The sequence below is a fragment of the Paenibacillus sp. 2TAB23 genome (genome assembly GCF_052115165.1).
Classification (GTDB): Bacteria; Bacillota; Bacilli; order Paenibacillales; family Paenibacillaceae; genus Pristimantibacillus.
In genome coordinates, this window is record NZ_JBFRGD010000001.1 from 287,986 (window position 1) to 403,328 (window position 115,343).

Here is a 115,343-nt window from a genome sequence, read left to right on the forward strand (position 1 = left end):
CCGCCTACATGGCGGAGCATCTGAAAGCTTTTGGCTGGGATTATGTCGTAGTCGATATCCAGTGGTATGAGCCGGGAGCGAACTCCTCCCAATACCGAGCCTTTGTTCCGCTTGAAATGGACGAGTATTCACGCTTGCTGCCTGCCGTTAATCGCTTTCCGTCTGCTGCTGAAGGCCGCGGCTTCAAGCCTCTTGCCGACTACGTCCATTCATTAGGCCTGAAATTCGGCATCCACATCATGAGGGGCATACCCCGCCAAGCTGTCCACGCGGACACGAAGCTGCTTGGCACAGCTATTACAGCACGCCAAATTGCGCACCAGAATTCAATCTGTCCGTGGAATACGGACATGTACGGCGTTGATGCATCCAAGGATGGCGCGCAGCAATATTACAATTCCCTGTTCGACTTATATGCTTCATGGGGTGTTGATTTCGTCAAAGTCGACGACATTGCCGCTTCTAGGTTATATGGCATTCATTTGGAAGAAATCAAACTCATCCATCGAGCCATTGAGCAATCCGGAAGACCGATGGTCCTTAGCCTCTCGCCTGGACCCGCTCCATTGGAGCATGCCGAAGCGCTTGCGGGGCATGCGAATATGTGGCGCATGACGGATGATTATTGGGATCTCTGGCATCTGCTGCACGAGATGTTCGAGCGCTGCGAGAAATGGGCGCCGCATGTTGGCAACGGGGCTTGGCCGGATTGTGACATGCTTCCGCTCGGTCATCTTGGAATCCGTTCGGTCGACGGCGGCGGCAGTGACCGTTGGACTCGGTTCACACGGGATGAGCAGGTAACAATGATGTCGCTCTGGGCGATCTTCCGCTCCCCGCTCATGTTCGGCGGTGAAATGCGCGACAACGATGAATGGACCTTGTCGCTTCTAACGAATGAAGAGGTGCTCGCGCTGCATCGTGACGGGAGAGGAGCAAGGCAGCTATACCGTGAGAATGAACGTATTGCTTGGACAGCCGAGGGTGCAGAAGGCTCGAAATACGTCGCTTTGTTTAATGTCGGCGAGCAGCCTGCCACTGTTGCCGTTACGCTCGGGCAGCTTGGGCTTACTGCTGCTCCGAAAGTGCGCAGCCTATGGTCACGAGAGGATTTGGGCATTCGGGAAGAACTCACCTTCCAACTCCCCCCACACGGCTCGCTGCTGCTCAAATTAACCTAGCAAATCGTACAAGAAGAAACGGCTTCGCCGTTCTCTGCAAGAGGAAGTTATCCGTTTCTAATAGAAATAGAACGGTACTTTATCGCATGAACAAATAAAGCCTTATATTTTAGAAAAGCACGAGCAAAAACCAGCTAACCGCTTCATTACGCGGTTTGCTGGTTTTTAGCGTCCGCAGGCCGCAGCTGTTTTGGCTTAATCGTTCCATTATGTTACAGTTAGAGTTCTGATGCGGCTATGCTCGCATGGACAGCATCTCATTCCTGAACATAAAGGAGGTCGTTTTGTTATGGCAAGCCAGACAGGAGCCATCGTACAGCAATCCTTAAACGCACTATTGGGAGATCCCGCTTTTTTACCGAATTTGCAGGAGCAAGACCGGGAACAAGCCTTTTTATCGCTCGCAGCTATTTTGTCGACACCCAATAAAGTACATAAAGCCTTTTTGCGCATTACCGTTGATAACGGAAATGTCGTTCGCATTCCAGCTTACCGTATTCAGCACAATGATACTCTAGGTCCCTACAAAGGCGGCATCCGGTTCCATGAATCCGTCAGCGAAGATGAAGTTACCAATCTTGCTGCGCTTATGACGCTCAAAAACGCGCTGCATGAGGTTCCTTTCGGAGGCGGGAAAGGCGGGGTTGTTATCAATCCGCGTACCTACTCCGCCAAGGAGCTCTATCTCATCTGCAAAAAGTATGTCCAATATTTCAGCGATGTCCTCGGTCCCGACAAGGATATTCCCGCCCCTGATATGGGTACGGGCGAGCGCGAGATGGACTGGATGATGGCCGAATACAAGAGCATCCATCCCGGTCAACCCTATCTTGGCAGCTTTACAGGAAAAAGCGTCATCAACGGCGGCTCGCTCGGACGCAGAGAAGCTACAGGGAAAGGCGTTTATTTCACGTTTCGCTATATGCTGTACGACTTCCTGAAAGCCCAGAGCAGCTGGCTTGCAGGCAGTACGAATCCATTCGTCCAGACCGCGCTGTCCCTTGCCGACAAACCGTTGTCCATTGCCGTGCAGGGCTTTGGCAACGTAGGCTCGGTTGCGGCGATGGAAGCCTACAAATGCGCAAATCTGCAGAACAAGGTTGTCGCAGTCAGTGACCGGAACGTAACGCTATACAATCCGGACGGCTTATCCATACCGGCCTTGCTTGATTACGCCGTACAGCACCAAGGCGATCTTCCAGCTACGGAAGCCGCCCTGAACGAGCTTGATCTAAAAGCGCAAATTCTCGGCCGCGAGGATGTTCTTTATTTGAATGTGGATGTACTCATTCTTGCTGCGCTTGAAGAACAGGTGCATAAAGATAATGTGAACCAGGTAAAAGCCCGCATCATCGTCGAAGGGGCGAATGCACCTGTTACGGGCGAAGCCGATGAGGCTTTGACCGCGAGAGGCACGATCATTATCCCTGATATTTTGGCAAATGCCGGCGGTGTCATCGTCTCCTATTTCGAATGGCTGCAGGGACGGGAAACGCAGTTTTTCAGCGAGGAGCAGGTATATCAGATGCTCTATGAGAAAATGAAAAAAACATTGAACGGCATTTTGCCGGCATTCTTCGGCGACCCGTTCCCGCTCCGCCAAAACTGCTACAATCACGCCGTTATGAAGCTGTCCACCGTGCTCTATCGCCAAGGCAAACTATATTAACCGATAGAGAAGGGCCATCCGCCTGCAGCCGCAGCTGCTTGCGAATGGCCCTTTTTTTATTGCTGCACGTACCGATTAATAACCTCAACGAGCAAATCGTTCAAGAGCTTAACCTCATATTCCCCTACAGCAGGCTCAAGATGGTCGCCCCCGATGCCGCTGTCGTCGGTGAGGAACAAATATGTCCCGCCCGTCGCCGCCGCCATAAAGCGCATCAAATACTCCGTATCGATGCTTACGCCGCTTGATGCTACAGGTATAATCCGTATGCCTTGCGCCGCGGCATCCTTCGTCAGCTTCTTTATTTCGTCAATGACCTGCTCCTCGTCATGCGGCGGGGCATCAAGCACCAAGAATAGCAGCCTTGTCCTCGCTTCCTCGCTCCACTTGTGCTCATGTACCGCATCGCGCAGCGCCTGATCAACCGCCTCGGGGAAATCGCCGCCCCCCTCTGCTTTCTGCTTGCCGAACTGGCTCGTCACTTCGTTGATATCCGTTGTGAACGGATACGGCTTAACGATGTAATCATCATAACGATCCCGATAAAAGTTAGCGCTGATTCTTATATCTAGCTGATTGGCATGCTCACGCGATACGCGGTTCACGACATCCTTTAGCTCCGCTTCCAAATAATTCAGTTCATCCTCCATCGAGCCCGTCGTATCCACGACAAACATCACATCAACCTGCTTGGATAACGCAGTCCCTTTTCCTATATCGACTTTAATGCTTCCCTGCTGCGGGATATCCAGCTTCTGCGTCGTTTTGGATTCCTGGGCAGACTGTACCTTCACCGTAAACGAGCCGCTATTCGCCGTATCCCTGTCGAACAATGAGGCATAGACGAACGCTCTGCCTTCCGTATTCGTACGTGCCTGCCACACCGATTGGCCGCCGGCGAGAAGGTCCACCCTTGCATCTGCCACTGCCTTTCCGCTTGCCGTAACGATAACTTCAAGCCGGTGGAAATTCCAAAATTGCCAAAGCCTCATGCTGGAGTCGCCCTCCTGGCTGTTAAGCAGGTTGCCGAAGCTCTCCCATGCCGCCAAATCATCCCATTCTCCAGCCGTTAATTGTCCTGCTTGCACCGATTTATCCGGATCGTTATAGCTTCGCTTGCCGCCTTCTTTCTCTCTTGCAGGCTCCTCGCTTAACGAACGGTCCTCATTCTTGGAACTCATGTCCTTCGTCGGTGCTTCTGCGCTGCTGCTCGTGTCTCCTGCGTAATCGTAGTTGCCGGTTGAATCATTGTTGCCGGCGGATGAGCATGCGCTGAGCAAGAGAAGCATCGCAAGCATGAGTATCGCATGCCAGAGATAGCCTCTTTTATTGCGGGTTGATGCCCTGTTGAACGAATGACCCTCTTTCATTCTTTCAGCCCCTTATCTTTGTATTTCCTAATCTGACGAATAATGGATAAGGAAGGTTGCATAATGAGGCTCATAACCTTACAATCGTTAACAGACATGCGCAAGCCCGAGAGGCTGCGGCATCAAGCTTGCATAGCAGGAGGAACAGGATTGTGGAAACCTTTGAATTATTGGCTTTAGAAATAACTTATCAGCAGCAAACCATTCAGCTCTCCTTCACCTCGGCCGAGCTCGTTCGCGTAACGGAATACGGAGACCGCTTGTGGTATGTAGATATTAACGGCGTCGGTGATCGCGAGCTGCTCGCAAGGTTCGGGCGAAGCGAAGATATCGGCATCGCGCTTACCGCTGTCGCAAGCACCGGACAAACCTTCCGCGGACATGGCTATTTCCACCCCAATGAGCCGCATCTAGCGGCCGCCATCCGCGGAGACGGGGAGCTGCTTGAGGACTAATCGTACGACAAAAAAAGCTCCGGGAATCTCATTTGAGAATTTCCCGGAGCTTTTCAATATTTATTTGCCGTGAGCGATCTCAGGCGTAGTAAGGCGGTCGTAGAACTCCACGCCTTTGTCTTTGTCAGCAGAACCACGCAGCGCCATAGCGGAGCGAGGGTGCTCATCCAGAATACCTGTGATCATGTAAGGAATGATGTAGCCCCACTCTTCTTTCTCGCGAAGCGGCACCATGTACTTCTCGATCATATCCAGAACTGGACGGATATTGTATTTCGTATTTTGAAGCTCGGCTACCAGCAGCTCCGTGTTGCAGTTGCCTGCAGCGCGGCCCATGCCGTAGACGGAAGCGTCCAGTAGCTCAACGCCCTTCTCCGCAGCAAGCAGCGTATTCGCGAATGCAAGCTGGAGATTGTTATGCGCATGAACGCCCAAGCGTTTGTTCGGCAGGTGCTGACGGAACTTCTCAACCAGATAGCTCATATCGTTCGGCTTCAGGCTGCCGTAAGAATCTACAACGTAAACCACATCAACCACGCTATCGTTAATAAGCTCGAAAGCTTCGATCAGTTGATTCTCCATGACGTTAGAGAGTGCCATAATGTTAAGCGTCGTTTCATAACCGCGGTCATGGAACACTTTAACAAGCTCAAGCGCTTTGTCTACATCTTGGATGTAGCAGGCTACGCGGATCAAGTCGAGCAGGCTCTCGCTGCGCGGCAAAATGTCATTCTCATCGACACGACCGATATCAACAAGCGCGGAAAGCTTTGTATTCCCTTTGTTCGGGATCACTTTTTTCAGAAAATCATCGTTCAGGAACCGCCAAGGGCCTGCGCTTTCAGCGCCTTTCAATAGCTTCGGCGAGTTTTTATAGCCGATTTCCATATAATCGACGCCGGCTTCGTTCAAGCTTTGGTACAAATGCTGAACGAACTCGACACTGAAATCCCAGTTATTCACGAGACCGCCATCGCGGATCGTGCAGTCAACAATTTTACAATGGCTTGTTTTTGATTGCATGCGTTGTTACTCCTTTAATTTGAACATGAGTTCATTTTTTCTCATCATACTTGAAAAGGAACCGGAACGCAAAATAATTTTGTCGTTTTCTGGCTATTTTAGAAGCATTTCCGCATGTTGCGGCAAGTCTTTGCGGAAGTTTTTCACATCCGCTATTTCGGCTGCTTCCCCGTTTTTTTCCTCCATGACTAGATCGCCATGCTTCGCTAGAATTTCTACAAATGATTTCGTCAATCGGGCTGTAACCGACTCTGGCGCTGATGCTATTGTCGCTTGGTAGCTGTTCTTTACTTCCTCCAGCAGCCGATACGACTGTGCATCATGAACAGCTGAATTAGGCAAACCGTTCACATACATCATCATGTACCCGTTCACATATTTGTTCTGTACCTCTTCGCGTTCGGGCGAATCCTTATGTTCCAGGATAAATGCTTCGGCAAGCAGAGCTCGTGACGCAAGCTCATCCCACGTAATATGGAGCCCGCCATCCTTGGCTGTCGCTTCATCCGATTCCAAGGCCATTAGCTCGACGTAGTCACGAAGCTGATCCGACAGCAGCTGTCCAATTCCACTCCAATGCCTGTAATCAACGACTGGATAAATGGAGCCTTCTACCGATTCCAGCTTATATCCGCCGGCATATGCTTGCTGGACCAGCACCTTAACCTCTTCGTCTGGTATAGCTTCGACGCTCGCATTGGTTATCGGCCATGTCACCGCTGTCAGCACCTCTTGCACATCCGGCTCAAAAAAAGCATCCTGTGCTTCAGTTAGATGTGCATCATAATAATCAAAAAGGCCGCGAAGCATCGCATCCGCTGTTGTCTGTTCCGCTTTCTTCATATTATCGCCCATATAGGCAACAAGCTCGGAGGCATCCGCAGCCTCCTTGAGCTGAAGCTTAAACGCTGTCAGCAGCGCTTGCTGATCAACCTGTTTTTGCTGTTCTTGCTGCTCTTGCTGCTCTTGGTGTTCTTGCTGCTCTTGCTGCTCTTGCTGTTCTTGCTGTTCTTGCTGTTCGTTGCGGGTTTCATCCGTTACCTGTATATCCGGCTTGACGTTACTCGATGAAGGGGACAAGCTGCATCCAGTCAAAGACAACAGAGCAACAACGACCGCCCCAGCAAACCAAGCATTGCTTTTCCTGTATCTATTATGACCATACCTTTGCAACATTCATCCATCCTCTCCTTGCTTACGATTTATCGATCAATATGTAATAGACGTTTCAGCGCCTCCAAATGTTCTCACAAAAAAAAAACCGCACAATGGAGCCAGCGGCTGCCACAGTACGGTTATTTTATCATTATTTCACCAAAGTCTGAGGCTCTTGGCCGAAGTGGCCTGATCTGCTCATTTTGGTATGCAGGTATTTCTCATTATAGACGGAAGAGTTGCCCCATAACGGAACCCTTCCCGCAACGTTCAAGCCTGATTTGCGCAGTGCTTCCACTTTTCGAGGATTGTTCGTAATGATCGATACCGGCAAAGCGCGAAGCAGCTTCAGCACGGCAATGGCATCGCTGTAATCGCGGGCATCATCTGCGAAGCCAAGCTCCGTATTCGCGTCAACCGTATCGAGCCCGTCCTCCTGCAGCAGGTAGGCAATCGCTTTGCTGAACAAGCCGATTCCGCGGCCCTCATGGTTAGCCAGGTAAAACAACGCCCCAGTGCCATGCTCGGTAATAATCCGCATGGATTGCTTCAATTGAAAGCCGCAGTCGCATCTTGCGCTTCCGAATATATCACCGGTGTGGCAAATGCTGTGCATCCGAATCAATGCATCCTCGCTATGATCAAAATCTCCGTATACGAGAACGCTTGATTGCTGCAGATCCGCATAGGAGAAGCGATTCAAATCCTCTACCAGCTGCTCGGGAGACATTTCCTCGCCTGCTTCCTTGCGAAGCCAGCTGTACCAATGGAACATCTTGGTTTCACCATCAAGCTCAACGGGAAGCTTGACCGGTCCAATAACGTAGATATCTTCGTTGCCGGACTGCGTTCGTTTTAGTTTATCTTTAATGATTGCTGCAATATTGGGTTTTATCATATTCGTTCACCTTTTCTTGATAGATATGGAATTAAAATTGCATAGATAAGTAGCTCAATGTTCCGAATTCATAGCTTCTATAAATGACTTTCGGCGTTTCGCAGGGGCTGCCGCTTCCAAGTGCAATATATAAAGGAACAAAATGCTCAGCGCGAGGTACAGCCATTTTAGCATGAGGAGCCTTCTCTTCATACTGAAATAGAGAATTTGTATCATGATTATTCATATTTTCTATTAACCAATCGTCGAATTCGACGGCCCAGCTCTCCGGCTCCTGTTGGCCCCACTTCACTGCCCGTAAATTATGAACGGTTACGCCGCTGCCAATCAGCAATATATTTTGCGTGCTCAGGCTCCTCAGCGCTTCTCCGATTCGGTACTGTTCAGCCGCCGTACGATCAGGGTTGACCGATACTTGCACGACCGGAACATCCGCCTTCGGAAACATATGCTTCAGCATCGTCCAAGATCCGTGGTCAAGTCCTCTTGACGTATCATATGCAACTGGAATATGTTGTTCGCTCAGCAAACGACCAACAAGTTCTGCCACTTTCGTAGAGCCCTTGGCTGGGTATTTGACCTGATACGGTTCATCGGGAAAACCATAGAAATCATAAATCGTTTCATACTCATCATCCTTGGAAGAAATGGTTACAGCCTCGGTCTCCCAATGAGCCGTAAAAATAACAATCGCGTCCGGTTTCAGGCTGGCTCCAATCTGCTGGAGAAACTGGCTATATGCATTCTGCTCGACTGCGAGCATCGGTGATCCATGGGCTAAAAACAATGGCTTCACGGTATGGCCTCCTTGCATTCCACTTACTATTTGTAACTAATTATAATTTCATAACTAAGGATAGTCAAGTAATTAACATTATTCAGGTGTGCTTGTATAAATAAGATATCGAGGTTATACTAAAGAGAAGATAAAAGAGGTGATACTCATGGAACAATCTACCCTTTGCCCTCGATTTCAGAGGGGAATGGACATTGTCAGCAAACGTTGGACCGGCCTAATTATATTCCAGCTGCTGTCCGGCCCTCAGCGATTCTGCGCCGTTCAATCTGCGCTTCCGATCAGCGGCAGGCTGTTGTCAGAGCGGTTCAAGGATCTCGAAAACGAAGGTATTGTCGATAGGCATGTTTATCCCGATATACCCGTTCGCATAGAATATTCACTTACGGAGAAGGGCCGTGCCCTTGAGCCGATCATCCGTGAAATTCAAATATGGTCCCAGGATTGGATCGAAATAACTGAAGCTTGATAAGAAGCAAAAGGAATATCACGAAAGCGGGTCTTATTACTCCGCTTCGCGATATTCCTTTTTTAATGGTGACTGACTGCCATGCGTCTAGCTACGATGAGAAGATCCAAATGACGGGCGCCCTGAAGCAGCTTAGGAACAATATAGCCGGAGCATCTTGCCTGCCATCCCAACCCTCTGGGCTGCCCGACAATAAGCTGCGTAGCGTGTGCCCGTTTCGCTGCTGTAAGCAGCGTTCCTGCAATATGCCTGCGGCTCTCGGCATGTGAAAGCTCGAATATACCGCCAAGCCGTTCCGTCAAATGCTTGAGCTTGTTTATCGAATCGGCATCTCCAGACTGGCCGATCTGTGCATGATGCACATGCCACTGCGCCTTAAGGCGATTCGCGATACGGAATCCGCGACGGATCAACCGTTCCGCATCCTCTTGCAGTTCTATGCCAACGAAAATAACTTCTTTCCTGCGCAGCGGCCCCCTTAGGCTTTGATTCCGGTCCCATGATTCCAGCCGTTCGTCCACATCATCGGCAAGCTCGCGCAGGGCGAGTTCCCGCAATGCAATTAAATTGCCGGTCGTAAAAAAAGCAGCGAGCGCTTGCTCTACTTTATTCCGGTCATATATTTTCCCGTCCCTCATGCGCTGCTGCAGCATTTGCGGTGTCACATCAATCAGCTCCACCTGATTAGCGGAGCGAATGATCGCATCAGGCACAGTTTCTCTAACGCGAATTCCCGTAATTTGTTCAATCGCGTCATTTAGGCTTTCAATATGCTGCACATTCATGGTTGAGATAACGGATATGCCGCTATCCATCAAATGCATGACATCCTCATACCGCTTTTTCCTTACGCTCCCAGGCATATTCGTATGCGCCAGCTCATCCACAAGCACAACATCCGGGTTTCGGCGAATGATCGCCTCTACATCCATCTCTTCAAGCTTCGTTCCGAGATACGAAATCACTTGGCGAGGGATAACGGGAAGCCCGCCAATCTGCCTCCACGTCTCCTCGCGGCCATGCGTTTCGACTAAACCGATCACAACGTCAACGCCTTTCTGCAGCAGCAGATTTGCCTCGGCCAGCATTCGGTATGTTTTTCCGACACCGGGTGCAGCACCGATAAACAAATGGAAATGTCCCCTGCGAATGGACTTTGCTTGCTGCTCCCTCTGATCCGGACTGACTCTGCGAAACAACCCTTTGGCAGCATCGCGCCTGTGCTTGACCGGCAATATGCGTTCCCCTTCATGCTCCGCACGGTCGGCCATAAGAAACAAATCGACCTGCTTGAGCCTACACAGCAAGCCAAGCGCAACGGAGCCTTGCTTCAGCTGCTGCCATTTGCTCTGCTTTGAATGACCCATGACGATGCGGGTTGCATGCTGCTCCTCCGCATACGATGCTAACTCTGCAGACAACCGGCGCCGATTATGAAGCGGAAGCTCCTCGAATGAGCCGCCTACTTTAATCGCCAGCTTTTTAATAGAAGCTTTAAACGCCTGTTCGTCCTTGGTCAGCTTTCGGTGCGGATGCATGAACGACACAACAACGACATCGCCGCCCAGCCTTCTAGCAATCTGCTCTCCTCTTCTTACATATAAAGAACCGTTCCAATGGTATTGCGCGGTCACCAATATTCGCTCCGATGCTCCGGAAGGACCGGAGAGCCCAAGCTCCTCGCGATGCTTCTCCAGCGATCCGTTCACGCCTTCCGCAACGAGGCGAAGCGCCAGCTCGCGCAGCACCGCCAAATTCCCGCGCTGCGCGATTGCAGGCTTCGGCCTGCCTTTCAGCCTGTCTTCCTCAAAACGCTGCAGCATCGTTTCCGGCGATACATCGATTAAACGAACCTCATCCGCCAGCTCAAGGGTATTCGCTGGAACGGTAGCCAGCGGACGGACGCCAGTCCATCTGAACGCTTCCTCATCGATGCCTTCCAGCTCATAGACATTAATCGTCGTCACCACGCTTATGCCGCGTCCGATCAGARACAGGACTTCCTCCAGCCTCGTTCGGAATTCAGAACCCTCCTCGTTCAGATGAGCCAATCCATCAATTAGTACCGCTTCCGGATTGCGCGCAGCGAGTGTCTCCACATTCAGAGCTGCCTGCTCAAAGGGAGCTGCAAGCGCAATCGTATCTTCGCTCTGAGGCATTGGCAGCGCGCACAGCACGACGTCAATTCCCTCCTGCTTCAGCTGCAATCCTTCTCGAAGCATATGGTAGGTTTTCCCCGAGCCGCTTACGGAGCCGACGAGTATTTTGAGCCGTCCCTGATGCAGCTTGGCAATGGACAGCAGCAGCTCCTCCGGTGTTTTCTTCCTAAAGGAAGCCATCTTGCTATACTCCCAAAAGTACGGCTAAAGCGAGATTCAGCTTCAGCACATTGACCCGCTCATCGCCAAACACGCCTAGGTCCCTGCCCTCCGTATGCTTCTCAACAAGCTGCTTCAGCACGTCGGCCGGCTCGCCTGTCAGCTTGCTGATTCTGGCGATTTGCACCCGTGCTGACTGCGGCGTAATATGCGGATCGAGCCCAGAGCCCGAGTTCGTAATGAGTGCAATCGGAAGCTCTGAAACCGGGACGTCCGGGTTCTGCTGCTTCCATGCTTCAATGGACGCGGCAGTACGCTCGATTAAAGCTGGATTCGAAGGCCCGAAGTTGTTCGAGCCCGAACCCGCAGCGTTATATTCGATGCTCGATACGCGGCCTTGAAACCATTTCGGGTCCTTAAAGCTTTGTCCGATCAGCTCTGAACCAACCACCTGTCCCGTTTGGTCTTTTATTAAGCTTCCCGCTGCTTGGCCCGGAAAGAGCAGCTGCGCTGCTCCCGTGCTTACTAGCGGATAAATAATCCCGCATATTACCATAAACAACACGCTGATGCGTAAAGGAACCGTGATGGCCGATAGCCTAGAGGGCCGTGGATCTTCATTTTTATAATCGTTCATTTCGTCATGCCTTCTCTCTCATAAGATAGAATTAAATCCACAAATGGACGGCAAAATCAATGAGCTTAATGCCGACAAACGGAACGACCACGCCGCCAAGGCCATATATGAATACATTTCGGCTTAGCAGCTTCGAGCCGCTCATCGGTTTGTACGCTACGCCTTTTATGGCAAGCGGTATGAGAAGCGGAATAATAATCGCGTTAAATATTAGCGCCGACAAAATCGCGGAGAGCGGTGAGCCCAGATTCATAATATTAAGCACGCCCATCTCGGGAATGGCGAGCATGAACATCGCCGGTATGATGGCAAAATATTTGGCGATGTCGTTCGCGATACTGAAAGTAGTGAGCGCACCCCTTGTCATCAGCAGCTGCTTGCCAATGGCGACCACTTCGATAATTTTGGAAGGGTCGGAATCGAGATCGACCATATTGGCCGCCTCCTTCGCAGCGATCGTTCCGCTATTCATGGCAAGGCCCACATCGGCTTGGGCGAGTGCAGGCGCATCGTTCGTACCGTCCCCCGTCATCGCTACCATTTTCCCTTCTGCTTGCTCGCGGCGGATGACCGCGATTTTATCCTCGGGCTTCGCTTCTGCGATGAAATCATCTACCCCTGCTTCGCGGGCGATTGTAGCAGCCGTCAACGGGTTATCTCCCGTGCACATGATCGTTTTGATCCCCATCTCGCGGAGCTGGTCGAATCGCTCCTTCATGCCTGGCTTTACCGTATCCTTCAAATAGATAACGCCGAACAACTGGTTATCGACAGCTACGGCAAGCGGAGTACCGCCTAAAGTAGCGATCGTATTCGAGATTTGCTCCAAATCGGCAGGGATGTCGCCGCCTTGCGCGGCAACCCATTTCTTTACCGCATCTACTGCGCCTTTCCTAACGCGTCTGCCATCAGCTAGATCCATGCCGCTCATTCGAGTCTCCGCCTTGAACTCGACGAATTCTCCGCCTGCCGCAAGCGCTGAATCATAGCTCATTCCCTGCTTCTTTGCCCATTCCAGCACGGAGCGCCCTTCAGGCGTTTCGTCCATAAGCGAGCTGATGGCTGCCCACTCCGACAAGGTCTCGATGCTGCACCCGATTACCGGCACAAGATTGCTGGCCATCCGGTTGCCGAAGGTAATCGTTCCTGTTTTATCAAGAATCATCGTATTAATGTCGCCTGCCGCTTCAACCGCCTTGCCTGACATCGCCAGTACGTTGAACTGTGTGACTCTATCCATGCCGGCGATGCCAATCGCGGACAATAATCCGCCGATCGTCGTCGGAATCAAACAAACAAGCAGCGCAATCAGAATCGGAATTTCCAGCTCGATGCCGAGGTAGCTCGCGATAGGCGCAAGCGTGACGACAACAATCAGGAAGATGATCGTCAAGCTGATCAATAATGTGCTCAGCGCGATTTCGTTCGGTGTTTTCTGGCGTTTGGCGCCTTCAACCAATGCAATCATTCGGTCAATGAAAGATTGTCCCGGCTCGCTTGTCATGCGTACTTTAATTTGGTCGCTGACTACACGTGTCCCGCCGGTTACCGAGCTGAAATCACCGCCTGCCTCTTTAATGACAGGAGCAGATTCGCCAGTGATCGCGGACTCGTCTACGGAAGCAAGCCCGGCAATGACCTCTCCGTCACCCGGTATCATTTCGCCTTGCGACACAATGACGATGTCTCCCTTGCGGAGCTCCGTTGACGATACGACTGTAACGGCTTCGCCAACCAGCTTATTCGCACTCATGTCCTGCTTCGATTTTTTGAGCGAGCTTGCTTGCGCCTTGCCTCTGCCCTCCGCGATTGCCTCCGCAAAGTTAGCGAACAGCAGCGTAAATAACAGAATGAAAAACACGGCGATATTGAAGCCCATTGTATCCTGCGATTGAAATAACCGAGGAAATACGATCATTAGCAGTACGATAAGCGTCCCTGCTTCAACGACAAACATAACCGGATTTTTGATCATGACAGCTGGATTCAGCTTAATAAAGCTCTCGCGGATTGCCTGCTTGAGCGCTCCGGCAGACAACGCGGAATTCGTCTTGTTTCGATTCATTATCGTTCACCTCATCCGTTAGCGGAGTGTTAGAAATTCTGCGATTGGACCAAGCACAATGACCGGCAGGAAGGTCAGAGCACCGATTAAAAGCACGGTTCCGATTAACAAGGCCGCGAACAGTTTATTGTCCGTTCGGAAGGTTCCGATCGTCTCGGGAACGGTCTGTTTGCGCATGAGCGAGCCTGCTACAGCGAGCATCGCAATCATCGAAATATAGCGGCCAAACAGCATCACGAGGCCGGTGCTTATGTTCCAGAACGGCGTATTGTCGCCTAATCCCTCGAATCCGGAGCCATTGTTAGCCGCGGAGGAGGTGAATTCATACAGCACCTGGCTTATCCCGTGAAAGCCTGGATTCGTAATCGCGCCATGCCCGAGATCCGTCATGAACGCAATTGCGGTTGGCACTAATATAATGAACGGATGCGCGAGAATGGCTACAGCGATGAGCTTCATTTCCCGCGGCTCTATTTTGCGGCCCAAAAACTCAGGCGTTCGTCCTACCATCAAGCCGCATATGAATACGGCAAGAATGGCATACATAAGCATGTTGATCAACCCGACGCCTTTGCCGCCGAATACGACGTTCAGCATCATTTCACCAAGCGGCACCAATCCTCCGAGCGGAGTCAGCGTGTCATGCATATTATTGACCGTGCCCGTCGTGGCTGCGGTCGTAACGGCCGTGAACAAGGCTGACTGGGCAATGCCGAATCTGACTTCCTTGCCTTCCATGCTTCCTTGAGATGCATCGATGCCAAGCGCGCTCATCGCCGGATTTCCTGTTTTCTCAGACGTATAAGCAACGCTCAGGAAGACGAGGAACAGACACATCATTGCGCTGAATACGACCCAGCCCTGCTTTTTGTTTTTGGCAAAAAGACCGAACGTATAAGGCAATGCTGCAGGCAGCGCCCACATCGACAAGATTTGAATCACATTCGTAAGCGGGTTTGGATTCTCGAATGGATGGGCGGAATTGACACCGAAAAAACCGCCGCCGTTCGTCCCAAGATGCTTTATTGATTCGAGCGACGCAACGGGGCCAATCGCAATTTGCTGCATGGCGCCTTCCAGCGTTTTGACGGTCAACGTCGGATCAAGCGTCTGCGGCACCTGCAGCGCAACGAGAACGAGCGTAACGATGAAAGAAAGAGGGAGAAAAATTCTCGTGTGCGCTTTGACGAAATCCTCGAAGAAGTTTCCGAGCGTCTTCCCTTTGCTCGTTATCCCGCGGACGAATGCAATCGCAACCGAGAAGCCCGTTGCAGCTGACGTGAACATCATCATCATGATGACCGCCATTTGAGAGAAGTAGGACAAGGCACTCTCGCCGCTGTAATGCTGCAGATTCGTATTCGTAATAAAGCTGATTACCGTATTGAACGTAAGCGTCGGCTCCATGCTTCCCATACCGTTCGGGTTAAAGGGCAGCGCATTTTGCAGCCGCAATATTACATAACTGAACGCGACCAATATCAGATTAGTAGCCATAAAGCTAAGCGCATATTTTTTCCAGCCCATGCCCTCACGCTTATGAACACCGATTAATGTAAAGATAAGCCGCTCGGTGCCGCCGAATACCCGGTCCAGTCGGTTCTGCTCATTGGAGAACACATGATAGACATAAGTGCCAAGCGGCTTAACCAGAAGCACGAGCACCGCAAGCACGACAAGCATTTGTACAATATCCATCGGATTAAATCCTCCTCTATTAAAACTTCTCCGGATGTATTAAGGCATAGACCAGGTACACGAAAATAAATAAAGCCATTATCGCCACGACTATCATTCGCGCTCGCCTCCCGATTGCCGAGTAACGCCATCGCACCAAGCAGCAAAGCCGTAAAATAAACCAAAAGCAACGAGTAATGTAACAACCATAAATACGTCCTGCATGGAAACGCCTCCTGCGCTATTTATTGTTTAATAAGAAGCTTACTTCTCCCGTTTGAGAGAAAACGATATGGCTGGCTCCAAGTCCCTTGTAGATAGCTCTAGGATTCCATTGCTGCGTGATGACATAAATAGGCTCCGAGGTCCAGCTGCGGCAGCATTGCACAAAGCGACAGCTGAGTGCGAAACTGCTCTCAAAGATGAATACTTCCCTGACCCGAAATGCAGGATGAACCCAGCTATTACGATCATTGGAATTGATGAATATCACGTCCGCAATGCCCTGCTTGCGGATCCTATTTGCCTCCTGCTTGCTGTTCGTCAGCACGACGAACTTCAGCCGGCGGAACTGCAACGCTCTTATAAAGGATTGGCTGGCTTCATTAAAGCCTGCCACAATAATTTGCTCTTCCTCCACACGCTCTATCCTCCATTTGGTAAAAAAGGCAACAAAAAAGAAGCCTTGGGATAAGAGGTACACATCCCGCGGCTTCTTGATACCCACAGCTGAATAAGCTGCGGGCAGCGCGCTTCTGTTGCCTCTCTCGAGTTCGCTTACGAGGTTAGCTGTCGGATTCGGGCCTTGAGAGTTGCCCTACGCTTGTATAGCCAAGCGATTCACCCCATGAACGGCAGTACTTGCAAGCAAGCCGTTCGTTGGTTCCCCCGTTCCTGCTTCCGCAGGACTCAGCGTTGTTCATACTTGTAATGCTTTAGACTTCAATCATTCCTCTCTCGAGCGACGCTTACGAGGTTAGCTGCCGGATTCGGGCGGTGAGAGTCGCCCTACCTTAACCGGTATCCATGGCACCGGTTAAAGATTCACCCCAGCTGTGCGCTCATCCGACTCTCACATCGGACACGCACACAGCGTCATCATTGGTTCCCCCGTTTTCCGTCTACACGGAAACTCAGCGATCAGTCAATCAAAGCTAAATAGTAAATCCTGTATCGAATCTTACTCCTCGCCCTAATAGCTGTAAAGCATGCCTGCTGGCTAATTTAGTCAATATCCGACTTCTACAAGCGTTCGCAACGCTTACATTCTTCACAAACTCTGAATACCTCACTAAATCAACGTTTTACTCGCATTTTCGAAAATAATTCTTGATGCTAGCATTCAGCTTATCCGACTGAATAAACAGACTTTTCTAACCTTGAGATCGATCAAGCATCATCGAGCATTTCTAAGAAAAAGATCGATTACCAAGCTTTTTTAATGACTTTTATGGAAAATCGGCTTCTGGCTGTCCGATGCTTGGCAACTCGCATTTTACAATCACTTGATTCGAGATTAGTATAGACGGCAAGCCTAACAAGGCTTACGACTATCGCTGAATTTTCAAATGAAAAGCGGGGGAACCACAGCGGACAGCATCTTGGGATGCGGTACGAACGGGGTGAATCTGAAGCCATCAAGCTCCAGTAGGGCAGCTCTCTAGCCCGAATCCGACAGCTAACCTCGTAAGCGAATTTGAGGAGAGATCCATCGTGACCATGCAAACCGCAACCCCTTTAGGAAAAACAGAAAAAAAAACGACCGTGCCTATAACCATTAAAAGAATCGAACTATTTGTCTTTCCCGTAATTGCACCCGAGCCTGGCTTTCGTGTGTGCCTGCGCCTTACAACAGGAGTAGGACATGATTGGGGCGAGTTATTCATTAAGAAATGTGAAAAGCCCAAGGATTGGGTTCGCTTCGGCAGCGTGCTGCTTCGGTTCATCGGTCCTTTTCAAATTGAAGATATGCTCTCAGAAAACCCGGATATATCCGTAAAAGACGAGCGCATTTATGCGTTGTTTTTATCCGCAGCTCAGCATAGCAAATGCCCTTCATATTTGGAAATGGACCATCATGATCACGTTGAGGAAGGATTGTTTTTCAATCAAGCCATATCCTATATTTCTTTGTTCTGATTGCATAAGATTTACAGAGCTGCAATTAAGGGGTATAATGAAGGGTACATTATTCACGCTGAATTTTTCGAATGAAAAAGCGGGGGAACCATCGCAAACGATTGCCAATCGTTTCGCAAGGGGTGAATCCAGGGATTTGTAACCCTGGTAGGGCATTCTCTCTAGCCCGAATCCGACAGCTAACCTCGTAAGCGAACAAAGGAGAGATTTATTTATGTTGACGAATTGTGAAAGTTATCTGCAACACTTTACGAAACAGACTCCTCATCTTTCCATTTCCCGCATCGAGATTTTTGTCATTCCTGCCATTGCCGTCGATTCTGCAGGCCATCGTATCTGTCTTCGTTTAACGAGCAATCAAGGCTTCGGCTGGAGCGAACTATTCGCCAGCGATACGGAAGCTGACATTGATTTGGAACGATGGAGCGACCTGCTTCAGAGCTTTATCGGCAGCATCCCGCTTCCACCTCTTAATCAGTACCACTATGACAAAACGGACCAAGATGGGCGTGCTTTCGACTTGTTCGTCAGTGCAGTCAACCATACACTTGCCCAGTCCGCCGAATCGGCCTCGAACAGCAGCAACCATGAAGAATCTGTTTTGCGTCAACGTTCTGTCTCCTACGTCTCTTTGGATTAACGAAAGGGTCAATTAGCAATAGAAAGTCCAGAACATTCAATCATGTTCTGGACTTTCTTGCGTTGCTATGTGATTTGGAGACCAGCTATTTCAAAATGACGCTAATCGGTTAATTGTCCAGCTTATATTGTTTGACTGAATCATTCAAATCAACGGACAGCGTAGATAGCTGTATAATGACAGCTGCAATTTCTTGCATGGAAGCGCTCTGCTGCTGCGCGGATGCAGCGACCTCTTCTGTTCCTGCAGCTTGTTCCTGCGTAATGCCGGAAATTTGCTGCATCGAGTCGGTTATTTTGACAAAAGAGTCATCTACCTTGCCTAATGCGCTAAACATATGATTCGTATGCTCTGTGAACGAGGATACACCGCCATAGATGCCTTTGAAATTCTCATATGTGCCTTGTATCCATGAATGCCCCTGTTCAACGGCCTTGCTTCCTTCCTCAATGCTCTTCATAACGAGCAAGCTGTTGGATTGGGTACTCGAAACAAGGTCGGTAACCGACAATGCGGCTTGAGCCGATTGTGAGGCCAGCTTCTTAACCTCGCCAGCAACCACGGCAAAGCCTCTTCCAACATCCCCTGCACGTGCCGCTTCAATCGAAGCATTCAAGGCGAGAAGGTTCGTTTGATTGGATATTTCAGATATAATATTGATGATCTCGCTTATCTCGTTGGAGCGTTTGCCTAATGTTGTGGCTGCTTCCTGAGACTCCTGCATCGCTTGCTTGATGACCATCATTTGCTGCAGCGTTCTTTCTACTAGATCCTGCCCTTGCTCGGATTGTACGTGTACCTCTGTTGCGATGTTCTGAATATCCTTCATACCGTTCGATACATCTTTAATTTCATTATCGATATGATTAATATTCGTATGGCTATCTGTAACGCTTTGAACAATATCATTAATGCCCTCAGACATCCGATTTGTTGAATCCGCAACCTGCTGTGCGTTATTTGTTGATTCATTGACCGATTGCTTCAGGTGTTGGCTTGTTTCCGAAATCAAATTCGAAGAAGCAATGACCTGCTGTATAAGTGTTTTAAGGCTCGCGATCATTAATCCAAACGATACCGACAATTTCCCGATCTCATCCTTGCTATGGATCGAAATCGCAGTTTTCATATCGCCTGCCGCAATCTTATCGGCTGCAAGCATTAGCTTTCTTAGCGGATTCGTTATGACTTTACCGATCACGGCCGCAATGATACTGCCGACAACAAGCACGATCAGTGAAATAATAATCGTAGTCAGGTTAGAGCTGGCTGTTGTTTTCGGTACAACTGAAGCATCCAGATCTATCCCAAGAATGCCATAGGTTACGCCAGAATTATCAGATACCGGAACGAATATGGATTTATGAGTACCGTACTCGTCCACATAAATAGGGCTTATCATTGATTTCTTTTCTGAAATCGCTTCTTTCATTTCATCCGTGAACGGGTACGGCGTTCCAAAATCATCCGGCACGCCTGATAGAATTAAAATCCGTTCATTGTCCCCAGTATTCGATAGAATGTAAATATTCTCAAGACTATGAATCTCTTGCAGCTTCTCAAGCTCTGTTTTGATTAACGCATAATTCGGATCTTCCGTTCCAGCCAGCTGCTTTCCTGAGCCAGGAATTGAAGCTAAGGCATTGCTCGCAATTTGAATATCGGTAATCAAGCGCTTATCGAATTGTTCCAGCAATTTCTCCGAAAGATTCTGCTGGGACATGTAACTGGAAACAGCAAAGGCTACACAAGTGATAACCTGCAAGAGCAGTATGCTTAATGCGATTTTTACAGCTAGATGCTCCTTATACCAATTGAAATTAAGTATAGACTTCTTCATGAGTGAACTCCCTTTTATTCATTCGATTATATTCTGAATAGGTTTCTTCGATTTTTCCTTTTAAATATTGGACGATGGAATGAACATCAGATACCTGCGTATACGGTGAAATAACGAACAGCTTGCTGGCATACAGCGCAATTCGCTTAGCATCTGTCGTTTGTACGTAAAGATGCTTTTTGGTATCGCCGAAGAACATTTCGCTCCGGTCTCTTCCCAGAATCTCAAATAAAATTTCATTTAATTTGTTTTCCCTGTCTACTTCCTCATAGCTGCAAGCACCGGCATATTCTTTTGGATAACCGTTCTGCCCATCCGAATATAACCGGAATAAGGTGATGATGCCCGGATTAAGCGGATTTACAATAATGGCTTCCGGTATTTCCAGCTTCAGCGCTTTTCGGAAAGCGACATTTACTTCAACGAATTGAGCCAGCAGCTTTTGATAGCCTTCAATGCCAAACGCGAGCAAAGCGCTGTATATGCTAATGGAGCTTCCCATTCTTGAGCATTCCAACGTGTAACTCGTATGATATTGCCCATATCCTCGGTGTCCAACATAAGGTGTCTCGTCTGGATCCAAATCCAGAAGCTTTAAATCAGAAGCATTTTTCACTAAAAACAAGCTCGTTGAATAAGGGGTTTGTCCGAGCTTTTGAAAGTCGAAGCAAAGCGAATCCGCTTTGTTCAAATGGATCATTTTGGCTTGAATGGTTTTGAGAGCCGCGAGCGCTTCTCCTTCAATGCCCAAAGGATTATTAGCAAAATCATAGCTGTTGAAGAAAGCGAAGAATCCGCCTAGAGCCGAGTCGGCATGAATGTGAGGCCGATTTATTCGGTGCTCCTGTGCTAAACGTTCTGTCATTCTATACACTTCATCAAGGCTATCGATCCCCATTGCATCTGTCGTGCCCGTAGTTGCAACGACATATATCGGAATGCCGCCTTTCGCAATAACCTGTTCCATTTTCGCTTTCAAATCATCAATATCCATAGAGCTGTCTTCATGCGTACGGATTTTGACTAAGTGATCGCTTCCGAGGCCCGTTGCTTCCATCGACTTATAAAGGCTGTAATGTGCGGCCTCCGAGCAGAAGGCATATAAGTTCTGAGGCACTCCGGACTTCGCGGCTGATGAGCTTGCTTTATTAATCGCCAGCCTGAGGCCTGTAAATATGGCGCCTTGGCCGCCCCAAGTTGTATATCCACCGCTTTCTGCCGTTTGATATCCGACAAGATCCGACATCATCGCAACAACCTTAACTTCGGCTTCTGCGCCTGCCGGCCCATACACATCCCATAAATTATTGCCATTCACCATAAATGCGGCAAGCATGCCGAGTATGCCCGGGGTACTGGCCATAGGCAAAATATTGGTTAGAAAATATTTGGTATGATAAGGATGTGCGTGCAGCAAGGAAAGAAGCTCTTTGTTAACCTCTTCCAGCGGGCTTCCGTTATGGGGAATTCGGCTAACATCCGCCAGCTCCTTGTAAAATAGCGGACCTCTATCTTTTTCCCCCTTCAGGAACACGGAATTCGGATCTTTAAGCTCATCGACGCCATTCACGATCTGCCCCATTAATTCCAACATTTGATTCCGTTGAGCTGCGTTGCCATCATCACTTGGAAATAAACGACGAATATCTGATTGATTATGCATAACGTTATGACCTCTCTCCACCATTTGAATTTATCTCTCTGAATAAAAAAAGGCATACCTATATTTTCTCATAGGTATGCCTTTGCTTAATACTTCGCAACTGGCTGACATTTCTTTTTAAGAAGTAGTCCCTATAGCTTTGCGCCACCATCTTTCGATGGATTTGCCCGTATGAAATTTGGAGGAATTTGTACTTTAATTAGAAATCATTTACAGCTACTAGGAACATTCTACTATTTCATATTTCTAAGATCAATATGTTTTTAAATATATAAGTCTAAAGTAATAGCCATTTTGCCAAGAATTTATCTTTTCGTCACAATTGATAGGATAATATACGGCTTTTTGACGTATTTTCAGTCGGATCCGTCTATTTATTTTCAAAAAAAACATATGTATACCGATAAAAAAGCGCATAAAAAAGAAGAGTATTATCCAATGTCATTAAGTTAAGCTCAAAGATAAGATCGGGAATAAAAATGGAATCCGAAACGGCATGGGAAAAAGTGGCAGAGAAATTTCCTGAAGAGATTGAGGAAATGAACGTGCATGGCTTGCTGAATAGGGCGCTTCGAAGGCTATCGGATTGCATGTCATGGGATACGGTGCAAGAGGATGTATCATTTTTAAATGGAGAATGGAGACGCTTTTGTCCCGCCACAAAACATCATCCAAATCTATATGGCCGGATCGTATAGCACACTTAACGAAATTTGATTCTATAGTATCTTTCGCACTAATCGCCAATCCTTCACAATATTGTATGGGAGTTGATTTTATATGATTTTGAGGAGACCTTGGAAAGTCGCGGTATTCGGAATTATTGGAATCGTTGTACTTATCGTTATATTCGCTGCTGCCTATATCAATAATATTGGATTCCATAAAATTAAGCTCATGTACACTTTAGGCACAACAGATAAGCAAATAGTCTTGATGGACGAGAAAGGGAATTATTTAACGGAGGATCGTTCCGTTGGGCTTCTTCTTAAAGAACGAATGAGTAGCAAGGGCTGGACCTATGTCAGGCAAGAAGGCGCTAATTATTTTTTTGAAAAGGGAAATGAATCAACCATCGTTACCATGCGGCAATGGAATCATAACTATGTCATTTATCACGTTAAAGACAACCTCGTCAATATAGCGGACTAGTACGTAATTATGTTGTAATTGTTTGATAAACAAGGGGCTGTCCAATACGTCCCCAAAATAAAAAGTTGGACGGAAAAACGCAATGTTTTCCGTCCAACTTTTTTTGTGCGAATGCTTTTGCAGAAAGGTAGCTAGGCGGATGCCTGCCACCTTCAAAAGATTGTGGGCCTATAGTTGCCGTAGGGAGAGCCTTATTATTAACGCTTAGCTTATCTAACCAGCCATCCGCCATCCACCGCTAGAACATGGCCGTTCATATAATCGGATGCCGCTGACGCTAGAAATACTGCTGGACCGATTAAATCCTCTGAAGTACCCCAGCGTCCAGCCGGAATACGCTGCAGGATTTGAGCGCTGCGAACCGGGTCTTCGCGAAGCGCCTCGGTGTTATCCGTGCTCATGTAGCCTGGGGCGATTGCGTTAACCTGCAAGCCCTTGCTCGCCCACTCGCTCGCCAGCGCCTTCGTTAGCCCTGCTACCGCATGCTTGCTTGATGTATAGCCAGGCACATTAATGCCGCCTTGATAGGACAGCATCGAAGCGATATTAATGATTTTGCCGGAGCCTTGCTCGATCATTTTTTTTCCAGCAAGCTGCGATAAAACAAATACCGAATTTAAATTGACGTCGAGTACCGCCTGCCAATCCTCATAGCTGTGCTCCGCAGCAGGCGTCCGGCGAATAATGCCAGCGTTATTCACTAGGATATCGATTCTGCCCAGCTCGTCCACTGTCCGCTCAATAATGCCAGCAAGCTTGGTACGGTCAGAAATATCCGCCTGAATCGTAATCGCTTTCCGCCCCAAAGCTCTAATTGCTTCCGCCGCTTTGTCGGCAGGCGTGCTGTTAGTCACAAGCGCTACGTCAGCGCCTGCCTCCGCCAATCCAAGTGCAATAGCTGCTCCGAGGCCGCGTCCCGCTCCCGTAACGACTGCCGTTTTTCCGCTCAAATCAAACAAACCCATCGGTTCATGTCCTCCCTTTTGCACGCTTTCCGCTCTCTGGAAGCGGCGCCTTCATCATTTGTATCTGAAGGGCCTCATATTTGGCTGCAACCTCGGGCGAGATCCCCTCATCTGTGATGATGCAATCAATCTCGCCTAGGCCAGCAAATGTTATCAAGGCGCCTTTATCGAATTTGCTATGGTCAGCCAGGCAATAAACGGTCTTCGCATTGTCCATGTACAGCTTCTTCAGCTTTGACAATTCCTCTGTAAATATCGTCAAGCCATATTCCAGATGAATGCCTGTCGTCGAAAGAAACAGCTTATGAACATTGAGCCTTTTAATCCATTCCTGGGACTCCGCTCCGATCAGCAGATTGTTGTGACGGTAGCCGCCGGGAATGACCAATCTCACCTGATCCTTTAAGGTCAGCTCGCGGATAATAAGCAGGTCATTCGTCAGCACGGTAACGGGCACATTCGGGAGCTTCTTGGCCATCTCAAGCGTCGTGCTTCCCGCATCAAGGGCAATGATATCATTCTCCTCGATACAAGAGAGGGCAAGCGCCGCAATGGCGGACTTCTCCTGCTGGTGCTTACTGTTAGGAAATTGGAGCGGATAGAGGCTGTCCTCGCCCTCTTGCTCCACCACGGCCCCGCCATGCGTACGTTTGAGCAGCCCCTTCTCCTCCAGCTTCTCCAGATCTTCCCGAACCGTTTTTTCCGTCACGCCAAATTGCTCGCTCAGCTCAGATACTTTCACTGCGCCAAGCTGCTCTAGTTTCTCTATAATTTTCCGATGCCGTTCAGCAGCAAGCATGGTGCACCTCCTGTAGCGAATGCTTCTATTTTAGCTCGCTTGCAGGCACGGCGTCCATGTCTGTAAATGTATAATTCTCGCCTGCCATCGACCAGCAGAACGTGTAATTGCTTGTTCCTACGCCTGAATGGATAGACCATGGAGGAGAAATGATCGCTTGCTCATTCGCTACGACCAGATGTCTCGTCTGCGAAGGCTCGCCCATCATATGGAATACGCGTGCATCGTCGTTCATATCGAAGTATAAGTAAGCTTCCATGCGGCGATCATGCACATGTGAAGGCATCGTGTTCCACACGCTTCCCGTTTTGAGGCTTGTTACGCCAAGCATCAACTGACAGCTTTGGATGCCGTCTGCGTGGATGTATTTGTACAGCACGCGCTCATTCGACGTTTCTTGTGAGCCAAGATGAGTCGGATTCGCTTCCTCCATCGTCATTTTGCGTGTTGCAATCTCAGCGTGTGCGAGCGCCGAACAGAAGTACAGCTTGGCTGGGTTTGCTTTGTCCACGCTTGAAAGCAGCACTTGGCGCTTGCCTTTCCCGACGTAAAGAACTTCCAGCTTGCTCAGCTCGTAAACCTCACCGTCCACGGAAATCGAAGCCGGGCCGCCAATGTTCAGAAATCCAATCTCACGGCGCTCCAAAAAATATTCCGTTTTCAGCGTTGCCGCATCCTCAAGCTCCAGCGTCTCATTCACAGGTGTTGCTCCGCCAACGATCATGCGATCATAATGCGTATATGTCATCTTGATTTGATCCTGTACAAACAGGCTCTCGATCAAAAATTCGCTGCGCAGTCGTTCCGTATCATATTGCTTCACATCGGTAGGGTTTGTTGTGTGGCGTACTTCCATTGGATAAAAGCCTCCTATAGTTTTATTGTGCAGCCGCTTACATCCAGCCGCACTGACGTTTGTTTATGTTCGTTTTTATAATATCACACAATTACAAACATAAACAGTACTGAATTGAAACTTGCATGATTTCGATTGGAAGCGATTTGAAACTCTATATAAAAGGCGGCCCATGCTGCGGGCCGCCTTTTATCCGATTTTTGTATTTTTGCTAAGTTACATCAATAGGAGAAGTGAGTCCCTCTATTGCTTTAAGCCAGGAATATGGGTTACCAGGTAAGCCATCCGCCCGTATGCTTATATCCATTCAGAAGCTCATACTTTTCATTGCGCATTAAATGCTTCATTTGCGTCCTATATAGGCGAGAATAAGCTCTCCTTGCCCCGGTGCATTCTTTGCCAAAATGAACACTTTTAATGCCCTTACGATAATCCTTGGTTTTGCTGGCCCTTGGATTCTTGTGCTTCTTCTCACCAATCTGCTGCGTGCTTTGCTCGGCTTCCCATACCAATATGTCTTCTCTTGCGAACATCTTCATCCCCGTCGTACCGGGTTAGATTATGGCATTCAGCCATTATACCGATACAACTAATAGAAGAAGAACTTAGGATTGAACATGCTTATCACCTCTATGTCTTATTTATTGTACCAGCTAACTCCATATCCTTTTTACCTCTATCAGCTTTTCACCCTCGAAGGAAAGCTTGTATATATCCGGCATTGCAAGCTGTTTCCAAAATTCAAAACCATAACTACCTTCGAAAGCATTCATAATTAAAACAAGCAAATTTCCGTGCGTTCCAATGACGACATTTTTTCCGGGATAGCTGCTCAGCACCCGAAGCGTCGCTTCCACACCGCGTTTCTGTGCTACTACATTCGATTCCCCGCCATCCCATGCAAAGCTCGTATCCTCCCATACCCTCTCGATTGCTGCTTGAAAATGGTCTACCGGCATGCCCGATAACAACCTTTCCCTAAAGCCCTCTATAATTAATATCTGTCCCCCTGTATATGCAGCAATCCCTTCAACGGTCTGAACTGCCCGTTTATACGGACTGGATATGACATATTCGATTGAGAGATCCATTAGAAGCTCCGTTACCTTTTTTGCATCATTCAAACCTTTAGTGGACAAAGGCCTGTTTAGTTCATCCGGCGTATAGAGCGAATGCGCATGCCTTACAAAATAAAGATTCGTCATAGGTTTCGCGGGCTCCTCCTCATGTTACTTCACCGTAATCGTTGCATGTACAGAACCGCGATAATAGCTGTCTACAACCTTTTCGTCTAAGGAGAAATCGGCATTCGCAGCAATGAGATAGGTTCCGCTTGGCAGCAGCAGGTCCTTCTCCTCGTAAAAGGATCTCCAAAAGCTCGCGTTGGGATCATCATTCGAATAACCGCCGCTTTTTTGGAAAGGAAAAAGATGCTTTTCGCCCTTTTTCAGCACAGTTGGACTAAGCTCAGTCGTATTAGCGCCTTCCATTTCAATCCTTTGGCCATCCGTTAAATAAAATACGATGTAGCTGCTTGGTCCCCAAATCGTAATCGAATCTTGAGCGCCGACATATGTCATGCTAACCGAGCACTCGATAGGTTCGCCCTTTGCGAAGGCAGTCTTCTCGATGTTCAAAGTCATTTCGAATAGCTCGTCTTTGTGCTGGAGCTTCGGTTCAGCCAGCTTGTGGGCTAGATCAGCGTCAATCTCATTCACGTTCCCGCCTTCTCCCTTATGTGCTCCGCAGGAAGTTAAAATGATCATGATAGCGATTAATAAAAGACGTTTCATCGTATTCCTCCTTTTTTTGCGCGAGCGGCTCGAATGGTTACTTTATGAACGATAGCACATGCTCCTTTACTTCAATCTTCTGTTCTTCTGTTAGCTTTATGGAATGATGTTCGTCAGAAACAAGCTCCGGAACGAGTATGGTTGAAGGGTTATCGAGCTTCGTTACGCGCTCGTCGCCATCAGTCGACATGAAGATATCCGACCTGCTCCCGTCAGCTAGCGTGATTTCAGATTTAACAAAGTTTCCATCTATGTCGTAATGATCCTCAATCATTTTGATTTCGGACTTCACGTGTTTCTCTCCTTCGACAACAATAGTAATGGCATTTACCTTTTTATAGCCCGTTCTCTCGAAAAAGCCCTCAGCATTCTGCTCGCTCATTTCTGTGGCAAAAGCCTCAATATGCTCGATTTTCTCCGATTTACCGCAGCCATTTAACACAACGACAATCATGCATAGAAGAATCCATTTTATGAAAATTGAATAGCTGATTGTTTTCCTTTTACTGATCAAACGACCAATCCTCTCATTTGAGTTACTTTCACACAATCAGGGTATGCGCATGCTGAAAGTCGGTTGCTCCGCTTCCTTCCCGCTGAATCCGGATAATGTATATTTCTTTCCTTCATCTGTTTTATTTGTCGCGATTCCGCTGCAGAAAGAAAGCTGCTTCATTTGGTTTTCATACGCATCATGCGTGCTATCAAAGGTATAAGCTATATTTTGACCATCAAAAATAAGATCTTGAAAGATCGCTCCGCCTTCTATCGTATAGGAAGTGACATGAATTTCATCTGCTGTTTTGCTTTTCACATTTCCCAGAAATTCCTCCCAAACGTCTACGTTATGCCATTTGGCCAACGCATTCACGACATCCCCGTTTTTCACCGCAAGCTCTACTCCATAAGTAATACCGAAAATGATCTCTTTCAGCTTTTCCGTATCGGCAGAAGATATCGTATAGCCGGTCCCGGTATCACTCACCTCGGTGTACATGCTTGTTTTCATCACCGGGTCCAGCCACAGATGAACCGCGCGCTGCGAACCTTCATGCTCAATGATGATGTCATAATCCGGTGTTCTAACATCGAGCATTCCTTCTATTTTGTTCGCGCCTTGAAGGGCTTCTATGACTAACATTATTTCGTCCGATTGCTTGAGAATACCATATACATCAGAATTCACTGTGCCAAATTGCAACGATCTACTAACCGTCACCTGTTCAGCAAGTGTATCTCCTGGTTGATATTGCTGCTTAAGCTCGTGAGGAACGACGTTATTGGAGGCGGGCTGCTTCAAAGAAAACGTACAGCCTGCCATTACAAATGCAAACGCAACTACTGCGACAGCGATGGTTGCCTTATCCCTTTTCATATCTACACCTCACAATTACAAACGTTTACAAATTTGTAAAGGTTGCATTTGAGAGTGTAGCAATCTGCCGCTTCAATGAAGCCATTCAAAATGATATGATAGGTATGATTTTCTATATATTTATCCCCATAATCGTTATTGGAGGTTACATGCATGCCCATGCCAACGCATATTGTAGCAGCAGGCGGATTCGTAGAAAACGAACACGGACAGATTCTACTGGTGAAAACAGAACATGACGGATGGGTTTTCCCGGGCGGACAGGTAGAAGCAGGCGAGAATGTAATCGACGCATTAATCCGGGAAATAAAAGAGGAAAGCGGAATCGATGCTGCTATTTCATGTTTAATTGGCATTTATTCGAATACAGGAACCTATAAGTGGCATGACGGTGTGACTGACGTTCCAACGAAGGTCATGATGGACTTTTCATGCAAGGCAGAAGGCGGGCAGCTAGCTGTATCGGAGGAAACGTCAGAAAGCGGGTGGTTCGACAAGGCAGATGTGCTGGCATTCATCACTTCTCCGGCGATCCGTACCCGTTACCAGGCCTATCTGGATTTTAATGGAAGCATCTGCTATATGGACTATATCACCAAGCCTGATTTTGAGATTAAGCTTAATCGGACCTTATGAAAATACCCAACTTACGCAAACGAAATTAGTGCAAATAAAGATATGCAAAAAAAACCGCTATCTGTGAAGTGGCCCCCTAAAGTTAGATACCATCTACCTTTTGGAGGTGCAGTTCACAGCATAGCGGTTTTATTATATAGATTGTTCACCATGTTGTGTTCAACGAATCTAACAGCTAATAGATCACTCGCCCGCCCGCGTCCGGAATACCCGATTTGCGGTAGAAATACGTATTGATCACGTCGCGCCAATGCTTGGCATGCTCCGCTTGTTGATCCAACCGCTCCGCAACGTGGACAAAGCTTGTTGCATCGATTTTGCCTTCCAATTCAGCCCACTGCTGCCGCAAGCATTCCGCTTCTTCCGCACCGCCGAAATGCGTATCATAAATATGCTGAATGACCGTTTTTCCGGATTGCAGCACATGCGTATACGGTACATGATGGAAAAAAAGCAATAGCTCATCCGGGCAGGTAGCCGCATTCTCATAGAGAGATGCATTCGGCTCGCTATACTGCGAAGCATACCCTGTTCCACTTGCTTGCGTTCGATCTACGCCGATGCCCTCCCGATCCGCGAAATGATAGGTTCCCCATCTCGAATACTCATAACCGTCTACGTCTGGTCCGTAATGATGATTAGGCGCAACCATCCAGCCGACGCCAAGCGGCGCCGTATAGGCTTCATATATAGGCCATGACTTCATCAGCATGCTGATGACCGCGGTTGTTACCGCAGGATCGTTCCCGAACGTGGCCGCAGCCCATTCCAATGCAATCTGCTCAGCGGTCAGCTCCGGATTCCATACAAGCCTGCCATACCCGTACAAATTCGCCTGCGCGAGAATATGACCGGTCCAGCTTGCATCATCCCCTATATTCGATACGGCAGCTATTCCGCTATGTACCGTGCCGTACAATGAACCGTCCACAATCCGTTTGACCTGCGAGCCTTCCCCTTGCGCATACGAATCGAAATCCAGTACCTGCTTCCACTGCGGCACGAGGTAGCATAGATGGCGCTGCTGGCCGGTATATTCCTGCGTAATTTGAAACTCAACCATCTGGTTGGTTTCCTTGAGCGCGCCTATCAAAGGAGACACGGGCTCCCGTACTTGGAAATCCATGGGGCCGTTTTTGATCTGCAGCAGCACATTGCTTCTCAACCTGCCATCCAGCGGCTTGAAGTGATCAAACGCCGCGCGTGCGCGATCCGTCTTCCTGTCCCGCCAATCCTGCATGCAGTCATAAACGAAGCATCTCCATATGACGAGTCCGCTATAATCGGCAAGCGCATCCGCAAGCATGTTCGCTCCGTCCGCATGATCACGCCCGTATGTGAAGGGGCCGGGACGGTGCTCGGAGTCCGCCTTCACTACGAATCCTCCAAAATCGGGAATATGGGAATAAATGCGTGCAGCCGTATCCTTCCACCAGCTTTGCACGCCTTCATCAAGCGGGTCTGCTGTATTCCGTTCGCCTAATTGCAGAGGAGCAGCGAAATTAACGCTTAGGAACAACGAAATTCCGAATGCCCGGAAAAGATCAGCAAGGCGCGCTACTTCCGGGAGTTGCTCCTCCGTGATGAACCGGGTCTCCAGCTCGTGTACATTCACATTATTGACGGAAATGGCATTCAGCCCGATGGAAGCGAGCAGCCGCGCGTAATCCCGAATTCGCCCCAAGTCGCTTGCAATGCGGCCGTTTCCATAAAAAATAGATTTGCCAGCATATCCTCTCTCAACGGTGCCGTCGGCATTATCCCATTGATTCATCATGCGCAGCTCATTGACAGGTGACTCTTTGGCATTCAGCTCGGCTGCCTGCTTACCGGAAGCGATCATTCGCAGCAGATGGAATACCCCATACAAGATGCCTCTGTCGGAACCTCCAGTCAGATGTATAGCCGCCTGTCCATTCGCACCTTGCAGATACTGAATCTCGAATCCTTCCTCACGCTGCCTCCGCTCTCCCTGAGTTTTAGCTTCAGAAGATAGGCGGATATGGAGCCCGCCTACGTTCTCTTCTTCCGATCGGTTCGGTGAGCCTTCCTTCAGGCTCACCGAAATGCCGAGCAATGCCTGAATACCCTGCTGCAGCTCTTTTAAAGCTGTTTGCAAGACCAAGGTCGGCTCGCATTCAACCGATACCTGCCCGAGGAGAGAGGCATATGCTTCTCTCCTTTCTTCATCTTCAATCAGCTGAACATTCAGCCATGCTTTATACATGGAAAGATTCACGTTTGTTTATGCCTCCTCAGGCGTTATCCTTTCACGCCGCCAACCGTCATCCCTTTTACGAAATATTTCTGCAGGAACGGATACACCATAATGATCGGTAGCGACGCTACAATAGTCATTGTTGCCCGAATAGCGAACGGCGTTACCGTATTGGCCCCAGAATTGCCCGCATTGGCGAATGCATCGCCAGCAGATTTGGTCGTTAAGGACGCATTGGAATTTTGAAGGATTTTCTGAAGCTCATACTGCAATGTGCTCAAATCAATGTTCGACGAGTTGTAGAGGAATACGTCAAACCATTGATTCCATTGATAGACGGCCGAGAACAAAGCTACGGTGGCAAGCACAGGAACGCACAGCGGCAGCACGATGCTGTAGAACATTTTGAAATCGCCTGCCCCGTCAATTCTTGCCGACTCCAATATGCTCTCCGGCAGCCCTTCGATAAAGGAGCGGATGATAATTAAATTGAACACGCCGATCAGGCCTGGAAAGATGTAGACCCAGAAATTGTCGAGCAAACCTAAATCACGGATTAATAAAAAGTTCGGAATAAGGCCGCCGTTGAAATACATGGTCAGTATAAAGGCTATCGTCACGAACTTACGAAGCACGAATTCTTGCCGGGTAATCGTATACGCGACCATTGCCGAGCAAAATACAGTAGCAATCGTCCCAATGACTGTGCGCAGAATGGAAATAAGCGTCGCATGGAAAATCGTTGATTCCTTCATGACGTAGGCATAGTTGTCGAGTGTCCACATCCGAGGAAGCAAATAGATGCCCCCTTTGATCGAATCGGTCGCGTTATTCAGCGATACGGCAGCCGTATTCAAGAATGGGTACAGGGTTACAACCATCAGCAAGGTGAGAAAAATATAATTGCAAATATCGAAGATACGATCGCCGCGCGACGAACGAATCTGGCTTGGCTTTGTGGGCACCGCTTCAGAATGATTCATGACGCACCCCTTCCTCTAGAATAGTCTGGACTCGCCCATTCGCTTCGCAAGATTGTTGGCCGCGAATAAGAGAATGAAGCTGATGATTGTTTTGAACATGCCAGCCGCAATGGATAACGAATAATTGCCTTGTGCAATTCCGTATTTCAGTACAAATATGTCAAGGTTCTCTGAAAAGTCGACATTCATGCCATTACCCAGCAAATACTGCGGCTCGAAGCCCGACTCCAGCAAATACCCGATATTCATAATTAGCAATACGATAATAACCGGTTTAATACCTGGCAGCGTTACATACCACATCCGTTTGATCCGACCTGCCCCGTCCATCTCCGCCGCTTCGTATTGCGCAGGGTCGATCATCGTCATGGCTGCCAAATAGACAATCGTATTCCAACCTACGTCTTTCCACACGGAGCTTGCGCCGAATATATTCCAGAATTGCTCCGGAATGCCGAGGAACAGGATTTCCTCACCCTTCTCTACGAAGCCCATCCACAACAGCAATTGATTGATAATGCCATCTGGCGATAACGTGGTCTGAATAATGCTGGCCGCAACAACCCATGAAATGAAATGCGGCAAATAGCTGACCGTTTGTACAATTCGCTTGAAAGCTACCTTACGTACCTCGTTAAGCAGCAAGGCAAGTGTTATGGCTGTCACGAAGCCAAGAACGAGATTGATTCCGCTCATTGCAAGCGTATTGCGAAGAACGCGAATGAAACGCTCATCCTGGAATAGAAACTTAAAATGCTCGAATCCCGCCCACGTCTGTTCGCCGAAGCTTCTCGCTGGCTTATAATCCTGGAAGGCGATGGTCCACCCCCAAAGAGGCATGTATTTAAAAATGAACAGCCAAACCAAAAACGGTACAGACATAAGTACGAGCACACGCTGCTCGACAAGCTTTATCGCAAAACGCTTCAGTCCTGACGGCTTCTTGGGCAACATCAGAGGTGACGCTGGCATCGTAGGTTTATGTTCCATCTATTCTCTCTCCTTCCGGACTGAATGAGGCTAGAGCAGCAGAAAGGCCAGCTCCTTAAGCTGAAAACCGGCCTTTCGCTCTCTTCTAGTTTGCTATTTATTGTTTGGAAGCCTCGATGAGCTTCTTCACTTCGTCTGTCGTCCATTTCTCGTAGGCTGCGGTATCGAGCTTGCCGAACGCCTCCAAATATTCCGCCCAGATTTTATCAAAGTCGGCTGTCTTCGCAAGTACAAGCTTAGGGAAGTATTTTTTCGTAATTTCGTCTTTTTTCGTTTCCCATATTTGCTGCGCAGAGCCCTGCTCCTTCGGAATACCCCATGATGGATACCAAGGACGGTCATCCGGTGCAGCGAACATTTCGGAATAGGTTTTTACGCCATACTTGTCAAGAATCATTTTATCTGCGTCCGTGAGGCTCATTTGGAATACTTCCGGCTGCAAGCCAGGTGCTGCGGAGTTGCCGTCAGGCAGCGATGAACCGCCTCCATACAGCGGCCAGTTCCATGAATAGTATTTGAAGCCGAAGGATTCATTGAACGGCTCGTCAATTTTAGCAATTTGCTCAGCGGTACGGAACATGCGGCCTTTGTCGTCAACCTCGTAGGTCTCGCCTTTGATGCCCCATTTTTGCAAAATTTGGTTCTCGTCCGTTAGCAGATTATCGAGATATTGAATGATGCGAACCGGATCCTTCGCACTAACCGTAATGCCCATGCCGCGGTTTTTCACGAAGCCTGGAGGGTCCAAGTATTGGTCCTTCTGTCCGTCGAACGTTACCGGCAATGGGAAGTAAACGAAATCGTCCTGCGTCGGATCGGCTTTCGCTGCATCCTTAAGCGCATTCTGAGCATTGGCGAATTGCCAGCCGTAATCGAAGAAGCCCACAACCTTATGCGAAGTCAATTTCGCCAAATATTGATCAAAATTGTCTACGAAGGAAGCCTTATCGAACAGCCCTTGCGCGTTCAGCTCATTCAGCTTGGACAGCCAACGCTTCGTATTGTCATCCGCTGCGTAAGTTTTGGCATCGAATGTCGTCATGTCTACAATGACATTGCCATCATTCGGATAACCAGCTAGATGGTTCGGAGGATTGGAGGTAGCGAAAAAGCGCCAGTCATGCGTTAAGGAAACCATCCCTGTCAGTTCCTCGTCTTTATGCTTCTCTACGAAATTTTTAATTAAATCCACATAGGCATCCAGCGTCGTAATTTTCGGATACCCCGCTTCCTTCAGTACGCGGCGCTGTACCCAGAAGGCGCCTTGGTTGATATTCGGATCTGGAATGTACTCTCCGACTGTGTTGGAGAACGGCAGGAAGTAGATTTTACCGTCAGCAGCTCTCATTTGGTTGAAATACGGGCCATATACGCGTTTGATGTTCGGACCATATTTCTCGATTAGCTCATCGAGTGCAATGAAAGCACCTGCATCGAGAATCTTATCAATTGCCGCATCAGGGATCATCACATCGGGATAAGCATTCGACGCGATCATCGTTCCGATCTTTGTGTTCAAATCTCCGACCAAATGCTCAATTTTGAAGTTAACGCCTGTTTGATCCTCAAGCAGCTTTCCGATCTTTGTCTCGTTCGTGTTCGTATCCTTTGCCGCCGCAACTCCGTTGAAATAAGTAAAGGTCACTTTCTCAACAGGCTTCTCTGTCTCGCTGTTCACGGCCGTATTTGTGTCATTCGTGCTGTTTGATGGCTTTGCTTCCCCGCCATTCCCGTTATTCGAGCATGCTACAGTAAAAATCATGAAGGCAGCCAAACAAACAAATAATAATTTCTTTGTCACTTTTTCTAGCCCCTTTCCAATCTTTTGTTTTTTGTAAGCACTTTCATTATAAAAAAATTAAAAATCTTTGTTCACCCGCCAAACTATAGTTCATACTTTCAAAATCATATATCCTTTTGCGCCATCGAGTGCAGCATGTTTATTCAACGGGAACTTTAACCTGTATGAACGTCCCCTGTCCCGGGCTACTTTGAATGAGAATCTGAAACCGGTCACCGTAAATAAGCTTTAAGCGATAAATGACATTTTGAACGCCTATGCGCTCCCCAAGCTCCTCCTCGCTGTCCAAGTACCTATATAGCTTTTGCACTTTCCCTTCATCCATGCCTATCCCGTTATCCGTGATCGAGAAGATCAGTTCCTCATCCGCTCGTGCAACTTTCACTTGGATCAGCCCGCCATGCTTTAGCGGCTCAATGCCGTGGATACTAGCATTTTCTACAAACGGTAGAAACATCATTTTGGGTACCATGCAGCCTTTCGCGGAAGGGTCGATTTCGATTTCGTACACCATTCTATCCTCGAAACGGTATTTTTGAATTTCGAGGAAACAGATGATGAATTCGACTTCCTCGCTTACCATAACGCGGTCCTTTCCCCAGGTAAGGGAGGTTCGGAATATTTTGGCCATGTTATGAATGATCTTGGCGGTTTCCGCTTCGTCCTTTATTAGGCTCCGCATACGAATCGTCTCTAGCGCATTGAATAAGAAATGCGGATTAATTTGGCTTTGAAGCGCATTTAGCTGTGCCTTCCTTCGCTCGAGCTCTAGCGTCTTGGTCTGGATATCAGCTATATATACGTCATCAATCAAGCTCTTCACTTGTATCGTCATCCGGTTGAATTCGCTCGTTAATTGGCCAATTTCATCCCGGTATTCCCCTGCTTTAATCGTATCGAAATGCTGGTTTTTCACTTTTTTCATATGGCGCAATATTTGAATCAGCCGCATATTCAAGGATCGCGTGATCCATAAAATGATGGCCGTAGGGATGAAAATGTTCAAAAATGCCAGCACAATAACAAACTCTCTAGATTGCCGTACACTCTTCAGTACCTCCTCCTCGGAAATCGTACCGATGATGCGCCAATTTTCTAAGTAGCTGACATAGGAATAGTTCGCTTGGAAGGCGATCGCATCTGTCGGGAATTCCATAGCATCATAATTGACCGATTCCATGCGCCAGTCCACGGCAGGATCTGTCGTAAATTCAATTTGCCCTTTGTCATTCACGAGATAAATATTGCCCTGCAGGTTTTGGTTTTGAAAAATCTGCTCGATTGTGCTCGTTTTCAAATCGATTTTCAAATACTTTTTCCAGTTGTTTTTGGATTCAAAATAATTCATTTCACGAATGATGCTGAACGTATTGCGTACGGCATTGCCGTCGCTTTTCAAAAAATCCTCCTGCTGCGTGCGTATAAAGATCGGGTATGCGCTGTTTTTTTTCTGCAGCAGCTTGTACCAATCCGTTTGCTTCATTTCATCGGAAAGAAACCCAATTCCGCCAGAGTGCAGCATAGTCGGGTTTTCCACAAATATTTTAATGTTCTGAATGGACGTGTAGACGGGGGTATAGCTGTTCAGAATTCTGCGGAAATACGTATCGTAAGCCTCCACATAAGCCGCCGGCTCCTTATAATCCGTTTCCAAAATCTCGTTCAGATTGTAGTCGGTATAGAACACGGATGAGATCGTTACCGCATCCTCCACCTCTGAACGGAACTCGTTGTTGATTTGGTCAACTGCCCGAGAGATATCTTTCATTCGCTGGTTTTTCACGTTATTTGTCGTCACATTGTAGAAAATGACGTTCGTCAGCACGATCGGAAGAAAGACGGAAAATACGTAAACGATCAGCATCTTATTGCGCAACCGGACATGATTGAGATTGAAGTGCAGCTTCACATGGATACTCCCCTTTTTTCTGGACAAGCTTATGCATAGCGGACAGGCTCACTTTAGCTGATTGCGGTACTCCGTAGGCGTCATTTGCTCAATTTTCTCAAATTGGGTCACAAAATAATCCGCATTGCTGAATCCAACTTTTTCGGCAATTTCGTAAATTCGCATGGAGCATGATTGGCGCAGCAGCTTCTTCGCTTCGTTGACGCGCAATTGAAGCAGAAATTCATTGAAATAAACGCTGTATGTCTTCTTGAACAGCTGACCCAAATATACGGGATTGATATAAAACTTCGCAGCGATGCTCTTCAAGCTTATATTTTCCGAATAATGAAGCTCAATATAGCTTTTGATTTTCTGAATGCCGCCCTTCTGCTGCTCCCCGCGAAGCTCCGCGACATAGTGCTGGCTCTCTTCAATAAACGCTGCAAACAGCCGCCGGAGCTCGCCGAGCGAAAGATTGAGGTCATGCCAATTCAGTACCGGCTGCAGCGTAGACAAGGTAAGCTCGTCACCTTCCATGCTGCGGATTGTTTTCAGAATGCCTAATACGCATTGTTGAAGGTTCATCTTAATCGCCTCGGGCGCATAACGCTTTTCGCGAAAATCACGGAACCATTGCTCGACTGTCGCTTGTACGGAATCCTGCTTCTGCTCCTCGAATTGCTCCATGAACAAATGAAGCAGCGACGGCTCAAATCCGATGTATTGGAGCTGCTCCGAGCGGATTTGATCATAAACAACGATGCGCTTATCCTCGTTGATATATTTATAAAGCAGCGCCTCTTTGGCTGACTTATACGAATCTCGAAGATCAGATAACCGCGGAACAAACGTACCCGCATACAGAAATACCGTTTTCCCGTATTGAACGTCCAACATGGTTCTAAGCTTAGTCAAGAACCGCTCCAGGTCTCCTTGAAATGAATCCAGCAGTTGACTCGTCAGCAAGAAGCCAATTCGGTTGCGGTGCTCATGCATGCAGATAGGTTGAACGATGCCAGTTAGCCGGATTAGCTCTTCTCGCAGAATTTCATGGAAACGGGCACTGGAAACCATCTGACCCGCTTGCTTCCAGCTATGGTTGTCATTAAGCTCTGCGAATACATAAGTAAGGCGATCCTTCTTGCCGAGATTCAGACGGACCTCCCACTCATCCGTGGAGGCCGCATCCGCTTCTTCTAGAATAAGTGCTTTTATGAGCTCGCTCCCCTGCAGCCTTTCCTTTTTCAGCTGCTCTTCTTTTTCTTGCTTCAGCTTCCCGTTTAACGTTTGCAAAATAGCGGAAAACTCGATATCGTCTATCGGTTTGACTACAAAATCATGTACGCCGTAGCGCATCGCTTGCTGGGCATATTTAAAATCATTATAGCCGCTAATAATTATGAAAGAAGGCTTCAGCATCGTTTCTATCGAGACAAGTCTTATCAGCTCCAAGCCGTCAATGACCGGCATCCGAATATCGGTTATGACAAGCTCAGGCTGAATGCGCTTAATAAGCTCCAGCGCATCCTCTCCGTTGTCTGCCTCTCCAACGATTTGAAATCCGCATGCTTCCCAGTCGATAAGCTTCATTAAACCTTTTCGGGTAAAGGATTCATCATCAACCAAAATTGCACGATGCAAATGCATGTTATCCTTCCTCCTTGTTCTTCTGATCATCTGCCGCCGTATCGGCGTATGGCTTCAACCTATTGATTATATCCTGAATACAGACGATCCTGCTCGTCTCTCAGCTATTCAATTTTTGGAAAGCTCGATACTTAAATAGTAAATTTCTTAAATCAACCACACAATGTAAAAACTATAGTGTCAACCCTATAAACTAAAGAACTTATTCACGGGAAGCTTGTTCGTTTTCTATACCGGGACACAAAAAGAAACGGCTTCGCCGTCCTCTGCAAGAGGAGGTTATCCGTTTCCCGTAGAAATAGAAGAATACGTTATCGCGTGAAACCTATAAAGTCTTATATTTTGAAAAGGCGGTCGCTCCCCGCTATCCCGGGAACGACCGCCTATTTAAACCTTCAATTGTTTAAACTGCCATACAAAATAACATGTGCAGCAGATATTAGAAACGTTCCTTAACCCACACGGCCATTTCGCCCTTGCCGCGATTTGCCCACGCATAATAAGGAATAAAAGCAAGATTGGCAGGCTCTATGGCTGCTTCCGCATTCGTGCGGTATAGCTGCGTGCCCCATTGCTCGAATTGAAGCCTTGATCCTTCCGCTTTAATGACATGAATACCGCCGATTAAACTATCTTCATATGTGTCTTCAAGCTTCGCATCCTGCGGCAGCAGCAGCTGCTGCAATTGCGCTCCGTTGTCAGCCTCTTCTAAGCAATAGACGAGTGGCCCGCGCTGCAGCGCAACCTTGCCGGCGTTTTGCTTGACGAGCGGATGGCTTCTTACGCGAAGTATAGGCATATCGAGTACAAGCTCAAGCTGGTCGCCGGAAGTCCATACACGCTCAATCCTTGCGTAGCCGTCAACCACTTTGTCTGTAAGCGCATAGGCTTCGCCATTAACGACAACCGCTGCTTCCGAAGCCCAATCCGGAATGCGCAGCGCCAGCTCGAAGGCAGCAGGCTTCGCAAGCGAAATCTCGAACCGCGCTGTTCCTTCCCATGGAAGCGAAGAATGCTGGTTCAGCTTAATCTTTGTCCCGTCCAGCGAAAGCTCTACCTCGCCACCGATATAAAGATGGGAATAAATCGTATTGCCGCTCGTTGAATACATATATTCACCTAGCGATGCCAGCAGGCGAGCGATATTCGGCGGGCAGCATGCACAGCCGAACCACTCCTGGCGGACAGGCTTCACATGGTTGAAATTTTTGTTTTTACCCTCGCATACGTCCGGCGTAACCTCCAACGGATTTACATAGAAGAAATGCCTGCCGTCGCGGGACATGCCTGCAAGCACGGTATTAAACAGCGCTCGTTCCATGACATCGGCATAACGGCTGTTGGGTTCCAGCTGCAGCATCCTGTGAGCGAAGAAAATAAGACCTATTGAAGCGCAGGTTTCAGAATATACCGTATCATTGGGCAAATCATAATCGAACGAGAACGCCTCTCCGTGTGCCATCGAACCGATGCCGCCTGTAATATACATCTGCTTGGAAGCAATGTTATCCCATAGTCTGCGGCATGCGTCAATTAGCGACTCATCTCCAGTTTCTCTCGCAACATCCGCCATTCCAGCCAGCATATACACAACGCGTACGGCATGTCCGACCGCCGCCTCTTGCTCACGTACCGGAAGATGGGTTTGGAAATATTCCGGATCGATATGAATCTTATTGTTGTTCCAATGCGTCGATCTGCCCCGCGCGTCAGCCTCTGCCTCGAAAAAGCTCGGCTGCTGCCCGCGCTTATCGATGAAGTAGCTGCTTATATCCAAATATTTGCGATTGCCCGTCGTTTCATACAGCTTCACTAGTGCAAGCTCTACCTCTTGGTGACCGTCATAGCCTGCAATTTGCCCTGGACCGTCGCCGAATACTACAGCAATGTCGTCCGCGATTCGACATACGATATCAAGCAGATTCCGCTTCCCAGTGGCATTGTAATAAGCGACGCCCGCCTCGATCATATGGCCAGCCGAATACAGCTCATGGCATTCCGTTAGATTCTTCCACTTTTTGCCTGGCTCTTTTATCGTAAAGTAGGTATTGAGGTATCCGCTTGGCTGCTGGGCTTTGCCGATTATATCGATCATCTCGTCCGCGAGCTGCTCAAGTGCGTCATCCCGCTTCGTTACGAGCAAATAGGCAACGGCCTCAAGCCACTTGGCTACGTCCGTATCTTGGAATACAAAGCCGTAAAAGTCCCCTTTTTCCAAACCGGCAGCAATTTTGAAATTGCTTACCGCACCGCTTCGTTCTGCTCCTTCAATCCGGTCATTTATCGCATCCCATTGATAAGGCACGACGACATCTCTCACCAAATCAATATAATAATTCCAGAAGTGATCTGTAATTTGAACTTGTTTCAGTGAAACCGGCTTCGCTTGAACCTTGCCTAACGCTTGTCCCATCCGTATCGCACCTCTCCATGACTTCATATATTTCATACTGCTGATTTCTATTTTATGCGTTAGAATAGAACATAAATACAAACACAACTAACCTATTTCTTATAAAATATCACACAAGCAAGGAGGCTTGGCTTCGAATGCTTGACGTCAACGATCATATTTATTTCGCTGCGCCGCCGCTTCCCTACTATTTAGAGAGCGGCGTTACCGTCCATAAACGCGGTGATCAGCATCCCAATCGCAGACAGCTTGGCGTATTTGATTTGCTCGTTGTGGAGAGCGGCTGTTTGTTCATAGGCGAGGAAGACAGGCATTGGCAATTAACAGCTGGCCAGACGCTGCTGCTATTGCCGAATCGGCACCATTATTCCGTAAAGCCCTCCGAGGAAGAGACGGTCTTTTATTGGGTTCACTTTCTGCCTGTTGGCGAATGGCAGCAAACGGAGCTGGACCATGCCAGCATTAGCCATGACAACCATTACAACCGATTTCTAACCTCACCTTACTCGCTTCATATTCAGAAGGCTTGGACGCTTCCGTATCCCGAGCAAACCTACCGAATTATGCGCGCGCTGAACAATGCCAGTGAAGAGCGTCAATCACGGGCTTTCTGGACGCAGCAGCAATCGTTCGAGGAGCTCCTGCGGATGATGGATTTGCGTCAAAATGACAGCTATACAAGCCCGTCCGTTACCCTTGCCGAGAAAACAGAGGTTTATATCAAAAACAACTATCGTACGGAGATAACGAGTAAAATGTTGAGTGACGCCCTGAATTTCCATTACAACTACATCATGCGCTGCATGAAGCAGGTATACGGCATGACGCCGATCGACTACTTGTCCAAATACAGATTGGAGCAAGCTAAGCTTCTTCTATTGAAGACGGAATGGCCTGTGGCTGAAATCGCATCGTACGTCGGATTCGAGAACGCCCCCTACTTCTCGAACTGCTTCACCCGCCAAATTGGCATGCCCCCGACGAAGTTTCGCAAGCAATATACGAGTTGAGGCGCTTGGCGTGAAATCGGCAGCAGCGGAAGCGTCATAATTGGCATAATTAGGCTAAAACAAGGACTCAAATGTGTAAAGTTTTCTAATTTTTAAAAATAGTATTTACCTCGTGAAGGTTATCTGATAATATAATCGCAATATTCAAATGCGATGAAGAGATGAGTAAATAAACGAATTCTTCCACAGAGAGCTCCGTTAGCTGAAAAGGAGCATGGATTCCTTATTGAATAAAGACTCAGAGCAGCGCATCGGAACCCTGCCTATTGGGGGATGGTGCGACAGGAGCTCCTGTTACAGAGCTAAAGTATAAGCATTCCTAGCAATGTCGTACTTGAAGAGGCTAATATGGCGACCTATTAGCGAATTAAGGGTGGTACCACGAGTATACAAATCTCGTCCCTGAGACTGCATATAGTCTTGGGGGTGGGATTTTTTTTATTGGGACAAAGAAAATATCGCTTAAAGCCGGCAACGGGTACACCAAACTAAACTTTTTGAATAGTTATTTAGGGAAGATTATATAAAGCTGAAAGGAATGGAATATCATGACGCAAAAATTAAAGGTTGGTATTGTAGGAGGCACTGGCATGGTTGGCCAGCGTTTCATTGATTTGCTGGATCAGCATCCTTGGTTTCAAGTAACGGTGATTGCTGCAAGCGCCGGATCAGCAGGTAAAACGTATGAAGAATCCGTTCAAAGCAGATGGAAGCTGTCTACGCCTATGCCTGAAGCGGTAAAAAATATGGTCATTTTGGACGCTGCAAAAGTAGATGAGGTTGCCTCCCAGGTCGATTTTATCTTTTGCGCGGTCGATATGAAGAAGAATGAAATTCAAGCGCTGGAAGAAGCTTATGCCAAAACAGGTACGCCGGTCGTTTCCAACAATTCGGCTCATCGCTGGACACCTGATGTCCCGATGGTCATTCCTGAGATTAATGACGGTCACCTTGAAGTCATTGCCGCACAGAGAAAACGCCTTGGAACGTCAACTGGGTTTATTGCCGTTAAGCCTAACTGCTCCATTCAGAGCTATGTGCCTGCGCTTCATGCCTTGCTGGACTTCAAGCCAACAAACGTAGTCGCATCCACCTATCAGGCGATATCCGGAGCTGGCAAAAACTTTACCGATTGGCCTGAAATGCTGGATAACGTTATTCCTTATATTGGCGGCGAGGAAGAAAAAAGCGAGCAGGAGCCTTTGCGTATTTGGGGCAGCATAGTCAATAACGAAATCGTAAAAGCAAGCGCGCCATTAATTACGACGCAATGCATTCGCGTTCCTGTATTGGATGGACATTTGGCAACCGTGTTTGTATCGTTCGAGAACAAACCATCGAAGGATGAAATTCTGGAACGCTGGCTGCAATTCAAAGGACGTCCGCAGGAGCTTGGCCTGCCTAGTGCGCCGAAGCAATTTATCACCTACTTCGAAGAAGAGAACAGACCGCAGACAAGACTCGATCGTGATATCGAGCGCGGTATGGGTGTTTCGGCAGGCAGATTGCGCGAGGACAGCCTATTCGATTACAAATTTGTCGGACTGTCGCATAATACGCTGCGCGGCGCTGCAGGCGGTGCCGTTCTGATTGCTGAGCTGCTTAAAGCAGAAGGTTATATTCAGGCCAAATAGATCTTCAACTTTCATTCGCGAAACGAAACAAAAACAGCAAGCTGTTTATCCTGATTAGGATGGGCAGCTTGCTGTTTTTCAATTGGCGTGATGGTGTATGCATTTTGATATAATAGACTTATTCCAGCCCTGCTGTCCCGGAGGATACAATGAACCAACTATTCGAGCCTGTCCCATTCGCCGGCCAACCACTTTTGTTCGCGAGTAAATCGGATTCGGCCTCTCATTTTTCTGACTTTTACCACTGGTATCAGTGCTGTGAAATACTGTACATACATAAGGGCACTGGCAGCGTAATCGTAGACCAAAAAACCTATGAAATGCGCCAAGGGCTGCTTTTCTATTTCCAGCCTTACCAGCTCCATAAGGTATATGCCAGCGTTAGTGAGGAAACGCCTTATGTGCGCACCGTCATCCATTTCGAACCTCATTATTTTGAAGACAGCCTGCTTGCGTTTCCCCGGCATCGGAAGCATTACGAGCAGCTATGGAAAGAACGAATCCGCGAATCCGGAATGGATTTGCATGCAAGCGCAAACTTTATTGAGCATGTGATTTCCACATTTGCCAAATCGAAAGGACAAGAGAAAGGCTTTGACGAGGAGGATATGAATATGCTGATGCTTCAGCTTGTCCATGTGCTCATGAATAACTTAGAAAAGATAAAAGAACCAGCTCTGAAAGAGAAGAACTCCAGATCCTTTACTTATTCAGAGCAAATGATGCAGTGGATCGAAGAGCATTACTCGGAGGAGATTAGGCTTGATGACTTAGCAGAATCGCTTCATTTGTCCAAATATCATTTGTCTCGACTGTTTCAGCAGGAAACGGGAAGCAGCTTGTCCGATTATATTTTGGCAAGAAGAATTAAGCAAGCATGCCGCCTCTTGTACGGAACCGCCTACTCAGTGGAGCATATTTCCACTCTTGTTGGGTACCCGAACGCTTCGTATTTCATTCGGTTGTTCAAACGGGTAATGGGGACAACACCTTTGAAATATCGAAGCGCGGCACGATGACTCAATATAGCCGACCGTAGCGATCTTACATTCTACTTCTCCTGCTCCTTTATAACCTGCTCAATTCCAAGCAAAATCAGCTTCAATCCGAACTCAAATGCTCCGTCGGTCCCCATCAGCTCGAACAGACCGTTCGTGAACATCCTCCGGAACAGCCCCACATCCGTTTCGCTCATAGAATCCAGAAGGCGATTCATTTCCTCACCCGGAAGTGCTCCCTGGTCCTTAAGAATAGCAGAGACATTGCGCTCATGCTGATAATCGTCCAGAACGAAGTAGAAGACATAATTCACAAGCGTAGTAACCACTTGTATTTTCTGCTCTTGCTCAAGCGGCGTCGATTCAACGCAGAGCAGCATACGGTTAGTGAATCGTATGATGTCAGGTTCATGGGGCAATGTCATCATCATGAGCTGCGTGGAGCAGGGATATCGGCTGAGCACGCTCCTAACCGTTAATGCAAGCTCCGTTAACTGCTCCTTCCAATCCCCCTCGGAGTGGAACTCCTCCAGAATCACTTTCGATACCTGGTTGGCCAGACGCTGATAGAGATTCTGCTTGCTCTTGAAGTACCAGTACAAAGAGGGAGCCTGAATTCCTAGACGGTCGGCCAACCGTCTCATGCTGAATTTCTCGATGCCCTCCTCCCTTAGAAGCTCCCACGAAGCTTCCAAAATCTTATCCTCCGAAATTTGTGGCTGCTGCTTTTTCATCGCTAACCCTCTCTTATCTAACAGTGTAAGTTTATGCTTTACAGGTCCATAGGTTCATGATATCATCTAACACTGTAAGGTTCAAACTAACACCGTTAGATTGAAGCCGAAACAAATGAAGAAAGTGGTGACCCGCATGGATAGAGATAACCTCCATTACTTTGAGAAAGCACCTGTCGCAAAAGCCGTAGCTCACTTCGCTGTACCTATGATGCTAGGCACATCAATGAGTGTCATATATTCCATCTTGAATGCCTATTTCCTTGGTACACTCCACAATACTGCCATGTTAACCGCACTCGCATTAACCTTGCCGTTGTTCGCAATTATTATGGCGTTAGGCAACTTGATCGGCATGGGCAGCGGTACATTCATCTCCCGTTTACTGGGCGAGAAAAAATATGATGATGTCAAGCATGTATCTTCATTCGCCTTTTATAGTAGTTTAGTTCTCGGACTTGTCGTGATTGCCATCGGCATCCCTTTTATCGATCCAATCGTTCATGGCCTGGGGTCTACGCCTGAGTCCTTCGGATTCACGAAGGACTATGTCACCATTATGCTTATTGGTTCACCATTCGTCGTTCTGTTCTTCACGCTGGAGAATATCGTGCGCTCGGAAGGCGCAGCAATAACGTCGATGATCGGTATGATTCTAAGTGTGGTTGTAAATATTATTCTAGATACATTAGCTATCTTCGTGTTCCATTGGGATGTAATCGGCGTTGCGTCCGCTACGGTCATTTCTAACTTGGTAGCGAGTGCTTTCTACGCCTTCCATATGGGAAATAAGAGCCAATTCTTGACGGTCTCCGTAAAATGGTTCAAGGCTACCAAGGACATTTTGAGCAATGTATTCAAAATCGGAGTTCCCATCTTTATTATGAGTATCTTTTTGGGTGCAATGTCGCTCATTTTTAACCATTTTCTTATTGAATATGGGGATCAGGCCGTAGCGGCATATGGAATTTCATCACGTTTATTGCAATTTCCAGAGTTTATTCTGATGGGCTTATGCGAGGGAGTCGTGCCGTTGATTGCCTTCTCTTTTACAGCGAATAAATTACGCATGAAGCATACCATTGGATTCACGATAAAAGCAATTTTGGTACTAGCGGTCGTGTTCGGCGTTATCGTCTATCTGATTTCCGGACACTTAATTGGTTTATTTACGAATGATCCGCAATTAATCGAAATGGGCAGCTATATTCTACACGTGACGTTCTTATCCTTGTTCATTACAGGAATGACTTCGATGTTTACCGGGATCTTCCAAGCAACGGCACAAGGAACGGCTGCATTTATTATGTCAGTCATTCAAGGGATTACTTTGATTCCTGTGATGTATATCGCCAATCGCATGAATGGCTTCCACGGGGTTGTCTGGTCGATCGTCATTGCGGATGCCGTTGCGTTTCTTGTTGGTGCCATCATGTTATATGTTCTACGGACCAAATTACAACCGGATTTGGAGCATTTAGTACAATAGAAGTTATAGCATACGAATGCAGGCAGGATAAGGGCATTCCCCGATCCTGCCTTTCTTAATTACGTAGACCTCAATCAAGTGTCAAACGAATGACAACCGGAGCAGCGCTCTGAACCGTGTTTGTCTTCACGACCAGCGCTTCCTCCGTCCTCTCCCAGATCGGCTGCTCATCAAAGCCCATAAGGCTAACTTCCTCGATGATCCCTTGGAAATTATGGGATTTCTCCCGCAGCGACTTGATCTTAACGATCCCATCCTTAGGATACACAAGTGCAATTGCATAAAGACAGCTGCCTTTCACCGTAAACCGAATATCCTCGCTAGTGAAAGCCTTCGTCTTCCCGTCCGTGAATTGTCCTTCCTCTACTAAGGTCGGCCCTTCTCCGAAAGTACGCCAATAGGATGTGCCGTAAATCGCCTCGCCGTTAACCTTCAACCAATCGCCGATTTCAAGTAGAATCTGTTTATCTTCTTCTGGTATCGAACCATCCGCTTTAGGCCCGATATTAAGCAGCAAACTACCGTTTTTACTGACGATATCAACCAAATCGCGAATAATTTCGACCGACGTTTTATAATCATTGCCTGGCGTATAGCTCCAAGAATTTTTGGCTACAGCGGTATCCGTCTGCCAGAAATATGGCTTCAGCTCAGCGAATTGTCCTCTTTCTACATCAGGCACAGCTGTTCCGAAATGAAAAGCCTCATGCTTATAATTGATCGCTACCTCCATTCCCCACTCCATTGCTTTGTTGTAATAATAAGCTGCGAACTTCTTAAGATAAGGCTTAAAAGCTGCCGTATGAATCCACCAATCAAAATAAAAAACACTTGGCTTATACGCATCTACGAGCTCGCAGCATCTTATTAACCAGTCCTCTAAATACTCGCGAGTAGGCGGGGAGCCGTACAGATCCTGGTGGTCCGGTTCCGGCATCGACGGCCAATAGAAATCTCCACATTCGAGCGGCTCTTTTACGTCCGACTCAAACGCCTTGCCATGTGATAGAAAAAACCAATGCTCTGCCCGATGAGAGGATACACAGAACGTCATCTGGCGCTCCTCGAACGCCTCTTTCAGCTCTCTGAGAACGTCTCGCTGCGGTCCCATTTCATACGCATTGAAAGAAGAAACCTCGCTCTTATACATCTGGAACCCATCATGATGCTCCGCAACAGGCATGACGTATTTGGCGCCAGACCTCCGGAACAGCTCCGCCCACTCGGCAGCATCAAACCGCTCCGCTTTAAACATTGGAATAAAATCTTTATAGCCAAAATCCTTGTGCTGTCCGTAGGTTTCGATATGATACTTGTATTCATCCGAGCCTTGGATATACATATTTCTTGGATACCACTCGCTCTTGAATTCTGGAACCGAATACACGCCCCAGTGGATAAAAATGCCGAACTTCGCTCTTTTATACCATGCCGGCACCTCATACTCGCTTAACGACTGCCAATTATCCTTAAACTTGCCGTTCGCAATTACAGCTTCAATAGCTATTAAATAGGCATGCTTATCCATAGTCAACATTACCCCTTCGTCGTCATTTCTATACTTATTGTAGCGACGGCTCTCAACTAAACAAAGGTATAAAACGAGTATTATAGTGGATGAGAATAACTTTTTTAAGCGTTTAACCCGATTTAAAATAGATTCTTTATTCCTCTGCTCTTCGATTCTAATGACAACGATAAACGTTTTTTTGCATAAGAAAAATGCCTTTCTCCAAAGCGTGCCGTGAACAACGCGGCAGCCTACTAGGAAAAAAGCATTTCATTTAAGTTACACTTTGTTTGACAATGTTCGCTTTAGCCAATCGTAAGAAAGACGCCCACTTACCTCATGTACACCGGGGAATACGTCGATTTCAAGCTTATCTCCAGCTCCCTCAGCCTCATAAATCCCCTTAATGTCGGCTGCCGCCTTACGGAAGCCTGCCACTGGGAAAATGGGATCATGCTCGCCCGATTCAAGAAACAACGGACGCGGCGCGATAAGCCCGATAAGCTCTGGCAGCTCCGCATGAACGAGTAAGCCCGGCGTATAGTTGTCAATACAATGGTGAACTGCAAATATGCTGTCTTTAACCGTGTTCGTGAAACCCGTTAATACCGTCGCCTGAAGCCTTGATTCCAGAACGGATGCTGCAAAGCCGATCAGCCCACCGCCGGAGAAGCCCATTACTCCGATACGTTCCGCGTTAACCTCCGGTCTTGCAGCCAAATAATGGAACGCCTGCAGTGCTTCGGCGACACGAAGACCTGTAAGAGTCTTCCCAAGCATCATCAGCTGTGTAGACAATTTGTAGCAAGAGCTAGGCGTATCGGGATTCAGCGCAAGATCTGCTCGCAGCCGGCGTTCGCCGAAACCGATCACATCTGGAGCGATTACAACCATGCCCCTCTTAACAAGCTGTAACGCAAAATGCTGATGAATGCCCGGTTTTTCTTTGTCTATCGTGCCATCCTTAAGGAGTCCGACGATTTCTCGGCTGCCATAACCATGACCGTGTATGGCAAGCACGCCAGGCAGCGGCTCTAAAATCTGATCCGGAATGAGGATATAAGCAGCAAACGTCAGCTCCGGTGTGGCGGACAGCTCCACCCGCTCCCGCACATAGCCTTCGCATTGCACACGTTCGAGCAGCTTAGGAGCATGTCCAGGGTTAGACTCGAAACGACCAATCGCATCACGCAGCGCTGCTTTCAATCTTGGTCTGCGTTCATTTCGAAGCTCCCGCATTGACTTGAGCCGATGCTCGCTTACCGCTTCATTATATAGCTTCTCTAACAAAGAATCGCCAGACCACATTGGTCAAATCACCGCCTCGATTAGATGATCAGATGAACCTATTTGGCAGAAAAGCATCCTCGAATACCGAAAGCTGCTTGTCCGATATATAATTCGCCGCTAGAAGCGCTGTAGCCGGACTAAGCAAGATGCCGTTGCGATAATGCCCTACCGCGAGCACGACGCGTTCCGTTCCCGGTACCGGTCCAATTAACGGAAAGCCGTCCTGAGTTGCCGGACGCAGGCCTGCCCAGCTGTGAAACGGCGTTTGCTCCGCAAGGAACGGAAACAGCTGCTTATTCCAATTCAAGAGCCGGCTTATTCCTTTCTCCGTGACGGTCGTGTCGTAGCCCGCAACGTCCTCCGATGCGCCGCACACGAGCGTCCCGTTTCCTTTGCCCACCAAGTAGCCTTGATTGCAAAAAACCATATGCGAAACCGGTCTCGCCTCTGCCTCGTAGGCGCAAATTTGTCCGCGAATCGGATACACCGGGATATTCAGATGAAAGGTGTCCGTCAGATGCTGCGCCCAAGCGCCCGAGCATACGAGCAGCTGGTCGCCTTCAAAGAAACGTCCGTCTGCTGCGCGCACAATGATCTCGCTCTGCCATTCTACGATTTCAAGCTGCTCCAGCTCCTCATAAATTTGCACGCCTAGGCGCCGGCATGCCGCCTCAAGTGCACGCACATAATGTGGCGCATAGATATGGCTCTCCTCCGGCGTGTATAACGCAGCTCTCGCCTCACCCGTAAGCAGCGGCTCCATGCGATACAGCGCATCGCCTTCCACGATCATGCCGGTGGAGCCGTATTGCCGCTGCCAGAGCAGTCTGCCCTCAAGCGCCAGCAGATCAGCTTCGTGATAAGCGACGTACAGACTGCCCGACTCCGTATATTCAAAGGACTCACCGGAAATCTCCCTTACAGCCCGCTGCCACTCCGGATACAGCTGAAGGCTTTCTAGACACAGCCGAAAAAACGAATCTGGCCCCTCGACATTTTCCGAGTAAGGGGCAAGCATGCCTGCAGCCGCGCCGGAAGCTTGTCCGCCGCAGCGCTTCGTTTCTAGCACCATCGGTTGATGGCCGCGTCTTTGCAGCTCAAGGGCACATGACAAGCCGATGATGCCTCCGCCCATGACGATTACTTGTTGTTTCTTCAATTCCCCATCGCTCCCGTAAATCCGGCTATTTCAATTTGAATGCATCAAGCCCGCTGCTTGCTGAGGCGTACCTCTTCTTACCAATTCGGCCAGCCAGATAAGATAGGCGACCCGCTTCGATAGCCAGGCTCATCGCTCTCGCCATCCTTACCGGGTCCTTCGCCTTGGCGACCGGCGTGTTCATCAGCACGCCGCTCACGCCAAGCTCCATCGCCTGCGCGACGTCGCTTGCCGAGCCAAGTCCAGCATCCACAATAATCGGTACGCCTGCCTCCTCAACGATCAAGCCGAGGTTATATGGGTTCAGAATGCCTAGACCGGTTCCGATCGGAGCCGCGCCAGGCATGACAGCCGCCGCTCCTGCTTCCTCCAGCCGCTTGCAAATGACTGGATCATCCGAGGTATACGGCAGTACCGTAAAGCCTTCTTTCACTAATTGCTCGGTTGCTTTAAGCGTCTCGATCGGATCTGGCAGAAGCGTCCGTTCATTGACGCTAATCTCCACCTTGATCCAGTCGCTGAGACCGGATGCGCGTGCAAGCCGGGCAATACGTACCGCCTCGTCCGCGTTCCGCGCACCGGAGGTATTCGGCAAATACACATAGTTCTCGCCTTCCAGATGCTGAAGGATCGAATCATCCTCCGTTGAAGCGAGATTGATTCTTCTAATCGCAAAGGTCAACACCTCTGCGCCGGAAGCTTTAATAGCTTCCTTCTGCACGTAAGGGTTAGGAAAAAGTCCTGTTCCAATGAAAAACCGGGAGGTCAGCGTACGACCGCCAATGGTAAGCGAATCTGTATGCATGCGTCTAGCCTCCTCCTACGAAATGAACCAATTCTATCTTCATGCCTGGATATACCGCTGTTTCGGTCCATAGCTCCGCGGTTAGCACCTTGCCGTCCGCTTCCGCGACGACCGGCTTGCCGGCCAACCCCAGCTTCTCGATGACATCTTGAATCGTACCCACTAGCTCCAAATGCTGCTTCTCCCCATTTATGACAAGCTCCATGTCCTCACTACCCTCTCTCCAGCTTCCGAATAAACGCTTCGCAGACGCCTTTTACATCATCGCTTCCAACGATTTCGCTCACTGCGCAGATCCGAGTGGCTCCTGCTTGAATAACTTCATCCACATTATGCAGCTTGATGCCGCCTATCGCCACAAACGGGATGCTGACTTCCTTCACGACCTCACGTACATAAGCAATCGTGACTGGATCAACGACATCCACCTTAGTAGCCGTCGGGTAGATCGGACCTACGCCGATGTAGTCCGCTCCCTGCTGCTCGGCAAGTATCGCTTCCCCAATCGCATGGGTGGAGATGCCGATTATTTTGTTACCGACCATTTCTCTCGCTTCCAGCAGCGGCACGTCTCCTTGTCCCAAATGAATGCCGTCCGCATCCACTTCCATTGCAATATCGATATAGTCGTTGACGATAAAGGTTATGCCGTATTTCCGCGTCAGCTCTCTAAGCGCTCTGGCCTTTTCTTTTATCACTGCCTTGTCACCCGATTTGTCGCGCAGCTGAATGATGTCAACGCCGCCCTTTATCGCTTCCTCCATGACCTCGATCATGCTGCGGCCGGGGTGGAACTGCTCGCCGGTAATGGCATACAATCTAAATTCCTTCATCGGTTCGTCACTCCTCTGTATTAAAGCCCGATATAACGGGCGTATAAGCTTCTCGCTCTCACGAAATCATCCGTACCCTGGACCAGCACGCGCCCGTCCGCGAACAGGACAAGCCGTTCGCCCTCCGGCAGCTCCGCTTTCAGCAGGAATGGATTGAGGCTTACCTTCACCGCCGCCTGCTCCAGCCGGTCCCTCCATAGCACAAGATCAAGCGCACCGCTGCCCGCAATCTGAATGGTCTCCCGTCCGCATAAAGACAGAACCGCGTGATCCCCATTCAGCTCCAGCGCAGGGTATTCCTTCAACTGGCAGCAGGGGCAATTGCGATCCGGCTCGCCCAGCTTCATCTCGAAGTATTGATTCTGCCACAGGTCAAAGGTAACTAGGCTATTTCTTCGCTGCTTCTCATCTCCGACCAAATATTTCATCGCCTCAACCGCCTGATAAGAGGCGACCATATCCACAACCGGCGCAATGACCCCGATCATATCGCATGTCTGACCGCCGGAATCACCTGTCTTGATAAAGCATCGCAGACATGGCGTCTGCCCTGGAACGAAGATCGCGCTCATCCCCCGCGAGCTGACTGCTCCCCCGTACGTAAACGGGATACCCCGCTTGAAGCAGGCGTCATTAAGCAGGAAACGAGTTTGGAAATTGTCCGTCCCATCGAGTACCATATCCATACCGTCAATCAACTCTTCGATATTAATCGCCGTTACATCAGCAACAATCGCTTCCAGCCGAACGGAAGAATTAATTCTGCGAAGCTTCTTCTCCGCGGCAACTACCTTCGGATACACCTGCTCCACATCATCTTCGTCGAACAGCATTTGCCTTTGGAGATTGCTTCTCTCCACATAATCCCTATCGACAAGGCGCACATGGCCGACACCGGCGCGAACCATGTGGTTCGCCAGCACCGTTCCTAGTGCTCCCATTCCTACAATGCAAACCGCACTATCCATCAGTCTCTGCTGCCCCGCTTCACCAATTGGCGCAAATAGCATTTGTCTTGAATACCGTTCCTCCACCTGCTGCTCCTTTCCGCACATTGCTGCTGCATCTTGCTTCTATTGTAGTTCCATTATAATGGACGGAAGGCATCCTCTGCCTTAATCTCTTTCTTTAATTGGCCATGCTCGCTCAGCCAGTCAATAACGGCATTCCAAGAGTCAGCGGTTTGAGAACCAAACGGCTCCGACCCGGCATCCATGAGCGGCAGCAAAATATCCAAACTCTGCTTCTCAATCTCCGCGTCCAGCGGGAAATTCTCATTCTGCGAATCCAGCAGATTCTGGAGCGATTCCTTCGGATGCTCAGCCGTATACTGCTGGCCTTTGGCCGCTGCAGCGATAAATTTCTTAAATGCCTCGCTTTTGCTCGCAAGCCCCTCCTCGCTAGCTGTAAGGACAAGCTCATAATAGTCGGGCACGCCGTAATCCGATGGATCAAATGCGGTCAGCTTCATGCCTTCCTTCTCCAGCAGCGGCTTCTCATGGTTGACGTAGCCGCCGATTATGGCGTCTACCTTGTTAGTGGTCATCGCAGGAATGAGATCCCATCCGATATCGATATAGTTCAGCTCGGAGACGTCCCCGCCATCCGATTCGACCATCGTATTCACGATCAGCTGGTCAAGCGGAATGGATGGGTATCCGATCTTTTTGCCAATCAAATCCTTCGGGCTTTGCACGCCTGCTGTATCGAGCGCAAACAATCGGTTAAGCGGATGACGCACGATGGCCGCCACCGACACGATTGGAATGTCCTCTGCACGGGAAATCGCCACCTGCATCTGGTAGCTTAGCGCTAGATCAGCTTTGCCCGTAGCGACTAATTTGAGCGCATCATTCGTATCGGCTGGAGTCTGGAGCTTGACCTTAAGACCCTCCTCCGCGAAATACCCTTGCTCCTCGGCTGCGTACAGGAAGGAATGTACCGCATTCGGATACCAATCCAGCAGTACGGTAAGCTCGGTTTCCGGAGCAGCAGCCGCGTCTTTATTGTTCTGTGATCCGCAGGCAGCCAGCGTAGATACAATCAGCACGGAAGCTGCTGCTGCCCGAATATGTTTTGTCCAATGAATCATGCCCATTAGTTATTATTCCTCTCTACTTTACATTTAGGATGAACGCCGCGACAGAGCAGCCTTCTCCAGCCACAACGCAGCTATAAATAATAAGACTCCCATGAGCGACAGCAGCAAAACACCCGAGAATACGGCATCTCCTCTTAGCATGCTTGATGCCCGCTTCGTATACATGCCAAGTCCGGCCTCTCCGCCCAGCCATTCTCCGAGTGTCGCACCGCCAACGCTAATGGTTGCCGCCATCTTAAGTCCCGTGAAAAAACCAGGAAGCGCAGACGGTATTTTCCATTTCAAAAATAGATCGCGCCTTCGCGCGCCCATCGAACGCATGACCTCGCCTATACCGGAATCTGCCGTACGGAACCCGTCCGCCGTATTAACCGCAATCGGGAAAAAGGTAAATAAAATGACGACCGCCACCTTGCTCCAAATCTCATAGCCGAACCACATGACCATAATTGGCGATAGCGCGATAATCGGAATCGTTTGGGACGCAATAATAAGCGGATATATGGTCTTTCTGGCCAAGCTCGACCCTTCGATGCAGACCGCTGCTAGCGTTCCGAATACAACGGATATGCTTAGGCCAAGCAGCGACTCTCCTAATGTAATCAAGAAATGCTTGCCGAGCAGCTGACGAGTGTCCCACATGGACATCAACACGTCCGACAGCCGCGGAATAATGTAATGAGGAATAGAAAGCCATGCCGTTGCCGCCTCCCAGATAAGGGCCAGCAGGAGGACAAATACAAGAACAGGCACGCCCGAGCGCAATCGCTGCTTCACCCGTTTGCTCCTTCCTGTCTTACCGCTTCTTTGCCAAGCAGTCCCAGTGCCTGCCGTTTAAGCAAAACAAAAGAATCGTCCAGCACGGTTTCATATGTTCTCGGTCTGGGCAGTGCAACGGCAAGCTCCCTCAAGACGGACACCGGCGATGCTTCCGCAACCAGCACCCTGTCGGACAGAAGGAGTGCCTCATCGATGTCATGCGTAATGAAAAGAATCGTTTTGCGATGCTGCTCCCATATCTGCAGCAGCCATTCCTGCATGCTGATGCGGGTCATCGCATCCAGTGCGCTGAACGGCTCATCCAGCAGCAGCAGTTCTCCCCCGCCAAGCACCGAGCGAAGAAAGGATACGCGCTGGCGCATACCGCCGGACAGCTCATGAGGACGCTTAGCTTCCGTTCCTTCAAGTCCGAACGTCGGAAGTAGCTCCCGCACGCGCCTCCTCGCCTCCCGCCTAGGTATGCCGGATAGTTCAAGACCGAGTGCCGCATTGTCGAGCACACTTCGCCATGGCATCAGGCTGTCCCGCTGCGGCATGTAGCCGATTCGTCCGGATTGTCGGCGGTGCGCCGCTCCAGAAGGTTCTACTTGCTCCGCGCCGAGCCTGATGGAACCGCCTTGCGGAGTGAGAAGCCCTGCAAGCAAACGAAACAATGTCGTCTTGCCGATGCCGCTTGGCGCAAGGAGCGATACGAATTCGCCCTCCCGAATCGTAAAGCCAAGGTTGGCGAACAGCGGCATGCCTTCGTTGAAGGCATACGTAAGTCCCTCTACGGACAAAGCTAGCTGGCGCTTATCTCCACTTGGCGTTATCGCCATGCTCACACGTCCCACTCCTCTTGCCGGAATGCCATATCCCAAAACCTGTATTCAAATTTGGACGTCATAACGAAAAGCTCCTCCAGCCTTGCAAGCTCTCGCTCCGGCAGCCCTTCAGCCAGCCTGTCCATCAGCCCGATCGTCCATTCCGCAAGCTCGCCGAACTCCTTCGAGCTGTACATAAGTATCCATTCTTTATACAGCGGATGCGCAAGCGCCCCCGGATGAGCGGCGAATGTCGTTCCAATCTCCCAGTAGCTCCACATACAAGGCAGCAATGCAGCAACCACCTCGGCTAGCGAGCCTTGACCTGCGTCAAGCATATATTTGGTATATGCAATTGTGGTCGGTGCGGGATTCGTTGCTTCGAGCTCATTGCGCGAAATGCCGAATTGCTCCGCGTACTGGCGGTGCAGCTCCATCTCCACGTTTAGTGTAGCGTGCAGAAGCTCGGCGAATTTCCCCATAGTGTCCAAATCTCTAGCCTTCAAGCTGCCAAGCGCGAACATCTTCGCATAGTCGATCAAATATACATAATCCTGTTTCATATAATAAATGAATCGTTCCAACTCCAATGTGCCTTCCCTCAGTCCTGTCAGGAACGGATGCGCATGGCATTTCTCCCACACGGGCTGCACCGCTTGATAGAGCCGTTCGCTAAAACGTTCTGCTTCCGCTTCGTTTCCCATCTGCTACTCCCTCTCGCTTTCCGTCTTCGGCTGGTTGCACCAGTCCGCAATGAAAGCAATCATGACCTTTACATAATCGGCGAGCTCGCGCAGCTCAACGCTTTCATCTACTGCATGCGCATGGCGCAGCTCTCCTGGACCGTAAATTACGGTCTCGATTCCCGCTCTGCCGAGCCAACCCGCATCGGTCACGCTGCCGCTCATACCGATCGTCGGCTTGGCGCCAAGCTGCTTGGCATGTGCTGCGGCAAGCGACTTCAGACCGTCTCCTTCCGCGTCAAGCATCAGCGACGGGAATATTTCACCGCGCTCCTCCAGCATCGATCGTCCGCCCCAGCGGAAGGTCGGCGGATGCTCCCGGAGCCATGGATCGGCCTCGGCAACCTTGAGCAGGTGGCTCTCGATTTCGGCAGCTACTGATTCGTAATCCTCGTCAGGGTAAAAGTGGACCGTGATCCACAATGCGCATTGATCAGCAATAAATGCCGCATGGCGGCCGCCTTCGATAACGGCTGGATTAATTGTATTCGAGCCTGCTGGAAAACCTGGATATGACTTCGTTACCGCCCAATGTCGTTCAAGCTCCTGAAGCCCCTCGATCAGCTTGACCATTTTCTCAATGGCGCTGGCACCTCTTACGCCTCCGCCTGCATGTATCATCCGCGAGCGCATGCCGTCATGGTAGGTCACGGGGCTTTGCACCGTAACCCACGCTGTAATGACGCCGCCTTGACCTTGAATCTCCATATGGCTGGTATCCGCGACAATCGCAAAATCGGCGGTACAGCCTCTTTCCATACAGGCTCTCGTTCCTGCCTCTCCGGCTTCTTCTCCGATCACCGATTGAAACAGCAGATCTCCCTTCAGCTCAACGCCCGCTTCAGCCAACAGCCTGATTGCAAACAGCAGCGCTGCCATTCCGCCTTTCATATCCGCGGTTCCCCGACCATACACGCTGCCAGACTCCACGGTCAGCTTAAAGGGATCATGCCGCCACTGCGCATCGTCGCCCACCTCGGCAACATCCATATGCCCATTCAGCAGAAGGCTTCGGTAATCCTCCCGCTGCGTGCCCGGCTTAACGGCTGTAACGTTTGGATCGCCGGGATAAACCTCCCACAGGTCTGTCTCAAAGCCCACCGACCGCAGCTGCTCCTGGACGAACCGCTGCGCTTCCAGCGTATTTCGCGCCGGAGGGCTAACGGTCGGATAAGCGATCAGCTGCGACAGCAGCGCAAGCAGCTCATCCTGCCGCTCTTCAGCCGCCTGCTGCAGCTTGGTAATTACGCTTCCCTCTATCAATTCGGTTTCCTCCTATTTACGGAAACGCAGGTGCGGGCAATAGAAAAAACCATTCGAGAATACACGAATGGTTACGATTCGATACGTTCTCTACGCCAGCATTACCTGGTTCAGATTAACGGTCAGGGACAAAGGGCCCCTATCTCAGCCGGACTACATCCAGCACCCGTACTCCATATGAAGTTAAAACAACTATAGCCTAAGCCTATCCAGTTGGCAATATGAATCTGATCATGATTCTCACTTACTAAGACTTCATTCCTGCCTTCGTCCGATACGGTCTATTCATCCTTGACACTATTCGCTGTTGTATATTTAAACATTTTAATGTATATTTATTCAATGAGATGAATTTCCGGGAGGTTTATTATGATTCAGACAGAAAACGCAATGACATCGGTTTTATTGGAAACAGCAAAAAAGTCCGTTCTATTTACGGCAAATCGTCCAAATATCGTGATGGAACGCGGCAAGGGCATGCACTTGTGGGATACGGATGGGAATCGTTATCTGGATTTCGTCGGCGGATGGGCCGTTGCAAGCCTCGGCCACTCTCCCGAAGCCCTGCAGGAAGCTTTGTCACGCCAAGCAGCAACACTCGTACATGCAAGCCCTGGCTATTACAACCGCCCTATGATTGAATTTGCCGAGCTTCTGACCAGCCTGAGCGGAATGGATAAGGTTTTCTTCGGCAGCAGCGGCGCGGAGGCGAACGAAAGCGCCATAAAGCTTGCAAGAAAACATGGCGCTGTGAATTTGAACGGCGCTTTCGAAATCATTACACTTGCGAACAGCTTTCACGGACGTTCGCTAGCCACGATGTCAGCGACCGGAAAGCCGCAGTGGAAGGAGCTTTTCTCGCCTAAGGTCGAAGGCTTCAAGCATGTTCCCATTAATGATTTGGATGCATGCTTCGCAGCCGTAACGAATCAAACCTGTGCCATTATGGTCGAGCTCGTGCAGGGAGAAGGCGGCGTCCATTCGGTTGATGAAGCTTACTTGTACGGCATTCGCAAAATTTGCGATATGTATGGGATTATGCTTATTTTCGATGAAGTCCAAACGGGGCTTGGAAGAACGGGCAAGCTTTTTGCCTACGAGCATTATGGCATCAAGCCCGATGTGATGACACTCGGCAAAGGCATTGGAGCTGGCTTCCCGCTCTCGGCCATGCTGGCCAAGAGCAAATACGACTTGTTCGAGCCGGGGGACCAAGGAGGAACTTACACGGGAGCGCCGCTTGCCATGGCTGCAGGCTATGCCGTGCTTACGGAGCTGCTCGAGCGGAATATAACGGATAACGCAAAAACGCAAGGCAACTATTTAATGAGCAAGCTGGCGCTATTGTCCGGTGAGTTTCCCATTTCGAACATTCGCGGCAAGGGCCTTCTTCTCGCATTTGATACGCCTGCTGGTGCCGCAACCGAACTTGCTGCAATCTGCTTGCGCGAGGGTCTCCTGATCAATGCGCTTAACCCGTCCACCGTACGGCTCGTTCCGCCATTAATCGTATCGCAGCAGGACAGCGACGCCATGCTTGGCATTCTGCGCAGCGCATTAGGGCAGCTGTCCAGCCACTGAATACAAGCGTAAACGGCTGAGACCGTCCTATGGCGGCTAAGCTAACGTTTCGCGTAGAAATAGAGAGAAAGTTGAAAAAAACGATATACTTTCCTATATTTTCAAATAAACGGTCTGCGGTCCAAGACGAGCCGAAGCGGCTTGCCGGTTCGAACGAGCTCGGGAATAAGCTGCTGAATCGCTGCCAAGCCGCAGACCGTCCCGCATAAGGTATGCAGATCATCGAATGGCTCGTCCGACTCCTCTCCCAGCTTCGCGAGTCCGGCGATAAATGCTTCGGAGCTGCCTCTGATCGCCGCTTCGCATTCTTCTTTTCGGTAGATCGGATTTTGTCTCAGACAAGATAGAATCGTATACGCCCAATCTATATGGAAATAGGAGAACAGCTCGGACGGTACCTCAAGACCTCCGCTTTGGTAGAGTTCCAGACAGGTGTCTACCATTCGTTCCGGATATGGAATAGGCTCTTTTCGATGAGCAAGGTTAAATAAGTAATGAAAACTGCCTGCTATATGATGAAACAGCGGCGCGCTCACTAAGCTGCCATCCATTTGCTTTACGCAATCACGACGCCAAAGACCGGTCAGAGGATCCGCATTATTCCGGAGCCAATCGAAATACGTCCGCTCCCAGTCCTCCGTCACGGATTCCGACAGCACCAAGCTGGCATAAAGGCCCGCCCCTTTTAACGACTCTCCCCATGGCTGCTCTCGCCAATCCAGACTTTCTAGAAATGGCCCGATCTGCTCCTTATCCATCAACGGCTTCAGCATAACAAGCGGATATTTCGCTTTCCCGTCAAACAGCTCCAATGCAGACAGCGCAAACGCTGTACGATGCAGCTCATTATGGCCTAAGCCAGCGAATATCCCCGTATGCTCCGATTGATGCTCCTGGATGGCTGCAATCCATCGGTTTAGATCCTCTTGATCCTGCGGAAATTCATTCAATGTATAAAACAGAATAGCGGCATCCGCCGTACCGTAAACGTCATCATGCCTGTTATCCTGCTCAAGCTGGGATAAAAACCTGCCATAGCTTCTGCCCGCTGCATCGTAACGATGAGCCGCAAGCGTTGACATTACGCGAGCGATAAAAGGACGCAAATCCGTCATAACCAGCCACCTGCCTTCGTTTCTTTGTTCTGTATTTCGCATTGCTTACCAATGAAGCGTCTCACCTGCATAGTCGACATACTCGCACTCCGCCTCAGCTGCCGGAAATCGTAAACGTGCTGCAATCAGCTGCAGGATGGAGCTGGCCGATTGCTCCGGCGTCAGCGCTGCGCCGGCGTCAAGCTTGCCCTGCATATAGGTCTGCACCCAGCCTGGATGCACGACCAATACACGTCCGCCATGCCTCTTGATGCCGTTATGAATCAGTTTGGACTGCATATTGAGCGCTGCTTTGGACATGCAATAAGCATACCAGCTTTCTCGGTAGCAATCGCCGATGCTGCCTGCCTCAGACGAAACGTTTACCAGAAAACGCGACTCGCTCTTCAGCAGCAAGGGCATGAACGCCTGGCTCATGCGAAGGCTGCCAAGCGTATTCACATTGAAGACGTTCAGCATTTCCGCATAGTTTAACGGATCCAGCACCGTAGCGCCGATGTCGCCTAATATGGCTCCGTTATTGATAAGCAGATCGATCTGCTCCGCTTCACCGGATACCGCTTCAAGCGCAGCTGCAACGCTTTGATCGCTGCCTATATCTAGCGGAATAACCGTCAGCTGCTTCGGAAGCTGCTCCTTCAGCGAGTGAAGCTCAGCAGTCTCAGCCGCATATTGCCCAGCAAATACCTTATAATCAAGGGCAAGCAGCCCCTTTACCAACGCAAGCCCAACGCCCCGATCCGCTCCTGTTACGAATGCCGTTTTGTCAGCCAAATTCGTTCCTCCTCTTTCCTACTTTTATTCAATCATCGTGTATGTTGGATAAGCCGCTCCGCATAATCTAGATACGGTTGTAATGCGCCTAATCAGCAGGAGGGCTGTCACTTTGCGTACACGGACTGGCAATAACAAAGAATTCAAAGTCTACGTCATACCCGCGTGGAAATGGAAGGAATTCATCGCCTTCGAGCTGATCGCCGGAACGGCGTTTTATTTGCTCTGCAGAAAAACGGCCCATTCAGAGCTATTCGGCATAGCTGCGAATATCGCCGGGCCTCAGATGCTCAAATATCTCATGGCTGCTTATCGTCTCGATGCAAAAAACGTTCCACAGCCGCCGCCAAGCTGACGGGACTGCAGAACGTTTCATTCGTATTAGAAGCCGAAATAAGCCTTCGCATTGCGGTACGATATATTTTGAACCATATTGCCGAGCAGCTCCATATCATGCGGAGCCTCGCCGTTCTCCACCCATTCGCCAAGCAAGTTGCAAAGCAAGCGTCTGAAATATTCATGCCGGGTATAGGAGAGAAAGCTTCGGGAGTCGGTGAGCATCCCGACAAAGCGGCTAAGCAGCCCCAGATTGGCGAGCGCATTCATTTGGTCCAACATGCCGTTTTTCGTATCATTGAACCACCAAGCTGAGCCGAGCTGGATTTTGCCAGGCACGCCTCCGCCCTGAAAGCTGCCAATGATCGACCCAAGCACATCATTGTCCTTTGCATTCAGCGAATAGACGATTGTTTTCGGCAATGCATCGTCGGCATCAAGCGCATCAAGCAGCTTCGCAAGCGGGTATGCGACCGCGCTGTCATTGATGGAGTCGAAGCCGGTATCCGGTCCCAGCTTGCCGAACATCCGCGTGCTATTGTTTCTAGCCGCATTAATATGGAACTGCATGGCCCAGCCGTGCTTCGCATATAAACGTCCAAGAAACAGCAGCGTATACGTTTTGTATTGCTTTTCTTCGTCTAAGCTGACCGTTTCCCCGTTCAGTGCTTTGGCGAATATGGCGGAAGCAGCAGCCTTTGTCGTTTCTGCGTACGCCACATAATCAAGCGCATGGTCAGACACCTTGCAGCCAACCTCATTGAAAAACGCCACTCGCGCTTTAAGCGCCTCCAGCAGCTCATCATAGCTGTTAATGGAAGCGGAAGCCGAAGCGCCGAGCTTGCCTACCCACTCAAGGAATGTCGGCCGGTTAATTTCAAGCGCTTTATCCGGTCGGAAGGACGGCAGCACCTGCACATTGAAATCGTCTAATCCCTTGATTGCAATATGATACTCCAGCGAATCCACTGGATCATCCGTCGTACAGATGACCTCAACGTTCGACATTTGGATAAGATCGCGTGCCTTGTACCCGCCAGCTGCAAGCTTGGCTCCTACCTGATCCCAAATCGACTGTGCGTTGTTCTCATTAATGAGCTCCTCCACGCCGAAGTAGCGGCGAAGCTCCAAATGCGACCATTGATATAACGGATTGCCAATCGTTTGCGGCACGGTTCCAGCCCAAGCGATAAACCTGTCATAGTCGCTCACGCCTTCGCCGCCCGTTATGAAACGCTCTTCTACACCGTTCGCACGCAGCGCCCGCCATTTGTAATGATCACCATACAGCCAAGCCTCCGTTAAATTCGAAAAGCTCGTATTCTCAAAAATCTGCTGCGGGCTCAAATGGCAATGATAGTCAATGATAGGCATGTCCTTGGCAAAATCATGATACAGCCTTACAGCCGTTTCGTTCGATAGCAAAAAATCGTCGTCCATAAATGGCTTCATTTCCGCGTTCCTCCTGAACACTATTTATGAAATTTCACAAGGTCATCAATCTGAACAGCAAGCCCCGTTTGAATCGAACGGTTAGCGGCAATGCCCGTTAGAATCGATCTGGCTCCATCGATATGGTTAGCCGCGCGATTCCAAGGATCCTCTACCGGCGTCCCGAACAAGTCGTTCAGCAATACGGGATCTCCGCCGCCGTGGCCGCCCACGCCTTCCTCCACCTCTACCTCGTAAGGAGCCGCGAACATAGGGAATACCTTAATGGTCTTCTCCTTGAGAGCGCCTTCATCTGCCTTCTCGCCGCCTGAATTTACGTAGGATTGCTCGACGATATTCATCTCAAGCCGTCCCTTCGTTCCATTAAACGCAATGCGATAGCCTTCCCATGGCAAGTAAGCGTTTAACGAATACGTAAGGATGGCGTTGTTTTTGTAGCGGACAAGCACGCCCATCGTATCTTCGATATTGATTCCGTCGCCGAATACGCTTTGGTCGCGGCGATAGCCGTCCTCATGCTCCGCGTCCAGATACATCGCTTTCAAATGGTCATTTTTATCCAAGTGTAACGCAAACGGATCGTTCTCGGCAATCGGATTTCCCGTCGCACGCTCATAAAATTGAGTTTCGCCGCGCTCCTCTGCGTTCTCTCGCCCGTAGAACAAGAGATCCCCGTATGCGAATACCGACTCCGGCTGCGAACCGATCCAGAAATTAACGAGATCGAAATGGTGAGTCGATTTGTGAACCAGCAAGCCGCCGCTATTCTGTTTGTTGCGATGCCATCTGCGGAAATAGTCCGCGCCATGCTGCGTATTCAGCAGCCATTCAAAGTGGACGGAAGTTACTTTGCCGATCGTGCCGCTTGCGATAATCTCCCTCGCCTTCGTATGATGAGGCGCATAGCGATAGTTGAACGTTACACGTACATGGCGGCCCGTCCGTTCGACTGCATCCAATATTTCCTGGCATTTCTTCTCATCCACCGTCATTGGCTTCTCGGTTACGACATCGCAGCCCAGCTCAAGCGCTCGAATGATGTACGTGTGATGCGTGCGATCCATGCTCGTCACGATGACTGCATCCGGTTTCTCCAGCTCAATCATGCGCTCGAATTCATTCGACTTGTACGTTCTTACTTCATCATATTTATATTTATCCACTAGAATGCGGTTCGCATAGTCCATCCGGGTTTGGTTAATGTCGCAAAAGGCAAGCAGCTCAGAGGTTTCTCTGAAATCGGTTGCAAGCGCACCGTAAAAAAATTCAGCCCTGCCGCCGCTTCCCACAAGCACATAACGTTTTTTTGTCATAATCATCATTCCTCCTTGGATTTGCTTACTTTCATATTACCGCATAATAATGATATAATTCTCTGCATATTCTGCCCTATTTTGTTAATACACCGCTTTTCTTGCGCAATGTAGAGGAGACTCATTCATGACAAATCCATTTGAAACATGCAGCTTCGGCAGCACTCCCGAGCTCTATGTAGAATACACAAAGCGGTCGACGCCTTATACGATGGCGGATGACCATTACCACGATTATTACGAAATCTACTATATGCTCTCCGGACAGCGCATTTATTTCATAAAGGACCGCTCCTACTCCATTGAGCAAGGCGATCTCGTTTTTATTCGAAAGCATGAGCTGCACAAAACGATGCAGGTCGGCTACGACTCCCACGAGCGGCTCATCCTTCATTTCGACGACTTCATGCTGCAGCGGTTGGCGGGAGCTCATGCCGGGCTTCTCTTGTCCGCGTTCAATGAGACTGCTCCTATTATCCGTCTGCCCCGGCAAGAACTGCTGGCTATGGATCAGCTAATGAGAAAGCTGCTGACAGAAATAAAAGAAGAAGCGCCTGGCTATGAGCTTATTCCTCCACATGCTCTAACGATGCTGCTATTGACTGCTGCCAGGCATATTCAGCAGCATGAACCGGTTCCGATGCATCATGCGACGCCTATGCATGCCAAGATTACGGAGATCACCCGCTACATTAACGGGCATTTTGCGGAATCTCTTCGGCTTAGCACAGTGGCCGAGCATTTTTTCATCAGCCCATACTATTTGAGCCGCATGTTTAAAGAAATAACGGGGTTCGCTTTCTCCGACTACATTATCATAACGCGCATCAAAGAGGCGCAGCGCCTGCTTCGCGAGACGGACAGCAGCGTCACCGATATCGCAGCCGCGGTTGGTTTCGACAATTTCTCCCATTTCGGTAAAACGTTCAAAAAAATGACCCGTCACTCCCCGCGCGATTATCGCAAGCAATATCTGTGATCACATTAAACCATGTCGCAATATCGTATAATAATGGTCATTAATTCGCACTAAAAATGAGTGAGAATCTATGTTAAATTATATTTGTTGTCATAAATTTATAGATGAACCACAGAAACGCAAATAGATGCCCAGGGAGAGATGAACCGATGATCCGAATTGGTAAAATCAGTTATTGGCATGTACACGCATGGGATTATACGAAGCAAGCGCAGGAGCACCCCGGTACGGAGATCGTCGCAGTATGGGATGAAATCGCGGAACGCGGCCAAGCTGCCGCTGACAAGCTCGGTGTTGACTTCCACGCTAATTTGGATGAAATGCTTCAGCGCGACGATATCGACGCCGTTATCGTAGACGCACCAACAAACAGGCACCAAGAAGTGATCGTAGCTGCTGCCAAAGCAGGCAAGCATATTTTCACGGAGAAGGTCATTGCTGCAACATTGAAGGAATTGAACATTATACTGGATGAAGTAGCCAAAAATAATGTAAAATTAACAGTGTCGCTGCCGCGCTTGAATGATGGCTACACACTTGCGATTCGTGATATTTTATCGCAGGGCGTGCTTGGCAGAATCACGCTCGTACGCGCCCGCTTGTCCCATAACGGAGCGACAGCCAACTGGCTGCCTGAGCATTTCTACAGCCTTGAGGAATGCCGCGGAGGCGCTTTGATCGATCTTGGTTGCCATCCGATGTATTTGACTAGACTGTTTATGAACGAGATGCCTCAAGAGGTGTCCGCTCATTTCGGCTATGTTACCGGCAAACAGGTTGAGGACAACGCCGTGTCAATCTTGACATCCGCTTCCGGTTCAATTGGGATTGTTGAGGCCGGCTTCGTGAACAATCATTCGCCATTTACGCTTGAGGTGCACGGCACGGAAGGCTCGCTGCTTTACGGAACGCCTGAGAACCAGCTGCTGCTTCGCACGTCGGCACCAGGTGCGGACTCTTCGGAGAAATGGACAGCGCAGGCTATTCCACCGGCTCGCGAGAGCGCTTTTGACCAGTGGGTACAGCATATCGAGAACGACACGACAGCAGACGAAAATGTAAGCCTTGCCATCGATTTGACGAAGCTGATGGAAGCTTCCAATCTATCGGCCCGTGAGCATCGCGCCGTTCGAATCGATGAGCTGAGCAAGTAGCGGCAAGGGGGCGCCGAGGAGGAAGCAGCATGCCCAACTTTCCTTACGAAATTATGCATGATCGCCAGGACGCGCTTGAGCGTCTGGAGCTGTGCATTCGGTGGGGACAATACGACATCCATGTGCTCCGCTTCCATTTAACGCAGTTTCCTCCCGGACGAGTCATCGGGTTCCACAAGCATGCCGAGTATGAATTTCATTTCATCCCGCAGGGCAAAGGAAAGGTCATACTGATTGACCAGGAATTCGCTTTGAAGCCCGGCATGCTTTATTTGACCGGACCAGACATTATGCATTACCAGGAAGCAGATGCCTTCGAGGCAATGGATGAGCTATGCTTGCATGTCGATATTATCGACAGGAATCCGGATCATCCGGACACGGGTTCCCATTCGTATGATGAGTGGGAAGCTGCTGAAGCCCGCGACTGCATTGAGAAGCTTAGGATGCTTCCGCTCTATCCGACTGCAGACCTGCACCAAGCTATGCCCCGCTTTCTGGAAGCCTATCAGGCATGCAACGACAATTTCGTCGGAAGCTATACAACCATTAAGCAAACCGTCATACAAATTCTGCTGAGAGCCGTACGCGCTTACGACAAGGCGAGCGAGCAGAAGCAGTTTCCAACACGCGACATGAAGGCTTACCGGTATCGGCTCGCCTTGGAATACATGTATGCGAACTATGACGGCAGCATTACGCTTGAGGATGTAGCGGACAAGCTTAACTTAAGCTCAAGGCATATTCAAAGGCTATTCAAGGAGCTTCATCACGGACATACCTTTAGCCGCATACTCGAGGATATTCGATTGGCGGTCGTGTGCCGTGAGCTGCAGGAAAGCGAGCAATCCGTTGAGCAGATCGCGAAGCTTGCCGGTTTTGCAGGCGGCAATTACTTACATGCCGTATTTCGCAAGAAATTTGGCCTAACCCCCTCCGAGTACCGGAGGAGCGCACGACAACCACAACCGCAATGACTACTATTTGGAACTATTAGGAGGCTGCTTAACATGTCCAAAATTTACAAACTCGCTATTATCGGCTGCGGCGGAATTRCCAACGGCAAGCATTTGCCGAGCCTGAAGAAGCTAGACAACGTTGAAATCGTCGCTTTCTGTGATATCGTCGAGCATCGTGCTTTTGAAGCAGCAGGCTTGTATGGTGCCGAAGGCGCACGTGTATATACGGATTACACCGAGCTGCTGAAAGATGAGTCCATCGAAATCGTCCATGTATGTACGCCTAACGATTCGCATGCGGATATTTCCATCGCAGCACTCGAAGCAGGCAAGCATGTTATGAGCGAAAAGCCGATGGCCAAAACCGCTCATGACGCACAGCGCATGCTCGATGCTTCTCGCCGTACCGGCAAGAAGCTTACGGTTGGCTACAATAACCGGTTCCGTCCGGACAGCCAGCATTTGAAGCAGCTTTGCGCTGCCGGCGAACTCGGCGATATTTATTACGCCAAAGCACATGCGATTCGTCGCCGTGCCGTACCGACTTGGGGCGTATTCCTCGATGAAGAGAAACAAGGCGGCGGCCCGCTAATCGATATCGGTACCCATGCTTTGGATTTGACGCTTTGGATGCTCGACAACTACAAGCCGAAGGTTGTACTCGGTACGTCCTACCATAAGCTTTCTCAGAAAGAGAATGCTGCTAACGCTTGGGGACCTTGGGATCCAGCCAAATTCACGGTTGAAGATTCCGCATTCGGGATGATCGTCATGGAGAACGGCGCGACAATCGTACTAGAATCCAGCTGGGCACTCAACACGCTTGAGGTTGACGAGGCGAAATGTACGCTATCGGGTACTGAAGGCGGAGCGGATATGAAAGACGGACTTCGCGTCAATGGAGAAAAACACAGCCGTTTGTTCACAACGCAAATTGATTTGAAAGCAGGCGGAGTTGCTTTCTTCGATGGCAAAACCGAGAGCGATGCCGATCTTGAAATGAGAATGTGGCTGAAAGCAATCGACGAGGATACCGATCCTGTCGTAACGCCGGAGCAAGCATTTGTCGTTTCTCAAATTCTTGAAGCGATTTATGAATCCTCCAAAACAGGCAAAGCCGTTTATCTATAAGCTGTAAATCAAAAGCTGCGAGGCTTGGTCGTATGACCCAGTCTCGCAGCTTTTTTAATGACACTATATATGAATTCCGAGTCTGTTTCGCTTGACGCTATACGTAAAATCCGAGTCTGTTTCGCTATTTGCTCACGATTATAATGGCATTGGCGCTCCTGTATGGTCGATAAACAGGGCATCCGCCGCTTTCTTGCGTTCAACTATATCTAGAATGCCCTTCGCGGAATTAGCCGCATCGCCTGGAGCCTGGTCACCGCCCATATCCGTTCTGATCCAGCCGGGATGGAGTGCATGGACAAGGACGCCATGCGGCGCCAGCTCGTTTCGAATCTGGGCAGAGAACATATTCAATGCCGACTTGGACATGGCGTAGGAGTAGTCCCCGCCATATGCTCCTGCAAAGCTTCCGGCCTCCGAGCTGATGTTGATAACAGTCGGTTTCTCTCCATTAACGAGCAGTGGGAGAAAGTGCTTAAGCACCGCTATCGGACCGAATAAGTTGGTCTGGAACGATTGCTCCAGCTGCTCCAGATTAAGCTCTCCGAGCTTTTGTTCCCTGCCAAGCAGAATAGCCGCGCTGTTAATAATCCCATCAATCCTATCGTATCGGCTCGCAACCTGCTCATATGCATAGCGAACAGACTGTTCATCCGTAACGTCAAGCGGTACAATGGTTACTTTCTCTGGAAAAGCTGAGGCTAGCTTGAGCAGGCCTTCCGCAGATGAGCCTGGGCTGCGCACGCCTGCTAGTACATGATGTCCGCGTTCGCAAGCTTCGTTTGCCAGCGCAAGTCCTAATCCTCGGTTCGCCCCTGTAATTAATAGATTCATTCGGTTATTTTCCTCCTATCCATTCACAAGCCATATACGATGCTCTGGCTGCTCAGCATCATTCGTTCTTATCGTTCTCCAACAATTCAAGCATAACCTTCAGCTGCTTGAACGAATCCATATAGGCGTAGCGCCCGCCGGTATACTCCCCTTTTTGCACAAGGGCCATGCCGTTTTTCTCCATGAGAGCTACCTTATCCTTCATGCCGTCAATGACGAAGGCAATGTGATGAGGGCCTTCACCATGCTTATCAAGATGCTCTCTCCATGTGCTTGGATGCTTATCCGGCTCAATAAGCTCAAGCTGCAGCGCTCCCATATCGAAAAAAGCAAGCTTTGCGCGGGCAACCGACGAATCTCCTTTGTATTCGGTTTGCGCTTTGTCTACCGTATCCGTCCAGAACCAATCGGGCTTCTCCACGCCAAAAAAATCGGCATATGCCTGAGAGGTTTCGTCAATGTCATTTACCAGCAAGCCAATCTGTGTAACTGTTCGAGTTCCAAGTACATTTTTGTCCACGTTTATCTTCCCCTTATCGGTTATCGTAATCGTTCTTGAACGTTGCACATGCGTGAACTACACTACAGCTTGCTTACGTTACATGACGATCCCCCCTCTCACCTCATTTCATATCGCTTGAACGATCTACTTATCCGTGCTTACGTCCTTATGCTGCCAGCTAATCAATCGCGATGCTTTGGCAGGACTCCCTTACAACCAAAGCCGTATCAGCTGTTGCTTGTTTGGTGGAAGTCGAACCATGCTCGATGGCTGCGATTAACGCTTTCGTCAATTGATCCATCATGCCTGCAAAATCAATTCGAATCGTCGTTAAGGCAGGACGATGGTGCTCACTCCGAAAATGATCATCGAAGCCGATCACGGATATATGCTGCGGAACCCGTATACCTGCTTCCTTCAACGCCCGAATTGCTCCGAAAGCGACACTGTCATTCGCTGCAAATAGCGCGGAAGGCAGCTCCCGCTTTTCTATCAAAAAATCTTTGATCGCCTTATAACCGCTCGACTCATTGAAATCGCCGGGCAGCATCCATTCCGAATTCACCTCGAGCTTGTGCCTCGCCATTGCGCGCTGAAAGCCCTGCAGCTTGGACGGTCCTGAATATCTGTTCATATCACCGTTAATGATGCCGATTCGGCGATGCCCCATGGATACCAAATAATCAACCGCCTGGCCCACGCCTGTTTCATTATCGAAATTGAACACCAGCCGATTCGGCTTCTCTCGACCAGGCAGATGCTGATCAACAATCGCAACGATAAAGCCCTCCTCGATCAGCTCCTCAATCAATGGCTCCTGGTTGGCAGCGCCAATGAAAATCCCTCCGTCGATTCTTCGTTGGTAGAAGCTTTCCTTAATCGTACGAATCTCCTCTTTTTCGCTTATATCCCTCACGATATGCGTCAGTACGTAATAGCCTTGAGAAGAAGCGCTTTCAATGATTCGCGCAAGCAGCAAGCTCGAAATGCTGTCGCCTGACACACGGCCCGAATCGATCATGAACAGTCCAATCGTTCGAGTCCGCTTGCCAGCCAACACCTGTGCCGATAAATTCGGATAATAATTGTGCTGCTGAATAACCTTCATGACCTTTTGCTTGGTATGTTCAGGTACGTTGGCATAATTGTTAATAACCCTGCTTACCGTGCTTCTGGACACACCCGCCAGCTTCGCAATTTCCGTGCTGTTTATTTCTTTAGTCAATCCCATACCCCCGACTGTGAACACGCGTTTATGCGCATATGGTACCAATGATAGCCACGTCTGTCAATTAATAATTTGGATGAAGCTTCTTAACCCACGCTGCTGGATGAACGCAAAGAAGACTGAACGCGTACGTCCAGTCTCCTGCTCTTGTCCTGCTCTTGTTCTGCTCTTGTTCTGCTCTTGTCCTGCTCTTGTCCTGCTCTTGTTCTGCTCTTGTTCTGTTATCTTGTTTCTCTGTGCACAGTCACACGTTTGAGTCGCGGGCTGTATTTTTTAACCTCCAGCCGCTCCGGTGTCGTTCTTTTGTTTTTGGTCGTCGTATAGTTGCGGTCACCCGATTCCGTACAAGCAAGCGTAATAATCACTCTCATTGCATTCACCTCCTGCAAAAAAATCCGTTTTCGCTTCATTGCGTCCATACCGCGAGCCTTTCTAGTGAACCAAGGACTCCATTTGCTCGGTCGCAGCATTCGGAAAGTCATCCTGAAACGAATCCCAGTCCTGATCAAGCTCTCCGTCGCTGAGCAAGCAGCTGTCCAGAGAGTCAACCAGCTTCGTACGATCCATCTCTATCCCGATAAAAACTACTTTATTGATCCGGTCTCCATATTTCTCATGCCATAGCTGTGCAAGCTCAGGGTCCTCTCGCAGCACTGCTGCCCGCTCCTCGTCAGAAAGTGCAGCTGCCCACTGGCCTGCAGGGCCGAATTGAATGGAAGGGCCCGCTTGGCTTAGGCTCTGGGCGTAATCATTCCGCGTAGCCAGCCATACCATGCCCTTGGCACGGACAACCTCCTCCGGCCATTCCTCCATCCATTCCATAAGCCGCTGCGGATGAAAGGGCTTTGTACGCTCATAAACGAATGATGCGATCCCGTATTCCTCCGTCTCTGGCGTATGCGCAGGAGCGGCCATCTCCTTCATCCACCCAGCGGATTGACTTGCTTCCTCGAAGTCGAACAAGCTGGTGTTTAGAATCGCTTTCGGGTCAATCTCGCCTCTTGAGGCGCGAATGAGCTTCGCACGGGGCTGCAGTGTCCGAAGAACGCCCTCCAGCTCGATCAACTCCTCCTCATCAACCAAGTCGCATTTGTTCAGAATAAGGACATCACAAAACTCGATTTGATCAATAAGCAGATCCACAACCTCGCGCGTATCATCTGCTTGGACAGCTTGGCTTCGCTCCAGCAGCGTTTCGCCTGATGAATAATCATGCCAGAAGCGATAGGCGTCAACGACCGTAACCATGCAATCCAGTCGGCAGAATTGCGTCAAATCGATGCCCTGCTCTTCATCAATATACGAGAAGGTTTGCGCGACGGGTACCGGCTCTCCAACGCCAGTCGATTCAATCAGGATATAATCGAACCGATTTTCCTTGGCAAGCTTTTCAACCTCCATCAGCAAATCCTCTCGGAGTGTGCAGCAAATACAGCCGTTGGACATCTCTACCAGCTTCTCTTCCGTTCTGGATAATCCACCGCCATCTTTTATGAGAGCGGCGTCCACATTTAACTCGCTTAAATCGTTTACGATAACAGCAACTCTCAGGCCATTGCGATTATTAAGCACGTGATTCATTATTGTTGTTTTTCCAGCGCCCAAATAACCGCTCAATACCGTTACTGGAATTTTGTTTGTTGTCATGAAGCACCTCTACTTTTCTATTCCATACTGTCTTTAATTAAACGTTATCATTACGATTAAATAGCAATAAAAAAGCTGATGAAATCAGCTAATAGTAATCATTACGCTTTTATAGTATAGCAGTCACCATTGCATTGGTCAAGATCGAAACGATTACTATTAACAAAAACTGCACATGATTGCTCACTAACAGGCACGTATGCTCCTACTGCTATCGAAAGAAAACTTGGATATGCAACAGCGCCGGAAATACGGTCAATCCCATTCTCTTCGAGCATCGCATCTTTATTGATCCGGAAAGATGTCGTTCTTAGCAAAAAGCTTCCACAGCTGCTCCGCCATAAAGGATGTCGAATGCGGCATTTGATGCTGAATCCACCATTCCACCATTCCGACGAAAGCCGATGCCATAAACTGTGCTTTCAGCTCATTGTCGATATCGGATTGCGGCTCTTGCTTGTGGAGCTTCTCTTTCACGTTCGCTGATATGAACGCAAGCAGACGCGCCCGGAATACAGTTGTTCTCTGATTGGAGAGCATAGCGGAGAAGAACATGTAATTTTTTTCGAAATAAACGAATACGGGCAGCAGATCGCTGATGAGCGTTCCATCCCCCACTTTTGTCTCATTGGCACTGCAAAAAGTAATTAATTTGTTTAAATGCTCCTCAATGCTTTTATCAAGCAAATCGTATTTGTCACTATAGTGTAGATAGACAGTTCCTCTATTGACGTTCGCCCGTTCCGAAATATCATTGATCGTAATTTGCTCCAACTCTTTTTCAGAAAAAAGCTCCAAAAACGCCTTGTTAATCGCTTCCTTCGTTTTTATAACCCGACGATCCAATTTAGGTGCGAATTCCATACGTTACTGACCTCCCGTGTTAATAAACACTTTCATTCCTTATGTTGTTTATGAAACAAAAGCGATTACAATAGCGATTGAACTCTCCTTGCTTCTCTTTATAATAATAATCAACGAGCGTCAACTAATCAACGTTCGTTGAAAAAATATCCACATCATCTATTTAAGGAGAGATAAGAATGGAACAAGTACAACCTAAGGTCGTTATCATTACCGGAGCATCCAGCGGGATAGGGGAAGCAACAGCCAAGCTATTGGCCCAACAAGGAGCAAAAGTAGTGTTAGCCGCAAGAAGAGAGGAACGATTGAAAACGATTGTGAACGAAATAAAACAAGATGGCGGAGAAGCCGTTTATATACAGGCAGACGTTGTTTCCTCCGAGGATATGCAGAAGCTGGCACAATTCGCATTGGATCAATACGGACGTATCGATGTGCTCGTGAATAATGCAGGAACTATGCCCGTTTCACGGCTCAATGAGCTGAGAGTAGCGGAATGGACCCAGATGATCGATGTGAATATTAAAGGCGTGCTGCATGGCATTGCGGCGGTTCTGCCGACGATGCGCGAGCAACAATCAGGCCACATTATCAATATCTCATCCGTTGCGGGCCATGAGGTTCATCCAACCTCTGCTGTATACAGCGCGACCAAATTTGCGGTTAGAGCGATTTCGGAAGGACTGCGCGTAGAAGAATCGCCTACCTCCCGTATTCGTTCGACGATCATCTCTCCAGGCATCACGGAATCGGAATTGCTTCATACCGTGAAGAGCCCGGAGGTACAAGCCATGGCGAGCCATTTCACCGCACTCAGCATATCTCCCTATCGTATCGCTGGAGCCATCGCCTATGCTATCAATGAGCCCGAAGATACCGGAATCAACGAAATTATTATTAGGCCGACTTTGCAACCTTAATCTTGAACGTATGATCGAAATCAGATGATTCAGGTTAAGCATTGGCATATGAACAGGCATATGAATAGCAAATGACTATTAAACAACTCGGACACGTGTGTGTTATCCTTCGGACTGAATTATTGTACCGACTCAAGCAGGATGCTTTGTATACAGAAGGCTGTCGATTACCGGCAGCCTTCCCATTTATTCGTAACAGCCGTTTCCTTCAATACCCCACGCTATTTCCTAAATAGGTTTAATTGAACCCCATGTTCTGCCACCTACATATAAATTAAATACAGAACCATTATTTCATCTCAGCTAAGCTCCCTTATACTTTTTGTTTGGCGAGGCTTGCTCTTGCTGCATGCCTTATTTGTTTTGCATTTTTTATATTTGCTACACCTAATAATTTGTTTAATATAGCTTCAGGTGTATTTACATTTTGAGATAATGAAAGCCATACTTTCGGCTCATTCGTCTCAAAAAGAAAATAAAATTGTTCGTTTGTCAATTCAGAACGGCTGGCAAGTTCAGCGTGATCCAAAACGATCATAAGCCGCTGCAAGTCAACGGAATGGCTATTTTGTTGGATCGCTGATTCCAGCAATGATCTTTTCTCCAGCGATGAAGGTTTTTTAAAAATCAGCGTCTCCAACATCCATCTGTTCCCGGAAAACTTATTTAGCAGTGAAGCCATTGAATCTATTTCAAAACTTTCTATCGTGTACATATCAATCGCTAACGTTAGCAAAGCTTCATCTACCAGCTCTGCTAATCTCCACATCACTTGATGCTCTTGTCTAGTGTGGCCTATAGCCACGAGGGCTATTTTCCGATCAATAAGATCCATGACAATAGGTTGGGGAAATGGCTCGCCATAGCTTAAAGACAGTTTACTCCAAACCTCACCCTCGATATCTGTATGCTTAACTGCATTGTAAACCTCGAACATCCTATTTTCTGTTAATTCCAATGCAACGTTCTTATCCTTTAAAATGTGATCGATAAAAGAATCCATCTTTCTTTTCACCTCAACCATCGAGCCGCTTACTCGTGTGATGTTCAATTATGCTCTTCCGAATCAATATAACATGCCTTCACGCCTCTGTAACTTTTTGGATAGAAACTCGTCTAATAAGACAACGGTTAATCCAAACTTTTATGAAGGGGTGCCGCACAATATGAAGCTTTGGCAATCCATCCTGCTGCTTGGAATGCTTACGGCGTGTTCAGGCGGATCTGATCCTTTTTATGATGAGAATGCAGGTTATAAACCATCCACTGTAAACAATGATTTTATTGTCCCCGTGCAAGCTGAGCCTGAGGAAACGGAGTTCGGTAACCCCAATATTTTAAAGGGAATGAAATATAATCTTAAAGACGTTGGAGGATTGCAGGGGTTATATCCGCCGATGCACTATTTCGAGGAGCTTGAGAGGCTCGGCTGGATTGAGCAGAAGGAAGAACGGATGGGACATGCCCATTTCTTTAAGAAGGAAACAACCGTAATGTCCGTCATTGTCAAAGAAGATTTCTTTCATGTTTATGAGATGAAGAAAACGATGCAAAAATAACATCCTGCTTATATAAAAAGAGCTGCCTGCACATAATGACCGCAGGCAGCTCTCTATGTTCAAATGAACATCTCCTTATTCTACTCGTACCGCATTTTTCTGCGCCAGCAGCGAAAGCTCCGCCGCTTTAAACGTATGCTCCTGCGTCATCGCATTTTCCGTGCCGTTCAAGCAATCCAGAATGAGCTGGCCGAAATAGGGAAAGCCGACCTTGCCGCCCAGCTTCATATGCTGCTCGCCGTCACTATTCACCAAATACAGCTGGTCACCATCCGCCTCCCGTGCGATATCGATATACTTGCGCATCTCGATATAGCCTTCAGTTCCGAGGATGAGCGTACGCCCGTCGCCCCAAGTGCCAAGCCCATTCGGCGTGAGCCAATCAACGCGGAAGTAACCGGTTGCCCCATTATCTCCAACGACGTTCATGTCGCCGAAATCCTCTAGCTCCGGATATTCCTTGTTAGCGTAATTGGCAACCTTGCTGTTCACGACCGCAGCATTCTGATTTCCCGTGTAGTACAGGAACTGCTCGATTTGATGAGATCCGATATCGCAAATAATGCCGCCGTACTTTTCCTTCTCGAAAAACCAAGCCGGACGGGCTCCCGCATTCAAGCGATGCGGTCCAAGTCCGATCACCTGAACAACACGCCCAATCGCACCTTGCTCAATTAGTTGGCCAGCAAATACGGCGCTCTCCACATGCAGCCGCTCACTGTAGTAGACGGCATATTTCTTGCCTGTCTCCGAATAGGCTGTACGCGCATCCTCCAGCTGTTCAATCGTCGTAAACGGTGCTTTATCCGTGAAGTAATGTTTCCCGCTGCGCATGACGCGCACGCCAAGCGGCCCGCGTTCCGATGTGATAGCGGCCGCGGCCACCAATTGCACTTCCGGATCGGACAGCACCTGCTCCTCCGAAGCCGCAGCTCTCGCTTGCGGATATTGACGGATAAATGCCTCCACTCTTGCTGGATCGGGATCGTACACCCATTTCAATACTGCACCCGCTTCGATTAGCCCATTGCACATGCCATAAATATGCCCGTGATCAAGACTCACCGCAGAAATAATGAATTGTCCCTCTTCCACTACCTTATTCGGCTTTCCTTTAGGCGCATATTTCATGCCGTCTGCTTTACTCATTTGCTAACCGCCTCCTTCTGAAAGGAAGAGTTCGCAATCCGATCCTGCAGATGCTGATAGAACAGCTCCTCGTCAATCGGCAGGTCAACCCAGTTATCCGTCCACGTGGAGAGAAGCATTGCATTAGAGAGCATAAGTCCTTTAATCCCCTCTTCGCCAGGTGCGATCAGCGGCTCATCGAACAGAATCGCATTCACGAAGTTTTGCGTAATGCCTTTATGATCCGGGTAGCTACCTTGCACCGGGATTTCGCATTTCCAGCATTCCGGCTGGCCGAAGCCGCCCTTATACTCCTTATTGAATTCCGGCTCCGGCACGCGAAGTCGCCAGAATGTTAATTCATTGTTTTCGATGACGACCTTGCCGCGGTCACCGCTGATTTCAAGCCGGTTCGTACCTGGAGCTTCACCCGTCGTCGTTACGAACACGCCGGTAGCACCATTCTCATATTCAACGAATGCCGTCACATCGTCCTCAACCTCGATATTGCGATGCTTGCCGAAATAACAAAAGGCACGGACGCGCTTAGGCATCATGTTAATCGTCCATTGCCACAAATCAAGCTGATGCGGATCTTGATTGAGCAATACGCCTCCGCCTTCACCAGCCCAGGTAGCCCGCCAAGTCCCTGAATCATAGTAGCTTTGAGAGCGATACCAATTCGTAATAATCCAATTCGTTCTTCTAATCTCCCCTAGCTCGCCTGCATCAATCATATCCTTCAGCTTCACATATAGGGGATTCGTCCGTTGATTATACATCATGCTGAACTTCACGTTCGCTTTACTGCCCGCCTCATTCATTTCGCGAACCTGCTTCGTGTATACGCCAGCCGGCTTCTCGCATAGAACATGAAGTCCGCGCTCGAAGCAAGCGATTGCAAGCTCCGGATGCGAGAAATGCGGAGTAGCGATGAGAACGCCGTCCACTAGGCCGGAATCCATCATTTTGAGAGGATCTAGATACAATCCAACTTGATCGCCCAGCTTTTCTTTGGCCCACGCAAGATTTGCTTCGATCGCATCACTGACAGCCGTTACTTCTACGCCGCTCACTTCACCATTGACTAAATAATGGATATGTCCTTTTCCCATATTGCCAAGCCCAATAATCCCCAAACGAACGATCTGCATCCGGATGCCGCCCCTTTATTATAAAATGAATGGTTGCGCTTACTGCTTACAGTTACTTGCCTTTATGGTATCACTTTGCGTTCCGTTCGACTTCATCCGCGTTATCCTGTTTGTTCTTTTATTTGACTGTGGTTGGTGTATAATGATGATATTTACGAGGGGAGTGACAGGATGAGCATCCAGCACCAGATTAGCGTACCGTTCACGATGGGCACCAGCTCGGATTATAATGCCCATGTGGCGTATCACACCCATTTTCATTATGAAGTCTATTATTTCCATGGCGGAAAAGTGAACTATCTTATAAATGACCGTATCTATGTGCTTGAGCCTGGTGACCTGCTGCTTATGCACGGCATGACGCTGCATCGCGCCCATGTCGACCCTGAGGTGAAGTACCATCGCTCCACGCTGCACTTTGACCCTTTTTATTTCAAACAATTTATTCAGCCGCCCTTTGCTGCCGATCTGCTCGAGCCGTTCCGCAAGCTGCAAAATGTTAGGCTTCAGCTGCGCGGGTCAGAGAAAACAGAGGTCGAAGCGGTTATTAATCGGTTAGAGCTGCATTATGCGCAGAAGGATTCGTTCTCGACCCAACGCTTTCAAGCGCAGCTGCTCGACTTCATGATTCTAATCAATCAGCTGTGTCAGAAACCGATGAAGGAAAAGTCTACTTTCCCTTCATCCAAGCAGCTGCATGTCCAAGCGATTATATCTTATCTAGACAGCCATTATCAGGAAGAAATTACGCTGGAGAGCATTCAAACAGAGCTTCATCTCAGCAAGTTTTATTTGGCCAAAACATTTAAAGAGGTTACCGGCAGCACGATCTTTCAATTTCTGATGCAGCGGAGAATCTATCAAGCCAAAATCGAGCTGATTGACGGTGACCAGTCCATTACTGACGTCGGCTACGAGGTCGGCTTTAAGCATCCTTCGCATTTCAGCCGCGCTTTCAAGCTTCATACCGACCTCACGCCTGAGCAATATCGCAAGCAGAATCAACTCCATTCCGTGCCTGCCGAATAAGCGTTAATCCGAAACCGAGGATTGGCGCTCTTGACCCATTTAGTTGATAAGCGTATTATTGTTATATCAACTATATAACCAAAGCAGGTGAAGGAATTGGAATTAAAACAATCCGTAGGTTACGTAATCAGCAATACAGGGCGCCGGCTGAATCAGCGGCTGCAGCAGCTTTTTCAACATCATGACGTAACGCCCGAGCAATTTACACTCTTAATGTGTCTGAGTGAGCATGATGGAATTTCCCACAAGGATCTGGCTATGCGTACCGATAAGGACCCTGCCAACATCACCCGCTTAGTTGATCAGCTTGAACGCAAAGCGCTCGTTAAGCGAATAGCAAATCCGAATGACCGCCGCTCGCAGCTCATCTATATTACCGACAGCGGCACAAGCTGCGCAATAGAGCTTGCACCTATTGAAAGGGAGTATGTTCAACAAATGTTAACTGGCATCACACCGGATGAAATTAAAGCCTTTATGCGTTTTATGGACAAAGTCATTCATAATTCTGGCATACAATAAAACGCTCAATCTGTAAAACATGGTTGATCAGCAGCTGAGAGGGGAACTCGCATTGAATACGAATAAATTATGGAGCGCCGACTTCATCAAAATATGCTTAAGCAGCTTTTTCTTGTTTTTTTCATTCTATACGCTGGCGACTGCTCTTTCCGTATATGTAACCGATGGGCTTGGAGGCACTGGCACGCAGGCTGGCCTATCCATGACCGTTTTTGTAATAGCTTCCGTGCTCCTTCGGCCATTCGCAGGGCAGCTGATGGCCAGATATGGCGAACGTAAAATCGTGATCATGTCTTTATTGCTTTTTTTACTGTTTTCAGTCGCATATTTAGGCGTATTTGGCTATGCTATGCTGCTGCTCGTTCGTTTTTTTCACGGCGGCACGTTTGCTATCGCAACGACTTCTACGAATACGACGGCAATCGGCATTATTCCAGAGCATCGCAAAGGCGAGGGCATCAGCTATTTCAGCTTGTTCATGAGCCTCGCGATGGTCATTGGACCTTTTGCAGGGCTGACGATTACGACGCATGGCGGCTTTACCGCGATGTTCATTTTGTGCGCATTATGCTCATTGATTGCCTTTGTTCTTGGGGCTTCTACGAAACGGCAAAAGGATGTCCTACGCTCAAGCTCCGCTAATAACGTTTCTGCGGATACAATGCCGAAAGCAAAGCTGCACTGGCGTGATCTTGTAGAACGGAAAGCCATCCCGATCGCCCTTAGCGGCTTTGTCGTCGCCTTTGCGTACAGCGGACTAGTTACGTTTATGTCCGTTTATACGCAAGAACAGGCGCTTGATCAGTATGCGAGCTATTTTTTCGTCTGTTTTGGCATTATGATTGTGCTGCCGCGTCCGATTATCGGGAAACTGCTCGATCGCGTTGGTGAGCATGTAATCGTGTATCCGAGCATTGTCATCTTTACGGTTGGCATGCTGATGCTCAGTCAAGCCAGCTCTCCTGCATCGCTGCTCTTGTCTGGCGGCGTTATCGGGCTCGGCTATGGTGCTCTGCTCCCCTGCTTTCAGACGATTGCCGTACTTGCAGCACCTGTACACAGAAGAGGCCTCGCTACCGCGACCTTTTATTTACTGTTTGACCTAGGCTATGGCATTGGCTCCTATTCGCTGGGAGCACTCGCATCCGGCTACGGCTACCGTGCTATGTATATGCTATGTGCCGTTATTATCGCCGCTTCATCCGTTATTTATTTCATACTTCACCATAAACGCAAACGGATGACAACGGAGGCTGATGCCGAGCAAGCGCTGAGCACCTCTGGATACTGATTCAGCTGGCTTCCTGTATAGGCAAAATAATTTCGACGACCGTTCCTTCATTAACGACGCTGCTTAGCTTCAGAGTGCCTTTATGCGCCTCGATTATTCGCGTGCTGATCATGATGCCAAGACCGGTCCCCTTTTCCTTGGTAGTCACAAAGGGCTCACCTATCTTTTTAATGAGCTCCTCGGGAATACCGGGCCCGCCGTCTTTAATCCGAATCAACACGTTTCCATCGTCCTTAGTAGCAACGGATAGCTGTACCACTCCGCCATGAGGCATCGCCTCAATGGCATTTTTTATAATGTTGAGAAACACCTGCTTCAGTTGATCGGCATTGCCAAATACGGTAGGTGCAGTCTGGTCTAAGCAAACCTTAAGCTCCACATTCAATAGAATGGCCTGCGTTTCCAGGATAGAAAGCACACTATTAAGGATAGGCTCAAGCGGCTCATCATGGAACTGGGTGAAGTGGGGCTTCGCTAGTGTCATGAATTCATTCACGATTAGCGTGATTCGATCAATTTCATTCGACATTATCGTAAAATAATGCGGATGCTCCGGGTATTTAGCACTCAGAAGCTGTGTAAAACCTTTTAATGCAGTCAACGGATTACGGATTTCATGCGCGACGCCTGCAGCAAGCTGTCCAATCGCAGAGAGCTTTTCGGATCGAATCAGTATCTCCTCCGACCGTTTGCGATCAGTCAGGTCTCGAATTACACTCAGCATCACGTCCTTGCCCATATAGTTATTGATCCGGATGCTCGAGAGCTCCACATCCATTTGCCGTCCATCCGGACAAATGATAATGCGCTCTTGGAATGGAGAAGGATCATCCGATGCCATAATTTTTCGCACCGTTTCTACGACCATTCCGTGCTGAGCCGGATGAATAAAATCGAATATGCTTTTACCGGAAACCTCGCAATTCTCATCCAGTCCGATAAGCTGCAGAGCAAGCTTGTTGGCGTACACAATGACGCCCTGGTCGCTCAGAACAATCGGCTCGGGAACGAATTTAATCATCTTTTGATAAAGCTTTGCGCTGTCCTTCAGCAGCTTTTCCTTCTCAAGCTTAAAGGTTACGTCCTGCACAGTACCAAGCAATGAAGGCTGTCCGTCCAGCATAATGACGGAGCTGTTCCCTTCCAGAAAGATGGTGCTTCCGTCTTTTTTCTTCCCGCTTAATCGCAAGACAAACTGGGTCACTCCGCTAACCATCCCCTCGAGCACTTCGTTTTGAATGCGGGAAAGCTCCTCCTTTGGAATAAAGCAGTCTGGGGATAAAGCGAGCAGCTCATCGACTGTATATCCGAATAGCTCTGCCAAATAAGGATTGGCATATATGAGATTATATTGCTGCCCTACGAAAACGCCAGCTACGACGTTCTCCATCAAGCTTTTGTATAAAAAATCCTTCTCGAACAAAGACTCTTCCATCCGAATTCGGTTAGAGATGTCACGAATGATAAGCTGGACCGAGGGCTTTCCGTCATAGGTAACATTAGCCGCACTGAGCTCCGTTTCAAACGTTTCACCGTTTCGTCGAAGCAGCTTGTAATTCATGAAGACAGTTGGATTAGCTTCCCTGATTAGATAGTGTACATTAGCCGTGAACTGCTCCAAATATTCGGAATGAACGAAGCTTTTGATCGGGAGCCCCACAATTTCATCCAAGCGATCAACACCAATCATGCTTAATAACGAACGGTTAGCCAGAACAATACAACCTTCACAATAAATAATGAGACCGTCAGACATCATATGGACTAAATTCTCGTATCTGTCTTCGCTTTCTCTCAACTGCTTGTTCATTTGAATGCTCTCCATCTGTCCTAAGCCACCTCATCCAACAAATAACTTTGCTTGATTGTAATGTTCAACATTTTCTGCCCTCTTCCTGCTCCACTTTAAGATTTAAAATAAAAAAACATTGCCGCCAATTAATCTTGTATGTCAGAAAATCGATTATTATAAACGATATTCCGTTTTTTTCGATTTATTTTTATAGCACAGCCTTGTATACAAAAATCTGAATACAAAAAAGAAGCTGACCATTAGTAGAATTCTCTACTACACGGTCAGCCTCTATTGGTTTAGCGGTGGTGATTAGCCTTCAAGAAGAAGCGCTTCTGGATCTTCAAGCAGAGCCTTTACGGTTACAAGGAAGCGAACTGCTTCGCTGCCGTCTACGATACGGTGATCGTATGACAATGCGATATACATCATCGGACGGTTTTCCATGCGTACATCGTCAATCGCTACCGGACGGATTTGAATCTTATGCATACCGAGGATACCAACCTGCGGCGCATTTAGAATCGGAGTCGACAGCAAGGAGCCGAAAACGCCGCCGTTCGTGATGGTGAAGCTTCCGCCTTGCAGATCAGAGATCGCAAGCGTGTTGGATCTTGCCTTGCCGGCAAGCTCAACGATGTTTTTCTCGATTTCAGCGAAGCTTAGGCGGTCCGCGTCGCGAACGACTGGAACAACAAGACCTTCCTTAGCCGAAACCGCTATGCCGATATCATAGAATTTTTTCGTAACGATCTCTTCGCCGTCAATCTCTGCGTTAAGCAGCGGGAATGCTTTAAGCGCTCCAACTACCGCTTTCGTAAAGAATGACATAAACCCAAGGTTCACATCATTTTTCTCGAAAAATGCTTGCTTGCGGCGTTTCCGAAGATCAAGAATCGCTGTCATATCCACTTCGTTGAACGTCGTCAGCATGGCTGCCGTACGCTGTGCTTCAACCAGGCGGTTAGCAATCGTAACCCGGCGGCGCGACATCCGTTTGCGTTCAGTCGGCTTGCCTTCTTTGCTTGCGTTTGCTGGCTCAGCAGCCTGCGTAAGCGGAGCTGATTTGACAGGCGTCGCTACTGCAGGAGCTTGTCCTTGCGGCTGCGAAAGATCAATGCCTTGCTCACGGGCACGCTTGCGCGCTGCCGGAGATGCGTTGATCGCTGCCGCGCTGTCGCTGGCAGGAGCAGCCGCTTGCGCAGCTGGTGCTGCAACTGCCGCTGCTGCAGGAGGTGTTGGAGCTGCAACCGCAGCTGTCTCTACCGCAGGGGCTGCTGGCGCGGAGGCGCCAGCTCCTTCGCCGATCGATCCAATTGCTTCGCCTACTAATACAACATCTCCGTCTTGCTTCGCGATACGGGATACAACGCCGCTGTTGTCAGCGCTAATCTCGATGTTTACTTTATCGGTTTCAAGCTCCAGCAGGACATCTCCTTGATTGACGGAGTCGCCTTCCTTCACGAACCACTTGGTAATCGTGCCCTCTGAAATGGACTCGCCTAATTCTGGTACTATAATTTCAGCCATTAGTCGCTACCCCCTTATCAAACTTGTTTCAACTGATTTGCCGTTCAAGGCTGTCGAAATAATCCATTTTTGCTCTGCGGCATGTACCTCTTGGTGTCCGCTTGCCGTACTTGAGCGATCCGGTCTGCCGACGTAACGAACAGCCGCCTTCTTCGGCGCCAATGCGCGCAGCCTTGGCTCCATGAAGCTCCATGAACCCATGTTCTGCGGCTCTTCCTGTACCCACACGATTTCTTCCAGCTTATCGAATTGCTTCACGATACGCTCGATTTCGGCATGTGCGAACGGATACAGCTGCTCTACCCTTGCAACGCGCAGCCATTCGAAATCCTCTGCGTTGGATGAAGCAAGCGCTTCTTCCACATCAATAGCAACCTTACCCGTGCAGAGCAGAAGACGTTTTACCTTATCCTTCTGATCCTTCGATTCCGTCAGGCTAAACTGCGGAAGCACCGGTTTGAATGAGCCTTCGCTGAATTCAGCGCCATGCGACGCAACGCGCGGGTTACGGATCAAGCTTTTTGGTGCCATAAGCACGAGTGGGCGAACCTGCTCAGTGCCAAGCGATGCCGCTTGCTTACGCAGCAAGTGAAAATATTGGGCGGATGATGTCAGGTTCGCAACCGTCCAGTTGTTATCAGCTGAGAGCTGTAGGAATCGCTCTAGCCTTGCGCTCGAATGCTCCGGTCCTTGACCTTCGTAGCCATGCGGCAGCAAAATCGTAATTCCTGATTTCTGCGACCATTTCGCACGGCCAGCTGAGATAAACTGGTCAAAGATAACCTGTGCGACGTTCGCGAAATCCCCGTATTGCGCTTCCCAAATCACAAAGGTTTCTGGAGCGAATACGTTATAGCCATATTCAAAGCCAAGCACTGCCGTTTCGGACAATGGGCTGTTGTGAACCGCAAAGGAAGCTTTCGCTTGCGGCAGCATATGAAGCGGCGAGAACTTAGCAGCCGTAGCATTATCATTGAGCATGATATGACGATGTGCGAAGGTTCCGCGCTCCGAATCCTGTCCGCTTAGGCGAATCGGCGTTCCATCAGCAAGAATCGTGGCGAAGGCAAGCGACTCTGCATGTGCCCAGTCAACCTTTTCTCCATCATTCAGGGCTGACGCTCTGCGCTGCAAAATACGCTGCAGCTTCGTATATTCAGTGAAGCCCTCAGGGCGGTTGAGAAGCTCCAGATTAATCTCGCGCAGCGTCTCAACCGGAACAGCCGTGCGTGCTTCTTCTCCGGATGGAAGCTCCGATTTCCGCTGCTCTCCGCGCAATTTCGGCTCGCCTTCCTTTGCTTTCATCGCATCGTAGGCTGCTTGAAGCTTGCCGTTCGTACGCTGGCGCAGCTCCTCGACTTGCTCCTCAGAGATTGCTTTCGCCGATTTAAGCTGCTCGGAATAAAGTGTGCTTACAGTCGGGTGATTGCGAACCTTCGCGTACATAAGCGGTTGTGTTACTTCTGGATCATCCATTTCATTATGACCGAAGCGGCGGTAGCCGATCAAATCAATAACGAAACCTTTATTATAACGCAGACGATATTCGCAAGCGAGACGTACTGCAGCCAAGCATGCTTCCGGCTCATCCGCATTGACGTGAACGATCGGAATGTCAAAGCCCTTCGCAAGGTCACTTGCATAATGCGTCGAACGCGAATCAATGCTGTTCGTTGTGAAGCCAAGTCGGTTGTTGGCAATAATGTGCAGCGTGCCGCCATTATGGTAGCCTTCCAGCTTATTGAAGTTAAGCGTCTCCGCTACGATACCTTCCCCGATGAATGCAGCGTCGCCATGTACGCAAATGGTAACGGCTTTGGATGAATCCTGCTTCGGCATGCCCGGCTTGCTTCTATCCTCTTGGGCTGCACGCGTGAAGCCTTCAACTACTGGATTAACAAATTCAAGATGGCTCGGGTTATTCGCAAGGGTTAAGTTAGCGCGAATCGTTTCGCCTTCCTTAATCGCGCGATCTGCACCCAGATGGTATTTCACATCGCCCGTCCAGCCATAGTTGAGACCCATCGAGCCTTCGGATGGAATAAGCTCTTTGTTAGGCGCATGATGAAACTCGGAGAAGATTTTCTCATACGGCTTGCCGAGCACATGCGTAAGTACATTTAGACGGCCGCGGTGTGCCATTCCCATTAGAATGTTATTCGCACCGTCATGCGCGACGGCACGGACGATCTCATCCAACACGGGCACGAGCATATCCACGCCTTCTATCGAGAAACGCTTCTGGCCGACGAAAGTCCGGTGCAGGAAGTTCTCGAAATATTCGACCTCCAATAGACGCTCGAGCAGCGCCGAACGTTCTCTTGCCGACAACGGTGCCGGGAAGCTTCCAGATTCCGCTTGCTTATTCAGCCAGTTCCGTTCATTCTCGTCATGGATATGTGTAAATTCATAAGCAGCCGAACGTGTGTAAATTTCTCTTAGACGGCTGATTGCCTCCCACCCGTTCGAGATCGATGCAGGTGCATTATCCCAAATAAGTGAAGCAGGTATAGAAGCCAAATCTGCTTGCGTTAGGCCAAAGGTTTCTGGTTCAAGCAGCTTCGTATCCGCTGCCGGACTAAAACCAAGCGGGTCGATATCCGCAGCTAAATGGCCGTATCTGCGAATGTTCAGCATAAGCTGGTGCGCAGCGACAACCTTCTTCAACATATTTGAATCAATCGGTCCAGGTGCTGCAGTTGATGCAGCCTGTTGCTCGCTTGGCTTTGCTGTATTAGCAGCGGCTCCTATCGATACTGCCGGAGGTGCTCCAAAACGTTCAAAAAGCTCACGAACCGTTGCTTCAACGGCATCAGGCTCTGTTAAAAAACGTTCGTATTGCTCCTGCACATACCCAAGGTTGGGTCCATAGTAGCTTTGCCAAGGCGAATAATTACGCTCATCATGGTTGCTCATTGCAGAAAATTCCACCCTCTCTATTCATTGCCATCCTATTATTTTCTAAGGCGGAACTCCTCATACATGCCCGCCAGCTTGCAAAGCCTTAAACCGTTTCAACTTGCTCTATAATATGATTGGTTATTAAGTTATACCGTAATCTTCAGTACCTGGTTTCAAATTACGGCAATTTATAGGATGTTGATTGAAAGCTCCCTTATATTTTAGTACATAGTACGCTTGCCTTCCATAATCATATTGGCATTGATATCATCCATTTCAAGCATTGATTGTCGTTCTCGGACAATCATCGAAGCATTAATCGTTTTGAAAAACGTCTTTCAGAAATAAAATCGCTGCCCGGCTCTGGTACCCTCCTACCTCATGCCCTGAGAAAGGATAGTCATTCAGCTCTTTTTTGGCATTAATCCGATTGAAAACCGCGTAAATCGTTTCCGGCATGCAGACCGTGTCCTTCCAACCAACTGACATTAAGACCGGCGCTTGAATTCGTTCCGCTAGGTTGAGCATGTCGAAATGAGCCAGTGTATGAAGGACATGCTCAAGCCTGTCTGGATAACGCTTTACGTACTGGGCAACCTCAGTCAACGAACCTGTCGAGTGCATAATGCCATAATCCATATGGCACATATTCGGAATATCAGCTACGACAGCGCTTACCTTTGAATTAAGAGCAGCAGCTAACAGCGCAAGCCCGCCACCTTGGCTGCCCCCGACTACCGCAATACGGGTGGCATCTACCTCCGGCTGCAGCGCAGCAGCATCGACCGCTCTTACCGTATCCATCGTGATCGCCCTGTAATAGCTTTGCTCGATGTTTTCAATGCCTTGCGTGACCCAACCTTTTATCGTACCTTCCTCCGAAGTCAGCAGGTTGCCAGTCTCGCCTCCCTGTCCTCTTGCATCGACCGCAAATACAGCATAGCCGAGAAGCAGCCATGCCGCGTAACGCTCGGGCAGGCCTTTGTCACCCGTATACCCTTGATAGATGACGACGCAAGGAAGCTTCTTCCCAAGCAAGCCCTGCTCCGGAACGATGTAAAGACCGTGAATGGGGGTTTCATCACTTCCCTTGTAGGTCAAACGTTCCGTTCTAACCGCACTTAGCGGTGTATCCAGCAGCTCCTTCACAATTTCAAGCGGCTTGTCCGAATAGCTCGCAAGCACAGCGTCCCAGTAACGGTTCAGTTCTGCCAAATCCATCGTAACAGGTGGATAATAGGCCAATAAATCACTTTTTCTTCGTTCTATCGCATGCATATTAGTATACCCCTATTCCAATATGTATTTTCGTCCCATTCCATTATCATACAACGAGTCTAAGTAAGCGTTATCAAAACCATTCGAAAAGCAAACTCCCCTTCACAAAGAGGCTCTGCTTTATCTTACATTTTATAATAAATGCGTCTATCCTATCTATCGGATTTTTGATTGTTATCCTTTAACACTAATGGTCCAATCACAAATGCCATGACAAGCAGCGTTGCGCCAGTCATCATCGATATTCCGTAGCTCTGCACCCAGTAAGGGCTGTCCGCAACTCGCTTGTAAATCCAGCCTCCCAGAAGCGGACCCGCAAATCCGGTAATGCCAGTCAGCGCAGAGAATACGGCAATATACATGGGACGCTCCGATTTAGGCGTATCCCCGATAATAAAGTTAAAGGCCAGCAGATTGTAGCCTCCAACACCGACGCCAAGCACAATATGGACGGCAATTAGGACCAGAATGGCAGGCAGAAACGCCATTCCACCCCATAACAAACAGGCAACTCCTATTATGGGAAGCGCCCACCTCAGCAAAGCGCGCGTCGAATATTTGCTGTTCATATTTCCCCAATAGTAATAGCTGAACATCATCACAATCATTTGGATCGTAGTGATGACCGTCACCCAGGTGTAATTGAAATTGACGATATCTAACATGACATAGGAGAAAAATGGCACAGCGATATTTTGGATCAATATAAAAGTAGCCAGAAATAAAGTAGCCAGCAAATACGTAAGGTCGCCAAGCGGCTTCTTCAATCTTTTCCATTTCGAAGCTTCGATTGAGCGTTCGAGCGGAAGATTCGGATATCGGTACAGCTCAATGCCATTCCAGACTGTAGCTGCTGCACAAATCACATACAGGACAACAAAACCGCTGCCTTCAGGCAATCGATTCAATATTTGTCCGCCAATGAGCAAGCAGAGGCTTGCGATCGCCCAATGAATCGTATTCCGAATGCCGAAATACCGTCCACGAACCTGAGCGGGCACCATATCCGCCACGAGTGAGGTCCACAAGACGCCAGCTGACTGCGCGCAAATATAAGAAACCGTAAACATCACGATATACGCAGCCACCCAGTAGCCCTCCGGCACCCAGAATGGGATAAGCCCGGTTGCCGTCCATAACGAACGGTGAACGAGGCTGAATATCATAACGTAACGCCTTCTGTTTTCGAATCGATGCATGTAAAAGGCGATAATGAGCTGTACGAGGTTGGCAAACGCAGGAATCGCTAGCGCTGCACCGATTGCGTCCGACTTCGCTCCCAAATAAAGGAGGTACGCTGTAAGCAGCGGACCTCCGAGCAAATTTCCGATAATTGTAGCAGGAATGCCTTCCACTATTGCTGTGTGCAAGCCCCTTCTCTGCTCGGACATTCTCCGTCTAGGCAACAGGATGTCCTTTAACATACATACCCTCTCCGCTCTGCTTACTCGTGGTGTACAATCAGTTCAATCAGTGTTCTAACCATTACGCCAGTTGCGCCTTTCGTTTCCCAGCCCCGACTCGAATCCAGCCAAGCCGTGCCTGCGATGTCTAAATGCACCCAAGGCAGATCCTCCGCAAAATGCCCGATAAAGAGCCCGCCGGTTATCGTTCCAGCATACCTGCCGCCGCTATTTTTCAAATCTGCCGCATCGCTCATGATCTGTTTCTTATATTCTGGATAAGCAGGCAGCTGCCAGATCCGCTCGCCCGCTCGATCCGATGCCGCTTGCACTTCATTGAATAAAGCTTCGTTGTTCGTTACCGCTCCTGTTGCTTGCGTGCCAAGAGCAACGGATACGGCTCCCGTCAATGTTGCCACATCCACAAGCTTTGTCGCGCCTCTCGTAATCGCCGTTGTTAGACCGTCTGCAAGCACGAGCCTTCCCTCTGCGTCCGTATTCACAATCTCCACCGTATGGCCGCTCATCATCCGCAGAACATCTCCCGGTTTCATTGCACGGTCTGAAGGCATGTTCTCCGCTGTCGGAATAACGGCAATCACATTCCTTGCAGGTTTCAGCTCTCCGATTACACGCATGGCACCAAGGACTGCTGCTGCACCGCCCATATCCGAAATCATTTCCTGCATGCCGTCAGCCCTCTTCAAAGAGATGCCTCCCGTATCGAACGTAATTCCTTTTCCTACTAATCCCCATGCCTCATCCGAGCTTGGGTTGCCTTTGTAATGAATGACGATCATACGGGGCGGATTAATGCTTCCTTGACCAACGCCCAGCAAGCCGCCCATGCGCTGCTCCGCGGCACTCCATTCATCGATGACCTCAATTTCCAAATCAAGCTCCCGCGCTAGCTCCTCTGCATGATAGGCAAGCCGCTCCGGCGTTAGATCATTGCCTGGCAGATTAGTCAAATCACGGGCCAAAGCAACCCCTTCGGCATACAGCTTGCCTTTAGCAATACCCTGCTCCCACAATCCGGCATCTTCAGCCGAAGCTGCCGCTCCTTGCGGTAAAAACGCCGCCTCTTTCAGTGCAAAGCGTTCAGACGGCTCGCGTTTCAGCGGCTGGCGCACGTGAAGCGCTAACAGCAGCCCCTCAGTCAACGCCTGCGCCGTACGTTCTGCCCCCAGCTTCGCTAGCGATCCATCAAGCAAGGCGTCTGACAGCAGAACTTGAACCTTCTCCGCACGCAGCTTTTTCAGCGTTTTCGCGGCAGCAGCGGCAGCAAGGCGAAGGCCTGTCGTGCCTCCCTCTGAATCAAGCCCTACGAACACAATATGTGCAGCGGGATATAGACCGAGTGTCGGCAATACTGCAACTTGCTCAGCATCTGCCTTAAACAATCCTTTGGCATGCTGGGCTCTAAGCGCCTCATCGATTTGCGGCTGCAAAATCGGAAGCGCTCCTTCGCCTTGAACTAATTCTTTTTTGCCTATAAAACGTATGACCGCCTCGGCAGCCGCTTGCTCCGTATTTCTCAATCCGTATGTAAATGATACGTTCATTAGTTGTTTCCTCACTTTCTTCATCGGTATATTTGTATAGAAATCCACCGAATTGCAGACTCATTCATACCGTTTGCCACACTCATTATACCTAAGGCTCTTCGACTTTTCCATGTTTATAATTGAATATAAAAGAGGGCATGTACGGCCTAAACAATCGAAAAGCTCCCCTCCCAGTTCGGGAGAAGAGCCCTTATACATTATTTTGTTCGCAGTTCATGTACGCCACCTAATTAGGCAAGCGGCAAAGTTATGATGAATTCCGTACCTACGCCCCGGTGGCTGTCAACCCGAATAGTCCCATTATGATTGCGAACAATCCGATAGCTGACGGACAGCCCCAGTCCCGTTCCTGCTTGCTTTGTCGTAAAGAAGGGGTCGAACAACCGATTCATCGTCGTCTTTTCCATGCCTTTTCCGTTGTCCTTAATGATAATTTCAGCTGATTGACCATTGCTGCGCGTAACAATATCGATCAGGCCTCTTCGTTCACTTTGTACCTCTTCAATKGCATCAAGCGCATTTTTGATAATATTCAATATGACCTGCTTGACCTGCTTGACGTCGATGGAAACCATATTCTCCGCGCAATAGCATTCAGCCTTTATCTCGCAATTCCGCATCAATGCTTCGCTTTCAGTCAACAAAACGACTTCCTTTATCAAATGATCGATGGACACCAACTGCTTCATCGGCGCCGACGGCTTGGACGAGTTTAAAAATTCATAAATAATATCGTTAGCTCGGTCAATTTCCGTCAAAATAATACGTGCGTACTCCTCTTTGCCAACCTCAAGCAAATAAGGCCGGAGCAGCTGTATAAAGCCCCGGATGCTCGTCAACGGATTTCGAATTTCATGTGCAATGGCGGCTGCGATCTTGCCGAGCATCGCAAGCTTGTCATTCTGCAAAGCGGTTTGCTCAATCTGCTTGTATTCCGAAACATCCTTAACACTGAATAAAAAATCACCGTCTAATTGATCACCGTAAGTAACCGTTACTAATAGATGTTTGCCGTCTTTATGCTGGAATTCGTAGTACCGACTGTGCATCAGAAACATTTCCTTGTAAAGCCTTAGAACTGTCCGTTTTGTACTGCTTGCAAGCTGTCTATGCCGCAAGATTTCCTTAATCGTACAGCCAATCAACGTTTTCCTAGGAATATCGAGCAGCTTGGCCATCTGCACGTTAATAAAAGATAATATGCCGTCGCTGTCAAATAAGGCGATACCGCTGTCCATGTGCTGAAGCACATTTTCATATTTATTTTTCACCTTTTCGAAGGAACGATTGGATCTGAATAGCATTTCACGCATTTCACTAAATTTCTGCTCAGTAGACCGTTCCGGCTGCAGCCGAAAGCGGCATGCGACCATGATTTCCATTAAGAACACAAATGATCGATTATATAACCRCACAGCCTCCTCCGAGTCGACATTCGCGGCTAGTGACTGTATGCATTCTTCATGTACAGCAATGATTTCTTCCGGGTTTATTCCGTAAAGCTCCTTGCCCAGCTCGTTGGCATGGAATAATGATACTTCCTTACCACTTCTAATATACTCGGCAAGCGCCGGGAAATAGCGCTTTCGAATGGCCAACATCATGTACTCCTCCCCGGCAACATCTATAGAAATAACAGTTACAGTTACTACTAATCATAGGGCGAGTTTACAATCGCTGTCAATCGGAAATACTGTCGAAATTTGTTCGTCAACTGGGTAAAAAGTATCGCACGGTCGCGTTTAGGTCTTTAGACTGCTTGTTAGACAAATGACTTTTTACACCCTTTATACGATTAAAAAACCAGCCCTTTTTTCCTTGTCGGCATGGTTGGTTAGGCTTATTCGCTAGTTTGTATTCAATCCCTATTATTGTCCTTTTCTTTCGTGTTTCTATTAACGTTTGACTTATCATCTCTTCCCTTATCGTCTTTCCGATCTGAATTCCTGCCATCGCGGGCGTCACGGTTATCCTTATCGCCGTCACGCCAATTGCTTCCCCAACCGTTATTATCACGGTCCTCATTACGATTATTGCCGCCTCGGTTATCTTCTTCATCATTGTCGTTATTGTTGTGCGATTGATTCCAGTCTTGATTCCAACCTTGATCCCAACCTTGATTCCAATCTCGGTCATCGTCCTTTTTATCTTCATCCTGTTTATCCGAATTCGGACGATCAGGTTTGCTCGGCTTGTTCGGTTTTCCTGGTGTTGCCACTGGTTTATCGTCCAAAGCACCGTTTCTTACAGGCTTTTTCGTCTCTGATGGTTTCAAAGTGACAGCACTACTCGGCTTCTCAGGCTTCTCAGGCTTCGCTGCCTTGACCGGTTTATTCGGTTTAGCGGTTGCAGTCGGCTTAGCTGCTCCACCTTTATTTATATGGTTTTGCTGTTTGGCTTTTTCCTCTTTTTCCTTCGCAACCAGCTCTTTCAGCTTTTCTTTGCTCTTGTCCTGCGCATTGTCTACGATCGTTTTTACTCCGCCAACCGGCTCCGTTACTTTATCGATGGACTGCTTTTTCAATTGCTCTATTTCAAGTGCATAGCCCTCTTCCTTCGCCATTAAATAAACGGCCATTTTACCTGAGGATATACCGTTGATCGCTGCTTCCTCACGAACCTCATTCGGGATAGACATGGTCGTAATATTTGCTGTTGCGGCCTCTTCTGTCAGATTGTTAAGCAGCAGCCTCAGCGTTTCATCGACTTTTCCTGTCAAAATACTCTCATAATCGAGTTTTAGTGCAGAAGCATCACTAAGCAGAACACTTGTAATAAAAATATCCTTGTTTGGCGTGTCCAAATAATGCGAGCTCTTCGCTTTCTCCAACAGGGACGCGGCAACGGTTTCCACATTAATTCCTTCGAATGGAAGGCCATTGATAATGTTCTCGCCGTCAGCATTTAATGCCCGCAGCTCACGCACCTTCCCGTTCTCGTCCACACCTAGCTCTACGCTCGGATTGATATCCATACTCACATAGGCCACGACAGGATTCTCGTCCTTCTGAATAAAAAATAACAGCGGCAGGATGAACACCAGCAGAATAGCAGCTGCACTTCCATACCAGTAAGCAGGCTTCACATTACGGGTTTTCTTGTACACCGCTTCGAAAATAATTTCTTCTCCCAGCTGCTGCGTACCTTGAATAGGGGCTTGCAAAAATTGTCCGTCTGCCGTCATGACGACCGCATGCTGCTTATGGATACTCACAACAATTCCGCGTTTCATCTGCTTGCCTCCTTATTCGAACCCATATGGTCTTCGGATATATGTAGATAATCATGCATGTATGGATATGGTCCTGATATGACGAGTGAGATCGCAATAATATACTTCCGGTTGCGCTCCACTGTTTTGCGGGAAACGCCGCACAGCTCAGTCAGCTCTTTAACTGGCAGCTTCCCTGATTGCCTAAGCGAATCGAACAATTGCTCTTCGCCTAACAGCGTCTGAGCGATGCCAATCAGCAGCCTTCTGGAATCCGCATGCTTCGGAGATACTTCCACTAGCTCAGCGAATGAAATTCCAAAACGATCAAGCTCATTGTTCAACTCGCCGATTTCGACTCTGCGTTCATCCTCGGTTCGTTTCATTTCGAAAGCGAACATCGCTTGCTTCGTTTCTACCGAATTATATTGAGGCTGTTCTTCTTCCTCTGAATCAAACATGCTATAGGGAACAACCTTGGAATGCCGCTGTTCTTTTCGGACATAGTCAATAAGCCGGCGGCGAATGACGGTTTCAGAAAATCCGATAAACGATTTCCCTGCATGACTGGAGAACTGATTGATGGCTTCATTAAAAGCTAACAGCGCTATGCTGAACTCATCATCTCGGCTCGGATCAATATACCGTTTGCAAAATCGGCTTGTCACTTTCATTATATAAGGTTTGTAGTCTGCTATGAATTGCTCACGCAGCAGCTCGTCGCCCTCGCGAATACGAGCAATCTTTTGTTCGGGAGTCAGCTTAGCCTCCTCTGCAGCTTCTGTGGATACAGCTTTCCGCAAGAAGCGTTTGAACAATACGAGTAACAACCGCTCCACCTCACTATTAGTATGATTCGTTTCTGTCATTCCGGTTTCGGGGGGTACATTATGAGAACATCTTCATTTTTTTTAAAAACAAGAAGAAACGGCTTCGCCATCCTCTGCAAGAGGAGGGTATCCGTTTCTCGTAGAAATAGAAGGTTGCTTATCGCGTGAAACATAAAAAGTCTTATATTTTAATAAAAGCCTCCCAGAAGGAGGCTCACCATTCATGTTTAAAAAAACTAAACGGAAGTACGGCGTTGTCGCAGCTTATTCCTTCTGTTATTCAGCATCCCAAGACGCTTCTTAAGGGCAAGCTGCCATTCCGTATCCTCAATCTGCTTCGCAAAGCTTAGCAAATCAAGTGCCATATCAATTTGACTGTGAACGACATCCATCGGATCTTCATTCTCGTGATTCACGCAATTTTCAAGCAGCGCCATGCCCTCTTGCTCAACGTACTCTTGGAAATCAACCTCAGCAGCACCGTCGCCATGCGCATATTCAGCTAATATTTCATATTCGTTCTCGATTAAGTAATGAATATCTACACGGTGACATACTGGACAAAACACAATCGGTACATTGTGAATATGCGTCCGAAAATGCTTAAGCGTTCCCTTAGTCCCAATCATGCTAGCTCCACAGCAAAAGCTCATTGACGACCCCTCCTTAAAGGTTTGCGCAGCAAACCTACTTCGTAAGCATCAACTAAGGTTTGCGCAGCAAACCTACAGCAATATCAAGATTATCGTTTAAGTACGCTAACGTTTCATTCTTTTTGATCCTGTGGCTATTACCTTATTCGCCCCGCACTACGTAAATTCCTGCTTTTCAATGATAATATGTACCCGGCCATGCCTATAAATAAACAAAACCCGCGCCATCGCATGGCGCGGGTTTTGTTGTGACCGGTACGAAACGTATTATTTCGATACCAATGTTTGTTGACCTGGTTTCCAGTTGATTGGGCAAAGTCCGCCGGATTGCAAAGCTTGCAATACGCGAAGCGTCTCATCAACGCTGCGGCCTACGTTGTTATGGTTAACAACTTGGTATTGTACTTCGCCTTCTGGATTGATGATGAATAGACCGCGAAGCGCGATACCTTCTTCTTCAATTAGGACGCCGTAGTCACGAGCAACGCTTTTCGTGATGTCAGCTGCAAGCGGGAATTCAAGCTGGCCTAGTCCATTATCGTTAACCGGCGTGTTGATCCATGCGCGGTGGCTGTGTTTGCTATCAACGCTGACACCTAGAACTTCAGTGTCCAATTTTCTGAATTCAGCAGCTGCAAGGCTAAGAGCTGTGATTTCTGTTGGGCATACGAAAGTGAAATCTAGCGGGTAGAAGAACAATACCAACCATTTGCCTTTGTAATCTGCAAGTGATGCTGTACCAAAATCTTTACCGTCGCCTGTTGCTGTTTCCATCGAAAAATCTGGGGCCTGGCGGCCTACCAAACGCTCTGCCATTATAGAAAACCTCCTTGGACCTATCCATAAATTTTTATTATTTTTGTCACTTCATCTGTGTGACTTACCTAGTAAATAGTATCACTAGTCTAGAATGAAGTCAATATTATAATCAATATTTATTTGTAATAATTATAAACTGGAAGTTATTTTCTTAGAGCGGCTACGATCAAATCGCCCATCTCTGTCGTACCGATTGCAGTGCTTTTATCAACTGCGATATCACCAGTACGGTGGCCTGCATCAAGAACTTCTTTAACAGCCGCTTCAATTGCTGCAGCAGCCTCATGATAGCCAAATGTAAGGCGGAACATTAATGCTACGGATAGAATCGTCGCGATTGGATTAGAGATGCCTTGTCCAGCAATGTCAGGAGCGGAGCCGTGTACCGGCTCATACAAGCCGAAGCTTCCTTCGCCAAGCGAAGCGGATGAAAGCATGCCAATCGAGCCTGTAAGCATTGCTGCTTCGTCGCTTAGAATATCGCCGAACATATTTTCAGTCACGATTACATCGAAGCTTGACGGACGGCGAAGCAATTGCATCGCGCAGTTGTCTACAAGCACGTGCTCCAGCTCAACCTCTGGATATTCAGGGGCAATCCGGTTAACCACTTCACGCCATAGACGGGAAGTTTCCAGAACGTTTGCTTTATCAACGGAAGCTAGGCGCTTGCCGCGAGTCATTGCGATATCGAATGCTTGACGAACGATACGCTCGATTTCTTGCACATTGTACACGCAAGTATCAACAGCTTCTTCGCCGCCTGCACCTTCACGACGGAATTTCTCTCCGAAGTAGATACCGCCTGTCAATTCACGAACAACGATAAGATCCGTACCCTCAAGCACTTCTGGCTTCAACGTCGATGCTTCTTTCAAGCAATCGAACACTGTAGCTGGGCGGATATTGGAGAATAGGCCAAGCGCTTTGCGAATGCCGAGCAAGCCTGTTTCAGGACGAAGCTCTTTGGAGTTGTTGTCCCATTTCGGGCCGCCTACAGCTCCAAGCAGTACCGCGTCTGCTCCTTTACAAAGATCAAGCGTTTCTTGCGGAAGCGGCGTTCCTTTCTCGTCGATAGCGATTCCGCCGAATAAGCCATGCTCCGTTTCGAATTGGTAACCGTAAAGCTCTTCGGTTTTTTTAAGTACTTTAAGCGCTTCGCCAACAACCTCTGGACCGATACCGTCGCCGGCAATAACCGCGATTTTTTTAACTTCTGACATAATAAATGTAACACTCCTCTTTTTCATTTAACTTGTCCTTCATCGCACCCTGGGGACTCGGTGAACAACATGTTTCACTCATTCTCATTCTATTATCATTTGTACCACAAAAACGCTCTGATTACAAAGATATAAAATCTATTTACTCTATAGACTACGGCTATAAAGAAGCTAAAAACGTCCAACGTTCAACGGTTTCGGGGTGCTTAGCTTCATGTCGCAGGCATCATCTATTAGAAATGAAAATAGGACAGCCCCATTGGTCAGCTAGGACCCGGCGGGACTATCCTATTTCCTCATGCTATTCGTTTCACACTAAATTAAGCTCATTTTATCGCGGCGGCCTGGCGTTTTCCGTTTCTCGATAAGACGGTTAAGCGCGTCAATATAGGCACGCGCGCTCGCTTCAAGAATGTCCGTGCTCAAACCACGACCTTGGGCAGAAACATCGTTCTGCTTCAGTACCACATGAACCTCACCTTGCGCGTCCTTGCCTTGCGACACGGACTTGATCGAATAGTCTTCCAGCTCTACAATCTCTTGCGTAACTTTGTCAATCGCATTGTAGATCGCGTCCACAGATCCATTGCCTATTGCAATCTCCTCAACAACTTCGCCTTCTGCTTTGCGAATTCGAACGGAAGCGCTTGGAGTGGACTGATTGCCGTAGCTCACTTGGATCGTCTCCAGGCTGAATACCTCCGGTGTATCAATCAGCTTCTCCTCAAGCATCGCAAGAATATCCTCATCGCTGACCGTTTTCTTTCGATCCGCAAGATCCTTAAACTTAGCGAATGCTGCATTAACCGCATCGTCCTCAAGCTCGTAACCGAGATCGATTAGCTTCTCGCGGAACGCATGGCGGCCAGAGTGCTTGCCCAGCACAAGCTTCGATTCCTTCAGCCCGATTGTTTCAGGAGAAATAATCTCATAAGTCGTTTTCTCTTTCAGCATGCCATCCTGATGAATGCCGGACTCATGCGCGAAAGCATTGGCACCGACGATTGCTTTGTTGCCAGGCACGACCATGCCTGTCAGCTTGCTGACTAGTCGGCTTGTTTTAGCAATTTCCTTCAGGTTCAATGTCGTTTGCGCGCCGAAATAATCCGGACGCGTCGCAAGTGTCATCGCGATTTCTTCAATCGCGGTGTTGCCTGCTCGCTCGCCAATCCCATTGATTGTACCCTCGATTTGATCCGCGCCGTTTAGTATCGCTGCGAGAGAGTTGGCAGTCGCCATGCCAAGATCATCATGACAGTGGGCGCTCAGCTGGATTTTCTCGATATTCGGAACATTTTCCTTCAAGGTCTTGAAGATGTTGCCGAACTCAAGCGGATTCAAATAACCAACCGTATCTGGAATATTGACAACCGTAGCTCCCGCATTAATAGCCATCTCTACGACCTGGCATAGGAAATCCAGCTCCGTACGTCCGGCATCCTCTGCCGAGAATTCAACCTTGTCGAAATATTTCTTCGCATAGCGAATCGCACGCTCCGCCGTTTCCAGCACTTGATCCTTCTCCATGCGCAGCTTGTGCTTGCGGTGGATGGGACTTGTAGCAAGAAATACGTGAATGCAAGGATCCTGTGCACCAATAAGCGCTTCACGAACGGCGTCAATGTCTTGCTCGCGTGAACGGGAAAGACCGATGACCGTTGCGTTTTTGACCGCGCGAGCCACCGCGTTAACGGCAGCAAGATCACCAGGCGAAGCAGCTGGGAAACCGGCTTCCATACGATCTACGCCAAGGCGTTCAAGTTGAAGGGCGATCTCTACCTTTTCCTTCGTGTTCAGGTTCACACCAGGAGATTGCTCTCCGTCACGAAGCGTTGTATCGAAAACATAAATTTTCCGCATTTGTGCATGGCACCTCCGTGAACAGAATGATCCCGGCACGCGAATGGATTCGCCCTGCGCTGCGGATCCCGCAGCGCAAAGCGATCCGGCGAACCGGGATATGGTTGTTTCTTCTATCTGCTATTACTTCTTGATCCAGTGCATCAATTCGCGAAGCTGTGCGCCTGTTTGCTCGATAGGGTGAGCAGCTTCGTTACGGCGAGTAGCCGTAAGCATCGCGCGGTTGGATTGGTTCTCCAAGATGAAGTCGCGAGCGAAACGGCCGGATTGGATATCTTCCAATACGCGTTTCATTTCTTTTTTCGTTTCTTCTGTAACGATGCGAGGACCTGTTACATAATCGCCGTATTCAGCAGTATTGGAGATGGAATCGCGCATCGACGAGATTCCGCCTTCATACATCATGTCAACGATCAATTTAAGCTCGTGCAAGCACTCGAAGTAAGCCATTTCTGGAGCGTAGCCAGCTTCAACAAGCGTCTCGAAGCCTGCTTTAACAAGCGCAGAAGCGCCGCCGCAAAGAACCGCTTGCTCACCGAACAAATCTGTTTCTGTTTCTTCTTTGAAAGATGTTTCGATAACGCCTGCACGAGTACAGCCGATACCTTTAGCATATGCAAGGCCAATTGCTTTAGCATTGCCTGTTGCATCTTGCTCAATCGCGATAAGACCAGGAACGCCAAAACCTTCTTGGTACGTACGGCGAACCATGTGACCAGGAGATTTAGGAGCAACTAGGAATACGTCTGTATCAGCGTTCGGCACGATTTGGCCGTAATGAATGTTGAAGCCGTGTGAGAACATAAGAGCCGCGCCTTTTTTGAGGTTAGGAGCGATTTCTTCGCTGTATACTTTCGCTTGTGTTTCGTCAGGAAGCAAGATTTGAACAACGTCAGCTACTTTAGTCGCTTCTGCAACTGTAAGTACTTCAAAACCGTCTTTTTTAGCTACATCAGCTGATTTACCAGGACGAAGCCCGATAACAACTTTCAAGCCGCTGTCGCGAAGGTTTTGTGCTTGTGCGTGACCTTGGCTGCCGTAACCGATAACTGCGATTGTTTTGCCTTGTAGTACGCCTTGATCAGCGTCTTTTTCATAGTACATTGTAACTGCCATTTTAATAATTGCCTCCTTTAATTTAACCCTTTTGAGCGGGTGTTTAAGCAGAGAATGACCCATAAGCAGCGGTTCTCCCCTTAAACTCCCGCTCAAAATGGGATGTTGAAATGGGAATAAAAGTGGTTACTATTTCGCGTTGCCTCTGTTAAGCGCCGTTACGCCAGTGCGCGAAAGCTCGCGGATGCCGTAAGGCTTTAGCAGTTCAACCATAGCGTCGATTTTCTCGGTGTCGCCGACTACCTGTACCATAAGAGAATGCGTGCCAATATCGACAACCGCTGCACGGAACGTTTCAACGACTCCTAGAATTTCAGGTCTAGTAGACGGCTCTGCATTGACTTTAATCAGAGCAAGCTCACGAGCGACCATCGGATTGGAACTAAGATCAATGACCTTTATAACATCAATAAGCTTGTACAATTGCTTCGTGACTTGCTCGAGGGTATGGTCATCACCTGAAGTGACGATGACCATACGCGACAAGCCTGCTTCTTCGCTGGATCCTACCGTAATGCTTTCAATATTGAAGCCGCGGCGTCCGAACAAGCCGGAGACGCGCTGCAGAACACCAGGCTGATCGTTTACGATTACTGCGATCGTGTGTTTTTTCATTCCGCATCCCCCATGATCATTTCGTCGATGGTGCTTCCTTGTGCAACCATTGGGTACACGTTCTCTTCCTTGCGAACGACGAACTCCACAACGGCCGGACCAGGATGGCGGAGTGCTTCTTCCCAAGCAACCCGTGCTTCTTCCTTGTTCGTTGCACGGAAGCCTTTGACGCCATAAGCCTCGGAAAGCTTGACAAAATCCGGGCTGCCGGAAAGATCGATATGGCTATAGCGGTTATCGTAGATAAGCTCCTGCCATTGACGAACCATCCCGAGCACTTGGTTATTGATAATAGCCACTTTAACCGGAATGTTGTTAATTGCGCAAATCGCAAGCTCTTGCGCACACATTTGCATGCCGCCGTCGCCGTTGATAGAAACGACTACCCGATCCGGGTTAGCCATTTGAGCGCCGATCGCTGAAGGGAAGCCGAAGCCCATCGTTCCTAGCCCGCCAGACGTTACCCATGAACGCGGCTTATTGAACTTGTAATACTGCGCAGCCCACATTTGGTGCTGGCCAACGTCAGTCGTTACAATCGCATCGCCGTTCGTCGTTTCATGAATGAGCTCAACTACCCATTGCGGCTTAAGCTCTACCTCCGAATCCTGGTAGCTGAACGGATATTGCTCGCAGGATGCCTTAAGCTTGGCGCGCCAGTCATCCGCTTTGTCGGCGCGTTTAGCCAGCTTGTTGACGATTTCCAGCACGGTTTTTACGTCACCAACGATTGGTATGTCCGTCGGTACGTTTTTACCGATTTCCGCAGGATCGATATCGATATGAACAATCTTCGCTAACGGTGCGAAGCCCGAAAGCTTGCCGGTAACCCGGTCATCGAAGCGTGCGCCGATGTTAATAAGCAAATCCGCGCTTTGAATCGATTTGTTTGCCGTATAGGTTCCATGCATCCCCGGCATGCCCAGGAACAAGTCGTTGCCGCTTGGGAATGCGCCAAGTCCAAGCAACGTCGTCGTAATCGGAATTTGTGTTTTCGTTACGAACTCGAATAGTTGTTCGTGACCGCCAGAGTATACTACTCCGCCGCCAGCAAGAATAAGCGGGCGCTCTGCCTGTTCAATGGCTTTAATCAGCTTGTCGACTTGATTCTTGTTCGGCGATACGGTCGGGTTATACCCGCGGATGTTAACTTCCGTTGACGGCTTGAACAGCGTTTTGGCAGCAGAGATGTCTTTCGGTATGTCAATCAATACCGGACCTTTACGGCCCGTATTGGCAATATGGAATGCTTCATGAATAATGCGCGGCAGATCCTCAACGTCGCGCACCAAGTAGCTGTGCTTCGTAATTGGCATCGTGATTCCCGTGATATCCGCTTCCTGGAAAGCATCGCTACCGATCAAGCTGGATATGACATTACCCGTAATGACAACCATTGGCACGGAATCCATATAGGCTGTAGCAATTCCCGTAACGAGGTTTGTTGCCCCCGGTCCAGAGGTTGCGATACATACGCCTACTTTGCCGCTTGCACGGGCATAGCCGTCTGCAGCATGGATTGCGCCTTGTTCATGGCGTGTAAGCAAATGATTGAAGTCAGGATTACCGTGCATCGCGTCATAAATGTACAATACTGCTCCGCCTGGATATCCGAATACACAATCTACATCCTCAAGCAATAGACTTCTAAGCAAAATTTCCGAACCAGTTATGACTTCGGGCTTCGAAAGCCTTTCCTTCAATTCCTCTTTTGACTTCAGTGTTGCACCTTGCGTTACCATCAGTCATCCTCCTCTCAAAAAAAACAAAAAAACCTCTCGCTCCTCATGCTTCAAAAAGAAGCAACGAGGGACGAAAGGTATATCTTCCGTGGTACCACCCAAATTTGTTATACCTCTCTCGACGTATAACCTCCACAAGTAAGAACGTCGTGCACTTACGTTCATACTATTGGCACTTTAACGCTTGCCCTGCGATTTCCCCTATTAGGCAACAGCTTTCGTTGTTGCTTTTCAAGGAAACAGCTCCGAGGTGAGCTCGTAGAAAAGGGATTTTGGCGATGGTTGCAGCTGATCCATCCGCTCTCTGTTCAAAAGGGCCCTAAGCACTTCGTCCTCATCATTGCTGATTGTGTATGTACCACATGGCGTTACACCGGTACGTGGTAGATAAGACTTTCTTTATTATATGCCGTGAATCACCGTTCGTCAAGAACCATAAACAACTCTTCCCGCAAAATGTAGTCGGCGCATTCCAAGCCCGTTTCACATATAGTAGTGTAGCCCCCAAACGGCAAACTCATGCAGCGTTCACCGCCGCCCCCCGCTGCAGAAATGGAATGATGATAATGATCAGACTTTATGAGCCAAGGCTCGATGAGGCCGAAGTCGTTCGGCTTATAAAAGATGAGCTTATTCCTTTGTCCCATACGGTTCATCAGCACGATGCCCAAACCATTCGCGAGCTGCCGAAGCGGTTTCGCCGAGGTGTTACTTATGTAGCTTCTTTATCCAAAAAAAGCCCGCCAATCTCCTTCCTCCACTTCGAGGTAATGGGCGAGGTGCTTTATTTAGATATGATGGTCACCCATCCCGATCACCGAAACCGGCAATGGGGCAGAAAATTAATCGCGCAGAGCGAGGCTTACGGCAGATCCCAGAACTGCATCATTGCAAGACTGTTTGTGGACCAAATAAATGGCAAAGCCCATCAACTTTACAGTAAATTGGGTTACCAAACCGTCCGTTATTATCCTGAACTTCGCTGCTTTGAGATGCTCAAGCCGCTCACCCCGCTATGATCGACTAAATATTCTTAATACCCGTTATAACCTTGGTTCCCGTAACCATAACCTCCACCGCAACCGCATTGGTTGAAATTATTGTTACAGCATCCACCGCCGCCATAACCACCGCCGAAGCCACCACCAAACCCGCCGCCAAGGAATGGAAGCGTACCGATTGCCAGAAGATCAAACAATACAAGCGGCAGAATTGCTTTTGTCTGCACAACTTTCCCCTTGTCCTGCTTGAGCGGAGCAACGATTAGTTTATTTTGGTGAACCCGAACGAGCTTGCCTGTGACGACAGAGCCGTCTGGACGCACTGCATAGATGGATTTGCCGACCAGTTTCCGTACTTGTTGTTTGGAAACACTATTCATGCATAATCCCTCCTTTCCCTTTGTCCTATACCATATTCAAGGGAAGCAGCATCCGTCTGTTTGTTTGTCCTCTGCAACAATAAATGTACATTTCTTCATGTCGCGAATATCCAAGCACAAATAAGCTATCCGCATTATCAAAACAAAAAGGGCTGTCCAACCTCAATAAGTGAGTCGGACAGCCCTTATATGTGATTAACGCTTATGCGTTAATTTTTTCTTTCGCAATACCTGCAAGTGAGTTAAACGAAGTCATATCGTTAACAGCCAGGTCAGCAAGAATTTTGCGGTTAACTTCTACGCCCGCAAGCTTCAAGCCATGCATGAATTTGTTGTATGAAAGACCGTTAATGCGTGCTGCCGCATTAATACGAACGATCCACAGTCTGCGGATGTCACGTTTTTTGTTGCGACGGTCACGGTAAGCGTACATAAGGGACTTACCTACTTGCTCCTTCGCTGTTTTAAACAGGCGATGCTTCGAACCGAAATAACCTTTTGCTAGCTTTAGAATTCTTTTGCGACGACGAGTGCGGACAAAACCGCCTTTGACTCTTGCCATGAATGGAAACCTCCTGTAGGTTGAATTAGCTTATTTGTTGTTGCTTATGATTACAAGTTGGAAAGGCCTTGCTTCAAACGACGAACGTCGCCAGCAGCCATAAGCGGTTGGCCAGCAAGTACGCGTTTTTGACGACCGGATTTGTGTGAAAGCAAGTGGTTACGGTAAGCTTTGTAACGTTTTACTTTACCAGTTCCAGTAATTTTAAAGCGGTCTTTCAGACTGCTGTGTGTTTTCATCTTAGGCATATCAGTTATCCTCCTTAAAGTTCTTCATCAGTTGTTAGCTGTTGGTTTTGGGTGCCAAAATCATAATCATGCTCCGGCCTTCCAGCTTAGGAGCGCGCTCAACGCTGCATAATTCGGCAACCTCTTTCGAAAGACGATCCAAAATCTTCTGTCCTAGAGAAGCATGTGCAATCTCACGACCACGGAATCTTACGGATGCTTTCACTTTATCGCCTTCATTGAGGAATTTAACGACGTTCCGGAATTTCGTTTGGTAGTCGTTCTCGTCAATGTTAGCACGGAACCAAACTTCCTTAAGATCAACGATCTTTTGGTTTTTACGAGCTTCTTTTTCTTTCTTCTGCTGCTCATAACGGAACTTTCCGTAGTCCATGATCCGGCATACCGGCGGCTTAGCCGTCGGTGCGACGTTCACCAGGTCCAAATTAAGCTCAACAGCTAGCTGCATAGCATCGCGAATCGATTTGATACCGATCTGCTCGCCTTCAGCACCTACTAAACGTACTTCTCTGGCCCGGATCTCATCATTGATTTGATGTTCTCTGCTAATAACGTGCCACCTCCAAAATTGGTTGTTTCATGTCTCTACACAATAAAAAAATGCGGGTTCGCTCGAACCCGCATCTCATAACCGTACATGTATGTCAGAGCATCATTTCGTTAGAAATAATGGAATGACTAATCGATTATCGCGAACCAGCCAGCCTTAGCCGAAAGGTGAGAAGCGGGTGCTTCTGCTTGTGCGTCATTAAGTTAGTTGAAAATGTTACCGTGTTACTATACCATGGCCTACGAATCCATGTCAACAGCTGAGAATATGTTTTTGAACTGCGTTGCCGATCGTCAACGCTATTTGCTTTGTACTTCCTCAATTCGAACAACGCGTGTATGTTGTGTATGGCTCCACGTTTTGTTGTTCTGAGTAAAGAATGCGTAGAACGTAATCGGCCACCACGATATGAGGAAGAACGGCAATGTCAGCAGATGCGCATACATCTTCCACGATTTCACTCCTTCTAGCATGAGCGCTATCGGGAACTGAATAATTCCAGCAAAAGCAGCGATTCCTACCGTCCACCAAGGCAGATAGTTGTACAGCGAGTCTAGGTAGTTCGTGGATGGGATCGCGATATCAATCCACATCACCAGCGTCAGAATAAAACCAAGCAGCGTATTATATACGGAGATCGTGTAGATCGCCGAATCGAATTTCACGAAGTTGCGCTCCTTGATGCTTGCCCATAGAAGGGGGAAAAAGTAATTGCGGGCAACGTTGAAATGCCCCTGCATCCAGCGAAGGCGCTGCCTTGCCGAAGCCTTGAACGTGACCGGCTTCTCATCGTACACTTTTGCATCATAGTTCAAGATTGGATAAATGCCGCGCTGCACGCAGCGCATCGAGAATTCCAAATCCTCAACCAAGCTCGTTGCGCCCCAGCCCATATCTTTCAGCAGCGCAGATTCGAAGCACATGCCGGTTCCGCCAAGAAAATTACTCATCTTGAGGTTAGTCCTTGACAGCTGCCACAAACGATTGCAATACCAATAGGTAATGCCGTAAGCTGCAGTAACCCAAGAATCGTCAGGGTTCTTCGTATCCAAATAACCTTGAATGACTTGGTGGCCTTCGCACAAATCATCGTTCATCAGTTGCAGGAAGTCCGGATTCACCAGATTATCCGCATCGAACATGACAACCGCGTCATATTGACGGGGCATAGCCCATAGCTCCTTGAGCATCCATTCGATCGCATAGCCTTTGCCGCGAAGCAACTGGTTCGTTCTCTCGCATGCATGGACTCCCATACTGCGGCTAATATCTGCCGTGCCGTCTGTACAATTATCACAGATTACAAATATATCGTATAGCTCTTCAGGATAGTCCATTTTCTTCAAGTTTTCGATTAGCGCCCCGACCACTTGCTCTTCGTTATGCGCTGCGACAAGCACAGCGAACGATTTCTGCGCTGCGTGATGCTTTCGGCTTTTGTTTTTAATCATTCCAAAAATAGAAATACCGAACTGGTAAACCGCAAGTGAAGCCATTACGATTTGAAACGCGATAAAAATAACACTAAGAACCATGCGATACTGCCCCCTTGAGACCCCATTTTTTTGCTTTTTTTCAGCAATCACTCATAACTGCCGCAAGCTTTTTATTATATATTTTCTCTTTGAATGAGTGTTTCTCTGCAAACACTCTCGGACCTTTATTGATTCTCCACAGAAACATCTTCTTTGTCAAAAGTTGAATTTGTCTCCATTAGGCTTAATCTTGGCAGAAAAACGCTTGCATGGCATGCCAATGAACGCATTACCTCCTTTTACGACGACTCAGCCTTATTTTCAACCATTTACTGACTTTTTAGCACTAACGTCCTTATTTACGATGGAAGACATGAAAATGTTTCTTAAGTTTCGCTAACCTTATGTGACGAACAGGTGAACTAGACCTTCCCCGTTGACATGATTTGCAGTTTCGACAAGTTCTGCCGCAACGACCGAATATATGTCCATTACAGTTTTACCATCAACTGCACATTATTAAACAGCAAATAGCATCAATATTTGTATCTTTTATCTGGTACGTTTTTCCTAGTCATTCTGTTATGTGAATTACGGGCGTCGAGCTGGACACACAGACGTCCAATTAAATGCTATAATACTTACTTATCTTTAATAATGGGACAAGAAATAGTTTACGCTCGGCTTACAAAAACATGATAAAATTAAATTTATCCAAGCGTAATCGGCTGTTACCGTCCTCTGTGGCAAAAGCAGTCGTTTCGCGGAGATAGATAAGCACATTTATATGTGAAAACATATAAATTCTTATATATTAAAGAAAGTCACCATTTAAAGTAAGCCACCGTTAGGAGGATGACAGCGATGGAAAGAGTGATAGGCTGGCTGAAAACAAGTGAGCAAAAAGTGCTGATTTGGGCAAATCGGAGACCTTCTGGGGGGAAACGACAACGATTTTTGGGTACATGGTTAAGCACAGTCACACATATGGGCGGCGCTACCTTCACGCTCGCAACCGCCCTGCTATATGCAATACTCGCCCCTGCACCATGGAGCCTTACGGGCTGGCAATGCTTGACTGCGGTTATCATCAGCCACCTGCCTGTAGCCGTCGTAAAACGGAAATTCAAACGGCTTCGGCCTTACCAAGCGATGCCGGACGTCAATACCGGACATAATCCGTTAGTGGATTCTTCCTTTCCATCCGGCCATACCACCGCTATATTTGCATGGCTCGTCCCAATCCTGCTGACCAGCGGAGTCTGGTTAACCTTGCTAATACCCATAGCGCTTATAATAGGTGTTTCGGTGGGATGGTCAAGAATGTACTTAGGCCTGCATTATCCTTCAGATGTTGCAGCAGGCGCGCTAATCGGAACAGTGACCGCAATAGCCGTCAATTATTCATGGGTAGGCTCAGCTGTGGGGATCAATTAATTATTTTCTTCCTCGGAATCTTCAGCTTCCGCCTTGCTGGCTTCTGCTTCTTCCTTTAATGACTTCTCCTGCTTCGCTTCGCGATGCTTTTGGAGCGCCTCGGTGCCGATAACGGCTTCAACGCGATAAATGTTTTGCCCYTTTTCCATAAACTTCATTTCATACTCGGTAAACACAAGGTCCTCTCGGGGACCTTCTTTATGTAGATGGAGCGATATATTGCGCATAATGAGCTCCATCTCAGCAAAGCTATTCAAGGAAAACTCAAACAAGGACTGCGAGTCCGTCTTGAAATGAATTTCACCGCGCTCATTGAGCAGCTCGATATACTTGGCGACAAGTCTCGGGTGCGTAAGTCTCCGGCGGGCATGCTTGGCTTTCGGCCATGGATCACTGAAATTAAGATGAACGCGTTCGATTTCTCCAGGCGCGAACATCGTTTCGATGCCTTCGATATTTGCGCGAAGCAAGGCAAGATTCGGCGGATGAGACTCTCCTTTTTGTTCCCAGACAATCCGAGCCTTATCGCTCGCCCGACGCAGCAACTCGTCATACATATCAACGCCGATGAAGTTGATATGCGGATAGCGAACGCTCATTTGGCTAATAAAACGGCCTTTCCCCATTCCCAGCTCAACGTATATCGGCTGATCGTTTCCAAAAAACTCACGCCATTTTCCTTTGTGAGGCGCGGCATCAAGCACTACCAGCTCCGGCTGGCCCTCTAGACTTTCACGAATTCCTTTTCTTCCTCTTAAACGCATATGCAGTGATTCCTCCAATTATCGTAGACGATGCAACGAATAGACTATTCCTTATTGTGCCCAACAATCTAAACAATGTAAAGAGGTCTAAACAAACGAGCGTTTCATTGAAAAAAGCCGGCACCCGTTATCGGATGCTCGGCTTTATTGAGTTTCACTCGCTTAACCATGCTTAAGATAGAAGCTGGTAAGGAATCGGTCCATTCTCTTGCTGCTCGCGCTCGTAAGTATCGACCAGCACTTCGTTAAGTTTCTTCCGAGCAGAAATCTCTACGCCATGGTTATTGTGAAAACGGACACCCGTAAGTGCCATCAGTTCTTTTACAGTTAGCTCGACCGTTACTGTATCGTCGCCGCGCAAAATTTTGGATACATGATTCATCTCTAATCACCTCATCGATTTATTGTAAGAGTATTTCCATTTAATCGACGTTTCATGAATGCAGGTGCAATTGGGCTATGTCAGGTTTATTTGTTGTTATGTCGCACTTTTAATATAACACTTCATGTAAGGTTACGCAAGCCCAAATTACTCCATTTCAAAAATAATTTCCAATTAAAGCGGTTTCCGAACATTCAAACCTCTGCTTGATATCAAACGTGGCTTTTCCACTCGTTTTTCGCTAAAATATAGGATGTATGTGTTGAAAGAAGGGGAAATCGATGATTGGATTAGACACATCGCAGCCTTCACTATGGGGCGATAAACGATTTCATACATGGAATTACGAAATGCGGGAGCAATTCGGCGGGAAAGTATTTAAGGTAACGCTCGATGCCGGCTTCAGCTGTCCGAACCGCGACGGCTCAATCGCGAAAGGCGGCTGTACGTTCTGCAGCGCAAGAGGCTCAGGAGATTTCGCCGGCAGCCGCCGGGACGATCTGGTCACGCAGTTCAATACCATCCGCGACCGCCAGCATCAGAAATGGCAGGAAGCGCAGTATATCGGATACTTCCAGGCGTATACGAATACGTATGCACCCGTCCGGGAGCTGCGTCAGTATTACGAGGTCATATTGCAGCAGCCCGGAGTCGTTGGCCTTTCTATAGCAACCCGTCCCGATTGTTTGCCGGACGATGTCGTTGATTATTTGGCCGAGTTGAATGAGCGTACCTACCTTTGGGTGGAGATGGGTCTTCAAACCGTACACGAATCGACCTCCGAGCTCATTAATCGGGCACATGATACCGCATGCTATGTTGACGCAGTGAAGCGGCTTCGCGCTCGCGGCATTCGTGTCTGTGCACATATCATATATGGACTGCCGCAGGAAACGCATGAAATGATGCTCGCTACGGGGCGTGCGGTTGCCCAAATGGATGTACAAGGCATTAAGATCCATTTGCTGCATCTAATGCGCAAGACACCTATGGTTCGCCAGTATGAAGCCGGTCTTTTGCAGTTTTTGGAGCAGGACGAGTACGTAAATCTGATTGTCGACACCCTTGAGTTTCTTCCTCCCGAGATGATTGTTCATCGTCTCACCGGGGACGCACCTCGTGATCTTCTGATCGGACCGCTATGGAGTCTCAACAAATGGGCAGTGCTTAATGCATTCGACGATGAGCTGAAGCGCCGCAATACTTGGCAGGGCAAGCTTTGGAACTCGGAGTCATAGGCCGTAATGACTGCTAAACATTAGCCTGCGGTTCAAACCACAGGCATAGGAGGTGGCCCATGGGTTTTCTATCCGTCCTAAGCATGGCTCACAAATGGATTGCTGAGCGCACTTCGCCAGGGGACATCGTAATTGATGCTACCGCCGGCGGCGGTGTCGATACGCTAATGCTCGCAGAGCTTGTCGGACCGAAGGGTACCGTATATGCCTTCGATATTCAGCAGGAAGCACTCGATCGCACGCAGGAACGACTATCTTCGTTAGCAAGCGCCAATAAGCTGCCCGTTGTGAAGCTATTGCTTGAGAGCCACGCAGGAATGGCATCCGCAGTTGACGGCCAAGCAATCGGACAAGTTGCAACCGTTATGTTCAATCTCGGCTACTTGCCGGGAAGCAGCGATCTTACGGTTATTACAAAGCCCGCGTCAACGTTGCTCGCGCTTGAAGACGCACTCCGTTTGCTGCGTCCTGGCGGCATCATTACCTGCGTCTTATATCCCGGCCATCCTGGCGGGGCAGACGAAGCAAACAGCGTAGAGCAATGGGCAGCGCAGCTACCCCAGCATTCCGCACAGACCGTTATTTATCGGCAATTGCAGCGTGCTTCGGCGCCCTATCTCATCGCAATAGAGAAACGCCCAGCCGTTGCTAGGTAATTGGTTACTAGATTACGATAAGAAAGGGCGCTATTATCGAATATGATGCGGCAGCCTACATATAAAAGAAATGGGAGAGATGAGAGATGACAGTAAAACCATATCCATTACAGTTTAAAGCAGAAATGAAAGAACGTATTTGGGGCGGACGCGCTTTAGAGGGCTTTGGTCTTGAGCTTCCTGAAGGCTCCATAGGTGAAGGCTGGATGATCGGGGATCACCCGAATGGTACAACGAAAGTGATGAATGGCGCGCTTTCAGGCACAGGCCTTGATCAAATTCGCGAAACATACGGTCCGGTTTGGTTCGGAACGCAAGGCTTTTCTGAGAAAAACGGTCGTTTTCCGCTTCTCATCAAGCTGCTCGATTGCAACGACGACCTCTCCATTCAGGTTCATCCAACCGATGAATATGAAGGCCTTCCTGCCGGTGAGCTGGGCAAAACAGAGATGTGGTATATTCTTGATGCCAAGCCAGGCGCAAAAATCATTTATGGCTTGAAGGACGGCGTGGACCGCTCCGTAATGGAAGCCGCTATTACAGAAGGACGCATCATGGACACGCTGCAGGAGGTATCCGTTCAAGCTGGGGATGCATTCTACATTCCTGCTGGTACAGTGCACGCGCTATGCTCCGGCGTTGTCGTTGCCGAAATCCAGCAAAACTCCGATACGACCTACCGATTGTTTGATTATGACCGTCCAGGCCTTGACGGACAGCTGCGTGAGCTGCATATCGAGGATTCCCTCAACGTAATCGCCTACGAGGGCGCAGGTGCTGCACGCATGAAGACCGACCATGCTGTGGCAGGCGAATGGCTTACGATTGCCTCCTCTCCATACTTTGTCGTAGAGAAAGGCATTGTCGCCGCACCTTGGCAGCTGTCCACTTCCTTGGAAAGCTTCGTTATTCTTGTTATCGCGGAAGGCGACGGCGCATTGAAATGGGATGACGGCGAGCAAGCTGTGAAAGCAGGCGAATGCTTCCTTCTTCCTGCCAACCTCGGCAGCTATGAGCTTTCTGGAAGCATGACCGTGCTTAGAAGCATCGTACCCGCTGCTGTTATCTAATACTTACGCAATAAGAAGAGACGCCTGACGGCGTCCTTTCTATAGACGCCATCGTTTCGGCGAAACGTATAGAGAAAGGATGAGCAAACCCATATCCTTTCCTATACGTCAAGAAGAGACGGCTTCGCCGTCCTCTGCAAGAGGAAGGTATCCGTTTCTTGTTGAAATAGAAGTCACTTTCTCGCGTGAAACTTATAAAGTCTTATATATTGCAAAGAACCGTCGCCCAAGGCATTGCCTAAGGCGACGGTTCTTTTACATTCTATGTCGGATCAGCTTTGCAGCGCCTCTTGCTCGACTTCAATCGATAACGTAAATGGCCGCGGCTTCGGCTTGCTGCTTCCGGCCTCTAGCGCATAGAGCACGGCAAGCAGCGTGTGCCGTCCCCGAACTACCTCGCCCGTTGACAGGAAGGTCGCAAGATCAAACGGCAGCTTCTCGATGACCGCATGCTTGTGAAGCTCCTTCTCCCCGAGCTTTAACGCGGCGAATTCCGGCGATACATCCGCAGGACGCTCTGCCAAGCGGCGCATCCATCCGCTCCATACAGACTTGTCCATCGTAAATTCCCACCAGGTTTTACGCGGTTTGTAGTTATGGTTAAGGAAATAATCATATTTCATTAGTCCCAGCACCACATCCGAATCAAGACGCGAGCCGGCAATCGCCAGCACCTCATCAAACGTAAACGACTGCTTCTCAGCATTCTCCTGCAGAACCGGCAAGGAACCTATCGCTAATTTGCCTGAGCGCGGCAAGGATTCCAGGAATGCCCACAGCCGAGCATACAGGTCCTCAAGCTGATGGCCGATTTTTTGCCAGCCGCTGCGCTCCCAGAAGTCGCCAAAGGCTTGGAAAAAGTCAAACGGCGACGGAAATACGCGATCGACCAAGTACAGCA

Annotated in this window: 106 protein-coding genes, 5 riboswitches and 2 other annotated features (2 of these 113 only partly in view); of the genes, 28 read left to right on the forward strand and 78 right to left on the reverse strand. The window is 48.6% G+C overall.

Annotated features, from left to right (window positions below; all coding sequences use genetic code 11):
- Together AB4Z29_RS01270 and AB4Z29_RS01275 are read left to right on the forward strand one after the other, a co-directional pair.
- Nucleotides 1-1,181 carry the 3' portion of a glycoside hydrolase family 27 protein gene (locus tag AB4Z29_RS01270; RefSeq protein WP_441941351.1) on the forward strand. The gene continues 109 nt to the left of window position 1, outside the view, so the window shows 1,181 of its 1,290 coding nt (coding positions 110-1,290); the start codon falls outside the window, past its left edge; the stop codon is at nt 1,179-1,181.
- Nucleotides 1,182-1,470: 289 nt separating this feature from the next.
- A complete protein-coding gene (locus AB4Z29_RS01275; protein ID WP_441941352.1) occupies nt 1,471-2,850 on the forward strand; it encodes a Glu/Leu/Phe/Val family dehydrogenase in 1,380 nt (459 codons plus the stop codon).
- 56 nt (nt 2,851-2,906) lie between these two features.
- Here the strand turns inward: AB4Z29_RS01275 and AB4Z29_RS01280 are convergent, their stop codons facing one another.
- Nucleotides 2,907-4,220, reverse strand: coding sequence for a VWA domain-containing protein (locus AB4Z29_RS01280; RefSeq protein ID WP_441941353.1), 1,314 nt, complete (start codon nt 4,218-4,220; stop codon nt 2,907-2,909).
- Between the two features lie 152 nt (nt 4,221-4,372).
- Here AB4Z29_RS01280 and AB4Z29_RS01285 point away from each other — a divergent pair, with 152 nt between their 5' ends.
- A complete protein-coding gene (locus AB4Z29_RS01285) occupies nt 4,373-4,675 on the forward strand; it encodes a hypothetical protein (RefSeq protein WP_441941354.1) in 303 nt (100 codons plus the stop codon).
- Between the two features lie 60 nt (nt 4,676-4,735).
- Here the strand turns inward: AB4Z29_RS01285 and AB4Z29_RS01290 are convergent, their stop codons facing one another.
- From AB4Z29_RS01290 to AB4Z29_RS01305, 4 genes are all read right to left on the reverse strand, one after another.
- Nucleotides 4,736-5,698, reverse strand: a complete 963-nt coding sequence (locus tag AB4Z29_RS01290; protein WP_441941355.1) for an aldolase catalytic domain-containing protein — start codon at nt 5,696-5,698, stop codon at nt 4,736-4,738.
- Nucleotides 5,699-5,791: 93 nt separating this feature from the next.
- Nucleotides 5,792-6,874, reverse strand: coding sequence for a hypothetical protein (locus tag AB4Z29_RS01295; RefSeq protein ID WP_441941356.1), 1,083 nt, complete (start codon nt 6,872-6,874; stop codon nt 5,792-5,794).
- Between the two features lie 130 nt (nt 6,875-7,004).
- Entirely contained in the window at nt 7,005-7,751 is a 747-nt protein-coding gene (locus AB4Z29_RS01300; protein ID WP_441941357.1) for a GTP cyclohydrolase II, read from the reverse strand.
- Between the two features lie 31 nt (nt 7,752-7,782).
- Nucleotides 7,783-8,547: a DODA-type extradiol aromatic ring-opening family dioxygenase gene (locus AB4Z29_RS01305; protein ID WP_441941358.1), complete on the reverse strand. Its 765-nt coding sequence runs from the start codon at nt 8,545-8,547 to the stop codon at nt 7,783-7,785.
- 148 nt (nt 8,548-8,695) lie between these two features.
- On the opposite strand from AB4Z29_RS01305, the gene AB4Z29_RS01310 reads away from it, so the two are divergent.
- Nucleotides 8,696-9,016: a winged helix-turn-helix transcriptional regulator gene (locus AB4Z29_RS01310; protein ID WP_441941359.1), complete on the forward strand. Its 321-nt coding sequence runs from the start codon at nt 8,696-8,698 to the stop codon at nt 9,014-9,016.
- Nucleotides 9,017-9,078: 62 nt separating this feature from the next.
- Here AB4Z29_RS01310 and AB4Z29_RS01315 read toward each other — a convergent pair whose 3' ends face one another.
- The 6 genes from AB4Z29_RS01315 to AB4Z29_RS01340 all read right to left on the reverse strand — a co-directional run bounded on the left by AB4Z29_RS01315 (nt 9,079) and on the right by AB4Z29_RS01340 (nt 16,353).
- Nucleotides 9,079-11,355, reverse strand: coding sequence for a histidine kinase (locus tag AB4Z29_RS01315; RefSeq protein WP_441941360.1), 2,277 nt, complete (start codon nt 11,353-11,355; stop codon nt 9,079-9,081).
- 4 nt (nt 11,356-11,359) lie between these two features.
- Nucleotides 11,360-11,971 (reverse strand): potassium-transporting ATPase subunit KdpC, encoded by a 612-nt coding sequence (gene kdpC, locus AB4Z29_RS01320; RefSeq protein ID WP_441941361.1) that lies wholly within the window; start codon nt 11,969-11,971, stop codon nt 11,360-11,362.
- Nucleotides 11,972-12,002: 31 nt separating this feature from the next.
- Nucleotides 12,003-14,036, reverse strand: a complete 2,034-nt coding sequence (gene kdpB, locus AB4Z29_RS01325; protein ID WP_441941362.1) for a potassium-transporting ATPase subunit KdpB — start codon at nt 14,034-14,036, stop codon at nt 12,003-12,005.
- A gap of 18 nt (nt 14,037-14,054) precedes the next feature.
- On the reverse strand, nt 14,055-15,734 hold the full coding sequence (kdpA, locus tag AB4Z29_RS01330) for a potassium-transporting ATPase subunit KdpA (RefSeq protein ID WP_441941363.1): 1,680 nt from the start codon (nt 15,732-15,734) through the stop codon (nt 14,055-14,057).
- 19 nt (nt 15,735-15,753) lie between these two features.
- A complete protein-coding gene (gene kdpF, locus AB4Z29_RS01335; RefSeq protein ID WP_441941578.1) occupies nt 15,754-15,831 on the reverse strand; it encodes a K(+)-transporting ATPase subunit F in 78 nt (25 codons plus the stop codon).
- Between the two features lie 123 nt (nt 15,832-15,954).
- Complete coding sequence (locus tag AB4Z29_RS01340; RefSeq protein WP_441941364.1) at nt 15,955-16,353, reverse strand: hypothetical protein; 399 nt, start codon at nt 16,351-16,353, stop codon at nt 15,955-15,957.
- A gap of 119 nt (nt 16,354-16,472) precedes the next feature.
- A riboswitch (cyclic di-AMP (ydaO/yuaA leader) is annotated at nt 16,473-16,638 on the reverse strand.
- A gap of 24 nt (nt 16,639-16,662) precedes the next feature.
- A riboswitch (cyclic di-AMP (ydaO/yuaA leader) is annotated at nt 16,663-16,862 on the reverse strand.
- A gap of 395 nt (nt 16,863-17,257) precedes the next feature.
- Nucleotides 17,258-17,421: riboswitch (cyclic di-AMP (ydaO/yuaA leader) on the forward strand.
- A 5-nt stretch (nt 17,422-17,426) separates the two neighbouring features.
- On the opposite strand from AB4Z29_RS01340, the gene AB4Z29_RS01345 reads away from it, so the two are divergent.
- The gene (locus AB4Z29_RS01345; RefSeq protein ID WP_441941365.1) at nt 17,427-17,852 is read left to right on the forward strand and encodes a hypothetical protein; all 426 of its coding nucleotides are present in this window, start codon (nt 17,427-17,429) and stop codon (nt 17,850-17,852) included.
- Between the two features lie 46 nt (nt 17,853-17,898).
- Nucleotides 17,899-18,061: riboswitch (cyclic di-AMP (ydaO/yuaA leader) on the forward strand.
- A gap of 5 nt (nt 18,062-18,066) precedes the next feature.
- The gene (locus tag AB4Z29_RS01350; RefSeq protein ID WP_441941366.1) at nt 18,067-18,492 is read left to right on the forward strand and encodes a hypothetical protein; all 426 of its coding nucleotides are present in this window, start codon (nt 18,067-18,069) and stop codon (nt 18,490-18,492) included.
- Nucleotides 18,493-18,601: 109 nt separating this feature from the next.
- Here the strand turns inward: AB4Z29_RS01350 and AB4Z29_RS01355 are convergent, their stop codons facing one another.
- Nucleotides 18,602-20,332, reverse strand: coding sequence for a methyl-accepting chemotaxis protein (locus AB4Z29_RS01355; RefSeq protein ID WP_441941367.1), 1,731 nt, complete (start codon nt 20,330-20,332; stop codon nt 18,602-18,604).
- Nucleotides 20,313-21,995 (reverse strand): pyridoxal phosphate-dependent decarboxylase family protein, encoded by a 1,683-nt coding sequence (locus tag AB4Z29_RS01360; protein ID WP_441941368.1) that lies wholly within the window; start codon nt 21,993-21,995, stop codon nt 20,313-20,315. The genes AB4Z29_RS01355 and AB4Z29_RS01360 overlap by 20 nt, the downstream gene beginning before the upstream one ends.
- 92 nt (nt 21,996-22,087) lie before the next feature.
- A riboswitch (cyclic di-GMP riboswitch) is annotated at nt 22,088-22,173 on the reverse strand.
- A gap of 602 nt (nt 22,174-22,775) precedes the next feature.
- On the opposite strand from AB4Z29_RS01360, the gene AB4Z29_RS01365 reads away from it, so the two are divergent.
- The gene (locus AB4Z29_RS01365; protein WP_441941369.1) at nt 22,776-23,147 is read left to right on the forward strand and encodes a hypothetical protein; all 372 of its coding nucleotides are present in this window, start codon (nt 22,776-22,778) and stop codon (nt 23,145-23,147) included.
- Between the two features lie 209 nt (nt 23,148-23,356).
- Here the strand turns inward: AB4Z29_RS01365 and kduD are convergent, their stop codons facing one another.
- The 8 genes from kduD to AB4Z29_RS01405 form a co-directional block, all read right to left on the reverse strand.
- Nucleotides 23,357-24,112, reverse strand: a complete 756-nt coding sequence (kduD, locus tag AB4Z29_RS01370; protein ID WP_441941370.1) for a 2-dehydro-3-deoxy-D-gluconate 5-dehydrogenase KduD — start codon at nt 24,110-24,112, stop codon at nt 23,357-23,359.
- Between the two features lie 4 nt (nt 24,113-24,116).
- The gene (locus tag AB4Z29_RS01375) at nt 24,117-24,911 is read right to left on the reverse strand and encodes a DeoR/GlpR family DNA-binding transcription regulator (RefSeq protein WP_441941371.1); all 795 of its coding nucleotides are present in this window, start codon (nt 24,909-24,911) and stop codon (nt 24,117-24,119) included.
- 25 nt (nt 24,912-24,936) lie between these two features.
- Nucleotides 24,937-25,767 (reverse strand): 5-dehydro-4-deoxy-D-glucuronate isomerase, encoded by an 831-nt coding sequence (kduI, locus tag AB4Z29_RS01380; RefSeq protein ID WP_183567403.1) that lies wholly within the window; start codon nt 25,765-25,767, stop codon nt 24,937-24,939.
- 269 nt (nt 25,768-26,036) lie between these two features.
- Entirely contained in the window at nt 26,037-26,300 is a 264-nt protein-coding gene (locus tag AB4Z29_RS01385; protein WP_441941372.1) for a hypothetical protein, read from the reverse strand.
- Between the two features lie 120 nt (nt 26,301-26,420).
- Nucleotides 26,421-26,972, reverse strand: a complete 552-nt coding sequence (locus AB4Z29_RS01390) for a histidine phosphatase family protein (RefSeq protein ID WP_441941373.1) — start codon at nt 26,970-26,972, stop codon at nt 26,421-26,423.
- Nucleotides 26,973-26,996: 24 nt separating this feature from the next.
- Entirely contained in the window at nt 26,997-27,560 is a 564-nt protein-coding gene (locus AB4Z29_RS01395; protein ID WP_441941374.1) for a hypothetical protein, read from the reverse strand.
- 37 nt (nt 27,561-27,597) lie between these two features.
- Nucleotides 27,598-28,014, reverse strand: a complete 417-nt coding sequence (locus tag AB4Z29_RS01400; protein ID WP_441941375.1) for a hypothetical protein — start codon at nt 28,012-28,014, stop codon at nt 27,598-27,600.
- A 96-nt stretch (nt 28,015-28,110) separates the two neighbouring features.
- The gene (locus AB4Z29_RS01405) at nt 28,111-28,935 is read right to left on the reverse strand and encodes a DUF4362 domain-containing protein (RefSeq protein WP_441941376.1); all 825 of its coding nucleotides are present in this window, start codon (nt 28,933-28,935) and stop codon (nt 28,111-28,113) included.
- A gap of 153 nt (nt 28,936-29,088) precedes the next feature.
- On the opposite strand from AB4Z29_RS01405, the gene AB4Z29_RS01410 reads away from it, so the two are divergent.
- A complete protein-coding gene (locus AB4Z29_RS01410) occupies nt 29,089-29,571 on the forward strand; it encodes an NUDIX hydrolase (RefSeq protein ID WP_441941377.1) in 483 nt (160 codons plus the stop codon).
- Nucleotides 29,572-29,746: 175 nt separating this feature from the next.
- On the opposite strand, the gene AB4Z29_RS01415 is transcribed toward AB4Z29_RS01410, so the two are convergent.
- The 7 genes from AB4Z29_RS01415 to AB4Z29_RS01445 all read right to left on the reverse strand — a co-directional run bounded on the left by AB4Z29_RS01415 (nt 29,747) and on the right by AB4Z29_RS01445 (nt 41,514).
- Nucleotides 29,747-31,798 carry an alpha-glucuronidase family glycosyl hydrolase gene (locus tag AB4Z29_RS01415; RefSeq protein WP_441941579.1) on the reverse strand — a complete coding sequence of 684 codons (2,052 nt, stop codon included), beginning with the start codon at nt 31,796-31,798 and terminating at the stop codon, nt 29,747-29,749.
- A 35-nt stretch (nt 31,799-31,833) separates the two neighbouring features.
- Nucleotides 31,834-32,772 carry a carbohydrate ABC transporter permease gene (locus AB4Z29_RS01420; RefSeq protein WP_441941378.1) on the reverse strand — a complete coding sequence of 313 codons (939 nt, stop codon included), beginning with the start codon at nt 32,770-32,772 and terminating at the stop codon, nt 31,834-31,836.
- Between the two features lie 15 nt (nt 32,773-32,787).
- On the reverse strand, nt 32,788-33,744 hold the full coding sequence (locus tag AB4Z29_RS01425; protein WP_376769692.1) for an ABC transporter permease: 957 nt from the start codon (nt 33,742-33,744) through the stop codon (nt 32,788-32,790).
- Nucleotides 33,745-33,859: 115 nt separating this feature from the next.
- Nucleotides 33,860-35,563: an ABC transporter substrate-binding protein gene (locus AB4Z29_RS01430; RefSeq protein WP_441941379.1), complete on the reverse strand. Its 1,704-nt coding sequence runs from the start codon at nt 35,561-35,563 to the stop codon at nt 33,860-33,862.
- Between the two features lie 139 nt (nt 35,564-35,702).
- A complete protein-coding gene (locus tag AB4Z29_RS01435; RefSeq protein WP_441941380.1) occupies nt 35,703-37,472 on the reverse strand; it encodes a sensor histidine kinase in 1,770 nt (589 codons plus the stop codon).
- Nucleotides 37,473-37,520: 48 nt separating this feature from the next.
- Nucleotides 37,521-39,101 carry a response regulator gene (locus AB4Z29_RS01440; RefSeq protein WP_441941381.1) on the reverse strand — a complete coding sequence of 527 codons (1,581 nt, stop codon included), beginning with the start codon at nt 39,099-39,101 and terminating at the stop codon, nt 37,521-37,523.
- A 439-nt stretch (nt 39,102-39,540) separates the two neighbouring features.
- Nucleotides 39,541-41,514 carry a glycoside hydrolase family 127 protein gene (locus AB4Z29_RS01445; RefSeq protein ID WP_441941580.1) on the reverse strand — a complete coding sequence of 658 codons (1,974 nt, stop codon included), beginning with the start codon at nt 41,512-41,514 and terminating at the stop codon, nt 39,541-39,543.
- Nucleotides 41,515-41,651: 137 nt separating this feature from the next.
- Here AB4Z29_RS01445 and AB4Z29_RS01450 point away from each other — a divergent pair, with 137 nt between their 5' ends.
- The 3 genes from AB4Z29_RS01450 to AB4Z29_RS01460 all read left to right on the forward strand — a co-directional run bounded on the left by AB4Z29_RS01450 (nt 41,652) and on the right by AB4Z29_RS01460 (nt 45,177).
- Entirely contained in the window at nt 41,652-42,524 is an 873-nt protein-coding gene (locus tag AB4Z29_RS01450) for a helix-turn-helix transcriptional regulator (RefSeq protein ID WP_441941382.1), read from the forward strand.
- A gap of 144 nt (nt 42,525-42,668) precedes the next feature.
- Nucleotides 42,669-42,931: a binding site (T-box leader), on the forward strand.
- A gap of 141 nt (nt 42,932-43,072) precedes the next feature.
- Nucleotides 43,073-44,158, forward strand: coding sequence for an aspartate-semialdehyde dehydrogenase (asd, locus tag AB4Z29_RS01455; RefSeq protein WP_441941383.1), 1,086 nt, complete (start codon nt 43,073-43,075; stop codon nt 44,156-44,158).
- Between the two features lie 149 nt (nt 44,159-44,307).
- The gene (locus AB4Z29_RS01460) at nt 44,308-45,177 is read left to right on the forward strand and encodes a helix-turn-helix domain-containing protein (RefSeq protein WP_441941384.1); all 870 of its coding nucleotides are present in this window, start codon (nt 44,308-44,310) and stop codon (nt 45,175-45,177) included.
- A gap of 32 nt (nt 45,178-45,209) precedes the next feature.
- Here AB4Z29_RS01460 and AB4Z29_RS01465 read toward each other — a convergent pair whose 3' ends face one another.
- A complete protein-coding gene (locus AB4Z29_RS01465) occupies nt 45,210-45,890 on the reverse strand; it encodes a TetR/AcrR family transcriptional regulator (protein ID WP_441941385.1) in 681 nt (226 codons plus the stop codon).
- A gap of 136 nt (nt 45,891-46,026) precedes the next feature.
- Between AB4Z29_RS01465 and AB4Z29_RS01470 the strand changes: the two genes are divergently transcribed.
- A complete protein-coding gene (locus AB4Z29_RS01470; protein WP_441941386.1) occupies nt 46,027-47,379 on the forward strand; it encodes an MATE family efflux transporter in 1,353 nt (450 codons plus the stop codon).
- 70 nt (nt 47,380-47,449) lie between these two features.
- Here the strand turns inward: AB4Z29_RS01470 and AB4Z29_RS01475 are convergent, their stop codons facing one another.
- The 12 genes from AB4Z29_RS01475 to AB4Z29_RS01530 all read right to left on the reverse strand — a co-directional run bounded on the left by AB4Z29_RS01475 (nt 47,450) and on the right by AB4Z29_RS01530 (nt 58,666).
- On the reverse strand, nt 47,450-48,907 hold the full coding sequence (locus AB4Z29_RS01475; protein ID WP_441941387.1) for an alpha-L-fucosidase: 1,458 nt from the start codon (nt 48,905-48,907) through the stop codon (nt 47,450-47,452).
- Nucleotides 48,908-49,168: 261 nt separating this feature from the next.
- Entirely contained in the window at nt 49,169-50,197 is a 1,029-nt protein-coding gene (locus AB4Z29_RS01480; RefSeq protein WP_441941388.1) for a dienelactone hydrolase family protein, read from the reverse strand.
- A gap of 28 nt (nt 50,198-50,225) precedes the next feature.
- Nucleotides 50,226-51,314, reverse strand: coding sequence for a glycine oxidase ThiO (thiO, locus tag AB4Z29_RS01485; RefSeq protein WP_441941581.1), 1,089 nt, complete (start codon nt 51,312-51,314; stop codon nt 50,226-50,228).
- 49 nt (nt 51,315-51,363) lie between these two features.
- On the reverse strand, nt 51,364-52,143 hold the full coding sequence (locus tag AB4Z29_RS01490) for a thiazole synthase (protein WP_441941389.1): 780 nt from the start codon (nt 52,141-52,143) through the stop codon (nt 51,364-51,366).
- A 4-nt stretch (nt 52,144-52,147) separates the two neighbouring features.
- Nucleotides 52,148-52,348: a sulfur carrier protein ThiS gene (gene thiS / locus AB4Z29_RS01495; RefSeq protein WP_441941390.1), complete on the reverse strand. Its 201-nt coding sequence runs from the start codon at nt 52,346-52,348 to the stop codon at nt 52,148-52,150.
- 7 nt (nt 52,349-52,355) lie between these two features.
- On the reverse strand, nt 52,356-52,976 hold the full coding sequence (gene thiE / locus AB4Z29_RS01500) for a thiamine phosphate synthase (protein WP_441941391.1): 621 nt from the start codon (nt 52,974-52,976) through the stop codon (nt 52,356-52,358).
- Nucleotides 52,977-52,996: 20 nt separating this feature from the next.
- Nucleotides 52,997-54,031 (reverse strand): ThiF family adenylyltransferase, encoded by a 1,035-nt coding sequence (locus tag AB4Z29_RS01505; RefSeq protein ID WP_441941392.1) that lies wholly within the window; start codon nt 54,029-54,031, stop codon nt 52,997-52,999.
- A 32-nt stretch (nt 54,032-54,063) separates the two neighbouring features.
- A complete protein-coding gene (locus AB4Z29_RS01510; protein WP_441941393.1) occupies nt 54,064-55,074 on the reverse strand; it encodes an ABC transporter substrate-binding protein in 1,011 nt (336 codons plus the stop codon).
- A gap of 27 nt (nt 55,075-55,101) precedes the next feature.
- Nucleotides 55,102-55,854 (reverse strand): ABC transporter permease, encoded by a 753-nt coding sequence (locus AB4Z29_RS01515; protein ID WP_441941394.1) that lies wholly within the window; start codon nt 55,852-55,854, stop codon nt 55,102-55,104.
- Nucleotides 55,851-56,675 (reverse strand): ABC transporter ATP-binding protein, encoded by an 825-nt coding sequence (locus AB4Z29_RS01520; RefSeq protein WP_441941582.1) that lies wholly within the window; start codon nt 56,673-56,675, stop codon nt 55,851-55,853. The genes AB4Z29_RS01515 and AB4Z29_RS01520 overlap by 4 nt, the downstream gene beginning before the upstream one ends.
- A 2-nt stretch (nt 56,676-56,677) precedes the next feature.
- Nucleotides 56,678-57,364 (reverse strand): thiaminase II, encoded by a 687-nt coding sequence (tenA, locus tag AB4Z29_RS01525; RefSeq protein ID WP_441941395.1) that lies wholly within the window; start codon nt 57,362-57,364, stop codon nt 56,678-56,680.
- A gap of 3 nt (nt 57,365-57,367) precedes the next feature.
- Nucleotides 57,368-58,666, reverse strand: coding sequence for an acetylornithine deacetylase (locus AB4Z29_RS01530; protein WP_441941396.1), 1,299 nt, complete (start codon nt 58,664-58,666; stop codon nt 57,368-57,370).
- A gap of 369 nt (nt 58,667-59,035) precedes the next feature.
- Between AB4Z29_RS01530 and AB4Z29_RS01535 the strand changes: the two genes are divergently transcribed.
- On the forward strand, nt 59,036-60,247 hold the full coding sequence (locus tag AB4Z29_RS01535; RefSeq protein ID WP_441941397.1) for an aspartate aminotransferase family protein: 1,212 nt from the start codon (nt 59,036-59,038) through the stop codon (nt 60,245-60,247).
- A gap of 101 nt (nt 60,248-60,348) precedes the next feature.
- Here AB4Z29_RS01535 and AB4Z29_RS01540 read toward each other — a convergent pair whose 3' ends face one another.
- Complete coding sequence (locus tag AB4Z29_RS01540) at nt 60,349-61,362, reverse strand: hypothetical protein (RefSeq protein ID WP_441941398.1); 1,014 nt, start codon at nt 61,360-61,362, stop codon at nt 60,349-60,351.
- Nucleotides 61,363-61,407: 45 nt separating this feature from the next.
- Nucleotides 61,408-62,136, reverse strand: coding sequence for an SDR family oxidoreductase (locus AB4Z29_RS01545; protein ID WP_441941399.1), 729 nt, complete (start codon nt 62,134-62,136; stop codon nt 61,408-61,410).
- A 112-nt stretch (nt 62,137-62,248) separates the two neighbouring features.
- On the opposite strand from AB4Z29_RS01545, the gene AB4Z29_RS01550 reads away from it, so the two are divergent.
- Nucleotides 62,249-62,491 carry a hypothetical protein gene (locus tag AB4Z29_RS01550; RefSeq protein WP_441941400.1) on the forward strand — a complete coding sequence of 81 codons (243 nt, stop codon included), beginning with the start codon at nt 62,249-62,251 and terminating at the stop codon, nt 62,489-62,491.
- A 26-nt stretch (nt 62,492-62,517) separates the two neighbouring features.
- On the opposite strand, the gene uxaC is transcribed toward AB4Z29_RS01550, so the two are convergent.
- Both uxaC and AB4Z29_RS01560 read right to left on the reverse strand, forming a co-directional pair.
- Complete coding sequence (gene uxaC / locus AB4Z29_RS01555; RefSeq protein ID WP_441941401.1) at nt 62,518-63,924, reverse strand: glucuronate isomerase; 1,407 nt, start codon at nt 63,922-63,924, stop codon at nt 62,518-62,520.
- A gap of 20 nt (nt 63,925-63,944) precedes the next feature.
- The gene (locus AB4Z29_RS01560) at nt 63,945-65,240 is read right to left on the reverse strand and encodes a Gfo/Idh/MocA family protein (RefSeq protein WP_441941583.1); all 1,296 of its coding nucleotides are present in this window, start codon (nt 65,238-65,240) and stop codon (nt 63,945-63,947) included.
- Nucleotides 65,241-65,364: 124 nt separating this feature from the next.
- Between AB4Z29_RS01560 and AB4Z29_RS01565 the strand changes: the two genes are divergently transcribed.
- The 4 genes from AB4Z29_RS01565 (at nt 65,365) to AB4Z29_RS01580 (ending at nt 69,460) form a co-directional block, all read left to right on the forward strand.
- Nucleotides 65,365-66,216: an AraC family transcriptional regulator gene (locus tag AB4Z29_RS01565; RefSeq protein WP_441941402.1), complete on the forward strand. Its 852-nt coding sequence runs from the start codon at nt 65,365-65,367 to the stop codon at nt 66,214-66,216.
- Between the two features lie 149 nt (nt 66,217-66,365).
- Nucleotides 66,366-67,370 carry a Gfo/Idh/MocA family protein gene (locus AB4Z29_RS01570; RefSeq protein WP_441941403.1) on the forward strand — a complete coding sequence of 335 codons (1,005 nt, stop codon included), beginning with the start codon at nt 66,366-66,368 and terminating at the stop codon, nt 67,368-67,370.
- 29 nt (nt 67,371-67,399) lie between these two features.
- Nucleotides 67,400-68,347: a helix-turn-helix domain-containing protein gene (locus AB4Z29_RS01575; protein WP_441941404.1), complete on the forward strand. Its 948-nt coding sequence runs from the start codon at nt 67,400-67,402 to the stop codon at nt 68,345-68,347.
- A 33-nt stretch (nt 68,348-68,380) separates the two neighbouring features.
- Complete coding sequence (locus tag AB4Z29_RS01580) at nt 68,381-69,460, forward strand: Gfo/Idh/MocA family protein (protein WP_441941405.1); 1,080 nt, start codon at nt 68,381-68,383, stop codon at nt 69,458-69,460.
- A 138-nt stretch (nt 69,461-69,598) separates the two neighbouring features.
- On the opposite strand, the gene AB4Z29_RS01585 is transcribed toward AB4Z29_RS01580, so the two are convergent.
- The 6 genes from AB4Z29_RS01585 to AB4Z29_RS01610 form a co-directional block, all read right to left on the reverse strand.
- Nucleotides 69,599-70,294, reverse strand: a complete 696-nt coding sequence (locus AB4Z29_RS01585) for an SDR family oxidoreductase (RefSeq protein WP_441941406.1) — start codon at nt 70,292-70,294, stop codon at nt 69,599-69,601.
- Between the two features lie 58 nt (nt 70,295-70,352).
- Nucleotides 70,353-70,814 carry a VOC family protein gene (locus AB4Z29_RS01590; RefSeq protein WP_441941407.1) on the reverse strand — a complete coding sequence of 154 codons (462 nt, stop codon included), beginning with the start codon at nt 70,812-70,814 and terminating at the stop codon, nt 70,353-70,355.
- Nucleotides 70,815-70,974: 160 nt separating this feature from the next.
- On the reverse strand, nt 70,975-72,021 hold the full coding sequence (locus AB4Z29_RS01595; RefSeq protein ID WP_441941408.1) for a LacI family DNA-binding transcriptional regulator: 1,047 nt from the start codon (nt 72,019-72,021) through the stop codon (nt 70,975-70,977).
- A gap of 224 nt (nt 72,022-72,245) precedes the next feature.
- The gene (gene rpmG, locus AB4Z29_RS01600) at nt 72,246-72,395 is read right to left on the reverse strand and encodes a 50S ribosomal protein L33 (RefSeq protein WP_138752655.1); all 150 of its coding nucleotides are present in this window, start codon (nt 72,393-72,395) and stop codon (nt 72,246-72,248) included.
- A gap of 61 nt (nt 72,396-72,456) precedes the next feature.
- Nucleotides 72,457-73,671: a GTP-binding protein gene (locus AB4Z29_RS01605; protein ID WP_441941409.1), complete on the reverse strand. Its 1,215-nt coding sequence runs from the start codon at nt 73,669-73,671 to the stop codon at nt 72,457-72,459.
- A 285-nt stretch (nt 73,672-73,956) separates the two neighbouring features.
- The gene (locus AB4Z29_RS01610; protein ID WP_441941410.1) at nt 73,957-74,535 is read right to left on the reverse strand and encodes a TetR/AcrR family transcriptional regulator; all 579 of its coding nucleotides are present in this window, start codon (nt 74,533-74,535) and stop codon (nt 73,957-73,959) included.
- A gap of 179 nt (nt 74,536-74,714) precedes the next feature.
- On the opposite strand from AB4Z29_RS01610, the gene AB4Z29_RS01615 reads away from it, so the two are divergent.
- A complete protein-coding gene (locus AB4Z29_RS01615) occupies nt 74,715-75,455 on the forward strand; it encodes an SDR family oxidoreductase (RefSeq protein WP_441941411.1) in 741 nt (246 codons plus the stop codon).
- Nucleotides 75,456-75,768: 313 nt separating this feature from the next.
- Here AB4Z29_RS01615 and AB4Z29_RS01620 read toward each other — a convergent pair whose 3' ends face one another.
- Nucleotides 75,769-76,479 carry a hypothetical protein gene (locus AB4Z29_RS01620; protein WP_441941412.1) on the reverse strand — a complete coding sequence of 237 codons (711 nt, stop codon included), beginning with the start codon at nt 76,477-76,479 and terminating at the stop codon, nt 75,769-75,771.
- Nucleotides 76,480-76,621: 142 nt separating this feature from the next.
- Between AB4Z29_RS01620 and AB4Z29_RS01625 the strand changes: the two genes are divergently transcribed.
- Entirely contained in the window at nt 76,622-77,014 is a 393-nt protein-coding gene (locus AB4Z29_RS01625) for a hypothetical protein (RefSeq protein ID WP_441941413.1), read from the forward strand.
- 75 nt (nt 77,015-77,089) lie between these two features.
- Here the strand turns inward: AB4Z29_RS01625 and AB4Z29_RS01630 are convergent, their stop codons facing one another.
- Nucleotides 77,090-78,163, reverse strand: coding sequence for a Gfo/Idh/MocA family protein (locus AB4Z29_RS01630; protein WP_441941414.1), 1,074 nt, complete (start codon nt 78,161-78,163; stop codon nt 77,090-77,092).
- Entirely contained in the window at nt 78,160-79,296 is a 1,137-nt protein-coding gene (locus AB4Z29_RS01635) for a Gfo/Idh/MocA family protein (protein WP_441941415.1), read from the reverse strand. Before AB4Z29_RS01635 ends, AB4Z29_RS01630 begins: the two co-directional genes overlap by 4 nt.
- A gap of 171 nt (nt 79,297-79,467) precedes the next feature.
- On the opposite strand from AB4Z29_RS01635, the gene AB4Z29_RS01640 reads away from it, so the two are divergent.
- The 3 genes from AB4Z29_RS01640 (at nt 79,468) to AB4Z29_RS01650 (ending at nt 82,138) form a co-directional block, all read left to right on the forward strand.
- Complete coding sequence (locus AB4Z29_RS01640; protein ID WP_441941416.1) at nt 79,468-80,325, forward strand: AraC family transcriptional regulator; 858 nt, start codon at nt 79,468-79,470, stop codon at nt 80,323-80,325.
- Nucleotides 80,326-80,421: 96 nt separating this feature from the next.
- Nucleotides 80,422-80,847: a MarR family winged helix-turn-helix transcriptional regulator gene (locus tag AB4Z29_RS01645; RefSeq protein WP_441941417.1), complete on the forward strand. Its 426-nt coding sequence runs from the start codon at nt 80,422-80,424 to the stop codon at nt 80,845-80,847.
- 52 nt (nt 80,848-80,899) lie between these two features.
- The gene (locus AB4Z29_RS01650) at nt 80,900-82,138 is read left to right on the forward strand and encodes an MFS transporter (protein WP_441941418.1); all 1,239 of its coding nucleotides are present in this window, start codon (nt 80,900-80,902) and stop codon (nt 82,136-82,138) included.
- A 1-nt stretch (nt 82,139) separates the two neighbouring features.
- On the opposite strand, the gene AB4Z29_RS01655 is transcribed toward AB4Z29_RS01650, so the two are convergent.
- The 16 genes from AB4Z29_RS01655 to ilvB form a co-directional block, all read right to left on the reverse strand.
- Nucleotides 82,140-83,963: a PAS domain S-box protein gene (locus AB4Z29_RS01655; protein WP_441941419.1), complete on the reverse strand. Its 1,824-nt coding sequence runs from the start codon at nt 83,961-83,963 to the stop codon at nt 82,140-82,142.
- A gap of 279 nt (nt 83,964-84,242) precedes the next feature.
- Complete coding sequence (odhB, locus tag AB4Z29_RS01660) at nt 84,243-85,460, reverse strand: 2-oxoglutarate dehydrogenase complex dihydrolipoyllysine-residue succinyltransferase (RefSeq protein ID WP_441941420.1); 1,218 nt, start codon at nt 85,458-85,460, stop codon at nt 84,243-84,245.
- Nucleotides 85,461-85,466: 6 nt separating this feature from the next.
- Nucleotides 85,467-88,376 (reverse strand): 2-oxoglutarate dehydrogenase E1 component, encoded by a 2,910-nt coding sequence (locus tag AB4Z29_RS01665; protein WP_441941421.1) that lies wholly within the window; start codon nt 88,374-88,376, stop codon nt 85,467-85,469.
- A gap of 300 nt (nt 88,377-88,676) precedes the next feature.
- Complete coding sequence (locus AB4Z29_RS01670; protein WP_441941422.1) at nt 88,677-89,639, reverse strand: acetylxylan esterase; 963 nt, start codon at nt 89,637-89,639, stop codon at nt 88,677-88,679.
- Nucleotides 89,640-89,791: 152 nt separating this feature from the next.
- Nucleotides 89,792-91,063 carry an MFS transporter gene (locus AB4Z29_RS01675; protein ID WP_441941423.1) on the reverse strand — a complete coding sequence of 424 codons (1,272 nt, stop codon included), beginning with the start codon at nt 91,061-91,063 and terminating at the stop codon, nt 89,792-89,794.
- 20 nt (nt 91,064-91,083) lie between these two features.
- Nucleotides 91,084-92,607 (reverse strand): leucyl aminopeptidase, encoded by a 1,524-nt coding sequence (locus tag AB4Z29_RS01680; protein WP_441941424.1) that lies wholly within the window; start codon nt 92,605-92,607, stop codon nt 91,084-91,086.
- Nucleotides 92,608-92,840: 233 nt separating this feature from the next.
- Nucleotides 92,841-94,211, reverse strand: a complete 1,371-nt coding sequence (locus AB4Z29_RS01685; protein WP_441941584.1) for an ATP-binding protein — start codon at nt 94,209-94,211, stop codon at nt 92,841-92,843.
- A gap of 257 nt (nt 94,212-94,468) precedes the next feature.
- Nucleotides 94,469-95,842, reverse strand: coding sequence for an anti-sigma-I factor RsgI family protein (locus AB4Z29_RS01690; protein WP_441941425.1), 1,374 nt, complete (start codon nt 95,840-95,842; stop codon nt 94,469-94,471).
- Nucleotides 95,839-96,651 (reverse strand): RNA polymerase sigma factor SigI, encoded by an 813-nt coding sequence (sigI, locus tag AB4Z29_RS01695; protein ID WP_441941426.1) that lies wholly within the window; start codon nt 96,649-96,651, stop codon nt 95,839-95,841. The genes AB4Z29_RS01690 and sigI overlap by 4 nt, the downstream gene beginning before the upstream one ends.
- 236 nt (nt 96,652-96,887) lie before the next feature.
- Nucleotides 96,888-97,304 carry a hypothetical protein gene (locus tag AB4Z29_RS01700; protein WP_441941427.1) on the reverse strand — a complete coding sequence of 139 codons (417 nt, stop codon included), beginning with the start codon at nt 97,302-97,304 and terminating at the stop codon, nt 96,888-96,890.
- A gap of 267 nt (nt 97,305-97,571) precedes the next feature.
- Nucleotides 97,572-98,120: a peroxiredoxin gene (locus AB4Z29_RS01705; protein ID WP_441941428.1), complete on the reverse strand. Its 549-nt coding sequence runs from the start codon at nt 98,118-98,120 to the stop codon at nt 97,572-97,574.
- A 146-nt stretch (nt 98,121-98,266) separates the two neighbouring features.
- The gene (gene leuB / locus AB4Z29_RS01710; protein ID WP_441941429.1) at nt 98,267-99,346 is read right to left on the reverse strand and encodes a 3-isopropylmalate dehydrogenase; all 1,080 of its coding nucleotides are present in this window, start codon (nt 99,344-99,346) and stop codon (nt 98,267-98,269) included.
- Between the two features lie 315 nt (nt 99,347-99,661).
- Complete coding sequence (locus AB4Z29_RS01715) at nt 99,662-101,206, reverse strand: 2-isopropylmalate synthase (RefSeq protein ID WP_183567563.1); 1,545 nt, start codon at nt 101,204-101,206, stop codon at nt 99,662-99,664.
- A 123-nt stretch (nt 101,207-101,329) separates the two neighbouring features.
- Complete coding sequence (gene ilvC, locus AB4Z29_RS01720) at nt 101,330-102,322, reverse strand: ketol-acid reductoisomerase (protein WP_183567566.1); 993 nt, start codon at nt 102,320-102,322, stop codon at nt 101,330-101,332.
- 129 nt (nt 102,323-102,451) lie between these two features.
- The gene (gene ilvN / locus AB4Z29_RS01725; RefSeq protein WP_183567569.1) at nt 102,452-102,937 is read right to left on the reverse strand and encodes an acetolactate synthase small subunit; all 486 of its coding nucleotides are present in this window, start codon (nt 102,935-102,937) and stop codon (nt 102,452-102,454) included.
- The gene (gene ilvB / locus AB4Z29_RS01730) at nt 102,934-104,679 is read right to left on the reverse strand and encodes a biosynthetic-type acetolactate synthase large subunit (protein WP_441941430.1); all 1,746 of its coding nucleotides are present in this window, start codon (nt 104,677-104,679) and stop codon (nt 102,934-102,936) included. Before ilvB ends, ilvN begins: the two co-directional genes overlap by 4 nt.
- A gap of 566 nt (nt 104,680-105,245) precedes the next feature.
- On the opposite strand from ilvB, the gene AB4Z29_RS01735 reads away from it, so the two are divergent.
- Nucleotides 105,246-105,698, forward strand: a complete 453-nt coding sequence (locus AB4Z29_RS01735) for a GNAT family N-acetyltransferase (protein ID WP_441941431.1) — start codon at nt 105,246-105,248, stop codon at nt 105,696-105,698.
- A gap of 14 nt (nt 105,699-105,712) precedes the next feature.
- Here AB4Z29_RS01735 and AB4Z29_RS01740 read toward each other — a convergent pair whose 3' ends face one another.
- The 5 genes from AB4Z29_RS01740 to AB4Z29_RS01760 all read right to left on the reverse strand — a co-directional run bounded on the left by AB4Z29_RS01740 (nt 105,713) and on the right by AB4Z29_RS01760 (nt 108,955).
- Nucleotides 105,713-106,060 carry a hypothetical protein gene (locus AB4Z29_RS01740; RefSeq protein ID WP_441941432.1) on the reverse strand — a complete coding sequence of 116 codons (348 nt, stop codon included), beginning with the start codon at nt 106,058-106,060 and terminating at the stop codon, nt 105,713-105,715.
- A gap of 202 nt (nt 106,061-106,262) precedes the next feature.
- Complete coding sequence (gene rplT / locus AB4Z29_RS01745) at nt 106,263-106,622, reverse strand: 50S ribosomal protein L20 (protein ID WP_054028358.1); 360 nt, start codon at nt 106,620-106,622, stop codon at nt 106,263-106,265.
- 50 nt (nt 106,623-106,672) lie between these two features.
- A complete protein-coding gene (gene rpmI / locus AB4Z29_RS01750; RefSeq protein WP_053374531.1) occupies nt 106,673-106,870 on the reverse strand; it encodes a 50S ribosomal protein L35 in 198 nt (65 codons plus the stop codon).
- A 34-nt stretch (nt 106,871-106,904) separates the two neighbouring features.
- On the reverse strand, nt 106,905-107,402 hold the full coding sequence (gene infC / locus AB4Z29_RS01755; protein WP_183567682.1) for a translation initiation factor IF-3: 498 nt from the start codon (nt 107,400-107,402) through the stop codon (nt 106,905-106,907).
- A gap of 56 nt (nt 107,403-107,458) precedes the next feature.
- Nucleotides 107,459-107,616: a sequence feature (ribosomal protein L20 leader region), on the reverse strand.
- Nucleotides 107,617-107,719: 103 nt separating this feature from the next.
- Nucleotides 107,720-108,955: a glycosyltransferase family 2 protein gene (locus AB4Z29_RS01760; RefSeq protein ID WP_183567581.1), complete on the reverse strand. Its 1,236-nt coding sequence runs from the start codon at nt 108,953-108,955 to the stop codon at nt 107,720-107,722.
- An 804-nt stretch (nt 108,956-109,759) separates the two neighbouring features.
- On the opposite strand from AB4Z29_RS01760, the gene AB4Z29_RS01765 reads away from it, so the two are divergent.
- Nucleotides 109,760-110,332 (forward strand): phosphatase PAP2 family protein, encoded by a 573-nt coding sequence (locus tag AB4Z29_RS01765; protein ID WP_441941433.1) that lies wholly within the window; start codon nt 109,760-109,762, stop codon nt 110,330-110,332.
- On the opposite strand, the gene trmB is transcribed toward AB4Z29_RS01765, so the two are convergent.
- Complete coding sequence (gene trmB / locus AB4Z29_RS01770; RefSeq protein ID WP_441941434.1) at nt 110,329-111,096, reverse strand: tRNA (guanosine(46)-N7)-methyltransferase TrmB; 768 nt, start codon at nt 111,094-111,096, stop codon at nt 110,329-110,331. The two genes, AB4Z29_RS01765 and trmB, sit on opposite strands and share 4 nt — an antisense overlap.
- Before the next feature lie 172 nt (nt 111,097-111,268).
- Nucleotides 111,269-111,478, reverse strand: coding sequence for a hypothetical protein (locus AB4Z29_RS01775; RefSeq protein ID WP_441941435.1), 210 nt, complete (start codon nt 111,476-111,478; stop codon nt 111,269-111,271).
- A gap of 281 nt (nt 111,479-111,759) precedes the next feature.
- Between AB4Z29_RS01775 and AB4Z29_RS01780 the strand changes: the two genes are divergently transcribed.
- From AB4Z29_RS01780 to AB4Z29_RS01790, 3 genes are all read left to right on the forward strand, one after another.
- Complete coding sequence (locus AB4Z29_RS01780) at nt 111,760-112,716, forward strand: TIGR01212 family radical SAM protein (protein ID WP_441941436.1); 957 nt, start codon at nt 111,760-111,762, stop codon at nt 112,714-112,716.
- A 59-nt stretch (nt 112,717-112,775) separates the two neighbouring features.
- Nucleotides 112,776-113,372, forward strand: a complete 597-nt coding sequence (locus AB4Z29_RS01785) for a class I SAM-dependent methyltransferase (RefSeq protein WP_441941437.1) — start codon at nt 112,776-112,778, stop codon at nt 113,370-113,372.
- An 86-nt stretch (nt 113,373-113,458) separates the two neighbouring features.
- Nucleotides 113,459-114,442, forward strand: a complete 984-nt coding sequence (locus AB4Z29_RS01790; protein WP_441941438.1) for a type I phosphomannose isomerase catalytic subunit — start codon at nt 113,459-113,461, stop codon at nt 114,440-114,442.
- A 272-nt stretch (nt 114,443-114,714) separates the two neighbouring features.
- On the opposite strand, the gene AB4Z29_RS01795 is transcribed toward AB4Z29_RS01790, so the two are convergent.
- Nucleotides 114,715-115,343, reverse strand: partial view of a B12-binding domain-containing radical SAM protein gene (locus AB4Z29_RS01795; protein ID WP_441941439.1) — the final stretch only. It continues 1,264 nt past the right edge of the window; only the last 629 of its 1,893 coding nucleotides appear in the window; its start codon lies off the right edge, out of view; the stop codon is at nt 114,715-114,717.

What these genes read in the sequence shown, in the direction of transcription:
- AB4Z29_RS01275 (WP_441941352.1), top strand. Translation starts at nt 1,471, where the DNA reads ATGGCAAGCCAGACAGGAGCCATCGTACAGCAATCCTTAAACGCACTA.
- AB4Z29_RS01280 (WP_441941353.1), bottom strand. Translation starts at nt 4,220, where the DNA reads ATGAAAGAGGGTCATTCGTTCAACAGGGCATCAACCCGCAATAAAAGA.
- AB4Z29_RS01290 (WP_441941355.1), bottom strand. Translation starts at nt 5,698, where the DNA reads ATGCAATCAAAAACAAGCCATTGTAAAATTGTTGACTGCACGATCCGC.
- AB4Z29_RS01295 (WP_441941356.1), bottom strand. Translation starts at nt 6,874, where the DNA reads ATGTTGCAAAGGTATGGTCATAATAGATACAGGAAAAGCAATGCTTGG.
- AB4Z29_RS01300 (WP_441941357.1), bottom strand. Translation starts at nt 7,751, where the DNA reads ATGATAAAACCCAATATTGCAGCAATCATTAAAGATAAACTAAAACGA.
- AB4Z29_RS01310 (WP_441941359.1), top strand. Translation starts at nt 8,696, where the DNA reads ATGGAACAATCTACCCTTTGCCCTCGATTTCAGAGGGGAATGGACATT.
- kdpC (WP_441941361.1), bottom strand. Translation starts at nt 11,971, where the DNA reads ATGAACGATTATAAAAATGAAGATCCACGGCCCTCTAGGCTATCGGCC.
- kdpB (WP_441941362.1), bottom strand. Translation starts at nt 14,036, where the DNA reads ATGAATCGAAACAAGACGAATTCCGCGTTGTCTGCCGGAGCGCTCAAG.
- kdpA (WP_441941363.1), bottom strand. Translation starts at nt 15,734, where the DNA reads ATGGATATTGTACAAATGCTTGTCGTGCTTGCGGTGCTCGTGCTTCTG.
- kdpF (WP_441941578.1), bottom strand. Translation starts at nt 15,831, where the DNA reads ATGATAGTCGTGGCGATAATGGCTTTATTTATTTTCGTGTACCTGGTC.
- AB4Z29_RS01350 (WP_441941366.1), top strand. Translation starts at nt 18,067, where the DNA reads ATGTTGACGAATTGTGAAAGTTATCTGCAACACTTTACGAAACAGACT.
- AB4Z29_RS01355 (WP_441941367.1), bottom strand. Translation starts at nt 20,332, where the DNA reads ATGAAGAAGTCTATACTTAATTTCAATTGGTATAAGGAGCATCTAGCT.
- AB4Z29_RS01360 (WP_441941368.1), bottom strand. Translation starts at nt 21,995, where the DNA reads ATGCATAATCAATCAGATATTCGTCGTTTATTTCCAAGTGATGATGGC.
- AB4Z29_RS01365 (WP_441941369.1), top strand. Translation starts at nt 22,776, where the DNA reads ATGATTTTGAGGAGACCTTGGAAAGTCGCGGTATTCGGAATTATTGGA.
- kduD (WP_441941370.1), bottom strand. Translation starts at nt 24,112, where the DNA reads ATGGGTTTGTTTGATTTGAGCGGAAAAACGGCAGTCGTTACGGGAGCG.
- AB4Z29_RS01375 (WP_441941371.1), bottom strand. Translation starts at nt 24,911, where the DNA reads ATGCTTGCTGCTGAACGGCATCGGAAAATTATAGAGAAACTAGAGCAG.
- kduI (WP_183567403.1), bottom strand. Translation starts at nt 25,767, where the DNA reads ATGGAAGTACGCCACACAACAAACCCTACCGATGTGAAGCAATATGAT.
- AB4Z29_RS01385 (WP_441941372.1), bottom strand. Translation starts at nt 26,300, where the DNA reads ATGTTCGCAAGAGAAGACATATTGGTATGGGAAGCCGAGCAAAGCACG.
- AB4Z29_RS01390 (WP_441941373.1), bottom strand. Translation starts at nt 26,972, where the DNA reads ATGACGAATCTTTATTTTGTAAGGCATGCGCATTCGCTCTATACGCCG.
- AB4Z29_RS01395 (WP_441941374.1), bottom strand. Translation starts at nt 27,560, where the DNA reads ATGAAACGTCTTTTATTAATCGCTATCATGATCATTTTAACTTCCTGC.
- AB4Z29_RS01400 (WP_441941375.1), bottom strand. Translation starts at nt 28,014, where the DNA reads ATGATTGTCGTTGTGTTAAATGGCTGCGGTAAATCGGAGAAAATCGAG.
- AB4Z29_RS01405 (WP_441941376.1), bottom strand. Translation starts at nt 28,935, where the DNA reads ATGAAAAGGGATAAGGCAACCATCGCTGTCGCAGTAGTTGCGTTTGCA.
- AB4Z29_RS01410 (WP_441941377.1), top strand. Translation starts at nt 29,089, where the DNA reads ATGCCCATGCCAACGCATATTGTAGCAGCAGGCGGATTCGTAGAAAAC.
- AB4Z29_RS01415 (WP_441941579.1), bottom strand. Translation starts at nt 31,798, where the DNA reads ATGTATAAAGCATGGCTGAATGTTCAGCTGATTGAAGATGAAGAAAGG.
- AB4Z29_RS01420 (WP_441941378.1), bottom strand. Translation starts at nt 32,772, where the DNA reads ATGAATCATTCTGAAGCGGTGCCCACAAAGCCAAGCCAGATTCGTTCG.
- AB4Z29_RS01425 (WP_376769692.1), bottom strand. Translation starts at nt 33,744, where the DNA reads ATGCCAGCGTCACCTCTGATGTTGCCCAAGAAGCCGTCAGGACTGAAG.
- AB4Z29_RS01440 (WP_441941381.1), bottom strand. Translation starts at nt 39,101, where the DNA reads ATGCATTTGCATCGTGCAATTTTGGTTGATGATGAATCCTTTACCCGA.
- AB4Z29_RS01445 (WP_441941580.1), bottom strand. Translation starts at nt 41,514, where the DNA reads ATGGGACAAGCGTTAGGCAAGGTTCAAGCGAAGCCGGTTTCACTGAAA.
- AB4Z29_RS01450 (WP_441941382.1), top strand. Translation starts at nt 41,652, where the DNA reads ATGCTTGACGTCAACGATCATATTTATTTCGCTGCGCCGCCGCTTCCC.
- asd (WP_441941383.1), top strand. Translation starts at nt 43,073, where the DNA reads ATGACGCAAAAATTAAAGGTTGGTATTGTAGGAGGCACTGGCATGGTT.
- AB4Z29_RS01460 (WP_441941384.1), top strand. Translation starts at nt 44,308, where the DNA reads ATGAACCAACTATTCGAGCCTGTCCCATTCGCCGGCCAACCACTTTTG.
- AB4Z29_RS01465 (WP_441941385.1), bottom strand. Translation starts at nt 45,890, where the DNA reads ATGAAAAAGCAGCAGCCACAAATTTCGGAGGATAAGATTTTGGAAGCT.
- AB4Z29_RS01470 (WP_441941386.1), top strand. Translation starts at nt 46,027, where the DNA reads ATGGATAGAGATAACCTCCATTACTTTGAGAAAGCACCTGTCGCAAAA.
- AB4Z29_RS01475 (WP_441941387.1), bottom strand. Translation starts at nt 48,907, where the DNA reads ATGGATAAGCATGCCTATTTAATAGCTATTGAAGCTGTAATTGCGAAC.
- AB4Z29_RS01480 (WP_441941388.1), bottom strand. Translation starts at nt 50,197, where the DNA reads ATGTGGTCTGGCGATTCTTTGTTAGAGAAGCTATATAATGAAGCGGTA.
- thiO (WP_441941581.1), bottom strand. Translation starts at nt 51,314, where the DNA reads ATGGGCGGAGGCATCATCGGCTTGTCATGTGCCCTTGAGCTGCAAAGA.
- AB4Z29_RS01490 (WP_441941389.1), bottom strand. Translation starts at nt 52,143, where the DNA reads ATGCATACAGATTCGCTTACCATTGGCGGTCGTACGCTGACCTCCCGG.
- thiS (WP_441941390.1), bottom strand. Translation starts at nt 52,348, where the DNA reads ATGGAGCTTGTCATAAATGGGGAGAAGCAGCATTTGGAGCTAGTGGGT.
- thiE (WP_441941391.1), bottom strand. Translation starts at nt 52,976, where the DNA reads ATGAAGGAATTTAGATTGTATGCCATTACCGGCGAGCAGTTCCACCCC.
- AB4Z29_RS01505 (WP_441941392.1), bottom strand. Translation starts at nt 54,031, where the DNA reads ATGTGCGGAAAGGAGCAGCAGGTGGAGGAACGGTATTCAAGACAAATG.
- AB4Z29_RS01510 (WP_441941393.1), bottom strand. Translation starts at nt 55,074, where the DNA reads ATGGGCATGATTCATTGGACAAAACATATTCGGGCAGCAGCAGCTTCC.
- AB4Z29_RS01520 (WP_441941582.1), bottom strand. Translation starts at nt 56,675, where the DNA reads ATGGCGATAACGCCAAGTGGAGATAAGCGCCAGCTAGCTTTGTCCGTA.
- tenA (WP_441941395.1), bottom strand. Translation starts at nt 57,364, where the DNA reads ATGGGAAACGAAGCGGAAGCAGAACGTTTTAGCGAACGGCTCTATCAA.
- AB4Z29_RS01535 (WP_441941397.1), top strand. Translation starts at nt 59,036, where the DNA reads ATGATTCAGACAGAAAACGCAATGACATCGGTTTTATTGGAAACAGCA.
- AB4Z29_RS01540 (WP_441941398.1), bottom strand. Translation starts at nt 61,362, where the DNA reads ATGACGGATTTGCGTCCTTTTATCGCTCGCGTAATGTCAACGCTTGCG.
- uxaC (WP_441941401.1), bottom strand. Translation starts at nt 63,924, where the DNA reads ATGAAGCCATTTATGGACGACGATTTTTTGCTATCGAACGAAACGGCT.
- AB4Z29_RS01565 (WP_441941402.1), top strand. Translation starts at nt 65,365, where the DNA reads ATGACAAATCCATTTGAAACATGCAGCTTCGGCAGCACTCCCGAGCTC.
- AB4Z29_RS01570 (WP_441941403.1), top strand. Translation starts at nt 66,366, where the DNA reads ATGATCCGAATTGGTAAAATCAGTTATTGGCATGTACACGCATGGGAT.
- AB4Z29_RS01575 (WP_441941404.1), top strand. Translation starts at nt 67,400, where the DNA reads ATGCCCAACTTTCCTTACGAAATTATGCATGATCGCCAGGACGCGCTT.
- AB4Z29_RS01585 (WP_441941406.1), bottom strand. Translation starts at nt 70,294, where the DNA reads ATGAATCTATTAATTACAGGGGCGAACCGAGGATTAGGACTTGCGCTG.
- rpmG (WP_138752655.1), bottom strand. Translation starts at nt 72,395, where the DNA reads ATGAGAGTGATTATTACGCTTGCTTGTACGGAATCGGGTGACCGCAAC.
- AB4Z29_RS01605 (WP_441941409.1), bottom strand. Translation starts at nt 73,671, where the DNA reads ATGACAACAAACAAAATTCCAGTAACGGTATTGAGCGGTTATTTGGGC.
- AB4Z29_RS01610 (WP_441941410.1), bottom strand. Translation starts at nt 74,535, where the DNA reads ATGGAATTCGCACCTAAATTGGATCGTCGGGTTATAAAAACGAAGGAA.
- AB4Z29_RS01615 (WP_441941411.1), top strand. Translation starts at nt 74,715, where the DNA reads ATGGAACAAGTACAACCTAAGGTCGTTATCATTACCGGAGCATCCAGC.
- AB4Z29_RS01620 (WP_441941412.1), bottom strand. Translation starts at nt 76,479, where the DNA reads ATGGTTGAGGTGAAAAGAAAGATGGATTCTTTTATCGATCACATTTTA.
- AB4Z29_RS01625 (WP_441941413.1), top strand. Translation starts at nt 76,622, where the DNA reads ATGAAGCTTTGGCAATCCATCCTGCTGCTTGGAATGCTTACGGCGTGT.
- AB4Z29_RS01630 (WP_441941414.1), bottom strand. Translation starts at nt 78,163, where the DNA reads ATGAGTAAAGCAGACGGCATGAAATATGCGCCTAAAGGAAAGCCGAAT.
- AB4Z29_RS01635 (WP_441941415.1), bottom strand. Translation starts at nt 79,296, where the DNA reads ATGCAGATCGTTCGTTTGGGGATTATTGGGCTTGGCAATATGGGAAAA.
- AB4Z29_RS01640 (WP_441941416.1), top strand. Translation starts at nt 79,468, where the DNA reads ATGAGCATCCAGCACCAGATTAGCGTACCGTTCACGATGGGCACCAGC.
- AB4Z29_RS01655 (WP_441941419.1), bottom strand. Translation starts at nt 83,963, where the DNA reads ATGGAGAGCATTCAAATGAACAAGCAGTTGAGAGAAAGCGAAGACAGA.
- odhB (WP_441941420.1), bottom strand. Translation starts at nt 85,460, where the DNA reads ATGGCTGAAATTATAGTACCAGAATTAGGCGAGTCCATTTCAGAGGGC.
- AB4Z29_RS01665 (WP_441941421.1), bottom strand. Translation starts at nt 88,376, where the DNA reads ATGAGCAACCATGATGAGCGTAATTATTCGCCTTGGCAAAGCTACTAT.
- AB4Z29_RS01670 (WP_441941422.1), bottom strand. Translation starts at nt 89,639, where the DNA reads ATGCATGCGATAGAACGAAGAAAAAGTGATTTATTGGCCTATTATCCA.
- AB4Z29_RS01675 (WP_441941423.1), bottom strand. Translation starts at nt 91,063, where the DNA reads ATGTTAAAGGACATCCTGTTGCCTAGACGGAGAATGTCCGAGCAGAGA.
- AB4Z29_RS01680 (WP_441941424.1), bottom strand. Translation starts at nt 92,607, where the DNA reads ATGAACGTATCATTTACATACGGATTGAGAAATACGGAGCAAGCGGCT.
- AB4Z29_RS01690 (WP_441941425.1), bottom strand. Translation starts at nt 95,842, where the DNA reads ATGAAACGCGGAATTGTTGTGAGTATCCATAAGCAGCATGCGGTCGTC.
- AB4Z29_RS01700 (WP_441941427.1), bottom strand. Translation starts at nt 97,304, where the DNA reads ATGAGCTTTTGCTGTGGAGCTAGCATGATTGGGACTAAGGGAACGCTT.
- AB4Z29_RS01705 (WP_441941428.1), bottom strand. Translation starts at nt 98,120, where the DNA reads ATGGCAGAGCGTTTGGTAGGCCGCCAGGCCCCAGATTTTTCGATGGAA.
- leuB (WP_441941429.1), bottom strand. Translation starts at nt 99,346, where the DNA reads ATGTCAGAAGTTAAAAAAATCGCGGTTATTGCCGGCGACGGTATCGGT.
- AB4Z29_RS01715 (WP_183567563.1), bottom strand. Translation starts at nt 101,206, where the DNA reads ATGCGGAAAATTTATGTTTTCGATACAACGCTTCGTGACGGAGAGCAA.
- ilvC (WP_183567566.1), bottom strand. Translation starts at nt 102,322, where the DNA reads ATGGCAGTTACAATGTACTATGAAAAAGACGCTGATCAAGGCGTACTA.
- ilvN (WP_183567569.1), bottom strand. Translation starts at nt 102,937, where the DNA reads ATGAAAAAACACACGATCGCAGTAATCGTAAACGATCAGCCTGGTGTT.
- ilvB (WP_441941430.1), bottom strand. Translation starts at nt 104,679, where the DNA reads ATGGTAACGCAAGGTGCAACACTGAAGTCAAAAGAGGAATTGAAGGAA.
- AB4Z29_RS01735 (WP_441941431.1), top strand. Translation starts at nt 105,246, where the DNA reads ATGATCAGACTTTATGAGCCAAGGCTCGATGAGGCCGAAGTCGTTCGG.
- AB4Z29_RS01740 (WP_441941432.1), bottom strand. Translation starts at nt 106,060, where the DNA reads ATGAATAGTGTTTCCAAACAACAAGTACGGAAACTGGTCGGCAAATCC.
- rplT (WP_054028358.1), bottom strand. Translation starts at nt 106,622, where the DNA reads ATGGCAAGAGTCAAAGGCGGTTTTGTCCGCACTCGTCGTCGCAAAAGA.
- rpmI (WP_053374531.1), bottom strand. Translation starts at nt 106,870, where the DNA reads ATGCCTAAGATGAAAACACACAGCAGTCTGAAAGACCGCTTTAAAATT.
- AB4Z29_RS01760 (WP_183567581.1), bottom strand. Translation starts at nt 108,955, where the DNA reads ATGGTTCTTAGTGTTATTTTTATCGCGTTTCAAATCGTAATGGCTTCA.
- AB4Z29_RS01765 (WP_441941433.1), top strand. Translation starts at nt 109,760, where the DNA reads ATGGAAAGAGTGATAGGCTGGCTGAAAACAAGTGAGCAAAAAGTGCTG.
- AB4Z29_RS01775 (WP_441941435.1), bottom strand. Translation starts at nt 111,478, where the DNA reads ATGAATCATGTATCCAAAATTTTGCGCGGCGACGATACAGTAACGGTC.
- AB4Z29_RS01780 (WP_441941436.1), top strand. Translation starts at nt 111,760, where the DNA reads ATGATTGGATTAGACACATCGCAGCCTTCACTATGGGGCGATAAACGA.
- AB4Z29_RS01785 (WP_441941437.1), top strand. Translation starts at nt 112,776, where the DNA reads ATGGGTTTTCTATCCGTCCTAAGCATGGCTCACAAATGGATTGCTGAG.
- AB4Z29_RS01790 (WP_441941438.1), top strand. Translation starts at nt 113,459, where the DNA reads ATGACAGTAAAACCATATCCATTACAGTTTAAAGCAGAAATGAAAGAA.